Origin of the sequence: Corynebacterium sp. ACRPQ (assembly GCF_022347225.1) — a bacterium.
GTDB classification, from domain to species: Bacteria; Actinomycetota; Actinomycetes; order Mycobacteriales; family Mycobacteriaceae; genus Corynebacterium; species Corynebacterium tuberculostearicum_D.
On sequence record NZ_JAKRNF010000009.1, the window covers coordinates 1 to 103,605 of the forward strand.

Here is a 103,605-nt window from a genome sequence, read left to right on the forward strand (position 1 = left end):
ATAAGTCTGTTATACGTGCTGGCGTCTTCGCCGACGGGTATGAACTCTTCTCGTCGACCCTGGGATTTGGTGAGTCCTTTTTCGAAATCTAAACGCAGTCGACGATCAATTCCTACTGCCGCGCCAGCATCACCACCAGGCAGGCTCGCCAGCCGAAGGCGCAGATATTCCACTCTTAACTGCGTCTGGCGGACTTTCCGAGCATACTGACTCAACCGGATATGGCACCCAGCTTCCGTAGCTACGGCATAAGCCGCAGAAAGATGCATCCCACATCTTTTAGCAGCTTGGCGTACCGACAGTCCGCTTCGGACTAGCTCTACAAGCTGGAAAGCCTGGCTACCGCGGCGATCAACTCGTTTGGCTTTAAACACGACTGGCAATCCAAAGGCATGACAAAAATTCAAAGCATGCCCGTAATGACAACCAAGCTCACCAGCCGCCGAACGGACACTACGCCCACTGCCAACCAAGGCAACTAAGCCACGACGATCCGATTCAGACAACGAATGAAACGGGCCAATAATCTCAGACACAACAACACCCTCCTAAGGGAAAGTGTTGCAACGACCCTCTGAACTCAAGCCGATTCCAAACACGCAAAAGACCCCCGCAGCCTTCGCCAGTTTTCCTTGTACGCCAAGAGAAAATGGCAGAGACCATGGGGGCTTCTATGTGGGGCGCTATGCCCTACTGCTTCTCAAAAGCCGCGACTTTAGTCCTCGTCGATGAAGAGCTGACCGCGGAACTCTGGGTGCATGAGGTTTTCAACGGACAGGACCTTGTTCAAGGTTGCTTCATCCAGCAGGCCCTTCTCCAGGACGAGTTCCTTGACGCCCTTGCCGGTCTCCAGGGACTCCTTGGCAATCAGGTCACCGTTGTGGTGGCCGATGAACGGGTTGAGGTAGGTGACGATACCGATGGAGTTTTCCACGTAGGCACGGCAGACATCCGGGTTGGCGGTGATTCCGGTGACGCACTTTTCGCGCAGGGCATCGACGGCGTTACCCATGATGCGAATGGACTGGAACAGTGCCTCGCCGATGACCGGCTCCATGACGTTGAGCTGCAGCTGACCAGCCTCAGCGGCCATGGTGACGACGTGGTCATTGCCGAAGATCTTGAAGCAGGTCTGGTTCACAACCTCCGGGATAACTGGGTTAACCTTACCCGGCATGATGGAGGAGCCGGCCTGACGGGCAGGCAGGTTGATTTCAGCCAGGCCAGCGCGTGGGCCGGAAGACAGCAGGCGCAGGTCATTACAGATCTTGGCGAGCTTCATCGCGGCGCGCTTGATGGTGGCGTGCAGCAGCACGTATGCACCACAGTCAGAGGTTGCCTCAATGAGATCGCGGGCGGTCTTCATTTCCAGGCCGGTGACCTCAGACAGAGCTGCGGTGACCTGGTGGCGGTAGCCGGCCGGGGTGTTCACGCCGGTGCCGATTGCGGTTGCGCCCAAGTTGATCTCGAGTAGGCGGCGCTGGGCATCGCGCAGCAATGCCTGCTCCTCGTTCAGGTTATTGGCAAAGCCCTTGAACTCATCGCCCAAGGTCATCGGAACCGCATCCTGAAGCTGAGTACGACCCATCTTCAGGATGTCCTGGAACTCATTGCCCTTGACCTGGAATGCGGCACGCAGACCATCCATGCGCTCAATGAGGTGATCAACTGCTGCGTGCAGACCCAAACGGAAGCCGGTCGGGTAAGCATCGTTGGTGGACTGGGACATGTTCACATCATCATTCGGGTTGATGATGTCATAGGAGCCCTTCTCCTCACCGAGGTACTCCAGCGCGAGGTTGGCAACAACCTCGTTGGTGTTCATGTTCAGCGAAGTACCAGCACCACCCTGGAAAACGTCCAGAGGGAACTGATCCATGCAGCGGCCCTCTTCCAGAATCTGGTCGCAGGCCCAGATGATGGCTTCAGCCTTCTTCTTGGGCAGTACGTGGAGGCGGCGGTTTGCCATGGCGGCCGCCTTCTTGACCTGGACCATGCCGCGAATGAAGTGCGGGATGGTGTTGATGGTCACATAAGAAATCTGGAAGTTCTCCATGGCGCGTACGGTGTGCACACCGTAGTAAGCGTCAGCGGGTACCTCCAAAGAGCCAAGAAGGTCGGTCTCGGTACGAGTCTTCTTGCTGGAGTTCTTAGGTGCCTTTTGTTCGGCCACCTTCTGCTGTGCTGCGTGAGTGGAAGTGTCAGCTTCCTTCTTCTTCACGTCCTTTGCTGCAGACTTGGTGTCCTTTTCTTCTTTCTTAGAGGACTTTGCCATGATGGCTCGGCTCCTTTGCCTGTCGAGACTTATATTCGAATGAGTAACCTCAAGCGCTAATGTTAGCCACGACTGAATCTATTTGGGCCGACCCAGAGAAATTGATCCCCCTAAAAGCGGGCGATGCGTAAATCGGAAGCCAAAATCGCTTCCGCACCGAGTTGGGAAAGTCCGTCCATAACTTGGTTTGCTTGCTTCTTCGGAACCATCGCTCGCACTGCCACCCAATTCTCCCGCGTCAACGGCGACACCGTAGGACCGGTTAATCCTGGAGTAATACCAGCGGCTGCGTCGAGGTTGGATTGAGCAATGTTGTAGTCGATCATTAGATATGTGCGAGCGTGCAGAATTCCCTGAATGCGGTCGAGCACTACCTGCTCTTCCTCGGTGACCTCTACCCCCGTGCGCTTAATGACTACCGCCTCGGATTCAATGATTGGCTCCCCGAACGGCGCTAGGCCTTGTTGGCGCAAAGTAGTACCAGTTGACACGACATCAGCAATAACATCGGCAACCCCTAGACGAATGGAGATCTCTACGGCGCCGTCCAATCGAATAACATCGGCCTCAATCCCATGTGTGGCGAGGTTTGCGCGGACAAGATTGGGGTACGACGTCGCGATCCGCCGCCCGGCCAGTTGAGAGATATCCCACTCCTCCCCCTGCGGGGCTGCGTACCGGAACGTGGAGCCACCGAAGCCTAAAGGCAGCACTTCATCAAAGCTCGCTTTAGAGTCAAGTGCCAAGTCTCGGCCCGTAATGCCTAGGTCTAAGACCCCGCGGGCGACATAGATGGCGATATCTTTCGGCCGCAGGAAAAAGAACTCGACCCCGTTATCGGAATCCACTACGTTGAGCGTCTTGGAATGTCCGCGACCCTTGTAACCGGCCTCTGTAAGGATCTCCACGGCAGCTTCTGACAACGAGCCCTTATTGGGTACAGCTATCTTGATCATGCGGATCCTTCCATCCTGTGGGGGTTACCTAGAAGTACTTATAAAGGCCTTCAGGGGTAAGCCCGCGTTTGAGCATCATGACCTGGGTCCAATAAAGCAGCTGGGACATTTCTTCTGCCAGCTCATCGTCGGACTGATATTCGGCGGCGATCCATACTTCCCCGGCTTCTTCGATGATCTTTTTACCGATGAAATGCTCGCCTTTATCTAGCGCGGCAACGGTGCCAGAACCAGCTGGACGCTGGTCGGCCTTCTCGGCTAATTCGGCAAAAAGAGTCTCAAAGTTCTTCACGCCTACCTATTGTTCCACAGGTAGTTAAAGAATGTAGGGGGAACTCTAAATTTCTACTGCCCCGCCGAAATCTTAGCGAACCACTCATATACGTCGGTGGCCTTAGCCCCAGCGAGATGCCGCGAATCGCGGAGGCGAGAAATTTCGGTGACCTCTGGCGGTATCTCAACCTGGTTATCTTCTGGCAGTCCGATCACCGCACAGCCGGCATCAACTGCGGCGCGCATGCCGGTTGCGGAATCTTCGAAAACTAAGCACTCCGCGGGATCTGCTCCAATGCGGCGGGCAGCCTCGCGGTACATATCCGGCGCTGGTTTGCCGGCAGGAACCTCATCCCCGCAGATAGTATCGACGAAATAGTCCCGCCCCAACGCAGTGATGGCAGCGTCAGCGACATTGCGCTCGGTATTGGTCGTGACCATCATGGGCACCCCATCGGCTTTCAGTTCCTGAAGCAGTGCGGGGATTCCCGGGAAGATCTCCAGCTGACGAGCAAAAAGGCCTTTGACATAGTCAAACATTCGGGCGCGGTAACGCTCGCTGTCACCAGGTTGCAGCGTCACCCCCGCATTATCCGCACAGATTGCCAAGGTGGTATCAAAGGTCGCGCCCACAGTAGCCAGGCGTTGGGAGGGAGTGAGCCGTTTGCCCAGCAGTTCTGAAAGATAAAATGTGGCCTCCGCCCAGAGGGGCTCCGAATTGGTGAGGGTGCCATCCATATCCCAAAAGATGGCGGCGGGCTTAGTCAGGCTGGAGGCGGCGGTGGAGTGCGGCACGAGAATAAAGCTAGCTTTCTCTATCAGGAAGGAAATAGTGTCGCCGTCTACAGTGCAAGCACACGGCGCTAAGTGCCAGCCGCGTAGTTAGCGCGAGCTGGCACTTACTAAGGCGGAAGGGGCAGAACTAAAAGTCCAGTTCCGGAATCTGCGACAGGGCTTCGTCGTCTGCTCCGGTGGCCGCACTGGCGTTATAGATAAGCTCAGAGAGCTCTTCCTTCTCCTCTGGCTCGAGAACGGCATCGTGCTGAGCGCGATTAAAATCTGCCAACTTACGAACGGTCTTGGACAAGACGGTGACCAGCTGTGGTCCGTCAGGATCGTCCGGAAGTGCATCCAGCCCATCGAGCATCTGCTCAAGGTGGCCGCGCAGCTCTGGGAGGACGTTGGCGTCAAACGGTGCCTCCCAAAACTCCTTTTCCTCTTCCTTGAGGTAATCGCCGGTGGCGAAGGACTTCAGGTCACTAATGAACTCATCTACGGTGGGCTGGAAATCGGCGCGAATGCTCATGCTGTAGATACTGCCCTATCTTGCCTAAGCCTGCACGCCGAGGAGCGAATTTAGTGCGGTGCGAACCAAATCGGCCGCGCCGTCCTCGTCCGTGCCACGGTCGGCCTCCGCCCACTCATCCACGGCAGCGAGCGCGGCCGGGGTATCAAGGTCGTTCGCGATTGCGGCACGCAGCTTGGCGACGACCTCTTCGGCCCCTGCCATGCTTCCCGGGTGCTCAAGAGCCTCCCGCCATGCGGCGAGGCGGCGCTTAGCGCCGTCGAGCACCTCGTCGGACCAGTCGCGCTCGTCGCGGTAATGGCCTGAGAAGACGCCCAAGCGGATAGCGGAGGGATCCTCACCCGCTCCGACGAGCTTGTGGACGAAGACGAGGTTACCCAAGGACTTAGACATCTTGACCCCGTCGAGGCCAATCATGCCGGTATGCACGTAGAACTGTGCCATGCGATCAACGTTGAGGGCGGCCTCGGCGTGGGCAGCGGAAAACTCATGGTGTGGGAACTTCAGGTCGCTGCCGCCACCCTGGATATCAAAGGAAGAACCCAAGCGGTTGGTAGCGATGGCGGAACATTCAATATGCCAGCCTGGGCGGCCAGGCCCAAAGGGCGACTCCCAGGCTGGTTCGCCCTCGCGGTGGGCTCGCCAGATGAGTGCGTCGAGCGGATTCTTTTTCCCTGGGCGATCGGGATCGCCGCCGCGCTCGGCAAAGAAGGTGCGCATCTCTTCGACAGAGTAATTGGACTCATAACCAAAGTGCTCGGTGGCTTCGATGGAGGCATAGATATCTGGGTGCTCGGGGTCGTCTACGACGTAGGCCGCTCCGGCGTCGAGAAGCTTCTGTACCATTTCCACGATTTCATCGACGGCTTCCATAGCGCCGATATAGTCCTGCGGCGGGAAAACGGAGAGTAGCTCCATATCGGAGCGGAAGAGGTCAATTTGAGAAGTGCCGAGCTCGCGCCAATCTACACCGTCGCGTTCGGCACGTTCGAATAGCGGATCATCGACGTCGGTGATGTTTTGGACGTAGTGAACCTTCTTCCCGGCATCCAGGAACGCACGGTAGATGAGGTCAAAGGTCAGGTAGGTGGCGGCATGGCCCAAGTGGGTGGAGTCATAGGGCGTGATGCCACACACGTACATGGTGGCGGTATCCCCTGCGACCTCTACGGGAGCGATGGTTTGGTTCGCAGAATCGTACAAGCGCAGCTGTGCCGCATCACCCGGCACAGGACGGAAGGAAGGTGTTGGCCAAGAATGCATAGCCACCATACTAACGCGGCGTGCCTTAGAGCGGCTGCAGGACTCCCAATGCCAAGAGGATCATGACGAGCACGCCGACCGGGATGCGGTAAGCGGCAAACCAAGAGAAGGAGTGGTTGCCCACAAACTTCAGCAGCCACGCAATGGAGGCGTAGCCCAGTAGAAAGGCGATGCCGGTGCCAACGAGAAGCTGCAGACCGGAGGCGGACTGGCCGGATTCGGGAGAAAAGGCGTCGGGAAGCGAGAAAAGCCCCGAAGCCAGCACGGCTGGAATGGCGAGCAAGAAGCTAAAGCGAGTAGCCACCTCGCGGTCCAGTCCCAGGAATAGACCACCGGAAATGGTGCCGCCGGAGCGGGAGACACCCGGGATGAGCGCCAAGCATTGGCACAGGCCCATAATAATGGCGTCTTTCATGGTCAACTGGTCAAAACTGCGTTCCTTCTTACCCAGTTTTTCTGCGGCGATGAAGACGAAGGAAAAAAGGATGAGCATTGCGGCGGTAATCCACAGGTTGCGCAGGGCGCCGCGAATCGCATCCTCGAATGCGTAGCCGATGATGCCGATGGGAATGGAACCCACGATGACCATCCACCCCATGCGCCAGTCCTGGCCACGAGAGGCCTTATCGGCCCAGCCGCGGAACCAGCCGGAGAGAATCTGCCAAATCATTGGGGCGAAATAGACCAGCACAGCCAACTCCGTTCCCAGCTGGATAACTGCGGTGAAGGACGCGCCGGCGTCGTTGCCCCAAAAAAGCTCGGAAACAATGCGCAGGTGACCGGAGGAACTTACCGGAAGAAACTCGGTAAGCCCCTGCACGATGGACAAAACAATGACCTGCGCCCAAGAAACAGCGTCAGTTGCGGTATTAGAAATCACCCGCTTCACACTACAGCCGCGCTGGGCTTCGAGTTTTTACAACGCGCGCTGTTAGGATTAGTAGCCGTGAAATCTCAACCTGGCTCCGCACTTATCCTTTCCAGTTTGCTGGCGCTGAGCGCCACCGCGTTGGCCGCCTGCCAGCCCGACGTGGGCGTGGGCGCCGATCCAGAGACCGCGGTCAAGGGCAATGCCACCCCAGCGGCCTCCCCGGTTAAGGCGGATCCGGAAGGCACCGTGGTCGACCTTAAGGCAGACATCACTGACCTTGCCGCCTTTGATGACTCGCTGGCAGTGCGCACCAAGGACGAGCTTCTCATCGGAAGCCAGAAGGATTTTGAAGGGGAGAAGGCTACCTCGCTAAACATTTCTGCAGAGTGTGGTGACCTTAGCTCTTCGGAGTCGGGCTTCGTCCTCGCCTGCCCGGATAAGGTTCTCCTCATCGATCCTGCATCCCCGGATTCTCCCCAGGAGGTCCACATGGAGGAGGACTCCCCCGTTACCGCCGCCACCCAGCTATCCAGCGGCGAGATCTTTGCCACCTCGGCCGATTCCACCACGGTAGGCATCTATAAGGACGGAAAGCGCGACGGTGATATCGAGGTGGAAGCCGGCTCGGACCAGCTATTGGCCGTGCCCAATTCCTCAGGCGATGACGGAGTGGTACGCATCCACCGAGAGGATTCCACCATCCAAAACGTGGACTGGACGAATGATCGCGCGGGCGGCCGACTGCGCGTTGGCCAGGGAGTCGGCAGCATCGCGGTGGGCGATAACGGCGTGGTCCTCGCCTCCGATACCGAGGGCGGCCGCTTGGCCATCTACACCTCTGATGACGTCGTCCGCCTGCATCAATACGGCAACGTAGAGGGCGCCCCATGGGGCGTAGCCTGGGACAATAAGCGCAATCTAGCGTGGGTGAGCGCCACCGATACCAATAAGGCTTATGCCTATAAAATTGGCAAAGGCGTACCAGAGCTGCGCGCAGATCTCTCGACCGTGCCGGATGCGCAGAATATTGCCCTGCTTGGCGACGGCACCTTTGTCGCCGCCTCCGCCACCGGCCACGGGCTGCAGTTCGTGGACACCCCGCACCTGAAAAAGGAGTCTTAACACCATGACCAGCACTATTGACCAATTGCGCGCGCAGGCTTACCAGCTTGCCTTGCGGGGCATGTTCACACTGAGCCCGGAGCGCATCCACGAGATTATCAACACTGCGCTCAGCGGACTCCAAGCCGCCGGGCCAGCCAACCGGGCCCTGGCAAAGATCCTGCCGGTCAACGATCCAGTGCTGCGCCAAGAGGTCTTCGGAGTAGAATTCCCCCGCCCGTTGGGACTTGCCGCCGGGTTTGATAAAAACGCCGCGGCCGCTGATACGTGGGCTCCCATTGGCTTTGGCTTTGCAGAGTTGGGCACCGTCACCGCCCAAGCACAGCCCGGCAATCCTGCTCCGCGGCTCTTCCGCCTGAAGGCCGATAAGGCCATCTTGAACCGGATGGGCTTTAACAATAAAGGTGCGGCAGCCGCCGCGGAAAACCTGCGCAAGCGTCGCTACAGCGATGTCATTGGCATCAATATTGGCAAAACCAAAGTCACCCCTGCCGAGCATGCAGTGGAAGACTACCGCCGCTCCGCGTCGGTGTTGGGCGATTTGGCAGAGTTCTTGGTGGTCAACGTTTCCTCGCCGAACACCCCGGGCCTGCGCGACCTGCAAGCAGTGGAATCACTGCGCCCTATTCTCTCCGCCGTGCAAGAATGCACCGCGGTTCCGGTGCTGGTGAAAATTGCCCCAGATCTTTCCGATGCCGACGTTGACGCCGTGGCAGACCTAGCCCTCGAACTAGGCCTCGACGGAATCGTAGCGACAAATACCACCATTTCCCGCGAGGGGCTCAAGACCTCAGCCGCCGAGGTAAAGGAGATGGGTGCCGGTGGCGTATCTGGACCTCCGGTAGCTGAGCGCTCCCTAGAGGTACTGCGCCGCCTTAATGAGCGAGTCGGCGGCCAGCTCACCCTCATCTCCGTGGGCGGCATCTCCACGCCAGAACAGGCATGGGAGCGCATCACTTCCGGTGCTTCCCTGCTGCAAGGCTACACAGGTCTCATCTACGGCGGTCCGGACTGGATCCGCGATATCCACCGCGGCATTGCCGCTCAAATCCGTGCCCACGGTTTGAGCAATATTTCCCAGGCCGTAGGGTCCGGCCTCCCCTGGAAGCCCTTGGATTAGTCCAGACCAAGGTTGCACAACACAAGGTCCGCCTACTTCTCCTGCTGCACGCAGAGGAAGTAGGCGGACCCTTTGTCTTTGCGGTGCTGACTAGGTCTGCGCCATAGCGCTGCGCTTGAGAACCAGTGCGCACAACACCGCGAAGCCGGCGTAGAACACGACCCAAAACTGTGGTTGAGTGAATAGGATATCGCCGGGCACAAAGCGGCTTGCTGCAATGATCACAATGGCGATCACCAATGCTGCAACTTGCGCGCGGCTTCCCGCCTGACTTTTGCTCATGGTGCTAAAGGCCCCGACGATGACCGCGGCGACAATAATCGCCACTTTGGAATACGTCCATTCGAAATCGGCGCCCCACCCATCCGTGAAAACGGAGATTAACGCAAAGAGCACCAGCACGAATGCGACCACCATGAAAGCGCCGCCCACCCGCAGCGCCGTCGGCGGACTAGGCTGCGATGAAGTAGAGCTACTCGCCATTACTTTGCCTCGTACCAGCCCCACAAAATGGCGCGGCCAAGAGCGTGGAAATGCAGGTTGAACCCAAGCACGGTCGGCGAAGCATCTGGGTCGATGTCGAGCTTTTCTACGTCGACTGCATGGACGGCATAGAGGTAGCGGTGCGGGGCGTGTCCGGCAGGCGGGTTAGCGCCGAAGTAGGTGCGCTCGCCCGAGTCGTTGCGCAAGCTGATGACGCCATCGATACCCAAGTCCTCGGCGGCACCGGCATTGGTAGGCAGCTCGCTTACCTCGACGGGGATATTGAACGCTGCCCAGTGCCAGAAACCAGAAGCCGTTGGCGCATCTGGGTCGAAACAGGTCACGGCCAGGGACTTAGTGCCTTCCGGCAGTCCGGACCACGCAAGCTGAGGCGATACGCTCTCTGGGGCGCGGACCTTTTCCTGCAGCTCGTCTCCTTCCACCACATCGGTGGACGAGAGAACGAAGGAAGGGACATCGCGCAGCGGTGCGTAAGGATCTGGACCAGGAAAGCGGGAATCATCTGCGTAAGAAGTCATAGACCCATTTGTACCCCACCTCACAAGCCGCTGTCGATGTGGTGTACCCGCCGCGCCCTGCATATTACTTGCCGCACACGCGGAAAGCCCCCAACCAGACTTACAACCATGTATTTCCACACGCCGCCAACGGTAGCTTTTTCACGCCACACGCAGGCGATTTGTAAAGCAAGCCTCGAGCAGGATACAGTATCGGAGTGCCCAGCCGAGAGGCTGATAAACACCCTGCCCGGGTGGCGGAATGGCAGACGCGCTAGCTTGAGGTGCTAGTGTCCTATTAACGGACGTGGGGGTTCAAGTCCCCCCTCGGGCACCACGGACCGGCGGTTACCACTGAGGTAGCCGCCGGATTTTTCTATTCAGTACCCCCACAAGGACTACGATCTCCCCCATGACCACAGTTTTGAGTTGGGCGCGCAGCTTCGGCCATTTCCTCATGTCGCTCGCCCGATCCGCTTGGCGGTCAATTCTCCAGTGGTCGATGCCGCGTTGGATCACCGTCCTCGCCGCCATCGTCGTCGGCGCCACCCTCCTTTATTTCTTCGATCTGCCGGACGTGTCCCAGCTTCGCGACGCCTCCACCCGCTATGGCGCGTGGTTTCCCCTCCTTTTCACCCTAGGTTATGTCATATTTACGCAGCTTCCCTTTCCACGGACCTTCTGGACGGTAGCCGCAGGAATACTTTTTGGCCCATGGAAGGGCCTCGCCCTCTCCTTGTGCGCCTTGACGGTGTCAGCGGCCCTGTCGCTCCTCATCGTCCGCACGCTCCTTGGAGACTGGATCCGCCCGCACCTAACCCACCCCGCAGTGTTTAAAATCAATGCCCACTTAGAGCGGCGCGGCTGGCTGGCCATCGCTTCGCTGCGAATGGTGGCCGGCGTCCCCTTCAGTCTCTTGAATTATGTTGCCGCACTAACACCCGTGAAGCTTAGCCATTTCACCGTGGCCACTCTCCTCGGTTCCATCCCGACTACTGCCCTCGGCGTCTTCTTCGGCGATGCCCTCACAGGCCACTCCTCGCCCGGCATCATTATCGCCATGGTGGCTTTTGCCACCATCGGTATGGGCGGGCTGTATATGGATTCACGTCTACCCACTCGCCCATAAGTCAAGTACGAGCGGTAGACTATTTCGCAATTGGTTCCTTAAGGAGGATTTTCTGTGCTTGCTGTCCACGCTCGCTACCGGGGCCGCTCCGTGCGTCGCGCAGAGTTGGTCCAACGCTCTGCAACGGCGCTATCCACCCTCAATGGTGTGGGCGAGTTCCACGTGCTCGGCGTGGAAGATATTTGCGCCGTAGTAGATTCAGCAACTGCCGTGTGCGACGTGGTCATGGCTTTGCTTGCCGACGGCGACTGGGCCATCGGCATCGGCATTAGCCCCGGCAACCAAGAAGATGAGGAAGGCGCGCGCCAGATAGCAACCGCCGCATTGCGGAAGTCCGCCCGCATGGGGCAGGTCTACGCCAAACTCAATAAACGCGGCCGCGCCTCGGAGGCGAGTGATATCGCGGCCACCTTTGCCCTGCTTGGGTACGTCCTCCACAAGCGCACCATCGAAGGGCGCGAAGCAACCTCGCTCGTCCGCGCAGGACTCAACCAGAATGAGGCCGCCGAAGAGCTAGGAATTTCCAAGCAGGCCATGTCACAACGCCTCCAAGCGGCCGGCTGGAGCGCCGAGATGGCGGGGTGGCAGTTGGCCGTCAACCTCATTGAACGCGCCAACCTTGCCCATCCCTAGAGCAAGTCAGATTTACTCAGCTCAGGTGTAGTAACGAAGTCCACGAGGCGCTCCACGGCGCCGATCAGGCTGGAGTCTAGGTCGCGGAAAGAATGCACGGCGTTATAGACATGACGCCACCCATCCTTCGGGTCGCTCCACCCTACGCGGCGGCAAATACCAGTTTTCCAATCCTCGCCGTAGGGCACATCTGGCCATTCGCGCAGTCCTACGCGCTGCGGCTTTACCGCCGCCCAGATATCGATGAAGGGGTGTCCAGTTACCAGGACATGCTCTCCCACGGTTTCCGTTAATCGGGTTTCCTTAGAGCCTTGAACCAAGTGATCCGCCAATACGCCGACCCTGCGGCCCGGCCCTGGCTGAAACTCTGCGAGGCGCGCCTTTAAGTTGTCCAAGCCCTCGAGGTATTCGACGACCACGCCTTCCACACGCAGGTCGTGACCCCACACTTTTTCCACAATGGCGGCATCATGCACGCCTTCTACCCAAATTCGCGACGGCGCGGCGACCTTAGCCTCCACGTTTTCTACGCGGCGGGAGCCGGAGTTAGACTTACGGGGAGCCTGCTTTTCGACGTACCGGGTAAGCGTCACTGGCTTGCCTTCCACTAGGAACCCGCCTTTGACAAGGTTAAAGACCCGTTCTACGCCGTGGCGATCCTCAAGGCGTACCACCTCACCGAAAACGGTTTTGTCCACGCCCATAACAGCCCCCACAAAGTCATCGCCGCGCACTTCCACTACCATTCCGCGCTCGGCTGGTACTTCCGGGTACTGGCGCGGCTTCGACCGCGAGTGGCCAGCAAAAATATCTCCGCCATAAGGATCAAAACTCATGGCCCGTTAGTCTATCTACTAGACTGGCTCGCCATGGATATGCGCGCCGAAGTATGGTCACCTTTACAAAACACCGCCGTCTGGCTTGGCTCGTGGCTATGGGGACATGAAACCACCGATGACTTGCTGGACGCGCTTACTGAGCTTGGCGGACGTCCAGAATGCTGGGACGAATCCCCCTTCGTCGATCTGCTAGCCATGCTGCGCGCGGAGACCTCCGAGCTTACGGCTCATCGCGGTGTACGTGCAGAGCCTATTGTGCGCCTCGCACTGTCCGGGCCAGGCGAGCCGCCTGCATTGCCGGCAGGATCGGAGTCTTATCGCGCGGCCGCACAAAGTTCTGCCGGGGCAATCATAGTTCGTACCAATGATCCCTTGCGTAACTTAGTCCTCATCGCCCACATTCACCACAGCCATACAGCGTGGCAAGTGGTCGTCGAAAAGCAGCAGCTCCCCGCGCCCGCCTGGCTAAGCCCCGGTGAAGCTGATGCGCTCCTCTCTCAAGCAACCAATGAGTCCGCCGATCTCATCGCCGCAACCGGGTATACCACCGAGGCCTTGCCCAACCCCCGCCTCACCGTGGGAACCCTGAGCGACTTCTATGACACACCTGGCCTTCCCCACTCAACGCCAGCTCGAGCAGCCAAGCTCTTTGCCCGAGCCGATCGGGTAGCCGCAATCATCGAAACCGTCACTGACCGCATCAATGACCACAGCCTTGACCCACAATTGCTTCGCTTGTGGCGCCACATACGCCAGGCCCGCATGACAGGCGTGTCTTATGCGCTGGGAGAATTTGCCCGTTAACGGGACCAGATATCGCAGCACCCCGCCGCACACGGTGCACCATTGACTGTGCACCCTTGCACCGTGACACTCCCGCTGGTCTCCCACTCGCGGCCCTGCTCTAGCTCATCGATGAGATCAACGACCATCTCCGCAAACCGTGGAGTCGGACCCGCTGTCCGGGTGCGCAGGACCTTGACACCCATCTCGTCTGCCGCCTTCTGCAGCTCGGAATCGAGATCCCAGATAACCTCCATATGATCAGAGATGAAGCCAATCGGACACACCACTACCGTGTCGATACCTTCGTTATGGTGAATATCTGTGGTGTGATCAACAATGTCTGGCTCGAGCCACGGAGTGCGTGGGTTGCCCGAACGTGACTGCCATACGAGGTCGTAGTCAGAAATACCTGCCTGCGACGCCACCAACCGCGACGCCTCTGCTACCTGGCGGGAGTAAAGGTTTTTATCGCCTTCCACACCGCCCACGTTATCGTGCGCGACGGGAACCGAATGGGCGGTAAACAGCATGCGAGTGGATTCCTTCTTTTCTTCCGGAACCTGTCCCCAGACCTCTGTGACGGCGGCTGCCATTTCGACCACGAACTTCGGATGATCGAAGAATTGGCGAATCTTAGTAAATTCAATGTCCGGCAAACCCTGCTCCGCCAGATGCTCGCGCATCTGCTGAATATCCTCATCATATTGCCGGCATGCGGAGTACCCACCCCATGCAGAGGTAGCGAAGACGGCTACCTTGCGCACCCCGTCCTGAGACATCTTCTCCGCAGTCTCGCCGGCAAAGGGATGCCAATTTCGATTGCCAAAGTAGACAGGTAGATTATGTCCGCGTTTTTTCAGCTCCCCTTCGACATGATCGATGATTTCTCGGTTAAGTGCATTGAGCGGACTTACACCCCCGAAGTGGTAATAATGCTCGCCCACCACTTCTAGCCGCTCGCGAGGGATACCTCGACCTTGGGTAACGTTCTCCAAAAAAGGAACGACCTCCTCGTTTCCTTCCGGGCCACCGAAAGAAAGAACGAGGAGGGCGTCGAAGTTTTGGGCATTCTGTTGTGCGTCAGTCATGCCCTAAACCATACCAACCAAAAGTTGGAGATTAGAGAAGGCGCACGACATCCGGAGTAGCGCCACCCCAGCGTACTGGGACTACTGAAACAGTCTGACCAGACTGTGGCGCTTCAATCATTTGGCCGTCGCCTAGGTAGATAGCTACGTGCTGGCTTCCACCAGCTCCGTAGAAGATAAGGTCACCACGCTGTGCGTTCTCGCGAGGAATCTTCTTGCCCTGCTGGTACTGCGCACCAGTGTAGTGAGGAAGGTCCAGGCCGGCTGCCGCGTAGGCATACTTAACTAGTCCCGAGCAGTCGAAGCCAGACTGGCCGAAGTCGCCGAAGGAATCAGCCACGCCACCGTCTCGAAGACCGCCGGTTGGACCATTATTATCGCCGCCACCCCACACATAAGGGACGCCGACCTGAGACTCAGCGCGAGAAATCACGGCCTCGATCTGAGCGTCTCGGCCCGCGTCTGCACCAGTGGTGGTTTCCTCGGACTCAGTTACCTCATCCAATTCGGGAGCATCAACATTGGCGGCAGGTGCAGTGTTCGGACTGCCCAAACCAAGCAAGTCAGAAGAGCCCTGCATGAGGGTGCGCACATCGTCCTCATCAACGGCTGCAGCGATATCATTCGCAAGTCCGAGCGCATCGTTAACAGAGGACCCAGTGCCGAAATCGACGTTCTGGAACGTCGGAGTAGCACCCTTGTTGAGGGCGTTTCCAAAGTCCGCTTCTGGAGTAGTCTTATCCTGCTCAGCAACGGATGGAGCCTCCGGATTATCGGCAACGTCCGCACTGCCAGGAGCCTCAAGCGATCCCCGATCTACTACCTCATCCGTAAAGCCCTGAGACTTGTCCTCGGAAGTCAAGTCTTCAGAATTGACCGTAAAGGCGTTAGCCGGAGCTGCAGAATCAAGATTATCAACTTGATTTGGCGAGGTTGGAAGAGAATCCTGCTGCGAGAGCTGCATCCCGCTTGCTGCCTCCTCTTGGGGCGCAGCCTGCTGCTGGCGGGCAAAAGTGGCCTCCGCAAACCTTTGGGTAGCGTTTAGTCGCGCTTCATTCTGGGCCAGCTCCCGACGCTCCTGCGCAACCCGATTCTCGGCTTCTCGCTTTTCCTCACCGGCCTGGCGCAGCTCATCTTCCAAGCTGGCAACGTACTCTTCATTAGTGCCCGGCTCGCCGTTCACTTGTTCCAATTGGGTTCGGATCTGAGCAATACGGTCTTCCGCTCCGGAAACATCTGCTTCCGCGCGACCTAGCTCTGCCCGGGACTCCTCCACAGCGGCCTGCAGCGAATCTGCATTGGCAACCGCACGGTCAATTGCTACGTGGTCTGACTCTTGGTCCTGGACCGAACCCGGATTTGGCGTCGATACTTCATCGGCGCCTGCTGGGGCTACGGTGGAAAGTGTTGAAATGGCTGCGGTACCTGCTACTGCAGCAATGAAAGCGCGAACATGTCGAATGCGCGGAAGGCGAATGGTGGCCACTGAAATACTCCTAGTTTGGGCCCACCCTGCTCCTTTTGTGAGAGTCCACGAAGACCTCCGGACATAGGTATGCCCGGGCTCCCCGCCTGCATATTTCGCACAAACACAGGCGTTATCGCATGCCTTATTGGGTGGCCTAGGAAATCGCTTCGACTAGATATCTATAGCTACGCGAAACTATCCCCTAGCGCCCGCAGACACTAGAGCGGTAACTGGTATTGGACTGCCTACATTGGCTGAGACTTCACTCCGGGTGTGCACATTCTGTGGACGCTCAGCAGACTTAGGGCTTTCATGTTGGAACTAGAGAGAGTTGAGGACGATTGCTGCGCCGATACTGGATGACTCTAACCGCTACTGTTTCCCCACAACAGCGATATCCAGCCAACTAGTGCTCCGACAAGAGAGCCTAAAAGTCTACTTGCGTGAGTCCGACAAGTCGGCCACAAATGGTCTACAACTATTCTCTGTTCAAACAAATTCCCACGACTGCGAAATCCACTTCTATTCTTCGCTGTGCGCGACATACGCTCCAGGATGCGTCTAACAACCCGCGATTCCGTATGCCCCGATCACGTCTTCGTTGCACTGAGCACCGTGAGAACTGCTCTACGGGTTCTGGCAGACCTCGCCGCGGCGCCGACCGGAACCCAAAAGGTCTAGCCTTTTAGTACTACCGAGCCGTCGAGGGCAAGCAGCCACAAACCATGAACAGGCCGCACGAAGCTGACCCTTGTGGAGTGATTCGGCGTTCCCAGACCCTATCCCTATGGACCTCTCCGTACGCACCTTCTGCAACAACAGGCTTTCAGCCTTAGCCATATAAAGGTTCGCACCAAAATTTCCACACGGTGGAGTTCTAATGAACCCGTCTCACCTCATAAACGGAAGGTGGGTTGATGTGTAATTTTTCGAACATTGTAATCGCTCAAGTTCTTTGCCTGCGTTCCCAATCGCTATCGAAAGGTCCCGGTTCATTGACTTCCAAGAACGGCCACTCGACGTTCTAACTTTCGCTCGAGGCGTGCTTCCCCACATACCCGTGCGAGTTCTCTCGTGACAGTCAAGGCTAAGCCCATGAACCCAGGAAGCAAGAAATGTCTCCTGAGTCGACACCCGAACCTTACGTCACGACACGCCCGTTTCGCACAATTTTCCCGCAATTCACGTGAGTCAAGTTAATTCACATGACTCAACATGTGCACCTAACCTGCAATGATTTTGTTACCGTCCCGTTATTGTGACTTTAATCACTATCAAACCGGAGCCCATACGCTCTACCAACCCCGAGTCTGACCACGACCAGGCCAACTGAACCACTCCCCCACCGGATGTCAACCCCTAAGGGTTTACTTTGACCACTCCCCCGCCCCATCCACGGTCCCCAATTAGGCATCCGGCTCACGCTAAGTCCAGGCCGAACTTCTGCCTCCCCAATCCGCAACCGACTCTCCCGGCACCCCGTGAGTGAACGAAACTGCGTCATCCACATTCGCCCGGAGTTCTTCAGTACACGCCTTCGGGCCAGTTGCCCGAATTTTCCGCGCATCAAAGGCTCGCAAAAGTTTCACCCTCTAACGCAATACTTTCTCGAACAAAATTAATTTTCAGGTACTATTTGTCGAATTCTGGAAGGCCATGTTCCACGCTTCTCGCCCGGCTTTCATTACTGGCCGGCTCGCACCCTCAGCTTCCGTAGATCCTTTTCAACTATTAGGGCTTGCGACGGCCGGCCGCTAGGAAAGAGCCAACCAATACAATCACGGCGATTACGGCAACTGCCCCTACCACTGCGCCGACCGGGAAGCTGATTTGGTCTAGCCCCCTGTAGTACTCAGACAGAAGGTCTACTTGTTCAACCCCAGGCGGGATCTGCGCCTGTACCGACTCAATGTCAGCGCGGCTATAAGTGTCACTAACGGAAGAAACATGGCGAGGGGTTTGTACGATGACGGTGTTCAAACCTGTCGCATCCTGGAGCTCTTGGGCAATGTCACGGACATCAGGTGCACGATCAGCCACCACATCAACCACGGCCACTCCGTCACCGTCTCGCAAGCCTTGAGCTACCTCCGCGTTGAGCTGTGCATCTTGGCTGAGCGTTGGGGACGTGTAGGCCACGCCGTCCTCTTCCAGCTGGCCTGCCAAATCAGCTACATCTACGCCCGCGGGAACCATGCGTATCTCTTCCTTATATATAGGGCTCCTAAACTTCTTCTCCCCCAAGATACGGGCGGGCCACAGACGTCCATCCCCTCAACTCGCCGAATTTCTCAAAAAGGTGAAAACAGAACGCTTGTACTGTTACAATGGCAGCGACCGAAGGTTTTAGCCTCTACAATATCTAGGTGAACCATCGCGTTCTTTGTCGCCTTCAACACAGCAGGCCCCATGGTCGCGTCGAGTCACACTCGTGACCGTTGACGCTGAGCACTGCCCCGCTGTGACGAAAGGCGGCGAGTACCAAACAGAACACACTGTTTATTAACAAGGAATGGAGCTCCCTGTGACTGAAAGCTTGAACTCCTTCGAGGCCAAGAAGACCCTTGACGTCAACGGCAAGTCTTATGACTACTTTGACATCAACACCGTCTCCGGCTTGGAGAAGTTGCCTTACTCCCTCAAGGTGCTGGCAGAAAACCTGCTGCGTAACGAGGACGGCAAGAACGTAACCAAGGATCACATTAACGCCTTGGCAAACTGGGCTCCGGAGGCAGAACCGGACACCGAAATCCAGTTCACCCCGGCGCGCGTCCTCATGCAGGACTTTACTGGTGTTCCTTGCGTTGTTGACCTCGCTACCATGCGTGAGGCCGTCTCCGCACTGGGTGGCACCCCAGATCAGGTTAACCCTCTCAACCCGGCCGAAATGGTCATTGACCACTCCGTCATCGTTGAAGCTTTCGGCTCTACCGATGCGCTGGAAAAGAACGTTGAAATTGAGTACCAGCGCAACGAAGAGCGCTACCAGTTCCTCCGCTGGGGTGCTGAGAACTTCTCCAACTTCCGCGTAGTTCCTCCGGGAACCGGCATCGTCCACCAGGTGAACATCGAGTACCTGTCCCGCGTTGTATTCGACAACGAGGGCCTTGCTTACCCGGATACCTGTATCGGTACCGACTCCCACACCACCATGGAAAACGGCCTGGGCATTCTGGGCTGGGGCGTCGGCGGCATCGAGGCAGAGGCTGCCATGCTCGGCCAGCCGGTATCCATGCTTATCCCGAAGGTCGTAGGCTTCAAGCTGACCGGTGAGATTCCTACCGGCGTTACTGCAACCGACGTCGTTCTTACCATCACCGAGATGCTGCGCGAGCACGGCGTTGTTCAGAAGTTCGTTGAGTTCTATGGCAACGGTGTTAAGTCTGTCCCGCTGGCAAACCGCGCCACCATCGGTAACATGTCCCCTGAGTTCGGTTCCACCGCTGCGATCTTCCCGATTGACGAGGAGACCACCAAGTACCTCGAGCTCACCGGCCGCCCGCAGGAGCAGATCGACCGCGTCGAGGCCTACGCCAAGGCGCAGGGAATGTGGCTGGAGGAGGACGCTCCAGAGGCAAAGTACTCCGAGTACCTCGAGCTGGACCTGTCCACCGTTGTTCCTTCCATTGCCGGCCCGAAGCGCCCGCAGGACCGCATCCTGCTGACCGAGGCTAAGGAGCAGTTCCGCAAGGATCTGGCTAACTACACCACCGACGAGGTTTGCGTTGACGAATCCACTGTCGAGGCAAAGCGCATGTCCGCAGAAGGCGGCGCTCCAGTTATGGAAGACGTCACCGGCGGCTTGAACAAGGCTCGTGAGGGTCACGGCGAGTCCTCGGCTACCGGCGCGAAGGGCCGTCACTCCAACCCAATTACCGTTGAGTCCCAAAACGGTGGCGAGTTCACCTTGGACCACGGCATGGTTGCCATTGCCTCCATCACTTCCTGTACCAACACCTCTAACCCATCCGTCATGGTGGGCGCAGGCCTTATCGCCCGTAAGGCAGCAGAAAAGGGTCTGCAGTCCAAGCCATGGGTTAAGACCATCTGTGCTCCTGGCTCCCAGGTTGTTGATGGCTACTTCCAGCGTGCAGACCTGTGGAAGGATCTCGAAGCCATGGGCTTCTATCTCTCCGGCTTCGGCTGCACCACCTGTATTGGTAACTCCGGCCCACTGCCGGACGAGGTTTCTGCAGCCATCAACGAGAATGACCTCGCTGCGACCGCGGTCCTTTCCGGTAACCGCAACTTTGAGGGTCGTATCTCCCCGGATGTCAAGATGAACTACTTGGCTTCTCCAATCATGGTCATCGCCTACGCCATCGCCGGTACCATGGACTTTGACTTTGATGCACAGCCGCTGGGTCAGGATAAGGAAGGCAACGATGTCTTCCTGAAGGACATTTGGCCATCCCCGCAGGAGATTGAGGACACCATCCAGTCCGCTATCTCTCGCGAGATGTACGAGGCTGACTACGCCGACGTATTCAAGGGCGACGAAGCTTGGCGCAACCTGGACGTGCCGGAGGGCGAGACCTTCAAGTGGGATGAGGATTCCACCTACATCCGCAAGGCTCCTTACTTCGACGGCATGCCAACCGAGCCGAACCCGGTTGAAGACATCAAGGGTGCACGCGTTCTGGCAAAGCTGGGCGATTCCGTCACCACTGACCACATCTCCCCTGCTTCCGCTATTAAGCCGGGCACCCCGGCTGCGCAGTACCTCGATGAAAACGGCGTTGCCCGGCAGGACTACAATTCCCTGGGCTCCCGTCGCGGTAACCACGAGGTTATGATGCGCGGTACCTTCGCAAATATTCGCCTGGCCAACCAGCTGGTCGACGTCACCGGTGGCTACACCCGTGACTTCACCCAGGAAGGCGGCCCGCAGGCCTTCATCTTCGATGCTTGCCAGAACTATAAGGAAGCCGGCATTCCGCTCGTTGTCATTGCTGGTAAGGAGTACGGTACTGGCTCTTCCCGCGACTGGGCAGCTAAGGGCACCAACCTGCTTGGTGTGAAGGCTGTTATCACTGAGTCCTTCGAGCGTATCCACCGTTCCAACCTGATTGGCATGGGCGTTATCCCACTGCAGTTCCCGCAGGGCGAGTCCCACGAGTCCTTGGGCCTGGATGGTACGGAGACCTTCGACATCGAGGGCATCTCCGCCTTCAACGATGGCTCCATCCCGAAGACCGTCCACGTAACCGCTACCAAGGAATCCGGCGAGGCCGTGGAGTTCGATGCTGACGTCCGCATCGACACCCCGGGTGAGGCTGACTACTTCCGCCACGGCGGCATCTTGCAGTACGTTCTGCGTCAGATGGTCAAGAACTAAGCGTCTTCGCGCAGTCCTTTAGCCCAACCGATGGGTTAAAGGACTAAGTTCAGTCGACAACGCGGGGTTGCACCGCCCTCTCTCAGGAAGGGCAATGCGGCCCCGCGTTTCGTCACGTCGACTTTATTTCTTATTTAAAATTACTGATTAAACAATCTTTAGATATCCCCCATTAAGGAGAGTTCCCTACTATGCCCATCGTGAGCGAATCTGAACTTAGCCGCCGCCGGCACGACATTCTCGTAGGTGCCCGCCGCTGCTTTGCAGAGCACGGGTACGAGGGAGCAACTGTTCGGCTACTCGAGCAAGCGACGGGTAAGTCACGTGGCGCAATTTTTCACCACTTCGGTGACAAAGAGTCACTATTTCTTGCCTTGGCGCAAGAAGATGCCGCTCGTCAAGCCGAAGTCGTGGCTCAAAATGGCTTGGTAGAAGTCATGCGGGAAATGCTCCAACATCCTGAGCGCCACGATTGGCTGGCCACTCGCTTGGAAATCACCTCCCTGCTACGCACGGACCCCTCGTTCGCCGCTCGGTGGAAAGAAAATCAATCGGTTCGTGATGAAGCCGTTCGCGCACGATTGGCATCTAATGCGGATAAGGGTCGCCTACGAGATGATGTAGGAATCGATACCTTAGCCATCTATCTTGAGGTATTTATGGACGGATTCATTAATCGACTTGCCTTGGGCGATACAGCGGAGCTGGAGAATGTTCTTGACTTAGTAGAGCAATCCATCCGCGGTGCTCAGGCGAGCCCACAGTAACCCCATACAACTACTTTTGCTCCCGGCAGCGTCTTAACTGATGTTGGAAACAGCCGGGAGCAATTTTGTATGTGCTTATAGATGCTGCGCCGGCAGTGTCTTTTCCGTTACTTCAGCATAGGTTTCTATTTCAGCCACAAACTTAGGATCGTGGCAGGTAACTGCGAGGGCGCTGCCGGACTGCAGTGCGTGGTGGATAAGTTGGTGCATGAGCCAGCGGTCAGCAGCTGAAAGCAAGGTGTCTGGTTCGTCGAGCAGAACCACCGGTCGCTGCTGCCCGATCACGTGGGCAATCTGCGCAAGCCGCAGGCGAGACGATGATAGGTCGAGAGGATGATCTGCCGGATTTAGTCCCAGCAGGTTGCGCAAGGTGTCGTTGGGGACGAATTCCTCCACCGTTGGAAATACCGCCTGATCAAACGGCGATTGCAAGGCAAGAGCGGGTGGATTCGGGACAGCTCCGGCGCCATCGAGCCCAGCAGCAGCGCGCAGGAGCGTGGTCTTGCCACTGCCATTATCGCCTCGCAGCCACGTAACCGCAGATTTCGCGATAGGGATTTCTACCGGTCCGACGCTGAAGGAAGTGCCACGGGGCTGAGAAAAGTGCCACCATTTCTTCTTTGCTGCACCCCTGCGTGCTGTTAGCGGACCGATACTCCCTGTCCGGGGGCTTGCAGAAACCCGCGGTAAGTCTACGGCCGCTACGAGTGGGTCTGTTCCAATGATGTGCCCACCCAATTCTTGCCAGGAAGCACTGGATATAGAAATGACGCAGGTTTCCGGCAATTCCTGCAAGAGGCGAACCACTTGCGTGCGCGAGTCAGCATCAAGCCCGGCTGCAGGCTCGCACACAATCATGACTTCCGGATCGCGAATGGCGACACAGGCAGCCGCAAGCCTGCGTGTTTGGCCACCGGATAGCTGTGTTGGATCGTGTTCGCGGTAGTCAGACAGGCCCACGGCGCGAAGCATTCGCTCCCCGCGCCGCTGCATTTCAGGGGCAGGAACGCCGGCATTTTCGACGCCTAAAACTACTTCTTCGATACAGGTTTCCCGCAGGAAGCTAATCTGTGCTGAGGCATCCGTACCGATGATGGCTTCGGTAGATAGGTGCTCGGCTAGTTCCACGGCAACGTCTTCGACGGCTGTGTCAGGCTCGACGAGTACTTGATAAATGGCCCCAGGGGTGGGCTTAATGCGGGCTAGATCCATGTAGCAATCACCACCGCAAGGGTTACTAGCGGAATGAGGAAGCGTACGACGCGGGAGGCCATGGAATCGGAAACGGGGCGCAATAGGCTGCGTTGCCCTTCCTGGTCGAATCCGACGGCGGCGAGGGCCTGGCCACGTTGGGTTCCTTGGGTAAGGAGGCGAGCGATAACGGGAATAATGACGCGCGAGATGGTATTGCGCCAAGTCACGGTGATGCCTGCGAGCTGGTTGGCTTCGCGGACGCAACGCCATGCGTGCGCACCTTGGGGCAGGGTTTGTAGGGAGGCTCCAACGATATACGCGACCTTGTGGCCAGCGCGCGAAACTTGCAGCCACTTGGCGATATCAGCAATGCGCAGCACTGCCATGGCCGCGATGAAGCAGGCCATGAGGGCGCAGAACCGCAGGGTGAGGGTGGCGGCGAGCACCAGGCCGTCGCTTGTTACCAGCGGCAGCACTGGGTCATCACCGTAGGGGGCGTGAATGACCAGCATGGAAAGGGCCGCTGGGGCGCTTAACGCCACAGTTGTCAAAATCACGGAAGCGTTGCGGGTAGCGGCAGTACCGCAGGCTAGGGCGATAAGCACTACGCTTGCCGACGCCACCGGGGTATTCAGCGCCAAAGTAAGGACCCAGCCGCAGGCCGCGATGGTGACAACGGTGGCGGGATGAAGGCCCTGCATTAACGTGGCTGGAGGGATTCTCGGGTGCGCTGCGGCAGTGCCTTGACCGCTGCCCAGACAATGAGGAAGACCAATGCCTTATCCAGGGGATCCGAAATAAAGGACTGCAGCGTAACCGAGGCGATGAGGGAATTGCCCAGCTCTCGGAACAGCGAAACAACCGCGCCCGTACCAAGACCTGCGGTACCGCCATAAACAAAGGCCGCCACTGGTGCGGCGAGCATGCCGGAAATGATGCCGATGATGGCGCCGCTGAGAATGACCCACCACACCTTAGTGAAAGCACCCTTCTTGATTACCAGTCCAGAGAGGAACCCCGTGGCCGCGGACACGGCGGCGAAGGGCAAAGCGGCGGGGTTCAACAGTCCCCATACGACGGAGGACAAGGTACCAGTAGCCAATCCGGCGATGGGGCCCGCGAACGCGGCTACCAGGATCGTTCCCACGGAGTCGATATACAGCGGAACGCCGATAGAACCGATGATTTCGCCGACAACAATATTGAGCACTAGCGCTACCGGGATGATGGCGATGGTTCGCGCCGGTAGCGCCGGAACGGTGCCGGCTAGAAGGAGCGCGGCGCCAACGAGGTAGCCGGCGAGGGTAATAAGCGCCTCTGTCGAGCCGGCAACGGATTCCCAATCAGTAGGACGCAGAAGAACCAGATAAATCCAGGTTGCGGCGACAATGAGAGCACCCGCGATGACCATAGCCTTGCGGGCGGGGGTGAGAGAAAGCTGTGACACAGTAAAAGTCCAAATCCATATACCGAAAAATGGGCAAAATAAACGACGACCGCGGATGGTGCTGCGTTCCTATGTCACCTCGGAAAGCGAGCTTGCACGGCACGTGCGCCGCGGATAATAGTAGAGGCTCTGCGTGTTAAAAGCTACTAATGCGAAGCCAATAGCGTGAATCCCCGCGCGCATTCGTGGTGTGCGGCCTCTATATCTGCGCCTGTTACCAGCCGCGCGTTGTGGGCGCGGCCCCAATGGTTGCGCAAATCTGCAACGCACGTGCCCCGCAACAGTGACGATTCCGCTTCAACGTCCACGGTGGTTTCTGTCGCTTCATAAGGGATGCGCCCCAGGGCAATCATGCAGGTCAAGAGGTCGTGGATCTGGGCTTGATAGCCCTCTCCCTGTGCCTGGTGGAATTCAAAATAAAAACGCAGCACGTCCGGCAGGATCTGTGCTGTAGGGTGATCCCCCAACAATTCCAGGACCTCGTCTAGGCGCTGCGGAGTAATGAGAAACTGTTCCGTTACTTCGAGGGAACACAGCGTGGTGAGAACGCGTGGGGCGGTTGAATGAAAATGTTGGGCGGCGGCGTGTGGATCCACCCAAAAGTTCCACTCTGCAGTGGGTGTGGTGTTTCCGCGGTAATTGACCGCGCCGCCCATGATGGTGATGGCGCCGAAGCGCGCGGCAGCCTCGCTATGGGTTGCCTCGAAAGCAGCAAGGTTGGTGACCGGTCCAGTAACGATCAGCTGCAGATCGTCGTGGGTGGCTAATGCTTCTTCCCATACCTGCTGCCAATCGCGCTGTTGTAGCTTGGCGGCGGCAGCGCGGGCATGTGCATAGCCCAGCCCTGTCGGGCCATGGGTCTCAGGGGTGGTGGTGAGATCCACCTTGAGGGGTTGGGGTAGGCCGGGGGCGACGGGGACGTCGGCAAGCGAGCAAAGATCCAAAATCCAGCGGGCATTAGCCGCGGTCTGGTGGACCTCGACGTTGCCGGCCGTGGTGGTAACGCCCACCAGCTCGATCTCACCGGCATGATGCAGACCCGCCAAGTACATAAGGGCGAGGCAATCATCGATGCCGGGATCGCAATCAATAAGTACAGCTGGTGGCTTAGCAGTCATAATGCCAGCCAGTCTAGCGCCTTACTTGATGGAGCTCACCGGATTGTCGCCATCAACGAAGGCGAGCGGGGAATCCGGCAGGTTTTCGCGGCCAAGGACCTCGACGATGACGTCCGCAACCAGCTCGCGGGAAGAAGTCAGAGACTCCTTCAGCATCTTATCCTCAATCTGCTCAATGCCCTTGGCTGGTTCTTCGGTCAGCATCGCTGGCTTGAGGATGAGGTGCGGGTAGCTTGCCTGTACAAGGCGGTTGTCTACTTCCTTCTTAGACTCCACATAGGCATACCACTTCTCATCGGCAGGATCCGTGGTTGCTACCTGGGAGCCGACATAAGAGATCATCACATAGGCAGGCACATTCTTGCCCTCCTGCTGCAACTTGTCCATGGCGTCGAGGGTAGCGAGGGCACCATCGCGGTCGACGGCCCAGGTGAGGTCTGCCCCACCGCGGCCGCCATTGCCAGCGCCCCAGACTACAGCGTCATAAGCGGCGAAAAGCTCTGCCCACTGATCCACGGTTTGTTCAGTAATATCCGCCATAACTGGGGTCGCGCCGAGCTTTTCAATCTCGGCCTTTTGCTCTGGGTTGCGGATGAGGGAGTGGACCTCATGACCGGCCTCAACCAGCTTTGGTGCGGTCAGCAGTCCGACCTTGCCGTGTCCACCGATGTACAGAATCTTCTTCTTTTCAGTCATACCTCCCCACGGTAACAACGGCGCGGCCGGCGTGCAGACGGCCTCCTTACTCCGGCACGTACAAACCACCGCGGCGCGCCCGGCAAGCAGATAGAATTGCACGCATGTATGCCATTATGACCGTCACCGGCGCCGATAGCACCGGCATCATCGCCGCGGTGACCACTACCCTTGCAGAACTCGATATCAACGTCATCGACGTCTCCCAGACGCTCATGGGCGGATACTTCACCATGATCCTGCGCGTCGAATTCGATGCGGACAAGGTCTCCATCCAGACCATCAAGGAGCGCATGCGCCCCGTGGCGGAGGAAAAGCACCAGTCCATCCGCATTCAGTCCGAAGACCTCTTCACCGCCATGAACGAAATTTAATATGAGTACGCGTTTTAATACCACCAATATCTTGGACACCATCGAGATGATTGAGAACTATCGTCTCGATATCCGCACCGTGACCATGGGCATCTCCCTCCTCGGATGCACCCGCTCCACCATGGAGGCCACCTGCCAGGCCATCTATGACCGCGTCACGCAGCAGGCAGGGCGCCTCGTCGAGGTATGCGAAGGCATCGAAGGCGAGCTCGGTATCCCCATTGTGAATAAGCGTATTTCCGTAACCCCCATCTCTTTGGTGGTGGCCGGCGTAGAGGGAAACCCCGTTGATGCGGCGAAGGCTCTGGACAAAGCAGCCAAGGAGGTAGGCGTCAACTTCGTAGGCGGCTATTCCGCCTTGGTAGAAAAGGGCGCTACCACCGCCGAGCAAAAGCTCATCAGCTCCATTCCGGAGGCGCTGGCTACTACGGACGTTGTGTGTTCCTCCGTAAATATCGCCAGCTCTCGCGCCGGCATCAACATGGATGCGGCGAAGAAGATGGGCGAGGTCGTCAAGGAAGCGGCCGAGCTGACCAAGGACGATTCCGCCATTGCGTGCGCCAAGCTCGTGGTCTTTGCTAACTCCGTGGGAGATAACCCTTTTATGGCCGGCGCCTTCCACGGCATTGAGGAACCCGATTGCGTGGTCTCCGTGGGCGTTTCCGGCCCGGGTGTAGTCGACCGTGCCTTGGGCTCGCTGGAGGGGGCCAGCTTAGACCAGGTTGCAGAAGAGGTGAAGAAGGCTGCTTTCAAGATCACTCGCGCCGGGCAGCTGGTAGGCACCATGGCCTCGGAGCGCCTGGGCGTTCCTTTCGGCATCATCGACCTTTCGCTTGCCCCGACCGCGGAATTGGGCGATTCGGTTGCGCACATCTTGGAGCACATGGGCCTAGACCAGGTAGGCACCCACGGCACCACTGCGGCCTTGGCTCTGCTTAACGACGCCGTTAAGAAAGGCGGCATGATGGCTTGTTCCCGCGTGGGCGGTCTGTCTGGTTCCTTCATCCCCGTTTCCGAGGACAAAGGCATGATCGATGCGGTCAAGTCCGGCTCCATTTCCATGGACAAGCTGGAGGCCATGACCGCTATTTGCTCGGTTGGCTTCGACATGATTGCGCTACCGGGCGATACCTCTGCCGCGACGATCTCGGGCATGATTGCTGATGAGGCCGCCATTGGCGTGATGAACCATAAAACCACCGCAGTACGCGTCATTCCGGTACCTGGCGCCCAGGTAGGCGACGAGGTCAGCTTCGGTGGACTTCTTGGCTACGCTCCTGTCATCCCGGTCAATCAAGTGGGCAATGCGCAGTTCATTAACCGCGGCGGCTTTATCCCCGCCCCGGTGCACGGATTCCGCAACTAGCGCCAGCGACAACCGCGCCGCGGGCTAGTCCGCGGCGTGCTCCTCGCCCGGCTTATCAGATTCCGCCCACGCAGCTAGGTTGGCCTGGAAGTGCTGGTAGGAGTCCTCCAACTGCTTCAGCTCCACCTCGCCGCCTACCTGGCGGCGGGCATCGGAATAGATGGCCCGGGCGGTGTCGTCAAGCACACGCCGGCGTTCCGCTGTGCGAAGGAGAGCAACGACCTTAGCTAGGTTATCCAGCATGCTGAGGTAAATCTCCGCGTTATCGGCCGCATCGCGCCGAATCTGTGTAAACATCGCCTCGACGATTTCGTCATAGCTAAAGGTCTGATAATCCAGCCGAAACTCGCCGCTCACATGCACAATGCCCTGCGGAAGACGCTTATCCCCAATCACCGTAAGAATCTGGGTGAAGCGGTCGATGATATCAATTACCGTGAATGGGTCATTAACGCCGGTACTCAAAGCGCGGGCAGCAATTTCTGCGAGGTGCCGGGCGGTAAAACGCGGGTCATGGGCAGAGGCGTTTTCGCGGTGTTGCGTGAGCACGATATGACGCTCAATATCTTCCGGCAACCGTGGCACGCCGTGGGCAATGACCTCGCCTTCCAGCACTAGGTCTCCCGGTGCCACGCCGAGGTGCACCGCGCAATTTTCCCGCGCCGCAGCCTGCGCGATGGCGTCATAGTCCACGAATTTGAGATAGCCAGTCTCACCACTGCGGCGCTTTTCCGCGTTCGCGTAGAACTCTGGCCCCGGCGCTTTTACTCTCTCTTCCTCCTCACCGCGGCGGATGAGCCGGCGCATGTGGCTTTCTACGTCTTGGGCAACCACGTGCACCACGTGGGACATGCTGATCGATTGCGCAATGTGCACGATGAAGTAGATGAGGAAGACAACGCAGGCGATGGCCAGCAGCACCGTTACGGCTACATTGAGGGAAGGAACGTATTCTTCTTCCCCACTGCCGCCGCTACGGACCGCGCGCAGGGATAGGAGCGCAAAAATAAAAGTTGCCAGGTAGATCGCCAACGTGGATTGAATGGAGCGATCCTTTAAAAACTCATGCAGGAGGCGTGGTCCCATCACCGTGACCACGCCCGACAGCGCGGTCAGGGTGATGAAAAAGACGGTGCCGGCTAGGGACAGTGACGAGGTTGCTACCGCGCTTAAAATCCCTTGCGCGCTATCGGCGCTGCCGTCATAAAAGAGCGTGGCCGACACATCAAAATTGCTACCAACCGCAATGAGCAATTCCGCGCCGATCGCGGCTATGGCCACCGCCACGGCGGGGATGAGCCAAAACTTCTCCCGCCAGGCGGGCATCCTCTCCAGCAGTGTCTTCATAAATCCCTAAGCTAGCTCCACGATCTCCATATAGTCATCGGACCACAGGTCCTCATCACCGTCGGGCATGATGATCACGCGTTCCGGATCCAGTGCCTTAACCGCACCTGGATCGTGCGTCACCAGCACCACAGCGCCCGTATACGTTTTTAGTGCATCAAGCACTTGCTCGCGCGAAATTGGGTCCAAGTTATTGGTCGGCTCGTCTAGTAACAGGACATTCGCGCGACTGGAGACCAAGGCAGCCAGTGCAAGGCGCGTCTTCTCGCCGCCGGAGAGGGTGCCCGCAGGTTGCTCCAACTTCTCGCCGGAAAACATAAAGGCACCAAGCAGGCTGCGCAACTCCTGCTGATCCGCGTCAGGACAGGCATCGATGGTGTTTTGCCACACGGACTTATCCGGGTCGATGGTGTCATGCTCCTGCGCGAAGTAGCCGATACGCAGGCCGTGGCCGCTGACGATACCACCTTCACCATCGGTGCGTTCCACACCGGCCAGCAATTTCAACAGGGTGGTCTTACCTGCACCGTTGTAGCCGAGAACAACCACCCTAGAACCTTTGTCGATGGCGAGGTCTACACCCACGAAAACCTCCAGCGAGCCGTACATCTTGGTCAGGCCCTTGGCATTCATGGGGGTCTTGCCGCATGGCGCTGGCTCGGGGAACTTGATATTGGCCACCTTATCGGCCACGCGGACCTCATCGAGCTCGCTCATCATGCGTTCAGCACGGTGGAGCATCTGCTTTGCCGCGGCGGCCTTGGTTGCCTTGGCACCGAGCTTGGCCGCCTGCTTTTGCAGTGCAGACGCCTTCTTTTCCGCATTGGCGCGCTCTCGGCGGCGCCGCGCTTCATCGGTAGCACGCGCATCGAGGTACTTCTTATAGCCCATGTTGTACACATCGGCCTCACCGCGGACCGCGTCAAGGAACCACACCTTGTTGCACACGGCTTCTAGCAGTTCGACGTCGTGGGAAATCATAATGAGCCCGCCCTCGTGCTTGGACAGGAATTGGCGCAGCCACGTAATAGAGTCCGCATCCAAGTGGTTAGTCGGCTCATCCAGGAGCAGCGTGGTCTGGGATTTACCGGAGCCTTCAGTAGCCGCAAAGAGGATCTGTGCCAGCTCCACACGGCGGCGCTGGCCGCCCGAGAGAGTCTTGAGCTTCTGATCTAAGACGCGCTGTGGCAGGCCCAAATTATCGCAGATCTGCGCGCATTCGGAATCGGCTTCATAGCCGCCGAGCGACTCGAACTGCTCCTCCAAGCGGGAATACTTACGGATAGCCTTATCCCGGAACTTATCGTCCGTGGCCGATTCCATGAGCTCTTGTTGCTTCGCCATACGGCGCTTAAGATCATCTAGACCGCGTGCGGAAAGAACGCGCTCGCGCGCCGTTTGCTCAATATTTCCCTCACGGGAATCCTGGGGCAGATAACCAATGGGGCCCGAGCGAGTCACAGAACCACCATAAGGCTCCGTCTCCCCTGCCAAAATGCGCATGGTCGTCGTCTTGCCCGCGCCGTTGCGGCCGATGAGGCCGATGCGGTCGCCGGGCTGCACGCGGAGGTGCTGCCCGGGGGCGTCGAGAAGCGTGCGCGCTCCTACCCTGACTTCGAAATCATTGGTTACAATCACGAAGAAATAGTCTAGCAATTGACGCCGCCAACGCTAAGACGCACTAACGCCCCCAACAGCCGCTTCCCTAGTCCGAGAAATGCGCTGCTGGGGGCGTGTGATTAATACGCGATTTTAGACCGCGAAGCCGAGGGCCTGAAGCTGCTCGCGGCCCTCCTCAGTAATCATCTGCGGGCCCCATGGTGGCATCCATACCCAGTTGATGCGGACGGCATCGGCCAGCTTATTTGCCTTGACGATGTCTTCCACCTGTTCCGCAATGACATCGGTCAGCGGGCAGGCCGGCGAGGTCAATGTCATATTGATCATGACGATTTCCTTGCCATTGTCCTCTTCAAACCAGAGGTCATAGACAAGACCCAGGTCGACGACGTTAATGCCGAGCTCGGGGTCAATGACATCACGCATGAATTCGGTGACATCAAAGGCCTTAGAGATCTGCTCTTCAGTCTGCTCCGGGCGCTCGCCGCTGCCGGAGAATGAAGAGTTCTCGTTCTGATAAGGATCTACGGGTTCGGTCATCTAGTTCTCCACTTCAGTTAGTGCATCGGCGGATGCAGCCTGGAAGGCCTTCCATCCGAGGAGCGCACACTTGACGCGCGCTGGGTACTGGGACACGCCGGCGAAGGCGACGCCGTCACCGATAAGGTCTTCATCGCCCTCTTCTTGGCCGCGAGAGGTAATCATCTTTTCGAACTCGGCCAGCTTCTCATTGGCTTCCGTAAGCGGCAGCCCCACAATTTCCTCAGCCATAACCGAGGTAGAAGCCTGCGAAATGGAGCAGCCTTCCGCGTCATAGGAGACGTCCTCTACGGTCTTGCCGTCGTCCGAAAGGCGCACGCGCAGGGTGAGCTCATCGCCGCAGGACGGGTTCACGTGGTGGACCTCGGCCTGATATGGCTCCCTCAGGCCGGCGTGTTGGGGGTTCTTATAGTGATCCAGGATGACGTCCTGGTACATGGAATCTAGGTTCATGAGGCAACTCCAAAGAATTCGCGGGCAGCCTTGATTGCGTCCACCAGCTTATCTACTTCTTCCTCGGTGTTATATAGGTAGAAGCTAGCGCGGGCGGTGGACTGTGCGCCGCAGGCACGGTGCAGTGGCCACGCACAGTGGTGGCCAACGCGAATGGACACACCGTGGTCATCGAGGACCTGGCCCAAGTCGTGCGGGTGAACGCCTTCCACAGTGAAGGAAATGGCGCCACCGCGATTTTCGGTGGTCTCTGGACCGATGATGCGCAGACCCGGGATTTCCTTGAGCTGGCGCAATGCGCGCTCGGTGAGCTTCTTTTCGTGCGCGTGGATATTGTCCATGCCCACTTCTTCCAAGAACTTCACCGCTGCGCCGAGGCCAACCACCTGGCTGGTCATCTGCGTGCCCGCCTCAAAGCGCGTCGGCGGCTCGGCAAAGGTGGTCTCTTCCATCTTGACAATCTCAATCATGGAGCCACCGGTCAGGAAGGGCGGAAGCTTCTTGAGCAGCTCATCCTTGCCGTACAGCACACCCACGCCGCTGGGGCCGCACATCTTATGGCCGGAAAAGGCCGCGAAATCCACGTCCAAGGCGTGGAAATCCACCGCCATATGTGGCACCGACTGGCAGGCGTCAAGGACAACCATGGCGTCCACCGCGCGGGCGCGGCGCACCAGTTCATCCACGTCCACCACGGCACCCGTGACATTGGATTGGTGAGTAAACGCAACTACCTTGACGGAATCATCAAGCTCGAGCGAATCAAGATCGATACGGCCGTCTTCGGTCATGGAATACCACTTCAACGTAGCGCCAGTGCGAGCGCAGAGCTCCTGCCACGGCACCAAGTTGGCGTGGTGCTCCAATTCGGTGATCACGACGGTATCGCCCTCGCCCACGTAGAGGTCTCCCGCGCGCTCGTCGCTCAGCACATAGGCAACTTCGTTCAGGGCCTCGGTGGCGTTCTTGGTAAAGGCGATTTCGTCGCGGTCCGCACCCACGAATGCGGCGATAGCTTGTCGCGCGGACTCGTAGGCGTCATCGGCCTCTTCCGCCAGCTGGTAGGAACCGCGGTGGACAGGAGCGTTCGTGTGCAGCACAAACTCCTCCTCCGCCTTCCATACCGGCAGCGGGCGCTGGGAAGTAGCGCCCGAATCCAGATACACCAGTGGCTTATCGCCGCGCACAGTGCGCTGGAGGATCGGGAACTGCTCCCTAATTGCGTTTACATCAAATCCAGTCATGAATCTTCTTTAGATAGTCGCGGTTGACCGGCCCGTGGTCGGTCCTTACTTCAGGAACTGGTCGTAGCCGTCAGACTCGAGCTGATCCGCTAATTCGGCGCCACCGGTCTTGATGACTTGACCGTCTGCAAAGACGTGCACAAAGTCCGGCTTCACATAGTTCAGGATGCGCTTGTAGTGGGTAATCATCAAGATGCCACCATTGGTTTCCTTCTGGTAGCTATTGATGCCCTCAGACACGATGCGCAGAGCGTCAACGTCCAGGCCGGAGTCGGTCTCGTCCATAACTGCGAACTTCGGCTTCAGGATATCCAGCTGCATGACTTCGTGGCGCTTCTTCTCACCGCCGGAGAAGCCTTCGTTGACGGAGCGGGAGATGAAGGACTTATCAATCTTCAAATTCTCGCGGGCCTGGGTAAGCTCCTTGTTCCATTCACGCAGCTTCGGTGCTTCACCGCGAATGGAGGTAACTGCAGAGCGCATGAACTGAGAGACCTTTACGCCTGGTACCTCAGTTGGGTACTGCATAGCCAAGAAGAGGCCGGCGCGAGCGCGCTCGTCGACGGGCATCTCCAGCAGATTTTCGCCGTCGAGAAGCACCTCGCCCTCGGTGACCTCATACTTTGGGTGGCCGGCGATGGTGTAAGACAAGGTGGACTTGCCGGAACCGTTCGGACCCATGATGGCGTGGATCTCACCGGAGTTGATGGTCAGGTTAACGCCCTTGAGGATTTCCTTCGGCTCGCCGCCTTCTTCCGTCGGCAGCACCTGGGCGTGGAGGTTCTTAATTTCCAGAGTAGACATAATGTGTGTGGTTTTCCTTCTATGAAAGCTTTAGGCGGAGATCTTTTCCAGTTCTTCGGAAATGCGGTTTTCCAATTCCTCGGACAGGGACTGCACCGGGATGCGGTGGATGACCTCATTGAAGAAGCCACGGATGATGAGGCGGCGGGCTTCAGCCTCTGGAATGCCGCGAGACATCAGGTAGAACAACTCGATGTCATCGAAGCGACCGACGGTGGCCGCGTGGCCTGCACCGGTAATTTCGCCGGTCTCAATCTCCAAGTTAGGGATTGCGTCTGCGCGAGCGCCCTCAGTCAGAATCAGGTTGTTGTTGGTCTCGTAGGTATCGGTGCCCTGTGCATTGGAGCGGATAAGGACATCGCCCACCCAGCAGGTGCGGGCCTCATTGTCCTTGGTGCCCTGCAGTGCGCCCTTGTATAGGACGTGGGAGCGGCAATTAGGGACGGAGTGATCCACCAACATGCGGTTTTCAAAGTACTGGCCTTCATCAGCGAAGTAGACGCCCAGCAACTCTGCGTCGCCGCCCTGCTCGGTGAAGTTCACGCGAGGCACGATGCGTACCACCTCGCCGCCAAAGATAGCGGAGTTGTGGCGCAGCACGGAATCGCGGCCGAGCTGTGCTACGTGGTTAGACAGGTGTACGGCATCGTCTTCCCAATCAACGTCAACAACGACGGTCAGGTGAGCGCCATCGCCCACGATGAACTCGACGTTATCTGCGTGGGTGCCAGAGCCGACGTACTTCAGGATGACGGTGGCTTCCGCGTGGTGGCCTACCTCGATGGAGGTGGCGCCAAAGGAAGTTACGCCCTCGCCCTTGCCGGTGTAGGTAATGACAACGGGCTCTTCCACCTGAGCCTCAGCGTCAATGGTGACAACCTGGCCTTCAGGCATAGAAGTCCACGCCTGTGCCGCAACGCGGTCAGACGGGGTACCAACGCGGCCCAAGCGCTCGTCATCGCGAGCGACGGTCTCGGAGCTTACGCCTGGATGTTCGCTCACGGTGACATCCTGTGCCACTGCCTCAGCGAACTCGCCATTGTGCAGTCCACGGAGCTTGCGCAGGGAGACAAAGCGCCACACCTCATCGCGGCCGTGCGGCACCGGGAAGTCCTCCACGTTGGTGGAGGTAAAGACGTCACCCTTGGTGATCTTATCCGGATTGAATTCGTTCGAAGCGACCATTTTCTTTAGCCGACCGATCCTTCCATTTGCAGTTCGATGAGGCGGTTGAGCTCGAGGGCGTACTCCATCGGCAGCTCCTTAGCAATCGGCTCAACGAAGCCACGCACGATCATCGCCATTGCTTCTTCTTCCGCAATACCGCGGGACATCAGGTAGAACAGCTGTTCCTCAGAAACCTGGGAAACGGTTGCCTCATGGCCCAGCGTGACGTGGTCATTGCGGATGTCGTTATACGGGTATGTATCCGAACGCGAGATATTGTCCACCAGCAACGCATCGCACTCGACGTTAGAGGTGGAATGGTGCGCGTTTTGATTAACCTGCACCAAGCCGCGGTATGCGGCGCGGCCGCCGGCACGGGCAACCGACTTGGACACGATATTGGAAGAGGTGTGCGGAGCCATGTGAGTCATCTTGGCGCCCGTGTCCTGGAACTGGTTCTCACCAGCAAAGGCAACGGAGAGAACCTCGCCCTTGGCGTAAGGACCGGTCATCCATACGGCTGGGTACTTCATGGTGACCTTGGAGCCGATGTTGCCGTCGACCCATTCCATGGTGCCGCCTTCTTCTACCTTGGTGCGCTTGGTCACCAAGTTGTAGACGTTGCTGGACCAGTTCTGAATGGTGGTGTAGCGGCAGCGGCCGCCCTTCTTCACGATGATCTCCACTACCGCGGAGTGCAGGGAGTCAGACTTGTAGATAGGAGCGGTACAGCCCTCGACGTAGTGAACATAAGCGTCCTCGTCGACGATGATGAGGGTGCGCTCGAATTGGCCCATGTTTTCCGTGTTGATGCGGAAGTAAGCCTGCAGCGGAATATCTACATGCACGCCCTTGGGCACGTAGATAAAGGAACCACCGGACCACACTGCGGAGTTCAGCGCGGAGAACTTATTGTCACCGGCTGGGATAACGGTGCCGAAGTACTCCTTGAAAAGTTCAGGGTAGTCACGCAGTGCGGTATCAGTATCGACGAAGATGACGCCCTGGCTTTCCAGGTCCTCACGGATCTGGTGGTAAACAACCTCGGACTCGTACTGGGCTGCCACGCCGGCAACGAGGCGCTGCTTCTCGGCCTCTGGAATGCCCAACTTATCGTAGGTGGCCTTGATATCGTCAGGGAGTTCGTCCCAGGTCTGGGCCTGCTCCTCAGTGGACTTCACGTAGTACTTAATCTGGTCGAAGTCGATGCCAGACAGATCCGCACCCCAGGTGGGAACGGGCTTCTTATCAAAGATGTTGAGTGCCTTCAGGCGCTGGTTAAGCATCCATTCCGGCTCGCCCTTCTTGGCGGAAATATCGCGTACTACATCTTCGTTCAAGCCGCGGCGAGCAGAAGCACCGGCCGCGTCCGAGTCGTGCCAGCCGTACTCATATGCACCAATGGAATCAATGATTTCATCATCGGTCATCTTGTTCTCGGGTGCCGATTGTGCCTGGGTCATGACTCGCTCCTTTCAGTATTTGTATTAACGGGTGTCAAGGGGATGTTCGTGGTACAGATCCCATGACCGCCGGCGATGGAGGCCAAAGGCTGTACGTGTTTGCCTAATAGAGCAGAAAAGACTTCTTGTTCCGCCTCACACAGCTCCGGATGCTCGGCCGCCACATGGGAGACCGGACAATGGTGCTGACAGATTTGCACTCCCTGACCAGCGCGGTCCACCGTGGCGGCATACCCGTGCTCGTCCAATACCTCGGCCAGCTTGCGGGCCACATCCTCTACAGATTCGCCCTCTTCTACGAGGGGGCGCACATCTGCAACGAGACGCCCGAAGCGGACCTTGGCAAAGCGCTTAACGGCCTCAGACCCGCCGACGTCGCGAAGCGCCGTCAAGGCATCAGAGGCCAAATCATCGTAGGCGTGGCCGAATTGCGCTCGGCCACGATCGGTGAGGCGGAAGTGTTTGGCTGGTCGCCCGCGACCAGAGCCGCTACCCGCTGAACCGCGGGTAACTGGGCGGCGGCGCACAACCTCCGTCAATTCCTCTTCCACCAAATTGTCTAAGTGCCGGCGGATTCCGGCAGCAGAAAGGCCAAGGCGTTCACCCAAGTGGGAAGCGGTAACGGGCCCGTCCTTCAGCAGCAACAGCATCACTTGCCGGCGGGTATCGCCATCCGTAGTGCGGGATTCCTTAGCCGCCTTATGCGTAGTTTCTACGCGCTGAGGTGTGCTCATGCCGGGACCTCCCTTCGTGCTTCGCTCACTTACAGCCGCCCTGCAGCCGGCTCCCGTAATTCCGAGAGTCGCGCCGCAGTCCAACTGCGCCTCCTTTATTAGACAACACTAGTGTTCCTTAATTCATTCCGGAATGCCACCATTAGCCATTCTTCGGCGTGGCACGGGGGTGGCTTACTCCCCTCATCGCCACAACTGGCGGTGCTGCGCGCGTCAAAATGGCGGGCCTGCTGGGGTTGGGGCGGAGGATTCGCGTAAGGTCTTAACCCATGACAGGCAAATTCCGCGGCTTTCTTTCCGGCGTCAAGGCCGAGCTGCCGCAGCTGGGCACCGCTGGTTCCCGGTCTGCGCGGCTACACGCCGAGGACACCGGAGCCGCAGAACCTGATTCTCGTTTTGATTTTGTCCCCGCCAAAGAAGATGGCCTAAAGCGCACCACCACCGCACAATGGCGGACATTTTTTATCTTGCGCTGGGTGGGCACAGTGGGTTCTCTACTTATCGCCTTCGGCGCGTTAGGTGCCGGCGCCCTCCCAGTAGTGGGAAACCCTTATGACAACGTGCCTTTTGGATCCCTCATGTCTCGCATGCTGCAGACCTCTTCTGCCATAGTCATGGTGGGAGTAGGCCTGATGGTGGCCGCCTGGGTTTTCTTGGCCCCTTTTGTAGGCACCCCGCTGCGCCAACCCCAGGAAGGTGCCCTCACCCCAGCGCGCGCTCGCCGGCTCGTGACCACACACCAACTATGGCGCACGTGGGCCGGCTGGGTCATCCCGCTGATTTTTACCGCCCCGCTCTTCACCCAGGACATTTACTCCTACTTGGCCAACGGTTCCATCGTGATGCAGGGCATGGATCCGTATTCTGCAGGACCGGTGCAATTGCTTGGCGCGGGTGATGAGCTCGCCCGATCCGTACCGTTTATCTGGGCCAACTCCCCTTCTCCCTATGGCCCCGTAGCACTCGGGCTTGCTGGGGTGGTGAGCGCAGTTACCTCAAATTCCATCCTCTTGGGAGTTATCGCCCACCGCCTCCTATCCATCGCCGGTATCATGGTTGCTGGGTGGGCCATAAGCTGTTTGGCGCGGCGCTGCCGGGTATCTCCAGAATCTGCCCTATGGCTCGGCATTCTCAACCCTCTCACTATCTTGCACCTGGTGGGCGGAATCCATAATGAGTCCATCATGTTGGGCCTGCTTCTAGTGGGTATGGAGCTGGGCCTGCGGGGCGTCGACAAGCTGGAAAAGTCCACGCGCAGTGCCTACCTAACACTAATTGCTTCTGGATTTTGTCTGTCCTGCGCCGGGATGGTCAAGGTTACCGGCTTTATCGGGCTGGGCTTTGTAGGGATGGCCTATGCCCGCCACCTGATAGACAAGGACGGTGCAACACGCTGGAGGGCTTTGGTCTACGCCATTGCCCTGCAGCTAGTTATTTTAATTGCAACCATTGCACTTATTAGCGCCTTGACCGGTATTGGCCTGGGGTGGATCACGGGACAAGGCGGGGCGGCCTCCATCCGCTCGTGGCTTTCTACCTCCACCGCCGTAGGCGTGGGCACCGGCTTCATCGGAATGCTGTTGGGTCTAGGCGACCACACCGAAGCTATTCTCACCGTAACCCGTACCTTTGGCGTGCTGGTGGCAGTAGCTTTCATGGCCCGCATGCTCTTTGCAACGTTGCGCGGCTACATCCACCCTGTGGGAGGACTCGGCACCGCCTCCTTAGTACTGGTTATCTTCTTTCCCGTCGTCCATCCGTGGTACATCCTGTGGGCGGTACTGCCTTTGGCCGCATGGGCCAACCGGCTTATATTCCGTTTCTGCGTCGTGGCTTATTCGGCAGCTATGAGCTTCTTTGTACTGCCGCGCGGCCTCGGGTTGCCGCCCAGCACTATCATCGTGATCTACGTGTCGGCAGCCTGCACTTTCGCCGTCATCGCCACCCTGTGGTGGGTTGCAGTGCGGCGCAGCGGAATCCGTGTCCTAAACTAATCCCACGTGAATTCCATTTCAGCCGATCGCCCAGCCCTCACCGTGGACAACGTGGTGAAGAAATTTGGCCCCACCACCGCCGTTAACGGTCTAAGCCTTAGCGTTGCCACAGGTGAGGTCTTTTGCCTCCTTGGCCCCAATGGCGCCGGAAAGTCCACAACGATTGAGATGTCAGAGGGTTTTATCCACCCCACCAGCGGCACAATCGACGTCCTAGGACTCGACCCGAGTTCCGCACCGGACAAGGTGCGCGAAAAGGTCGGCATCATGTTGCAGGGTGGTGGTTCCTACTCCGGCATCCGTGTTCTGGAAATGCTAGAACTTTCCGCTAGCTACAGCGCCCATCCCCTCTCCCCGCACTGGCTACTGGAAACGCTCGGGCTTGATGGAGTAGCCCGGACTCCCTATCGCAGACTCTCCGGCGGGCAGCAGCAACGGCTTTCCCTCGCCCTAGCAATCATCGGTCGGCCCGAGCTAGTTTTTCTCGATGAGCCCACCGCTGGCATGGATGCACAATCCCGTTTGGCGGTCTGGGACCTTGTTCGGGCCCTGAGGCGCGATGGCGTCACCATTGTTCTTACCACCCACCTCATGGATGAAGCGGAGTCACTAGCGGACCGAGTGGCAATCATGGATCATGGCGAGCTTGTAGCCCACGGCACCCCCGCGGAACTTACCGCCCAGTCGGACTCGGCAGGGCTTAGTTTCAGCACCGATATCGATGTTGATATGGAAGCTTTGGCTGAGGCTGGAATTCGAGCAACCAAATCCCGGCCGCTGCATTACCGCTTGACCCAGGCCGGCACTCCCGAGACGATTGCCGCGCTGAGCGCCGAACTCGCCCGCCAAGGAGTCCTGCTGCGGCGCTTAGACGCAGCCCACCGCAACTTAGAGGAGGTCTTCCTTGACCTTACCGGGCGCCATTTGCGCAGCTAGCTGCGTCCTCCGCCAGGATCGAATTCAATCAACTGCGTTGCGGAAAGAAACCACCACATGAGCACTACATTTAACATTGGAACCTTTACCCCGGCCCCCAAACGGGCTAGCGCCGGCGCCATGTTGCTCGCGCAAGGAAAGATGGAAGCAAAACTCATGCTGCGCCACGGCGAACAGCAATTGCTCAGCGTCATCATCCCGCTGGCCCTGCTCATTGGCGCGGCCCACCTAGAGTCGCTCACCGGACATGGCTTGCACGAAGTCTTTCCCATGGTGCTTGCAGTAGCGGCCACCTCCGCAGGCTTTACCGGTCAGGCCATTTCACTTGCCTTTGACCGGCGCTACGGGGCCCTTAAACGCACCGGCGCGTCCGGTGTGCCCGCATGGGCCATTATTGGCGGCAAAATCCTCGGCGTGCTCACCATGGTGGTATTCCAAATCCTCGTTTTGGGCATAGCTGCCTATATCCTGGGCCTCCGCATCAGCCTGGGCGGGGTGCTGCTCATGATTCTTTCGCTATTTTTTGGCGTTGCGGCTTTTACCGCCATGGGGCTGCTGCTCGGCGGCACCCTCAGCTCTGAGGTGGTACTCGCACTGGCCAATCTCATCTGGTTCCTGCTCCTCGGCGTAGTCGGATGGACCCTCTACTCCCAGGGGCTGGGCGATAACGGCATCCTCAACGCGGTGCCGACCGTCGCCCTAGCAGGCGCGCTTACCGACGCCTCTAATTCCACCTTCCCCGGCCTCGAGCTCCTGTCCTTGTTGGCGTGGCTTGCGGTGGCGTCGTTCGCTGCGGTCCGTTGGTTCCGCTTCGATGGCTAAATGTGACTTTTGTCCGGTTCCTCTCGAAACGAGAGGAATTTTTATGCCCGAAATCTCCCGACTAGTAGGATGCTATGCGTGAATTACTGGACGAAGATCAAGCGCTTCTTTAAGGAAGCCGCCCCTACACTGCAACAGCAGCGCCTCATCGCGCTCATCCTCCTCTTGTGCCAGGGTGGCATCACCGTGTCTGGTTCCATTGTCCGCGTGACCGGCTCGGGATTGGGTTGTCCCACCTGGCCGGAATGCCAACCAGGCTCCCTTGTCCCTATGGAAGGCGCTGCGCCTGCTCTCCACCAGGCCATCGAGTTTGGTAACCGCCTGCTTACTTTCGTCGTGACCGCAGCGGCTGTCGCCGCCGTCATTGCCATGCGCATGGCGCGTCGCCGTGCAGAGCTCAAGGTGTACGCATGGCTCAACGTCGCTGGCATCGTACTGCAGGCGATCATCGGCGGTATCTCTGTCCACCTAGACCTCCGGTGGTGGTCCGTGGCGCTGCACTTCCTACCTTCGATGCTCTTGGTATGGCTGGCGGCAATGCTTTATTCCCGCATTGTGGAACCCGATGACGGAACGCCACGCGTTCGCTTCCCTCAAGCGATTCGCCTCCTTGCAGCGGTCGCTACCGTTGCCCTGAGCATTGTGCTCATCACCGGCACGATGGTTACCGGTTCGGGCGTTCACTCTGGCGACTCCGGGGTGGGAATGGAAGGCCGCCTGCAGGTAGATACCGAAGCCATGGCCGTCACCCACGCCATGTGCATGTACGTCTACCTGACGCTTACGGTTATTACCGTCTTCCTGCTTTACAAGAACCGCGCACCTCAAGACGCTAAGAAGGCTGGCTGGGTCCTCGTTGTATGCATCCTCATTCAGTGGGCAGTAGGCGTTTACCAGTTCTACATGAGCATTCCGCGCTGGACTGTCCCCTTCCATATTGGCCTCTCCTCCTTCGTCACCGCGTATACCGCCCTGCTATGGGCACACGGTGTACGCCGCACCGACGGCACCGCGGATCTCATCACCGGCTCCCCCAGCGGCGATGAAAAGTACGCGGCGCGCCAAGCCTCTCTCGAACGGGAGCGCGCGAACGCTTAACCCATAACGCTCACGGCCGGCCGAGGTACTGCACTCGGCCGGCTTTTTGCGCTAGCCTGGCTATATGCACGCAATTCAGGTCACAGAAACCGGCGGACCAGAAGTACTTCGCTATACCGAAGTTCCCGCCCCCACCCCTAATGACGATGAGGTATTGGTGGACGTCATCATGGCTGGCGTCAATTACATCGATACCTATTATCGTGAGGGTATTTATAACGCGGCCACCCCGTTCATTCCCGGATTCGAAGGCACCGGGCGCGTAGTCCACGACCCCAAAGGGGAGATTGCCGAAGGCACTATGGTGGCCTGGAACCAGGCTTTTGGCTCCTATGCGGAGCAGGTCTGCGTCCCACGAGAGGGACTAGTGGCGGTCCCGGATGATTTCCAGCCAGAAGTCGCTGCCTCTATGCTGCTGCAAGGCATTACCGCACACTACTTGGCGCATGGCGTTTATCAACTGGGTGAAGGTGCTTCCTGCCTGATTACCGCCGGCGCCGGCGGTGTCGGCCAGATCCTCACCCAAATGGCATCGTCGCTCGGCGCTACCGTTTATACGGTGGTCTCCACGGACGAAAAGGAAGAACTCTCCTACGCAGCCGGTGCGGATAAGGTATTTCGCTATGGCGAAGGACTCGCCGAGCAGGTCCGTCGCTACAACGGTGATAAGGGGGTCGACGTGGTTTATGACGGCGTCGGCAAGGCTACCTTCCACGAGTCACTCGAAGCAGTACGCCCCCGTGGCACCGTCGCGCTCTTCGGCGCTGCCTCTGGCCCAGTTGAGCCTATCGACCCGCAGCTGCTGAACAAGCATGGGTCTATCTTCCTCACCCGGCCTTCCATCGGCGCATGGACAGCCCAAGAAGGCGAGTTCCAAATGCGTGCCCAGGCGGTCGTCCAAGCTGTTATCGACGGCGATCTGAGCTTCAACGTCACGGCATCTTATCCACTGGAAGATGCCGCTGCGGCCCACCGCGATCTCCAAGAGCGCAAGACTACCGGTTCGATCGTGCTGCGCGTCCAAGCTGGCGATAAAGCCTAAACCCACCCACAAACGCCAAAAGCGCGGGAAAGCATTTGCCTTCCCGCGCATTCGCCTTCTTATCCTAGGTATTTGGGCACAATTAGAATAACGTGGCTGACCAGCCGAGCATCCGGCCTAGTGGCTCCCAGCCCAATACTGCGTCGATGGACAACCCGATAAAGAGCACTGACAGATAGTTATTGGAGTAAATGAACAGGCGCATCGGCTTCACCTTGGCGCCGTTCTTGACTCCCTTGTGCAGGCGGATAGCCATCCACAGGAATACCGCGCCGGAGGCAAGTGCTGCGACCAAGTAAATCCACGATGCAGCGGGGACGATAAGTAGGGTCACGATAACCGTGCCCACGGTATACCACACGATCTGTCGAGTGACTTCCTTCTCATCAGCCACTACGGGCAGCATCGGCACGCCGGCCTTGCGGTAGTCTTCCTTGTACTTCATGGCCAGCGCCCACGTGTGTGGCGGAGTCCAGAAGAAGATGATGAGGAAGAGCACGATTGCCTGCCACCAGCGGTCAGGCTCTCCAGCAGGAGCGTTATCCCGGATAACCGCCCAGCCGACCATCGCCGGCATGCAGCCTGCCAAACCGCCCCAGACAATATTTTGAGCATTGCGCATCTTCAAAAACTTGGTGTAGACGAAGACGTAGAAGAAGTTCGTCAAAACCACGAAGAAGGCCGCCAGCCAGGAATGGGCAAGGACGCCCAACCATAGGACGGAGATGATGAGCATTACCCAGGCGAAAATTGCCGCGTTTCGCTTAGTAATCTTGGCCCTTACCAACGGGCGGGCCCTCGTGCGCTGCATTTTTTGATCCAGCTCGTAGTCCACGACGTTATTAAACGTGTGGGCAGCGGCAGCGCCCATCCAACCGCCAAAAATGGTCGACACGATAAGCCAGATATTGTCTGAAACGGCCTCCACGCCGCGTTGCGCTTGGAGCATCGCCGGGATTGCGGCCACGAGGAGGAGTTCAATGATCCTCGGCTTCGTTAGCGCAAAATAGGCCTTGATGGTCTCCAAGGGATTCCTCCACTATCTGAACGTTGGTGAACTGTGCCCCGCACACTTACTGCGCGCGGTCACCCCTAGCGGTCGCACATGCCCGTGAAAAAGTTCCAGTTCTCTCACTCACAGTTTTCGGCGCAGGGGTGAAAGACAACAGGCCTATGGCCGCTAGATTCGGTGCGCGCTCTAGCGCCGACGCGCACTCCACTTAGCCATGCCAGCATACCGTTTATGCCTAGCTTTCTATAATTGCGCACCGCCGGTTAAAAAATTACTAGACTGAATAAAGTTAAGTACTTTTTGCCTAGACGTAAGCGAGGCTTTCCAGTGTCGAAAGATAAGTTGTCCCCAGAACTCCAAACTATGGTCGAGCGCCGTTACCCGGAGGATTGGTCGGAGTTTGACACCCGCGCCGTCGACACCGTGCGAGTACTAGCCGCAGATGCTGTACAAAAATGCGGTTCCGGCCACCCAGGCACCGCAATGTCCCTTGCTCCCCTCGCCTACACCTTGTATCAGCGCGTCATTAACCATGATCCCGCCGATGTGCACTGGGCCGGCCGCGACCGCTTCGTTCTATCGGTTGGTCACTCTTCCCTCACCCAGTACATCCAGCTCTACCTGGGCGGCTTTGGCTTGGAGATGGACGATCTCCAGCAGCTGCGCACCTGGGGATCGCGCACGCCTGGACACCCTGAGGTGCACCATACCGATGGCGTGGAAATCACCACTGGCCCCCTTGGCCAAGGCCTTGCTTCCTCCGTTGGCATGGCCATGGCGGCACGGAAAGAGCGCGGCCTTTTCGATCCAGAGGCACCGGCCGGCGAGTCTCCCTTCGACCACTACGTCTACACCATTGCTTCCGATGGTGACCTGCAGGAGGGCGTTACCGCTGAGGCTTCTTCCCTGGCGGGTACGCAAAAGCTGGGCAACTTGATTGTCTTCTGGGACGATAACCGCATCTCTATTGAGGACGATACGAATATTGCCTTCAACGAAGACGTGGTCGCCCGCTACAAGGCCTACGGCTGGCACGTCCAAACGGTCGAATCCGGCGAAGACGTCGTAGCCATTGAGGAGGCCGTCAAGGCAGCCCAGGCAGAGACCGAGCGCCCGTCCTTCATCCGCGTGAAGACCGTCATTGGCTACCCGGCCCCGAATAAGATGAATACCGGCGGCGTTCATGGCGCTGCACTGGGCGATGACGAGGTAGCTGCCACTAAGGAGGTCTTAGGCTTCGATCCGGAACGCAGCTTCCATATCGACGACGAAGTCATTGCACACACCCGCAAGCTGCGTGAGCGCGGCGCCGAAAAGCACGCCGCGTGGCAGAACAAGTTCGACGAATGGGCTGCAGCTAATCCGGAGAACAAGGCACTCTTTGACCGAATGCAGGCGCGCGAATTGCCGCAAGATTTCGACGCTGAATTGCCGGTGTGGGAACCGGGCGAGTCCTTGGCCACCCGCAAGGCTTCTGAGGCCACCATCCAGGCCTTGGCTGCTTCCCTTCCTGAAATGTGGGGTGGCTCTGCTGATCTTGCCGGCTCCAATAACACCGTGATTAAGGGCGCGGACTCCTTCGGCCCCGCAGCCATTACCACCGATATGTGGTCGGCTCAGCCGTATGGCCGCAACCTCCACTTCGGCATTCGCGAGCACGCGATGTCTGCGATCATGAACGGTATTGCTCTGCACGGCAATACCCGCGTTTATGGCGGCACCTTCCTTATTTTCTCCGAGTACCAGTACCCCGCTGTGCGCTTGGGCTCGTTGATGTCTACCGATACCTACTATGTCTGGACCCACGACTCCATCGGCTTGGGCGAGGACGGCCCAACCCACCAGCCGGTAGAGACCCTTTCTGCCCTTCGCGCCATCCCGAACCTGTCCGTTATTCGCCCGGCCGATGCCAACGAAACTGCACAGGCATGGGCCGCAGCGCTCGAGTACAAGGCCGCACCAAAGGGCCTGGCACTGAGCCGCCAGGGACTGCCAGTACTGGAAGGCACCAAGGAAAAGGCACATGATGGCGTGCGCCGCGGCGCTTATGTTCTGGTGGAAGCATCCAAGGAAACGCCAGACGTAATCCTCCTCGCTACCGGCTCTGAGGTGCAGCTTGCCGTCGCCGCCGCTAAGGAACTGGAGGCCGCCGGAACAGCCACCCGCGTTGTCTCCGCACCGTGCCTTGAGTGGTTTGATGAGCAGGATGACGCATACCGCGAGTCCGTGCTGCCTAGCGAAGTGCAGGCCCGCGTGTCCATCGAAGCCGGCATCGCTATGCCGTGGCACAAGTACACCGGTTCTTTCGGCCGGACCATTTCCATCGAGCACTACGGCGCCTCCGCTCCTGCGGGCGAGCTCTTTGAGAACTTTGGCTTCACCACCGCAGCGGTTGTTGAAGCGGCGCAGGAATCGCTCGCCGCCGCGAAGAAGTAAACCCCCACGACTGGATAAGGAGTAATCATGAACCACATTTCCGAACTTGCCCAGCTGGGAACCTCAACCTGGCTCGATGACCTTTCTCGCGAGCGCCTAGTATCGGGCAATCTCGAGGAGATAATTTCCACGAAGTCCATCGTGGGAGTTACCACCAACCCGGCTATTTTCGCCGCAGCGATGACCAACGGCACCGCCTACGACGCCGAGCTTTCCACGTTGAAGGAAGCCAAGGCTTCCGCGGATGAGGCGGTGTACGCATTGGCTATTGAGGACGTCAAGAATGCCTGCGACCTCTTTGCAGATATCTACTCCTCTACCAACGGCGCAGATGGCCGCGTGTCCATCGAGGTCGACCCGCGCATTTCTGATGACGCTAACGCCACCCTTGAACAGGCGCGTGAGCTCTGGTCCAAGGTTGATCGTCCCAATGTCATGATCAAGATTCCGGCCACCACCGCATCCCTCCCAGCCATCGAAGATGCCCTAGCAGAGGGAATCAGCGTCAACGTCACTCTTATTTTCTCCGTGGATCGCTACCGCGATGTCATTGAGGCTTTCCGTACTGGCCTCAAGCGTGCCGCCGAAGCAGGCAAGGACGTCTCTACCATTCACTCCGTGGCTTCCTTCTTTGTTTCCCGTTTGGATACCGAAGTAGATAAGCGCTTGGAAGCCATTGGCAGCGAGATTGCTCTGGCACTGCGGGGCAAGGCGGGCGTCGCCAATGCGCAGCGCGCCTATGCCCTCTTCCAGGACGCCTTGCTTGACGACGCCGACTTGCCCGAAGGCGCCCACCTCCAGCGTCCACTGTGGGCTTCTACCGGCGTAAAGAATCCGGAGTACCCAGCCACCTTGTACGTATCGGAGCTGGCTGGCCCGCACACGGTAAACACCATGCCGGAAAAGACCATCGATGCGGTTCTCTCTGAGGGCAACCTTCACGGCGATGCCCTGTCTGATAGCCGCGAGGCTGCAGAAGGCGTCTTTGCCCAGCTAGAAGAGGTCGGCATTGATTTCGATGATGTCTTTGCAGTGCTGGAGCGCGAGGGCGTCGATAAGTTTGTCGCCGCGTGGGAGGAACTGCTTGCTTCCATTGAGGAGCGACTCGCGTAAACTAGCCGTGTGACTTGTGCCCCGCCGAGAATTCGGCGGGGCATTCTGCCGCTAGAATATTAGCGAGCTTAAAGCCCATAAACTCAGGAAGGATTCTTCGTGACCGACTCAGCCGCTTGGGTCAACCCCTTGCGCAATGCCAGCGACAAGCGATTGCCGCGAATCGCAGGACCCGCGGGCATGGTCATCTTCGGCGTTACCGGTGACCTAGCATATAAAAAGCTACTGCCCGCAATCTACGACCTAGCGAGCCGTGGCCTCCTCCCCGCTGGCTTTACCCTTGTGGGTTATGGTCGCCGCGACTGGGACAAGGTCGCATTCTGTGACTACGTTCGCTCAGCCGTCATCGCTGGCTCACGTACCGAGTTCAATGAAGATGTCTGGCAGCATCTATCCCAGGGCATCGAATTTGTACAAGGCTCTTTCGACGATGCTGGATTCGATCGCCTCTCGGCGCGTTTGGGCGAGCTAGATCGCGAGCGCGGCACCGGCAGCAACTGGGCATACTACCTTTCGGTTCCACCGGAATTCTTCTCCAATATCTGCCACCAGCTGGAGCGGGTGGGCATGGCCAACTCCGTCGAGGACTCGTGGCGCCGAGTAATCATTGAAAAGCCTTTCGGCCACGATCAAGAGTCTGCCCGCAAGCTCAATGAGATTGTCAACGCCGTCTTCCCTGAGTCCGCGGTATTCCGCATCGACCATTATCTGGGCAAGGAAACGGTGCAAAACATCATGGCTTTGCGCTTTGCCAATCAGATTTTCGAGCCCATGTGGAACGCCCACTACATCGATCACGTCCAAATCACCATGGCCGAAGATATTGGCTTGGGCGGCCGTGCCGGATACTATGACGGCATCGGTGCAGCTCGCGATGTCATCCAGAACCACCTGCTGCAGCTTTTGGCTCTAGTTGCAATGGAAGAACCCTCCTCCTTCGAGCCCGAGGCCCTGCAGGCAGAAAAGGTCAAGGTGCTACGCGCTACTCACGCCGTGCACCCGCTAAATAAGACCACTGCTCGCGGCCAGTACTCCGCCGGCTGGCAAGGCTCCGAATTTGTCAAGGGCCTGCGCGAAGAGGAAGGCTTCGATCCGGAGTCCACGACGGAGACCTATGCAGCCTGCACCTTGGAAGTGAACTCCCGCCGCTGGGGAGGAGTGCCTTTCTACCTGCGCACGGGCAAGCGCTTGGGCCGCCGCGTGACCGAGATTGCGCTGGTATTCAAGGCAGCGCCAAATCAACCATTCGTTGACGGCCAGACCGATGCGCTGGGACGAAACGCCGTAGTCATCCGCGTGCAGCCGGATGAAGGCGTCACCATGCGCTTTGGTTCCAAGGTGCCCGGCTCCACCATGGAGGTCCGCGACGTCAATATGGACTTTGCTTATGCTGAGGCCTTTACCGAGGAATCTCCGGAAGCATACGAGCGCCTGATTTTGGATGCCCTGCTCGATGAGTCTTCGCTCTTCCCCACCAACGAAGAGGTGGAACTTTCCTGGTCAATTTTGGATCCCATTATCGATTACTGGTCCGAAGCAGGCCAACCGGAGGAATACCGCGCTGGCACGTGGGGCCCAGAATCCGCCGATAGAATGTTGCGCCGCCGGGGGCACTCCTGGCGCCGCCCATAGGAGGGACGCAGACAATGATTATTCCATTGCCCAACACCACTACTCGTGAAATCTCCAAAAAGCTAGTAGAGGCCCAAGAGCATTACACCCTTACTACCGGCCGAGTACTCACCCTCATCGTGGCTGCCCGCGAGGACGATGATCTGGAAAACATCCTGGCCTCCGTGCGCGATGCCTCCCATGAGCACCCGTCGCGCGTTCTGGTCGTCGTGACGGGCGACCCGCAGGCAGATACCCACCTAGATGCGCAGCTTCGCGTGGGCGGTGAAGCGGGTGCTTCTGAGATGGTCATCATGAAGTTGCACGGCGCTTTGGCAAATCAGGACGAGGCAGTCGTTACTCCACTGCTGCTTCCCGACACCCCTTTGGTCGCCTGGTGGCCTACCTTGTGCCCGCCTGACCCAGCTTCCAGCTCGGTGGGTAAATTGGCTCAACGCCGCATCACCAACGTTGCCTATGACGGACGCGTCACTGGCGAAGATCTGCGCACCTTATCCGCCGGTTACACGCCGGGCGATTCCGATATGTCCTGGGCCGCCATCACTTTGTGGCGCGGCGTCGTGGCCTCCGCATTGGACCGCCATCCTCACGAGCCGGTGCAGTCCGTCGAGGTAGCGGGCCCTGCGGGCCACCCAGCTCCAGACTTCGCGGCCGGATGGCTCCTCGATCGTCTGGCAGTCCCCGTCCACCGCACAGTGACCGACTCTCAGGAGCCGCACTTCCCAGTGACCCACTTGCGGTTTAACCGGGAAACGAGCCACGTCGACGTAGATGTCGTCGACGAGCGCACGGTGCGTGTGTGCGTTCCAGGTTCCCCGGATTCCCTGGTGAGCCTTAGCAAGCGCTCCCAAGCTGAGGTTCTCTCTGAAGAATTGCGCCATCTGGATGCCGATAAGACTTATGCGCAAGCGCTCCGTGCGCTAGCCCAAGTAGACTACAGTAAGCAGTAAAACGGCTTAACTCTGATTCTTTGCAAAGGATAGCGATACCTCATGGTAACTCTTCACCGCGTAAGCGATGTGGATGACCTTATCTCCCAGGCCGCGCTGAAATTCGTGGATACCGTAGCGCGTATCCAAGCCGCCGGTGGCGGGCTCCACCACGATGGGGTCGCGCGAGTTGTCCTAACCGGCGGCGGCGCTGGAATTGGCGTTCTTCACGAGCTGGCCCGTTTGGATTTCGCGGCACAGCAGCAAGGCGAGGACTTTCCAGCCCAGCGCATCGATTGGTCGCGCGTTCACGTCTTTTTCGGCGACGAGCGTAATGTGCCCGTCTCTGACGCAGATTCTAATGAGGGTCAAGCACGCAGTGCCCTGCTCAACCACGTAGATATTCCGGACCAGAATATTCACGGTTTTGATCTAGGTGCGGTGTCCATGGAAGCCGCAGCGAGTGCGTATGAGCCAGAGCTAAAGGAATTCGCCCCGAACGGATTCGACCTGCATCTGCTGGGAATGGGCGAAGAGGGCCATATCAATTCCTTGTTCCCCCATTCTGAGGCGGTTCGGGAACAAGAAGAGCTAGCTGTTCCCGTTCATGACTCTCCCAAGCCGCCGAGCGAGCGCATTACCCTTACTCTTCCCGCGGTAAACAAGTCTGCTCGTATTTGGCTTCTTGTTGCAGGCGAGGCCAAGGCGGAAGCTGCCAAGCACGTCGTTGAAGGCGCTGAGCCCGAAGAATGGCCGGCTGCAGGCGCGCACGGTAAGGAAGAAACCATCCTCTTCCTTGCCGATGACGCCGCATCCGAGCTCTAGGCACGGCCGCCTAGCGCGCAGCCGAGCTGAACTTGTGGCTCGGCGCCACACAAAAAGCGCCGGTACCGCTTCCCCACCGCCAGTTCCCACAGGGAACCAAGAGGTTGGAAGCCGATACCGGCGCTTTCGCTATTCCAGCTGGTAGCTTAAGCGAATGCCTGGATGAGGTTGAGGCCTACGATGCACGCAAGCCAGATAATTACCATCACCACGGTGTAACGGTCCAAGTTCTTTTCCACGACGGTCGAGCCGGAAAGGTTAGACTGCACGCCGCCGCCGAAGAGGCTGGACAGGCCGCCACCTTTGCCCTTGTGCAGCAGCACGAAGATGGACATCAAAATAGCTGCGATGACCAAAATGATTTCCAGTGCCAAGACCATGAGGATAATCCTTATTTCTAACGTGCGCCCTGCGGGTAACTCTCGCCACCCGCTAGCGCGGAATCGTACTTTTAGGCTTCGCGTACAGCGAAGTAATCACACCGGCCCACTGTACACGATGGCGCGGGCTGGAACCATTCCAACCCGCGCCTTAGCGCGAACCTGTGACAGGTGATAACTCCTGTTAGCTCAGAGCATTAGCTGCGTTAGCAGCCAACTTGGCAAACTCCTCGCCGACCAAGGAAGCGCCACCAATGAGGCCGCCGTCGACGTCAGGCTTGCTGACAATCTCTGCAACGGAATCAACCTTGACGGAACCACCGTAGAGAATGCGAATACCTGCAGCAACTTCCTCACCTGCGAGCTCCTTTACGAGCTCGCGGATGGCGGCGCAGACTTCCTGGGCATCGTCTGCGGAGGCAACCTTGCCGGTGCCAATCGCCCACACTGGCTCGTAGGCGATAACGGTCTTGGCAAGCTGGTCTGCGCTCAGGCCAGCCAAAGAATTGCGGGTCTGGTTAACCACGTAGTCCACGTGGGTACCGGCCTCGCGTACAGCCAACGGCTCGCCTACGCACACGATGGGGCTGATGCCATTGTCCAATGCTGCGGCTGCCTTCTCTGCAACGAGCTTATCGGTCTCGCCGTGGTACTGACGGCGCTCCGAGTGGCCCACGACCACCCAGCTGCAGCCGAGCTTGGCCAGCATCTTGCCAGATACTTCACCAGTGAATGCGCCGGACTCGTGCTTAGAGATGTCCTGCGCACCGTAGGTGACCTGCAGCTTGTCGCCCTCTACCAACGTTTGGATGGTGCGAATATCAGTAAACGGGACCATGTAGGCCACGTCGACCTTCTCGTAATAGTCCTTTGGCAGGGAGAAGGCGAACTTTTGAACGGAGCCGATGGCCTCGACGTGGTCGAGGTTCATCTTCCAATTACCTGCAATAAGTGGGGTGCGTGCCATGAATTTTTCCTCTCTTTTTGGCAAGTTGATCAGGCAGTTTTAGGCTTCCAGGACAGATACGCCCGGAAGTTCCTTGCCCTCGAGGTACTCGAGGGAGGCGCCGCCACCGGTGGAGATGTGGCTAAAGCCGTCCTCGTCCAAGCCAAGCATGCGCACGGAGGCAGCGGAGTCGCCGCCACCGACGACGGAGAAGGAACCGTTGTTTGCGGTGGCGTCGATAATAGCCTGCGCTACACCAGCAGTGCCCTTGGAGAAAGCTTCCATTTCGAATACGCCCATTGGGCCATTCCAAAAGACGGTCTTGGAAGAAGCAAGAACATCTGCAAACTTTTCCACGGACTTTGGTCCAATATCCAGGGACATCCAGCCCTCAGGAATGCCATCGAGCTCGACCACCTGGGTCTCTGCATCCGCTGCGAACTTGCTTGCAGCAATCAGATCAACCGGAAGCACCAGCTTGTCGCCAAAGCGCTTGAGCAGGTCCTTGCAGTTTTCGATCTGATCTTCTTGCAGCAGGGACTCTTGCACGTTGTAGCCCTTGGCAGCCAGCAGGGTGTAGCACATGCCGCCACCAATGATGACCTTGTCTGCCTTGCCGGCCAGTGCTTCAATCACGCCGAGCTTGTCCGAAACCTTGGCGCCGCCGAGGACGACCACGTACGGGTGCTCCGGCTCCTTAGCTACCGTGGACAGAACCGACAGTTCCTTTTCTACGAGCTTGCCTGCGTAAGCCGGCAGGCGCTTAGCGACGTCATACACAGATGCCTGCGCACGGTGAACAACGCCAAAGCCATCAGAAACAAAAGCGCCGTTATCGGCTGCCAGAGCAACGAGCTCGTCAGCGAACTGGCCGCGCTCAGCCTCGTCCTTGGAGGTCTCACGAGGGTCGAAGCGGACGTTTTCTACCAACATCACGTCACCATCGTTGAGGCCGTTGGCACGCTCATGAGCGTCTTCTCCGGTGACGTCGCCGGCTAGGGCAACGTACTGGTCAAGCGCCTCAGACAGCGCTTCAGCTACTGGAGCCAAAGAGAACTTAGAGTTTACCTCACCCTTTGGACGACCCAGGTGTGCGGAAAGAATGACCTTTGCGCCACCTTCTACCAGTGCCTTGATGGTCGGAAGAGAAGCGTTAATACGTCCGGGATCGGTAATGTTTCCCTCTTCATCAAGTGGAACATTGAAGTCAGAGCGGACGAGGACGTGGCGGGATTCGACGCCCTCCTTGAGAAGATCGTCAAGTGTCTGGAAAGCCATTATTTACTCCTTAAATAATTCGGACGGGTCAAAAGGCTATAGATATAAGAATACCGGCCGCGACGCGGCGCCGTTAAGGCTTGCATCAGGCCGGTTCCTCATTGCTAGAGCTCTAGTTTAGAGCTTGTCTGCCACCAGGTTGGTCAGGCGAACGAGCTGGGAGGTGTAGCCCCACTCGTTGTCGTACCAGCCCAGAACCTTGACCAGGTTGCCGTTGGAAACCTTGGTCATGCCGGAGTCGAAAATGCAGCCGTGCGGGGAGGTAACAATGTCGGTGGAAACCAGCGGATCCTCGGTGTATGCGAGGGTGTCCTTGAGCTCGCCCTCAGCAGCTTCCTTCAGGGCGGCGTTGATTTCCTCGGCGGTGACATCGCGGGAAGCGGTGAAGGTCAGGTCGGTAGCGGAGCCGGTGATAACCGGAACGCGCATTGCGTAACCATCCAGCTTGCCGTCCAGCTCAGGCAGAACCAGGGATACGGCCTTAGCAGCGCCAGTGGAGGTAGGCACCATGTTTACTGCAGCGGCACGGGCGCGGCGCGGATCCTTGTGCGGAGCGTCCTGGATGCGCTGGTCGCCGGTATAAGCGTGAACGGTGGTCATCAGGCCCTTTTCAATGCCGAACTTGTCATTGAGAACCTTTGCCATCGGTGCCAGGCAGTTGGTGGTGCAGGATGCCGCGGAGATGACGTTGTGATTTGCCGGATCATAGGTGTCAGAGTTGACGCCATAGACGAAGGTTGCGTCTACTTCCTTGCCCGGAGCGGAGATGATGACCTTCTTGGCGCCAGCCTCGAGGTGAGCCTTGGCATCGTTGCCGTTGGTGAAGCGGCCGGTGGACTCGATAACGAGGTCTACGTTGTACTCGCCCCACTTGAGCTGCTTCGGGTCCTTCTCTGCGGTTACCACGATGCGGTGGCCGTTAACAGTAATGGACTCATCGTCGTGAGTAATTTCGCCATCGAAGCGGCCCAGTACGGAGTCGTACTTCAGCAGGTTAGCCAGCGAGCCGTTGTCGGTCAGGTCGTTTACTGCAACAACTTCGAGGTTGTTGTCACCCTGAGCGACTGCACGGAAAAAGTTACGGCCGATGCGGCCAAAGCCATTGATACCTACGCGGATAGTCACTGTATTTCTCCTCAAAGAGTCGAGTAAATGTGTGTACGGGCATTAGCGCGGGTCCTTCAATGAAGTCTGTGTTTGAGAAGCGCCCGAGCGTTTTCCCTTACATTGCCGATACTACCGAGCGTTTTTTGTCAGCGCAGGCTCCCAGCGGCCTTGAGAACTAGTGGATGACAGATTTTCCAAAAGCGCGTACACTCTTTCCGATCCTTTTTATTTCCCACATACAAACCAGCTGGATAGGCCCGAACACGTGGGTTTGTGTTGGGTTTACACCGTTATCGTGAGATATACCACTGTTACACTTCAGGGGTTACACCCACCTCTGTCCGATCGGACATTGAGAAATGCTCCCGCTAACACCAAACAAGACGACCGTATTGTTTCCATGACGCCCACCGCACGATATGCTTTCCTTACTCACTGGCTCACAAAGCGTTTAAGGCAACCCTGCCTGCTCTAGCGCCACCGTTGGTCACCGTGAGAATGCTTTCAGGTGCCCGTAGTTTCCTACGGGCAAGACCACCGTAGAAATCAAGGACGTCTCTTGTTCGAAATAAATACCTCTGCTGTGGGTGACAGCCTCGGGCTTACCGCCCTGGTGGCGATTCTCCCGCTCATTGCATTCTTTATCATGCTGCTAGGCGTAAAGGCACGCGCGCATACTTCTGGCGCCGTTGCCCTGGCAGTATCCCTCATTATTGCCATCGCCGGCTTCTCCATGCCGGTAGATATGGCTTTGTCCTCCGCCGTACGCGGCGGGCTATTCGGTCTCCTGCCCATTGTCTGGGTCATCATTACCGCAATCTGGTTCTATGAAATCACCGTAGCCTCCGGGCGCTTCGAGGATCTGCGCAAGACCTTTGACCTTTTGGGTGATGGCGATATTCGCATTCAGGCTATCCTCATCGCCTTCTGTTTTGGCGGTTTGTTGGAGGCCCTCGCTGGCTTCGGCGCCCCCGTGGCCATTACCGCAACCATGATCATGGCCCTTGGCGTGAAGCCACTGCGCGCGGCAACAGTAGTTCTGATTGCTAATACCGCTCCGGTTGCCTTTGGCGCGGTTGGCATCCCGGTAACCACTGCTGGCGAGGTAGCCGGTCGCAGCGCCGAGCAGACCCAGGACATTGCAGCACTTATCTCCTTGCAGGTGCTGCTCATCGCCGCTATCGTGCCATTCCTCATCGCCTTTATCTTGGACGGCATCCGCGGTGTTAAGGAAACTGCCCCAGCAGCTGCCGTGATTGGCGTTTCCTTCGCGTTGGCTCAGTGGCTGTCCGCGACCTTCTTTGCGTACCAGCTCACCAACGTCATCGCCTGCATCGTCTCCTTGGGCTGTGCTTTCGCCTTCCTCCGGGTATGGAAGCCGAAGGGCGTCAAGGAGTTGCGCGAGCGTCTCGAGCTGCCTGCCGCCGAGTCCACCACCGACCTCAACGGGCGCCGTATCTGGATGGCGCTGCTTCCCTACGCGGTAGTAACCGTTGTCTTTGCTGTGGCAACCGCAGCCCCCGCCATCTTCGGATTCCTCAAGATCCACTTTGCCTGGCCTTTGCTTGATGACGCGATTGTCGACGCCGACGGTAACCTCATGGATACCAGCTTCAGTTTCAATGTCTTTGGCAACCCAGGTACGCTCCTGCTGCTCTCGGGCATTATCGTTGCGGTTGTCTACCACTTCTTCAATGAAAATGGCCGCTACAGCCTAGGCTTTGGACAGCCGGTAAGCGCCTTTGGGGACGTCGTCAGCCGCATGAAGTTCTCGGCTCTTACCATCATCCTGGTGCTGGCCTTGGCCTATACGATGAACTACTCCGGCCAGACTATTGCTATTGGTGAGTTCGTCTCTTCTGCCGGCAGCATCTTTGCGCTCTTCGCCCCAGTCCTGGGCTGGATTGGTACCGCGGTTACTGGCTCCGATACGTCTGCTAATGCCCTCTTTGCCAACCTGCAGGTAGCAGCGGCAGAACGAATTGGCGTAAACCCTGACCTCATGCTCGCGGCCAATACCGCAGGCGGCGTCGTGGGCAAGATGATCTCCCCGCAGTCCCTTGCAATTGCGGCTACCGCCGTCAATATGGAGGGCAAGGAATCTGTCATCCTGAAGAACGTAGTGGGCTACTCCGTGGCCTTCCTGGCTTTTGTCTGTGTCATCGTGTTCTTGATGACCAACGTCCTAGGGTTCCTGGTTCCCTAATTCTTTAACGCTTCTGGCTAGCCGGTTGCGCACCTGCTAGCCAGAAGGCACTAAAAATCTCCCCGCAGCTGCGCCTACCGCTTTGGCATCCGCACTGCGGGGAGTTCTTTTAATGAAGGTGATTCCGAGCGTCAGGATTCGTTGAAGAGGTCATCTGTAATCGCTTGGTTGGTGTCGGGGATATCAAGCTCCTCGGCTCGTTTATCGGCCATCGACAGCAAGCGGCGAATACGCCCAGCTACTGCATCCTTGGTCATAGGAGGCTCGGCCAAGCGGCCCAACTCTTCGAGCGAAGCCTCGCGGTGCTGAACTCGCAAGCGGCCTGCGTCTGCCAGGTGCTCAGGAACATCGTCGCCTAAGATCTCCATGGCGCGGTCAACGCGCGCTGCCGCGGTAACCGCGGCGCGTGCAGAACGCCGAAGATTGGCGTCATCAAAATTGTCCAAGCGCCGAGACGTATCGTGCGCCTCCCGCTTAACTCGCTTCTTTTCCCAGCTTAATCGAGTCTCCTGAGCACCCATACGCGTAAGAAGCGCCCCGATAGCATCACCATCGCGTACAACGACGCGATCTTCACCGCGAGTCTCCTTGGTCTTCGCAGAGATACCAAGGCGGCGGGCGCAGCCCACCAAGGCCAACGCAGCCTCTTGGCACGGGCAGGTAACTTCCAGCGCGGAAGAGCGGCCTGGCTCCGTGAGGCTGCCATGGGCAAGGAAGGCTCCGCGCCATGCTGCTTCGCTATCGGCCACGGTGCCGGAGATGACCTGCGGCGGCAGCCCCACTACTGCATGGCCGGAGCGGGTGATAAGGCCCAGCCGACGGGTCAGCTCTTTCGCGCCGGTGGAGATGCGAACCGTTACGCGAGTCTTCTTGGTGGTTCCTGCCGGGCCGGCGACATGGCTATCGGCAGTGATCCCATAGAGGTCATCAAGAGCGTTCATGAAGCGCCGCGCAATGGCGTGGCTTTCTAGCTCTAACTCATAGGACATGCTGTCGCCGGAAATATCTAGCTCGCCGGCGAATCGCAACATCGCCGCGAGTTCGGCAGCGCGAGCGGACTGGCGTGGCACAACGACAGCCGTCAATTCTTCTTTGACCTGGTCGGTCAATGGTGTGGTCACCTAGTTCGCCCCATTTCTATTCTCACAGTCACAAAGTACGCATACCGGGGCTAGAGCCATCGCTCCCAGCCCAGTGCGGTGAAAGGATTTCTGACATCATACCGCGCACGCTTGGTCGCCGCGCAGTCGGTCGAGCGCGAGCGGCCGCACGAAAGCCTGAAGAGTAGGTACCAGTTCTAATCACTAGTGCTGCGATAGTCCGAATATAGGTCCAGAAGTGCTGTAGACAGCTTTTCAGGGTCATGCTTATTGATGCTGCGACCATTGGCATCAACTTGGCTCACGTCCGCGAAGGTAGCGCGAGCGCCTAGGGACTGCGCGGCGCGCTGAATATAGACGCGCTCACTATCGGTAGGCAAAGCCGTCTCGTCCACCAAAATGCGGTCAATTCGCAGATCAGGGGCGTGTTGAGCGAGCACATGCAAGTGACGCTCTGCGGAGAAGCCATGAGTTTCGCCCGGCTCGGCCGAAAGGTTCAAAACGACGACGCGCAACGCATCGGAACCAGAAATCGCATCCACTACCTGTGGCACGAGAGTATGTGGCAATACCGAGCTAAACCACGAGCCTGGGCCGATAGTAATGAGGTCCGCGCGCTGGATGGCATCGAGCGCATCAGGATTCGCTTCGGGCCGTTCGGGCACGATGCGCACGCGACGCACCTGGCCCGGCGTGGAAGCGACGGCAACCTGGCCGCGGACCTGGCGCATGACACGGGGGTCGTCGTCAAGCCCGGCTACGTCCGCTTCAATCTCTAAGGCCTGGTTGACTACTGGGAAGACTCGCCCCTGGGAATTAGTAAGTTCTGCGATGGTATCCAGGGCAGCTTGATAATCGCCGAGCACACCCGTCAATCCCGCAATCATCAGATTGCCCACCGCATGCCCTGCCATCGCGCCATTGCCACCGAAACGGTGTTGCAAGGTTCGTGCCCACAAGTCCCCCACTGGGTCACTATTAGCCAAGGCGGCCAGCGCCATGCGCAAGTCACCCGGTGGAATGATTTCCAGCTCGCGGCGCAAACGGCCAGAGGAACCGCCATCATCCGCGACCGTAACAATGGCAGAAATATCGGTCGCCTCGCTAAAGCGTGCGGACAGAAGGGTTTGATAAAGTCCATGGCCGCCGCCAAGGCAAACCATGTGTGAAGGATTGGTCATAAAAGCGTTAAAACTCCTGTGCTCTAGCCTCGAGCGATATCCCTATGCAGGGTGCTGACGTCTAATGTGTCATTGTCCCGCAGGCGCGCCGCAATAGCCTCTGCGACGGCAACGGACCGGTGGTGACCGCCCGTGCAACCGACGCCAACCGTGATGAAGTTCTTGCCCTCATGGCGGTAGCCATCCAGCATGGTAGAAAACATCTGCAAGAAATTGTCCACGAATTCCTGCGCCGCTGGCTGCGAGAGCACATAGTGGGCAACCGGTTCATCCGTACCGCGATATCCGCGCAGTTCCGGAACCCAATAGGGGTTAGGCAGGAACCGCACGTCTACCACTAAGTCGGCATCGCGGGGCGAGCCATTTTTAAATCCAAAGGATTCAACGGTGACATGCTGCTTTTCATTTTGCATCTCACCAAAGGCGGCCTCAATGGCACGGCGAAGATCATGAATGGATAGGCTCGTCGTATCGATAATGATATCCGCATGGGAACGCACATCTGCCACTGCCCGGCGCTCGCGTTGGATTCCTACTTTAAGCGTGTCCCCCTCCTGCAGCGGGTGGGTGCGCCGCACCGAATCGAATCGGCGGATGAGTACATCATCGCGGGCATCCAAGAAGAGCACGGTGGGCTTCATATTTAGTTCCGTAAGCTCATCCATAATCTCCAACAGAGACCCTGGGAACATGCGCGAGCGCACATCCGTTACGGCTGCTACCTTGCCCACTGGAGTTTCCTCTTGGTTGCACAGCTTGAGCAGGTCAACAATGGCGCGAGGCGGAATATTGTGGGCCACGTAGTAGCCCTTGTCCTCAAACACTTTGGCAGCGGAACTCAACCCGCCGCCGGACATGCCGGTTATCAAAATGGGTGGAGTTTCGAAATGCGTCATGCTCTTCAGTCTAGCGCTTCAAGATTCGCTGCCTCTAGGAGAATGCCACTTAATTGCTCGCAGAATCATGCAAGCTCTCGTACACGGTCTGGGCCAGTTTGGGACCAAAACCGTTTACCTCACAGATCTCTTCCACAGTGGCGGCCTTGAGCTTTTTCACCGAACCGAAATGCTTGACCAGATCGGTGCGCCGTTGCGGACCCAATCCAGGAACGGAATCGAGTACCGAGGAACGCATCCGCTTTGAGCGCTGCTGCCGGTGGTAAGTAATGGCAAAGCGGTGGGCTTCATCGCGAATTTGCTGCAGGAGGAAGAGCGCTTGCGAGTTTCGCGGCAAAATCACCGGCTCATCATCGCCAGGAACCCAGATCTCCTCGAGGCGCTTGGCCAAGCCCACCAGGGTTACATCCACGATGCCTAACTCATCAAATACCTCTTGAGCCGCGGCCACCTGGGGCGCACCGCCATCCACGATAAAAAGCTGCGGTGGATACGCAAAGCGACGCCCCGCTTCGGCAGATTCTTCCGCCACCTTCTCCTCTGCAAAGGAAGACTCTTCTACTTCCTCATCCGGATGGGCCAGCTTATCTTGCTTATGGCGCTTAAACCGACGGCGCGTGATCTCTGCGATAGAACCGACGTCATCCGAGCGGCCATCACCTGCCGCTTCCTTGATGCGGTAGCGCCTATAGTCCGACTTCTTGGGCAAACCATCTTCAAAGACCACCAGGGAAGCAACCACATCTGTGCCTTGAATGTGCGAGATATCGGTACATTCAATGCGCAATGGGGCTTGCTCCATGCCTAGGGCTTCTTGAATATCCTGCAATGCCGCCGAACGTGCGGTGAGGTCTCCTACCCGCTTGAGCTTATGCTGACGCAACTGCTCCTTGGCGTTTTTCTCCACCGTGGCCATAAGCTGCTTTTTATCGCCGCGCTGGGGAACACGCAGGTCCACCTGGGCACCGCGCAGCTCCTCCAACAACTCGATGACCTGCTCCGGTTCATCCGGCAGGGCCTGAACCAAAATTTGGCGCGGAATAACCTGCACGCGGCGAGATTTCATGTGCGATTCTTGGTCCACCCCGCGCCGCTTCACGTCCGCGGCAAGCGCAGCATCTTCGCGCGCCTCTTGTTTCTCGCGCTCTACTGCATCGGAATAGAACTGGATGAGGAAGTTTTGTACCAACGCGGGCAGCGCGGGATCAGGTTTTCCTTCGTCCAAGGGCTCTGAACTCGCCTGATCGCCGGCGCGTTCGACTACCCAACCGCGCTGACCGCGAATGCGCCCATCGCGAACATGGAAAATCTGTACCGCTGCCTCAAGTTCATCGGAGTTAAAAGCAATGAGATCAGCATCCGTGCCGTCTGTGAAGACCACAGCCTGCTGTTCCATAATCTTGTCAATAGCGCCCAAATCATCGCGCAGGCGCGCCGCGCGCTCGAACTCTAGGTTCTCGGCGGCCTGCTCCATGTCCTGGGTGAGTTTGCGGCGTACTGAACCGGTGTTGCCATTCATGAAGGACACGAGATCGTTGACCGTCTCGCGGTGTTCTTCCTTGCTTACTCGGCCAATGCAGGGTGCATCGCATTTGCCGATGTATCCCAAAAGGCACGGACGCCCTAGCCGCTCATGCCGGTTATATACTCCCTTGGAGCAGGTACGCATGGGAAAGACGCGGGTAAGCAAGTCCAAGCTTTCGCGCACGGCCCAAGCATGGGAATAGGGGCCGAAATAGCGTACGCCCTTGCGCCGCGGTCCACGGTAGAAGAAGGCGCGAGGGACCGTCTCTCCGACCGAAACCGCGAGCATAGGATAGGTCTTATCGTCGCGGTACATGACGTTGAAGTGTGGATCAAAGCGCTTGATCCACGTGTACTCCAACTGCAAGGCTTCCACCTCGCTGGCAACTACCGTCCACTCCACCGAGTTGGCGGTGAGGACCATTTGGCGAGTACGCGGGTGCAGTTGCGTGATGTCCTGGAAATAGTTAGACAGCCGAGCGCGCAGGTTCTTGGCTTTGCCCACGTAGATAACGCGGCGGTTTTCATCGCGGAACTTATAGACGCCTGGGTCGGTGGGAATGGTTCCCGGAGCCGGGCGGTAGGTGGTGGGGTCAGCCAATTGTTAATCCTGGGGCATGTACTTGGCTTCCACGTCGCGGAAGCGGCGGACGTTGTCAATGACGGTGTCCTTATCGCCAGACTGCAAAGCCCAGACGGGAACGAACTCGAACTCGGGCAGCTCAAGGCGTGCCATACGTTGGCCCACGGGGAAGGAAAGTCCGTAGACCACCTGCCACGGATAAAAGCGGGTGCCCACGATATTGCGGACTTCTACCCCATCCTCATTGGCGCGCAAGCGGGGACGGTTAAGAGCGATCCAGGAGAGAACGGAAATGAGAACACCAACGCCAGGGAAAGCGAATTTGTCGATGGTGGTCACGTGCGCACCGGTAAAAGACACATCCAAGGTGACTCCCATAAAGATATGGATGGCCAGAACGAGAATCACCCAGGCGATAGCCACCTTGCGCAGGAAGGGCGAGGTCGCCGTGTACTCCCATGGTTTAGACGTGGTCTGTGCGAAGGGATCGGCGCTGGTATAGGCCAATACTTCGGCGTCGCTAAGCTGGCGGCTGTGCTGCGGATTCTTTGGGGCCTGCGCCTCGTTCATGTGCATACTCCTTGGGGCGCGCCCCGCCGGCCACCTTGGTGGTCAAGCGTTGGGCGCTGACGCATTGCTAGAGGTTACTTTTGTGCTGCGTTTAGTGTACGCAACTGCAGCGCGGTGTCTAAAGCGGCGATCATAGCTTCGGCGCCCTTGTTTTCTACCGAATCTGCAAAACCGGCGCGGTCGATAGCCTGCTGCTGGTCGTTGACGGTCAAAACGCCATTAGCTACTGGGGTGGATTCATCGAGCGAGATACGGGTCAGCGCTTGGGTGACGGAGTCGCAAACGTAGTCAAAGTGGGGGGTGCCGCCACGGATAACGCAGCCTAGTGCCACCACGGCATCGTAGGAGCGGGCTGCTGCTTGGACCACAACGCCAAGTTCCAGGGCACCTACCACTCGGTATTCGGCAACCTCAGCTCCATTATCGGTAGCAGTCTGCACCGCCTGGGCATGGAGCTGGTCGCAGATTTCTGCGTTCCACGTAGCAGTAACCACAGCAACGCGCAGTCCACTGCCATCAACCTGGGCAATATCAGGCAGGCCTTCTTTACTCATCGCTATCCTTTCGATTGCACGTTAAAGCTTTACTTATGTTCGGCATCCCACTGGGCAACCTGCGGGAGGTCGTGGCCCATGCGGTCGCGTTTAGTACGCAAGTAGTCAATATTATCCGCGTGGGCAGGGGTTGCCAGCGGCGTGTGGTGGCTGGCGTCCAGCCCAAAGCCACTCAGCCCCTCGCCCTTATGCGGATTATTGGTTAAGAGGTGTGCGGATTCTATGCCGAGATCGCGAAGGATCTGCCCGGCCACGGAATACTCGCGGGCGTCCTCGGGCAGTCCCTGCTCCAAGTTGGCATCGACGGTGTCCATGCCCGAATCCTGCAGGCGGTAGGCCTCCAGCTTATGCAAAAGCCCGATGCCACGGCCTTCCTGACCGCGCAGGTAAATGACCACACCGCGGCCCTCCTGGCTGATAAGGCGCATGGACTCATGCAGTTGGGGCCCGCAATCGCAGCGCCGTGAGCCAAAGGCATCACCGGTTAGGCATTCGGAATGGACACGCACCATGACGTCGCGTGCGCCGCGCAGTTCGGAAGGTTCCCCTGCGACCAACGCAACGTGTTCCTGCCCGTCTACCTCATGGCGGTAGCCGATGGCGGTGAAGTGACCATATTCGGTGGGTAGCTCAGTGGCAACCTGGCGCGTGACCTGCGTTTCATTATGGCGGCGCCACTCGATGAGCTGCGCGATAGAGATCATGGAGAGCCCATGCGTATCGGCAAAGCGACGCAACTCTGGCGAGCGCGCCATATCCGTGGGGTCATCCTCGGAGACGATCTCGCACAGCACACCAGCCGGGCGCAGTCCCGCCAATCGGGCCAGATCAATAGAAGCCTCCGTATGGCCGTCACGCTCCAGTACGCCGCCCGGGCGAGCACACAGCGGCACCACGTGGCCTGGACGGGTGAACTCCCCTGGAGTGGTGCTGGGGTCTGCCAGGCGGCGGATGGTTTCTGCGCGCGAGGTGGCAGAAATACCGGTACTGCCCGTTGCTGCATCCACGGTCACCGTGTAGGCGGTGCCGCGTACATCTTGGTTGACCGCCAGCATCGGCGGTAGGTTCAACCGATTGCAATCGTCTGGCAATAAGGGTGCGCAGATATATCCAGAGGAATAGCGCACCATGAAAGCCACGAGTTCCGGGGTGGCTAGCTCCGCGGCGAAAATCAGATCGCCTTCATTTTCGCGATCCTCATCATCGATGACAACAACCGGCTTACCAGCGGCGATGTCCGCGATGGCCTGGTCGATGGAATCTAGACGGATGGAATTATCACTCGCGCTCATAAGGTAGCAGTCTAGTCCTTAGCCTCAGGGGGTTGAGCTTCGGGGTGAAGCATCTTTTCAACATACTTGGCCAGCACATCCACCTCGAGATTTACCTCTCCTCCCACCGGCAAGGCGCCATGAATAGTATCGCGCAAAGTGGTGGGGATAAGGGATACCTCGAACCAGTCTGGGCCCACGGCGCTCACGGTCAGCGAGGTGCCGCTCACGGCAATGGAGCCCTTTTCCACGACGTATCGGGAAAGCTCCGACGGCAAGCTAAACCGCAGCACATCCCAGTTCTCGGAACTAGTTCGGGTCTGCAGCGTAGCGGTACCGTCCACGTGGCCTTGCATAATGTGCCCGCCCAGCCGGGTGGTGGGAAGCAGTGCCGGTTCGACATTGACCGGATCGCCCTCGGCAAGGCGCCCCAGTGCGGTGCGGTCGAGGGACTCCTGCATCACATCCGCACAAAAAGTATCCGCCGACAGATCCGCCACGGTAAGGCATACGCCGTTAATGGCAATGGAATCACCCAGTGCGGCCCCCGCAACGGTACGCGGGGCACGAATGCTCAGGCGAAGCGCGTCTGCGTGCGGCTCCATTGCATCCACGGTGCCCAACTCTTGTACTAGCCCAGTAAACACTTCCAACCTTTCTCGCTCACTACTATGTCCAGCGTCTAGCGCACGTACTCAATAAGAACGTCGTCACCCAGCGCCTTCATTCCCACCCTGTGGAAACGGGTGGCCTCTGCCAGTGTCTGGGTCACGGGGTGCGCAAGCACGCCACGGCCCTCGCCCAGCAAAAGTGGCGCGATATAGGCCGAGATGGCATCTACCAAGTCAGCCTTGAGAAAGCTGCTGGCCAGGCCTGCGCCTCCTTCCACGAGGACGTCGCGGGCACCGGTGGCGTAGAGTTCGTAGAGAGCTTCTTCGATGCTGTCGTACTGCTCGTACCCCAACTCGCGCAGGTGGCTTGCTGCATCGCCTGCCGATTCCAAATCACGCTTGCCAATGACCACCCGGCGGGGCTGGTGCGCGCGCAAGCTGCCGTCGCTCAAGCGCGCGGTGAGCGAGGGATTATCAGCCAGCGCCGTGCCGGTACCTACCACGATGGCATCGCGGTGCGCCCTATCGGCATGCACCCAGTCGCGCGCTGCCTCGCCCGTAATCCATTGGCTGGTTCCATCGGCCGCGGCCGTGAAACCGTCCAGCGTTTGCGCGAACTTCAAGGTGACGTGGGGTCGTTGGGTGCGCACGGCAAATAACCATGGTACCAAAGCATCCTCGGCGTGCGGGGGCTTTTCTAGCTTGGCGACATCCACTCCAGCCCCCGCCAACACTTCTGCTCCACCCGCAGCCTGCGGGGTGGGATCGGCGTGGAGGTAGTACACGCGAGCCACGCCGGCATCGATAAGCGCCTGCACGCAGGGACCCGTGCGACCGGTGTGCGCGCAGGGTTCCAAGGTGACCACGGCCCTGGCGCCGCGCGCCTTATCTCCGGCCTCCTGCAACGCCATGACCTCGGCATGCGCACCTCCCACGGGCTGGGTGGCGCCGACGCCCACAATTTCCCCGGCTGAGGACACGATGACCGCGCCAACGGGTGGGTTAGGGCTCGTGGTTCCGCGGACCTCAGCACCGGCGGCCATTGCGCGCAATAGCGCCGCGGAGATGTTGCTGTCTTGTAGCTCCGCGCCCATTAAGCACCATCCGCCAGATCACGCAGCTGCTTCACGATGCCGGCGGGGTCGTCCGATTTGAATACGGCTGAGCCTGCCACGAAAGCGTCGCAGCCGGCCTCGGCGGCTGCCTCGATGGTCTCTGGTGAAATGCCGCCATCGATCTCGATGATGGTGTCAAGGCCCTGCTCATCAATGCTGCGGCGCAGCTTATGGACTTTCTCTAGCATTTCTGGCATGAACTTTTGCCCGCCGAAGCCAGGCTCCACAGACATCACGAGCACCTCATCGAAATGGTGCAGCTTATCCAACCACGGCTCGATGGCAGTGCCTGGCTTGATGGAAAAGGCCGCACGCACGCCCAAATCGCGGATGCGCTGGGCCAAGTCCACTGCCGCCTGGTCATCGGTGACGGCCTCCACGTGGAAGATAATCGTATGCGCGCCCGCCTTGGCATAGGTCTCAACCCACTTTTCGGGTTGCTCAATCATGAGGTGGACATCTAGTGGCTTATCGGTGCTGCTATGGACCGTGGCCGTGATATCTGGGCCGAAAGACAGGTTGGGCACAAAGTGCCCATCCATAATGTCCACATGGACCCAGTCTGCGGTATCAATCGCCGCTAGCTCCTCGCCCAAGCGAGAAAAATCAGCGGCCAAGATGGAAGGGGAAATAATCGGTGCGGACATGCCCACCAGTCTATCGCGATTAGTTGGCTGCACGGCGAAGGGCCGCAAAGAACATGGCGTCGGTACCGTGGCGATGTGGCCACATCTGCACGGATTTCTCGTGGCCTACATCGCCCATATCAGGAATGAGAGCATGTGCGTCGAGTTCTTCGGCGCCGAGTTCGCGCACGGCGCGGTCAACGATGCCCCGGGTTTCGCGCAGATCTGGCGAACACGTGGAGTAGATGACCACGCCACCTGGACGCACCAGGTTTAAAGCGGAGGACAAGAGCTCGAATTGCAGCTGGTTAAGCTCGGCAATATCGGCCTCCGACTTGCGCCACCGCGCCTCGGGTCGGCGACGGAGGGCGCCGAGGCCGGAGCAGGGGGCATCGACAAGCACGCGGTCAAAGCCCTCTCCCACGCCGGGATTGCGGCCATCTGCCACATGAACGTCCACGGGCAAATCGCTGACCGTCTTTTCAATCAGCGCCGCTCGGTGCGGGGATACCTCCACTGCATCCACGTGCGCGGAGTCGATGCGGGCAAGCGCTCCCATCAACGCCGCCTTACCGCCGGGACCGGCGCAGAGATCGAGCCACCGGCCGGTGTCCTCGCCCTCGAGGGGCGCCTCGCATACCGCGCGGGCAATCAGCTGCGAGCCCTCGTCCTGCACGGCCGCCAATCCCTGGCGCACGGGTTCCAATTGGCCGGGGTCACCGGATTCCATGTACACCGCATAAGGGGAATAACGCCCCTCCTCATTGCCGGTCATCAGGGCCAATTCCTCGGCCGAGATTTCGCCGGGGCGCGCCACTAGATGCACCGAAGGTCGATCCGAATCCGCCGCCAGGGCAGCCTCCAACTCCCCTAGGCCCAACACGCGGCTAAACGATTCCGCAATCCAGGTGGGGTGGGCATGCTTAAAGGCGATGCCGGCGATTTCTCCCTGCGGGGCGAGCTTGTCCAGCCAGGCCTTGGCCGGCGTCCGCGTAATGGTGCGCATGATGCCATTGGCAAAGCCCTTGGCCTTGACTTCACCGGCGGCTTCTACCAAACGAACGGTGGTATCAACCGCCGCGTGTGGCTCCACGCGGGTATAAAGAACTTGATAGGCACCCAGACGCAAGGCATCAACGACGGCCGGGGAAATGGCCTCGAGGCCGCGCGAAGAGCATTCCGCGATGACGGCATCAACTACGCCAAGGGTGCGCAGCGTGCCGTAGGTGATTTCGGTGGCGAAGGCGGCATCGCGCCCCTTGAGCTTTTGCTTGCGCAGCGCCTTGGGCAAAATGAGGTTGGCAAAAGCATCATCCTCACTTACCCTGCGCACCACGTCGAAGGCGACCGCACGCGGCGCATCCACGCCCGCAGCCAGCGCGGCCTGAATCAGACCGCCTTCCTGGCGCTTGCCGGGACGCTGGCCCTTAACAGCCTGCCGGCCCCTGTGCTGCCCACCGCGGCTGCCACGCTGCTGCCGTTGCGGGCGGCCATCTCGGCCCTTCGCACCAGTGGATTTGTGGGAGTCCTGCGGCTTGCCCGCCGGCGACTTATCCCCGGACTTGCTGCGGGAACGGAAACCACCACTCATTGAAACTTCACCTCGGCATCCTTGCCTAGTCCGCGGGCCCAATCGGCCGCATTCATCATCTTCTTTCCCGGAGGCTGGATTTTACCCAGCTGGACTGGCTGCGTACCGGTACCGATGAATACGGCGTTCTTGGCAATGTGCAGCTGCCCTGGTTCTAATTCCTGTGGAACCGCCACCTCTTCTATGAGGCTGACCGGTCCAATCTTCACGCGGGCCTCGTCCCACATGGTCCATGCACCCGGCCCAGGCGTGTGTGCGCGAATGTGCCGATCGATAGCAAAGGCAGGCTGTGACCACTCCACGCGGGCCTGCGCGGTAGAGATTTTCGGCGCATAGGTAGCCTCGCCCTGCTGCGGCTGTGCCTCCAGCTGTCCCGCCGCTAGGCCATCCATGGTGGCCACGAGCAGATCGCCGCCGGAATAGGCAAGGCGCGTCAACAGGTCATCGGCAGTATCGGTGCCTTTAATCTCCTCCGTCACGGTGCCGAGCACCGGGCCCGTATCCAGGCCCTCTTCGATGCGGAAGGTTGATGCGCCGGTAACGTCATCGCCTGCGGCAATGGCAGCCTGCACCGGGGCCGCACCGCGCCATGCCGGAAGCAAGGAAAAGTGCAGGTTTACCCAGCCATGCTGTGGTAGTTCCAGGAGGTCTTTTGTCACCAAGTTGCCGTAGGCCACCACCGGAATCGCCTCTGGTTGCAAATCCTTTAAGCGGGCACGCAGCGCCTGACCGTCCTCGGAGTCAGGGCGCAGGGTGGTTGGGGTCAATACTTCAATGCCATGTTCTTGGGCGAGCGCCTTCACTGGGCTCGGGTGAAGAGTGCGGCCGCGGCCCTTCTTCGCGTCTGGGCGAGTAATTACCGCCACCACCTCGTGCGACGAGGCAAGTAGCTTTTCCAAGGCCACAACGGCTGGCTCAGGGGTACCGGCAAAAATGATCCGCATGCGGGGAAACTCTCCTCTTAATATCGTTCAAAATACTAGGCTACAACGCCGCAACGCTGCCGCCACAGCGAGTGGGCTACGAGGCGTTAAACCACTCGGATTCACGGATGGCGCGCATGGTCTCCTTGCGCACTGGTGCCTCCAAGCGTTGTAGGAAGAGCACCCCATCGAGGTGATCGGTCTCATGCTGGATGCACCGAGCCATCAGTCCTGAGGCCACCATGGACACAGGGCGCCCCTCAATATCCAGGCCAGACACAAAAACCCGGTTGAACCGCGTGGTTTCCGCGCTAATCCCCGGAATGGATAGGCATCCTTCCGGGCCTGTTTGCTGCTGCTCTCCCACCGGAGTCCAGACCGGGTTAACAATCGCCCCGCGCAGCCCAGATTGGGTATGCGAGCAGTCATAGACAAAGATGCGCTTCAAAATCCCCACCTGATTAGCCGCCAGCCCTACTCCCCCGGCTTTATCCATGGTCTCGAGCATATCGCTCGCCAAAGCGCGCAGACCGGCATCAAATCTACTAATTTCCTCCGCGCGGCTGCCCAAGACTGGGTCGCCGTAGATACGCAGCTCTCGAAGGGACATGGCAATCACACCTTTCTCATGGCACCGTGACCAAACCGGCCGGTGGTGGCGGCTTCCTCCGTCGAGATTAGCGCATGAGCGCCTACGGCCCCGATATGGCTAACCCACGTGGATGGGGTCAACCACGATGCGCAAAGGCAGGTCATCCTTGCGGGCGCTGCGCGCGGCGTTGGCGCTGCGCAATGCCCGCCCCAATTGGGAACGCGGCCCCAGCGGGGTGCGCACGACCAGTCGCTGCGGTGGGCCAAAGCGCTGGCTATCGTAGTCACCAGGCAGGCTCTGCCCCGGTGGAAGGGGAACTGGGCCCAAGACCTCCGCGTGGTCTGGAAGATCCACAAGCTCGGCAAAGCCATCTAGGGATGCATCCGCACCGTCGATGGCAGCAAAATGCACCGCGGGTGGGAAGCGCACTTCGCGCCGGGCAGCAAGCTCTGCCGCGGCCGCGCCCACCATATCCCAACGCAGGAAATGCTGGACTACGGTAAGAGACTCATCGGCGGCTAGGATTACTCGACCACCCTTGAAATGCGGCTGCACCAAGGTAGCCGCCTGCGCCCACTTCGCTAGGGTATCCTCCGTGGCGCGCAGGTCTTGCCGGTTGAGCAATGCCCCGGCATCCAAGAGCAACGCCGCGCCATAGGCTCCATCGTTTACTCTCGGTTCCGCACCAGGGGTGGCAATGACCAGCGCCGGCGCATTGTCTACCGCATCGAGCACCTTGTTTCCACCCGAGACCACCACCCGCGTATTGGGAAAGGCCCGGCCCATTTCTTCCGCAGTGCGCTCCGAGCCCAACACGATGGCCCGCAGGCGCGGGGACCCGCATTCAGTGCACCGATGCCGCGCCTCAATGCGACCACACCAGCGGCAGGTAGGCATTCCCGCCTCTTCCGAGCCCGCGCTTGCCGACGCCCCCTTGGGCGGCAGCCCCAATGGCCCATTGCAATGCCGGCAGCGAGCCGGCGCTCGGCACTGGCCACAGGCCAAAATGGGTGCATACCCCTTGCGCGGTACCTGCACCAGCACCGGCTCTCCCCTATCCAGCGCCTGGTGGGCGGCTTGGAAGGCCTGCGCCTGTACTTTTGTGGTACCGCCCTGGAGGTCGCGCGCGATAGAAAGACCGAACGACCCCACCGCCTCGATAGCCGGGCAACGCGCCGTTATGGTTTGCTCTTTGGCCACCACGTCGTGCGCCCATCCTGATTCCACGAGGAGCTGTGTCTCCGCCGTCCGCGAATGGTTGGCCAAAACCATGCTGCAGCCTTCGAAGGCTGAGCGGGTGGTGAGTACTTCCCTCGCATGGACATAGGGCTTGAGGTTGTCGACCAAATTATCATTGCCATCATCAAGGATCACCGCCAGCTGCAGGTCTTTGACCGGGGCAAAGGCGGCAGACCTGGTGCCAATGACCACGCGCGCTTGGCCCACTAGTGCGGAGAGATAGCGGCGGTAGCGCGCCTGCGGGCCCATGCTATTAGTCAGCACCGTTATCTGCTTTGCGCCAAGTACCTGGCGAAGCGCGGCGTCTAAGGCATCGACGCTCTTTTGGTCCGGGGCGACGAGGAGAACTCCGCCACCGCCAAGCGCCACTTTGGCAGCGAGTGCAGCCAGCGCATGTGCCCAATCATCGCCCGGGGCGATTTGCCAAGCGGCACGGGCGAGCTTGCCGGCCAGAATCGAATCGACAAAAGCCTCGCCATGCTGGTACGCCGACCACCCTGATAGGTCGGGCTCGCTCGTGGTGCCGAGCTCCTCCCACGGGGTTTCCAGGTCGGATTCCTCCGCCTTGGCGTGCCGCGGCGGGATAGCGGAGCGGATAATGTCTGAGCGCACGCCGCCGTAGCGGTCTGCCAGGGCGTCGCCAAGCCGGGCCAGCTGCGGCGGATAAACCTGGAAGGGTGAGATGATGCGCTCGATAAAGCGCAGGTTGCCCCCAAATTCAGAATCATGCCGGCGTTCTAAGACAATCGCGTCCACCAAGCGCCCGTTGAAGCGGATACGCACCTTAATCCCCGGTTGGACTTCTTCCGAGTCCGCCTCTTCGACGAGGTAATCAAACCCTCGGTCTAGGTGCGCAACCCCTAAAAGAGGCAACACCCGCGCAACCGGCTTCCGGGTGGCGGGTGTTTTCTTAGGCATAGGCCTCGATTCTACAGACCAGCGGCAGCACGCAATGCTTCCACTCGGTTCAACTGCTCCCACGGCAGCTCAACGTCGGTGCGACCAAAGTGTCCGTAGGCGGCAGTTTGCGCATAGATGGGGCGCAATAGGTCGAGCTCGCGAATGATAGCGGCCGGGCGCAGGTCAAATACCTGATCTACCGCAGCCTGGATATTCGCATCGCTCAGGCCTTCCTTGGCGGTACCGAAGGTCTCCACGTACAAGCCGACCGGCTTGGCGCGGCCGATTGCATAAGCCACCTGAACCTCAGCGCGATCTGCCAAGCCCGCGGCCACGATATTCTTAGCCACCCAGCGCATGGCATAAGCAGCGGAACGGTCCACCTTGCTCGGGTCCTTGCCAGAGAACGCGCCGCCGCCGTGGCGAGCCATGCCGCCGTAGGTATCGACGATGATCTTGCGGCCGGTAAGACCGGCATCGCCCATCGGACCGCCAAGGATGAAGGAACCGGAAGGGTTGACCAACAAGGTCGTGTCTTCGGTGTAGTACTTCTCCAAGCCGGCGTCCTTGATAACCCATTCCAGGACCTCACTGCGCAAGGGGCCTTCCAACCAAGCGCTATCGACCTCGGCATCGTGCTGCGTGGAAATGACCACGGTATCCAGGTGGGACGGCTCATTGTCGTCGGTGTAGGCAAAGGTCACCTGGGTCTTGCCATCCGGGCGGAGGTGATCGACGATACCTTCCTTGCGCACCTGCGTCAGGCGGCGGGACAGGCGGTGCGCCAAAGCGATGGGCAGTGGCATGTACTCAGCGGTCTCATTGGAGGCATAGCCGAACATCAGACCCTGGTCGCCTGCGCCAGCGGTATCGTTTTCGGCGTCATAGTCCTCGTCATGGGCGCGGGCTTCAGTGGAGTTGTCTACTCCAGCGCCAATTTCCTGGGACTGCTCGCCAATGGCGATATTCACGCCACAGGTGTTGCCATCAAAGCCGACTTCCGAAGAAGTAAAGCCGATGGATTTAAGTGTGTCACGCACCAGCGCCGGGATTTCTACGTATGCCTCGGTGCGAACCTCGCCCACCACGTGAACCTGGCCGGTGGTCACCAACGTCTCGACGGCGACTCGGGATGCTGGATCCTTTTCCAGCAGGGCATCAAGGATGGCGTCAGAAATGGCGTCACAAATCTTATCGGGATGGCCTTCCGTAACGGACTCGCTGGTAAAAAGACGAGTTGCCACTGCAGCGTTATCAGTCACAAAAACTTCCTTCGTTCTCACTGTTGATTCGATGCTGTGGGTTTCTACGCCCAAGCCTAATACCTCGCAATCCTAGACCAAGCGGTCTATAAATGCAATTTTAGTTGTCTACACCTGAAACATTTCATTCACGGCCAAAAGAATCTGAGCGGCGACAACCTGCTTCGAGCCATGCTCCACGCGTTGTGGCGCGCTATCCGGACGTAAAATCCATCCCTCATTGGACTTTTGGCCAAAGGTTCTTCCGCGCCCGACCTCATTGGCCATGAGCACGTCGCAGCCCTTACGCGCAAACTTCTCCTGGGCATAGTCCAAGGCGGACTTCTGGGCATCACCGGTTTCGGCGGCGAACCCCACAATTACGCACTCGGCAGGGACCTCCGAGCGCTCGCGCGCAGCGACGAGCCCTTTGAGCACATCCGGGTTTTCCACCAGATGGAGCGTCGAGAGTGCATCGTCTGCCTGTCCCTTCTTCATCTTTGATTCGGCAACCTCCGCGGGACGGAAGTCAGAGACTGCAGCGGCCATGATCACCACGTCCGCATCGCGGGACTCCTCGCGCATGGCATCCTCCAACTCACGGGTGGAGACAATGTGCCGTAGCTTCGCGCCGCTTGGCACAGGAAGCTGGGCGGTATTACCCGCAACGATGGTGACCTCGGCGCCCATCTGGGCGGCCCATTCCGCGAGCGCGAATCCCTGCCTGCCGGAAGAGCGATTGCCCAAGTATCGGACCGGATCAAGTTCTTCCTGGGTACCGCCGGCTGATATGACGACCTTCTTGCCCTGCCAGGTGTGCTGCACTCGATAGCCCGCCAGTTCAGTACGGACAATCTCCGCGATCTGTTCTGGCTCCGGCAGACGACCTGGGCCAGAATCCTTGCCGGTAAGGCGGCCGTGGGCGGGCTCGATGACGGTGATACCGCGGCGTCGCAAAGTAGCCACGTTGTCCTGCGTAGCGGGGTTATGCCACATCTCAGTGTGCATGGCCGGGGCCACAATAACCGGGCACGTCGCGACCAATACGGTCGCCGTGAGCAAATCGTCTGCTCGGCCTGCAGCCAAGCGCGCGATAAGATCCGCGGTGGCGGGCGCAATGACCACAGCATCCGCATGCTGTCCTACGTTGACGTGCTGCACCTCATCCACGGCCTCAAACACGCTCGTGGCGACGGGGTGGCCGGATAGAGCCTCAAACGTAGCCGCACCCACGAAGTTCAGTGCACTTTCCGTGGGGACAACGCGAACGTCATCGCCCGCTTCCTTGAGATTGCGCACGAGGTGGCACGCCTTGTAGGCCGCGATGCCGCCAGCGACGCCGAGAACAATATTGCGAGAGGAATCTTTATCAGTCACACCGCACGATGGTACCTGCCGACATAGAGAAAGGCTCCACCCGCCGCAACCAAGAGGTACACCCCAATTCGGGAATGCACTTCCGTGGCGGCGCGTGGAGCCTTAAAGCTATTACACGCTTAGTGCTAGCTACTTGCCTTCCTCGTGGTCAAGCAGGCCAGCATCAATCTCGCGCAATGCGATGGACAAAGGCTTTTCGCCTGGCTCTGGGGTAACCAGCGGGCCTACGAACTCGAAGACACCTTCATCCTGCTCTTGGTAGTAGCTATTGATCTGGCGTGCGCGCTTAGCGGCAAAGATGACCAAAGCGTACTTAGAGGAAACCTTGTCCAAAAGCTCATCGATCGGGGGATCGGTAATGCCGATCGGATCATCAAATACTGGTTCCGCCTTTGCGGCTTCAGTGTTAGAAGGGGTGGTCACGTTAGTCACATGCACCTTTACATTGATTGAAGATGGTCAAAAAGGAGGTCTATGCCCGCAGGATATCACTAATGGCAGATACTGCCTCGTCCAGATCCTCGTTCACAACGACGTGGTCGAACTCGTCCTGTGCGGCTAGTTCCTCATGCGCAGTTTGCAACCTACGGTCAATGACGTCTTGCGGCTCGGTAGCGCGGCCGGTGAGCCGCTCCACAAGTACCTCCCATGATGGGGGTGCCAAAAAGACCAGGTCTGCCTCCGGCAGTGCTTTCTTTACACTCCGGGCACCCGCGAGATCCACCTCAACGAGTACTGGGCGGCCAGCGGCCAAAGCTTCCTCTACCGGCTGGGCGGGCGTTCCAGAGCGTTGCAATCCGCCGTGGATATCAGCCCATTCGAGCATCTCCCCGGCATCAATTCGCTCCTGGAAGGTTTCTGGGGTGACGAAGAAATAATCGACACCGTCCTGCTCCCCGGGGCGGGGCTGGCGCGTGGTCATAGACACGCTGAAGTACAGCCCCTCGACGTCACTGCGCAGACGCGAAACTACGGTGGATTTTCCCACTGCGGAAGGCCCCGCCAGAACGACGAGGCGCCCGCGTGCAGTTGCGTCAGCCATGGTTGTGACTATTCGCCGTAACCGAAACGCTCGAGGAGAGCACGACGCTGACGCTCACCCAGGCCGCGCAGACGACGGGTCTGAGCAATCTCCAGGTCTTCCATGATTTCCTTAGCCTTGACCTTGCCAACCTTCGGCAGAGCCTCGAGGAGCGCAGAAACCTTGGTCTTGCCGATGATCTCATCGGTCTCAGCCTTTTCGAGCACGTCTTTCAGGTCGGTCTCGCCGCGCTTGAGCGCAGCCTTGAGCTCGGCGCGAGCCTTGCGGGCCTCAGCGGCCTTTGCGAGAGCTTCCTTGCGCTGCTCATCAGTCAACTTTGGAAGGGCCACGGGTTTCCTCCGATTCATTAGATTGATTCTGTTACGTCTAGTACTTGGTACCAGATTACGGTTGCCTAACGCAGTTAATACACCGCGGAAAGTTATTAATAACCTTCGAGCAAACCGACTTCTGGTAATCCTAGCACTGCTCATTGAACGGTGACGATTAACGGGTCCAAAAGCACGCCTATTTTAGCACGTCACCGCACATACCTTAAACAAAGTACCAGGTAAACGGCGCGGCTGTTAATCAGCCGCGCCGCCCCTATTAGTCCCGGAACTCTGCCACTACCTGAGCAACCGCTTTGCGCAGGTCAGCGACACCAGGACCTTGCTCGAGTACTGCTCGAGACACATTGGCGAATCCCAGCGATGGATGAGCAGAAACAATGCCGTTCACCTGCTTTGGGCCAGCGCCCTGGGCGCCAACGCCGGGCAGAAGAACCGGACCATTGAGCGCATCGAGGCGCGGCGGATTGTCCAACGTAGCGCCGACGACTACGCCGACATCGCCCGGCTTGCCAGACTTGTGCGCCTCGACATTGAACGCGGCGCATTCATCGACGACGCCTTGAGCGATGGTGCTCTCCTCGCCCACCGGGACCGATTGGATGGCACGTGCCTCCGGGTTGGAGGTAGCCGCCAGGACGAATACACCGCGGCCGGTTTCTTCGGCCTTGGTGAATACCGGCCCCAAGGCGCCAACGCCTAGATAGGGGGACACTGTCACGGAGTCTGCGCGCAGCGGCGAACTATCGCCGAGCCACGCATCTGCATAGCCGGCCATGGTGGAGCCAATATCGCCGCGCTTGGCATCGGCAACAGTAAGGCACCCCGCTTCCCGCAGGGAAGCCAGGACTTCTTCTAGGACCGCAAAGCCCTGGGAGCCAAAGCGCTCAAAGAAGGCAACCTGTGGTTTTACCAAGGCGGCGGTATCGCTAAAGGCTTCAACGCAGCGCATGCTAAAGGTCCGCAGACCTTCAGCGGTAGGCTCCAGTCCCCACTTGTCCAAGAGATATGGGTGTGGGTCGATGCCAACGCACAGGCGCCCACGTTCCTGACCGGCTTCTTCTAGCCGCTCGCCAAATCCTTTAGTGCTGTGGGCCATGCTCAAGCTCCTGGAGTGCGCGTACCTGCAGGTTGCCAATGCGCATAGCTTCGATGCCCTGAACAGCTGCGGTTACACCCTGCACGGTGGTCACCAGTGGGATCTCCATGTGTACGGCGGCGGCGCGGATATCGTAGCCATCGTGGCGGGCACCGGCGGAGCCAGCTGGAGTATTAAGAATCCAGTCGATTTCGCCGTTGAAAATCTTATCCACGATGGACTCTTCGCCTTCCTTGGCCTCAGAGACCTTGGCGGCAACCTCGCACTCGATACCGTTGCGGCGCAGCATCTGGGCGGTGCCGGCGGTAGCGACGATGTTGTAGCCCATGTTGGCCAGGCGCTGAATCGGGAAGATCAGGGTGCGCTTGTCGCGGTTGGCAACAGAAACGAAGACGGTGCCCTCCGTGGGCGGCACGGCGAAGGCTGCAATTTCGCCCTTGGCATAGGCCGCGCCAAAGTTGGTAGCCAAGCCCATGATCTCACCGGTGGACTTCATCTCTGGCGAGAGCAGCGTATCGAGCAGGCTGCCATCGGGACGGCGGAAGCGGTTGAATGGCAAGACTGCTTCCTTGACGGCAATCGGGTGCTCCAGCGGCAAAGAACCACCGTCGTATTCGGAAGGAATCATGCCTTCGGCGCGCAGGTCGGCGATGCTCGAGCCCATCATGACGCGAGAAGCTGCCTTTGCCAGTGGTACGCCGGTGGCCTTGGAGACGAACGGCACGGTACGGGAAGCACGTGGGTTGGCCTCGATGACGTAGAGGATGTCATCCTTCAAGGCGAACTGGACGTTCATCAGGCCCTTGACGCCAATGCCCTCGGCGAGCAAGCGGGTGGACGTGCGGACCTTTTCAATGTCCTCGGGTCCGAGCGTCATCGGTGGCAGAGCACAGGAGGAGTCACCGGAGTGAATACCGGCCTCCTCGATGTGCTCCATGACGCCGCCCAGGTAGACCTCGTTGCCGTCGCACAGTGCATCAACGTCAATCTCGATGGCGGAATCCAGGAAGCGGTCCACCAGAACCGGGTGGTCCGGAGACAGCTCGGTGGCACGCTCGATGTAGTCTTCCAGCGCCTTTTCGTCGTAGACGATTTCCATACCGCGGCCGCCCAGCACGTAGGACGGACGAACCAGTACTGGGTAGCCGATGGAGGAAGCAACCTCGCGGGCCTCCGCGAAGGAGGTGGCGGTGCCGTATTCCGGTGCTGCCAATTCTGCCTCATCGAGGACCTTGCCAAATTCGCCGCGGTCCTCGGCAGAGTCGATAGCTGCGGGGCTGGTGCCCACAACCGGAACGCCTGCCTCCTCCAGGCGGGCAGCGAGGCCCAGCGGAGTCTGGCCACCTAGCTGGACAATCACACCGGCGACGTCACCGGAAGCGGCCTCCGCGTGGTAGACCTCCATAACGTCCTCGAAGGTCAGCGGCTCGAAGTAGAGGCGGTCTGCGGTGTCATAGTCGGTGGAGACGGTCTCCGGGTTGCAGTTGACCATGACGGTCTCATAGCCCTGCTCCGAAAGCTCAAGGGCCGCGTGAACACAGGAGTAGTCAAACTCGATACCTTGACCAATGCGGTTCGGTCCGGAGCCCAAAATGATGACCTTGCCCTTAGAGCCTTCCGGTGCCGGGCGAACCTCGGTCTCGGCATCCGGGTCGAGCTCATAGGAGCTGTAGTGGTACGGGGTTTGTGCCTCGAATTCGCCGGCACAGGTATCTACGGTCTTGTACACGGGGCGAATGCCCATGCGCCAGCGCAGGCTGCGTACGCCATCCTCGCCGTTGAATTCGGGGCGAAGGGCGGCAATCTGGGCGTCGGAAAGCCCAAAGACCTTGGCCTCGCGCAGCAGCTCCTCGGTGAGCACTGGGGCGTCGATAAGCTCCTGGCGGAAGGCCACCAACGTGGCCAGCTCAGCGATGAACCATGGGTCAACGCCGGAAGCCTCGTGGACCTCGTCCACAGAGGCTCCAAGGCGAAGGGCCAGCTCGATGTCGTACATGCGGCCCTCGGTTGGGCGCTCCAGATCCTTGAGCACGGCCTGCAGGTCGGTGGCACGCTCGCCGGCGAAGTACTCATCCGGCTTGGTCCAGAAGCCATTGGGCTTGTTTTCCAAAGAACGCATGACCTTGTTCAGGCCCGCGATGTAGTTACGACCGATGCCCATGGCCTCGCCCACGGACTTCATGGTGGTGGTCAAGGTGTCGTCAGCACCTGGGAACTTCTCAAAAGCAAAGCGTGGGGCCTTGACAATGACGTAGTCCAGGGTCGGCTCGAAGGCTGCCTTGGTCTCGCCGGTGATGTCGTTTTGTACCTCGTCCAAGGTGTAGCCAATGGCGAGCTTGGCCGCCAGCTTGGCAATCGGGAAACCGGTGGCCTTGGAGGCCAGTGCGGAGGAACGGGACACGCGCGGGTTCATCTCGATGACGATGATGCGGCCGTCTTCCGGGTTAACCGCGAACTGGATATTACAGCCGCCAGTATCGACGCCGACCTCGCGGATGATGGCAATGCCCAAGTCACGCATCTTCTGGAACTCACGGTCAGTAAGCGTCAGCGCCGGGGCGACGGTGACGGAATCGCCGGTGTGCACGCCTAGGGCATCGACGTTTTCGATGGAGGCAACGACCACGACGTTGTCATCGCCATCGCGCATGAGCTCGAGCTCGTATTCCTTCCAGCCCAGGATGGATTCCTCAATGAGCACGTTGGCCTCAGGGGACGCGGCCAAGCCGCCGCCGGCAATGCGGTCCAGGTCCTCATTATTGAAGGCCAGACCGGAGCCCAAGCCACCCATGGTGAAGGAGGGGCGGACTACGACGGGCAGGCCGAGCTTATCGACGGTCTCGTGGACCTCATCCATGTTGTGGCACACAGCGGAGCGGGCGGACTCACCGCCGATGGAGGCTACGATGTCCTTGAACTTCTGGCGGTCCTCGCCGCGCTCGATGGCGTCAATATCGGCGCCGATGAGCTCGATGCCGTACTTGTCCAAAATTCCTTGGCGGTCGAGCTGAACAGCGGCGTTCAGCGCGGTCTGGCCGCCCAGGGTAGCCAGCACGGCGTCGATGGGGTGTCCCTCTTCGCGCTCCTTGACCAGAATCTTTTCGATGTATTCCGGCTCAATGGGCTCCACGTAGGTGTGGTCCGCAAACTCAGGGTCGGTCATGATGGTGGCCGGGTTGGAGTTGACCAGCGTTACGCGCAGGCCCTCCTCCTTGAGCACGCGGCAGGCCTGGGTACCGGAGTAGTCGAACTCACAAGCCTGGCCGATGACGATCGGGCCGGAGCCGATGACCAGGACGTGGTTGATGTCGTTGCGCTTTGGCATAGTTATTCTTCCTTTTCCTGGTTGTCTACTTATTTGGGGTGTGGTTAGCCATCAGTTCTTCAAACTGATCAAATAGCGGGTTGGCATCGTGCGGGCCGGCCGCGGATTCTGGGTGATACTGCACGGAGTAGGCCATGCCGTTGCGCAATGCCACGCCCTCGACAGTGTCGTCGTTGAGGCAGATGTGGGTGACCTGCGCGGGACCGAAATCGGTAGCGAACTCGGCGTCCTTGCTGTTGAGGTCATAGCCTTCCGGAGCCTTCAGCGCGAAGCCGTGATTCTGAGAGGTGATATCAATCTTGCCGGTCACGTTATTGCGCACCGGCACGTTGATGCCACGGTGGCCGAACTTCATCTTGTAGGTGTCCAGGCCAAGCGCGCGGCCCAGGAGCTGGTTGCCAAAGCAAATGCCGAAGAACGGAATCTTGGCTTCGAGCACCTGCTTGATGATGCCCACCATTTCATCGGCGGTAGCCGGGTCGCCCGGGCCGTTGGAGACGAAGACGCCATCCGGGTTATAGGACTTCACCTTGTCAAAGGAGGTATTTGCGGGCACGACGATGGTTTCGATGCCGCGCTGGGAAAAGTGGCGCGGGGTTGCGGTCTTCACGCCCATGTCGAAGGCAACGACGGTGTACTTCTTCTCCCCTACGGCCTCGACCGTGTACGGCTCGTCGGTAGATACCTCTGCGGCTAGGTCGGCGCCTTCCATGGAGTCCTGGGACTTAACTTCCTTGAGCAACTCCTCGACCGGGCGCTTTGCATCTTCGCCGGAGAACAGGCCGGCGGCAATGGAGCCGTAGTTGCGCAGGTGGCGAACCAAGGTGCGGGTATCGATGCCGCGGATGCCAATGACACCCTGCTTTTCCATCTCTTCGCTCAGGCTGCGCTCTGCACGCCAGTTGGATACGCGCTGCGCGAGGTCGCGGATGACGAGGCCCGCAACCCAGATGTGGTTGCCGTGGGACTCATTGTCCTCGTCGTTCCAACCGGTATTGCCAATGTGCGGCGCTGCGGAAACCACAATCTGGCGGTGGTAAGACGGGTCCGTCATGGTCTCCTGGTAGCCGGTCATCGCCGTGGTGAATACGGCCTCGCCCAAGGTGGTGCCGGTGGCGCCAAAGCCATAACCGCGGAAGGTACGCCCGTCCGCGAGAACGAGGATTGCTGGGGTTCTATCAGTCACGTCGTGGCCTTTCTCTGCCATATAGGTGGTCTCAGTGTGCAAGGTTAGTCTTCTTCGGAGGCTGCCAAGTCAAAAGTGACGGCACCTCGCAAAATGGTGTGGGTAACACGGGCGCCAAATTCTTCGCCAGCGTACGGGTTGTTTTCGGACTTGGAGGCCAGCTTGGCGGAATCAGAAACCCAGTGGTGGTCTGGGTCCACGATGGTCAAGTTAGCTGGCTCGCCCTCCGCGATGGGGCGGCCATGGCCCGGCAGGCGGGTGATTTCTGCGGGGCGCTCGGACATCACGCGGGCGACAAAGCGCCAATCGGCCAGGCCGGTCTCGACGAAAATCTTGGCGATGACAGCCAAGGAAGATTCCAGTCCCAACATGCCAGGGCGGGCGTTTTCAAACTCCACGCACTTGTCTTCGGAGCCGTGCGGGGCGTGGTCGGTGGCAACGCAGTCGATGGTGCCGTTGAGCAGCGCCTCGCGCAGCGCCTCGGTATCGCGCTGTTCGCGCAGCGGCGGGTTGACGCGGAAGAGGCCATCGTAGGTGCGCAGCTTGTCATCGGTCATCAATAGGTGGTGCGGGGTTACCTCGGCGGTGAGAGGAATATCCTGCTCCTTCGCCCACTTCAGCAGCTCCACGGTGCCCTGGGTCGAGGCGTGGCAGATGTGCACGCGGTTGCCGTAGTCGCGCGCCAATAGGGCGTCGCGGGCCACGATGGATTCCTCGGCCACGCGCGGCCAGCCGCGCAGGCCGAGCCTGGCCGCGGTCTCGCCTTCATGGGCGGAAGCGCCGCCGGTCATGCGGTCATCCTCGGCGTGCTGAGCCAGCAGCACGTCCATGCCCTTGGCGTATTCCAAAGCACGACGCATTAGCTGCGGATCCTGGACGCACTTGCCGTCATCGGAGAACATGCGCACCTTGGCGTCCGAACGAGCCATCATGCCGAACTCTGTAAGGGTCTTGCCTTCCAAGCCCTTGGTAATGGAGCCCACCGGGTGGACGTCGCACAGCGCCAGTGCTTGGGACTTGGCCCATACGGACTCAGCGATGATCGGCTGGTCGGTCACTGGGTTGGTATTAGCCATGGTGAACACTGCAGTGAAACCGCCTTTGGCGGCAGCCTTGGAGCCGGTCTCGATGGTCTCGGTATCCTCGCGACCAGGCTCGCGCAGGTGCACGTGCATATCCACCAGACCTGGCAAGAGCACGTTGCCCTGGCCGTCGATGACCTGTGCATCCTCGGCTTCTGCCGTGGCGCCGATGGCAGCGATGATGCCGTCCTTGACCACGACATCGGTGGGCTCACCTTCGCCGTAGAGGCGCACATTCTTAATCACCAGTGGGGATTCCGCCGGCGCGGAAAGGCGACCGGTTTCCGGGTAAGTAGTCATTGTCTCTCCCTATAGTTGAGTGTGGGCCGCGGTTTTAGATGCCGGCGTTTCCGCCATTGGTCAGCAGGGTAAACAGCACCGCCATGCGGGCGTGTACACCGTTGTGTACCTGCTGTAGGACCGCAGTTTTGTCCAAATCTGCGACGCCATAGTTAATCTCCATGCCGCGCAGCATCGGGCCTGGGTGCATGACGATGGCGTCCTTGTGCATGGCCGCCGCGCGGTCTTTAGACAGACCAAAGAGGTTGGCGTATTCGCGGTGGGAGGGGAAAAAGCCGCCATTCATGCGCTCTTGCTGCACGCGCAGCATCATGATGACATCGGCGTCTGCGACTTCCGCATCAAAGTCATACGACACACGCACCGGCCAATTCTCTACCCCAAAGGGCATGAGGGTGGCTGGGCCCACGAGAGTTACCTCAGCGCCGAGAGTGTTAAGCAAATCTACGTTGGAGCGCACGACGCGCGAGTGCAGGCAATCGCCCACAATCTTTACCTTCAGGCCGGCAAAGCCTTCGTCACTGTGCAGTCCCAGGCGCTGGCGCATCGTGACGGCGTCGAGAAGCGCCTGCGTTGGGTGCTGGTGCGCGCCGTCGCCCGCGTTGATCACTGAAGGTCCCTTGCCGTTAGGGGCTACCCACTGGGCCAGCTGCTGCGGCGCACCAGAGGAAGGGTGGCGCATGATGATCGCATCGGCGCCGATGGCGGCCAAGGTAAGGCCCGTATCCTTCAGGGACTCGCCCTTCTTTACCGAGGAGGTAGAGGCGGACAGGTTAATGACGTCCGCGGACATCCACTTGCCGGCCGTTTCAAAGGAAGAGCGGGTGCGGGTGGAGTTTTCATAAAAGAGGGTATAAATGGTCCGGCCCCGCAGGGTCGGCAGCTTCTTTACCTCGCGGCCTTCGAGGGCCTCGCGGAAGCGATCCGCTTCATCCATTAGACCGATAATTTCGCTTCGGTCCAGCTCTGCCATATCGATGAGGTGCTTCATGGTTATGCCTCCCCCGTTTCAGAGCCAGCTCCACTAGTAGTAGCGGCGGCTCGGGTCAATACGACCGCATCCCGGCCGTCAATCTCGCTGTTGTATACGGTGACATCTTCTTCTCGCGCGGTGGGCAGATTCTTACCCACATAATCGGCGCGGATAGGAACCTCGCGGTGGCCGCGATCTACCAGGACGGCCAGCTGAATGATGTCCGGACGGCCTACGTCACTCAACGCGTCCAAGGCGGCGCGGATAGTGCGGCCGGAATACAGCACATCATCGACCAAAATAACAGTGGCGCTATCGATGCCACCGGTGGGAATGGTCGTCGGTTGGAGTGCGCGATGCGGCTTTCCTAGCAGGTCATCGCGGTAGAGAGTGATATCGAGGGAGCCCCATGGGACTGCAACCCCGGAAAATTCTTCAATCTTGTGCGCTAGGCGCTGAGCAAGGGGCACGCCACCAGAGGGAATGCCAAGCAGAATGACCCGCGGTGCGTCCGCGGAATCGAGCGCCGTTTTTTCAATGATCTGGTGCGCGATGCGTGCAACGGTACGCGAAACATCATCGGAGCTTAAAAGCTCTAGCTTGTTCGCGGTAGCGTCAGTTCCACTCATCGTGACCTCCTTCCCCGCCTCACGGTGCGGTCTTTAAAGGATGCCGGTTGATGGTCTCAAAAATGTCTATGCTGTTAGACACAAGATACTCTAGCACCTTCCCCACCATTTGGGTGAGGGCGAAAAGAAGGAGGCACTTCACACAGTGAGTTTTTCCGCCGAACACATAGTCCCCGCCCCGCGCGAGCAGGTCTGGCAATGGCATACCCGCCAAGGCGCTTTAACCCGTCTGAACGCCCCCTTTGCATTCATGAAGCCCATCCAGCAGGCAGAGAATCTGGGCGATGGCACCTCCATCCTGGGCCTTCCGGGAGGCCTGCGCTGGACCGCGCAGCATAGACTTTCCCAGTACCGCGAGGGCTATGAGTTCACCGATGTGTGCGTAAACTCCCCCATTCGCAAATTTGCCACATGGCAACACCATCACACCTTTGCGGATCACCCGGACGGCACGCTCGTACGCGATGAAGTTACTACCCGCATCCCTTCGGCGGCACTGGAATCGGTCTTTGCTTATCGACAGCACCAGCTCATTGAGGATCTTTCCTTTCTCCAGCGGCTTGCCGACGCCTCCTTAAACACCCAACCACTAACCATCGCCATGACCGGCTCCCGCGGCAGCGTGGGCGCAGCGCTCACCGCACAACTGCGCACCGCCGGGCACACGGTGATCCAGCTCGTGCGCGGCACGGCCAGCAAAGGTCAGCGCACCTGGCGCCCGGAGCAGCCCGATCCCGACCTCCTGCGCGGCGTCGACGTCCTCGTCCACCTGGCGGGCGAGCCCATCTTCGGCCGCTTCAATGACGAGCACAAGGCCGCCATCCGCGATTCCCGCGTTGGCCCCACCGAGCGCCTAGCCCGTCTAGCGGGCACCACGGATTCCGTCCGCACCATGGTTTGCGCCTCTGCCGTGGGCTACTACGGCTCCGACCGCGGCGATGAGATTCTCACCGAAGACTCCGCACCTGGCGAGGGCTTCCTCGCAGACGTCGTAGTCGACTGGGAGCGCGCCTGCGAGCCCGCCCGCGCCGCGGGCACCCGCGTGGTCAATATTCGTACCGGCATCGCCATGTCGGGCGGTTCCGGCCTCCTGCCACTGCTGCGCGCCCTCTTCTCTACCGGCCTAGGCGGCCCCTTCGGCGACGGTGAGTTCTGGTTCAGCTGGGTCGCCCTCGATGACCTGACGGATGCCTACTTCCGCGCCATCGTGGACGATTCGCTGGAAGGCCCGGTCAATGCGGCCTCGCCTAACCCGGTGCTCAATAAGGACTTCGTCAAAGCCCTTGGTGCCGAACTACACCGTCCGGCATTGCTCCCCGTTCCGCCCTTCGGTCCCGCAATCTTGCTGGGCAAGGAAGGCGCCCAAGAGTTGGCCTTGGCGCAACAACGCGTAAGCCCCACGGTTCTACACAAAATCGGGCATACGTTCCGCTACCCCACGATCGACACTGCTCTCGCCCACGAACTTGGCGGCGAGCGCCTATGGAGTCCCAGTAACTAGATAAGAACTTAGGTAAACTAGCAAAGGTTGACCTTTATCCCCGATTAGTACATGGATTGAGACTACTTAAGTGTCTGAAGAACCAACCCAGTATCCCGATACGCCGGTAGAGCCCGTAACTCTCGAGCGCATCGGCGAGATCTTTGCATCTGAGAACCTGGAATACCGCCTCGAAGAGCAGCCAGTGAGCGAGGAAGAAACCGTGCAGATCCTGCGCACGGGTTTCTCCAACGTCGCCATCGCCATGCAGGTGCGCGATGACGTGCTCGTGGCGGATTCCGTGTGGCGCGGCAATGTACCTTCTTCTGAGGGCCCAACCCTGTTAACGGTGCTCAACCAGTGGAACCAGCAGCACTTCGCGCCGACCCTGCGCTTCTTTGAGTCTGCCGAGAATAACCTCGCCGTCTCCGGCGTGCGCGAGATCAATATTGCCCACGGTTTGTCCCGCAATCAGATCGGCGCCTTCGTGATGTCCACGCTGGATTCTATGCTGCAGTCCTTCGCCTTCGTGGAAGAACACTACCCACAGCTCGTGACTTGGGAGGAGCACAACCATGACTAATGCCTCTACCGAAAACAATCTGCCGGAGATCACCCTTGACCGCGTTGTCGCGGCCATGCGCACCTTCGACATCGAATTGACCAAGATGGACAGCGATATTGAGGCGGCCACCGCCAACCTCAACGGCCTGCCCACCATGTTCGCGGTTCTCGATTCCGTGGTTATTGTCCGCTGCGATGTGCCTACCGACGCCGCCTATTCCAAGGCCGACGCCGGCCTCTTCCTCGCGGCTAACCAGATCAACTCCGTAGCCTTCGGCGCCCGCGCAGTTATCTCGGAGCACGATGACATGCTCGTGGTGCGCACCGAGCGCGATATCCCTGCCGCCGCCGGCATGACCGACGAGCAGCTGCAGGCTGCCCTGAAGACCGCCGTAGATGGCGTCATCCGCGGCCAGGATGCCATGGTTTCTGCCGCCGAAGAGATGGCCAAGCTTGGCTCCGAGACCGCAGCCAATGCCGGATCTGGCGACGCCGCCGCAAGCAACGCCCCGCAGAGCTAAGCCGCTCTAGAATTCACTGCTCTCCCCCTCTCCTTCTGCCCTAACAACGGCGCAAGGGTAACGGGGAGAGTTCTTTTTGCTTTTGGCCATACTGGGCACACGGAGACGCGAGGATGAGCGTCGATTGGCACGGTCTTGGGCATGAAAATACCGCCCGCCACAGCTCTTCACCATCGAGCTGGGCGGGCGGTTTAAGTATGCGGGCCAGTCTAAACCTGACTATTCCGCAGTGGGGTCCTGCTGCGCAGAACCGTCTGCTACAGCCGAGTCGTCGGCTCCTGCAGCAGCGTCCGAAGCGGTGGATGCGGAGGTATCCTCGGCCGCATCATCCGCGTTCTCGGAGCCTACCGGCTCCTCGTCGGTCGAATCTTCGCCATCCGCGTCCCCATCGCTGCCTTGGTGTTCTGCGGACATCGGGTTTTCCGCAGAACGGGATTGTGCAACGTCATCCAACACAGCGTGAATGTATGGCGCCGCTTGATCGTTGGAATACTGGGAGGCAATCTCCACGCCTTCCACGACCGCAGTAGCGGTGGGAATATCCGGGTTGAACAGCAGCTCCCATACCGACAGGCGCAGGATCGCACGGTCAACGGCCGGAATGCGGTGCAGTTCCCAGTCCTCGGCAAGGAAGCGAGAGATGGTGTCATCGATGGCATCCAACTCTTCGGCTACGCCCTTGACAATCACCTGCGTGTATTCGGCGACAGGTGCTACCGCGTTGCGATCCTCACGTGCCAAGGCGATGCGATCCTCCACGATGGCAACGGGGTCAACGTCCCTATTTTCTGCTTCGTAGAGGATATCGGCGGCACGACGACGTGCGCGGTACCGCGCGGTGTGCCGCTTGTAGTTGATATCGCGCTTAGGGGTGTTATCAGACACGGTCAGATGCCCTAGTTGTTAACGCGAGAGAGGTACTCGCCGGTACGGGTATCAATCTTGAGAACGTTGCCGATCTCGATGAACAGCGGAACCTGGATCTCAGCGCCGGTTTCCAGGGTGGCGGGCTTGGTGCCGCCGGAAGAACGGTCACCCTGCAGGCCAGGCTCGGTGTGCTCGACCTTAAGGTCTACGGAGATAGGCAGTTCTGCAAAGAGTGCCTCATCCTCATAGAAGGAAACCTGAACGCGCATGTTTTCCAGCAGGAAGCGAGCGGCATCGCCGAACTTCTCCGGCGGGAGCTCGTACTGCTCGAAGGTCTTTTCATCCATAACAACGTAGCTGGTGCCATCGTTGTACAGGTAGGTCATATCGCGGCGGTCCACGGTAGCGGTCTCTACCTTAACGCCAGCATTCCAGGTCTTGTCCACGGTCTTACCGGAGACAACATCCTTGAGCTTGGTACGCACGAAGGCTGGGCCCTTGCCCGGCTTCACGTGCTGGAACTCAACGATCTGCATCAGTTTGTTGTCGATCTTCAGAACGAGCCCGTTCTTGAAATCAGTAGTATCAGCCATTGCGGTTAAACTCCCGAAAATTGTGGACTAAAGGTTGAAAACAATGTTTAAGCCTACCGGACAACTGCCCCTTGGGGTATTACCGGTCCCCCATTTCTTCCCCACAGTTGACAGCGGGGTGCCTTTCGGGGCCCATCGCCTGCCCTAAACCGTCAGACACGCAAGCAATCAAAGGTTTTTAACCAGCAATAACTCGCTGTACGATAAGGCTTTGCTTAATTGATTTTTCACATACCTACCAAGGATTTTTGCGATGCCTCTCAAGCAGCTCTACGCCGCGGCTACCGCTACTGGCGCAGCCCTAGCAGCACTCTCCGCCCCGCAGGCCATGGCAGCAGACGCCCAGACCGTGATGTTCGGCGATTCTGTCTTTGCCAACCCAACCTATGGCCAAGTTGGCACGACCTCGAGCCTGTCCCCTTCGGCGGGCACTACGCTATCGTCTGCCACCCACGGCATCGAAGACGCCCCGGGCGTGCCGTCCCCACAGGGTTGCCCGCAGGGTCAGAGTAATGTTGGCCGCGAATTGGGGCGGGTTTCTGGTCAGCACATAGCCAACTACGCCTGCTCTGCGGCAAAGGCCGCCGGCCAATCGCACCGTAAGGACTTCGATGAGCAGATCAACGGAGCCATTGCTAATAATGATCTCAATGGCGAAACGAAGAACGTTTTGATTCAGTTTGGCGCCAATGATTTCCAGGAAATCGTGCGCCCATCTCTTTCTTCTTCCAATCCCTACTACGACGGCATGAAGCATTCGATCCAGCGGATTCGCCACGCCGCCCCGAATGCCCGCATCACCGTTGTAGGCTATCCCGCTATCTCCGCCCGCAATGGCGCGGTATGCCCGCTGCGCACCTCCGCACCGGGCTCCTCTGAAGCCGGGTTCAACATGGACTACGCGGGCCTGGTTCGCACCGGTGAGGACCAGGTCAATAGCGCAATGTACAAGGCAGCCCGCGCAAACGGCGTGCAGTATTACGACCTACGCGCCGACTCCATTGATCACGGCATGTGCGCGCCGGACAGCTCCCGCTGGATTTCCGGCAAGTGGGAGTACTCCGTACCGCACAACCTCTTTAATCACCTCACGCACCTGGGCAACCGCAATGTCGCCCAGCTGCTTAACTCCAAGGTGCTGGCCCACTAAGCGGGCAGTTCAGTAAATTCCTTCGTCGCGGCGGTAATGATCTTCGGTGCGCCATCGGTAATGATGAGGGTATCTTCGATGCGCACGCCGCCTTTGCCCGGCACATAGATTCCCGGCTCGATGGTCAGGGTCATGCCGGCGGCAAGCTCGCCCTTACCGGTCTGTGCCGCAAACGGGGCTTCGTGGACGTCTAGGCCCACGCCGTGGCCCGTCGAATGCACAAAGTAGTCGCCATAGCCGGCGGCGGAGATGACATCGCGGCAGGCGGCGTCGACGTCGGCAAGCTTAGCGCTCGGCACCGACGCTGCCACGCCTGCCTTTTGGGCGCGGAGCACCACATCATAGATTTCCTTCGCAAAATCATTCGCCGTGCCCACGACGTAGGTGCGGGTGCAATCGGAGTTGAACCCGCGCAGGTGCGCACCAAAATCGATGGTTACGAGGTCGCCGTCCTCGATGATCCGGTCATCAGCACCATGGTGCGGCATCGCAGAGTTCGGACCGGAAGCCACGATGGTATCGAAGCTCACTCTCTCCGAGCCGAGCATGCGCATCCGATATTCCAAATCGGCAGCCACCTGGCGCTCGGTGCGGCCGGCACGCAACTCACCGGCGGCGAGCAGATCCTCCAGCGCCTGATTAGCCAGCGCAGCAATCTCTTCCAGCTTTTCTAGCTCGATCGAATCCTTGACCAAGCGAATTTTTTCAATGACCCCGGCGATGGGAACCAAGGTAACCGACTCCGGGGCGGACTCTTCTAAGTCCTTCAGCTCAGAGACCGAGAGGTAGTCGGCTTCAAAACCAACTCGAACCGGCCCCTCAACATCGGCAAACTGCTGCAGGAGCACCTTTCCTACCACGCGGCCCTGGATAGCCTCCAGATCGGGAACCTCGCGGGCAATTTGCGTGGTGTACCGGCCGTCGGTAGCAACCTGCGCGGTAAGGTCCTTGCGCAGCAATAGCCCGCCATTCGAGCCGGAGAATCCCGAAAGGTAGCGCACGTGCGTGAGGTGGGTGACCAGCACGGCATCGATGCGCTGGCCGGCTAGTTCCGCGGCAAGTTTGCGGCGCCGGTCACTAAAACGGGTATCTGCCAAAGCCATGATTTCATCCTTTTGGGTCGACTGCGGTGTAGAAAGTATTCACCCAGTATATCGACCCCGCCACCGCAGTTGAGCGGATTTCTTTCTAGCCAGCTGCCGCACAGCCCGTTCGTGGGGGCCTATTGGCAGAGGTAATCCACTGCCGCCAGGTAGCCGAAGACACCCAACCCGGCGATGACGCCGCGGGCGATAGGGCTGAGATAGGAGTGATGGCGGAAGGGCTCGCGCGCATGCACATTAGAAATATGCACCTCTACGAATCCGGCGCCATCGGCTACCTCTGCCAGGGCATCCCGCAGGGCCACTGAGGTATGAGTAAAACCGCCGGGGTTGATAATTACTGGGTGGCCCGCATCCGCGGCGGCATGCACCTTCTCAATGAGCTCGCCCTCATGGTTGGACTGAAAGCACTCTACTTCTGCACCGTGCGAGGCAGCGCGCGAGGCAATCATTTGCTCTACGTCAGCCAAGGTGGTGGAGCCGTAGACATCCGGCTGGCGTTTTCCCAAGCGGTTCAAGTTCGGGCCGTTGAGGACAATAATCTTCATTTTCTACTCCGAAATCGCGGCGTAGGCCGCCTCTAGCTCTTCCGTGCTGGGCCCCTCGAGACGGGTGGTCTCGCCCACCCCAGTCAAGGCTACAAAGCGAATCATTCCGTCGCGGTTCTTCTTATCGTGGGTCATTGCCTCATACAGGTCCCTGAACTGGCCCGGCCTATACGTGGTCGGCAGCCCAATGCTGTCAAGAATCCGGCGGTGCTTTTCCACCAGCTCTGCGTCAATGAGGCCGCGCTCATGCGCCAGGTGGGCGATGAACATCATGCCCACGGCCACCGCGTTGCCATGGCGCCACTGATACTGTTCATGGCGCTCCACCGCATGGCCAAAGGTGTGGCCGTAGTTGAGCGTTTCCCGCAGGCCCGATTCTTTGAGGTCCTCGCCCACCACCGCGGCCTTGACCGCGATGGAGCGCGCAATAAGTTCTGGAAGGAAGCCCTGCGGGTCCACGCATGCGCCGGGGTCACTGTCATAGCGTTCAAGGATCACCGGGTCATGGATGAATCCGGTTTTGATGATTTCTGCCGAGCCAGCAATGATCTCTGCCGCGGGCAGGGTATCCAGGCGCTCGAGATCCACAAACACAGAATCTGGCTCATGAAAGGCGCCAACGAGGTTCTTGCCGGCTGCGGTATTGATACCGGTTTTGCCGCCGACGGCCGCATCAACCATGGCCAATAGCGTGGTAGGCGCCTGAATGACCTTGATGCCGCGCATCCACCCAGCCGCAGCGAACCCAGCCAAATCGGTGGTGGCGCCGCCGCCGAGGCCGATAATGACGTCACGGCGGTTAAAGCCCTTTTCCCCCAGCTGATCCCATACGCCACCGATGACGCTGAGTTGCTTGGCGGCCTCGGCATCGGGGACGTCGATAAGCGTAGGCTCCACCCCCTCAGCGGCAATGAGTTCCGCTAGGCGCTCGGCCGCGGCACGCAGCGGCGGCTGGTAGATAATGCCAGCCTGGCCTGCACCAATCTGCGCACAGCGCCGCGCGATGTCCCGGTTGAGATCAGCGCCAATGCGAACTTCATAGGGCTGTGGTCCATTAACGGCAATACTGGGCATGGTGGTCCTTTCCGTTCGACGCCGAGCCAGTGGGGCGAGAGACTAGTGCTAGCGCGGCGGGGAATCTACAGGGTATCGAGAAAGCCGAGGATATCGCCCACCACCTGCTGTGGGGTCCGGGCATCGGTGCGCACCCGATAATCGGCTACCTCCTGGTAATACGGGCGACGCGCCTCCACGAGGTTGCGGTAGTGCTCGAGGGGATCTGCGGCTGCGAGAACCGGCCGATTGCTATCCCCAGACGTCCGCCGTGCACCTTCTTCAGGGGAAATATCCAAAAAGATGACGGTATGGCGCTCCAGCAGCCCGCGGGTGGAGTCCGTCAGCACTGCCCCGCCGCCGAGGCTAACGACTCCACCAGTGCGCAGTGCCGCAGCAACGTGCTCGGCTTCAAGCACGCGAAAGTCTGGTTCACCCAGCTCGCTAAAGATTTCCCCGCACGGCTTATTCTTAGCCTGCTCAATAAGGTGATCCGAATCCACCAGTTCGCAGCTCAAGGCGTGGGAAAGGCGGCGGCCAATGGTGGATTTACCCGCACCTGGCGGGCCAACCAAAACAACACGTGGACGGGGCAGGCCCGTAACGGCGGTTGGGGTGGTCATAACTTACTCCTGGTCAAAAGCAAGGCGGTCCGAAACGTATTTATCATACGCGGCGATGGCCGCGGAGGTTTCTTCGAGGCTATCGCCACCGAATTTTTCTAGCACGGCGCGCGCAAGAACGAGGGCAACCATTGCTTCTGCAACGACGCCCGCCGCCGGAACCGCGCACACATCGGAGCGCTGGTGAATGGCAGTAGCTTCAGCGCCGGATTCCATATCAATAGTGCGCAAGGCACGCGGAACGGTAGAAATCGGCTTCATCGCCGCCCGCACGCGCAGCTGCTGACCGTTCGTCATGCCGCCTTCGAGTCCGCCTGCACGGTTGCTAAGGCGGGATACGCCTTCTTCGGTTCGCACCATCTCATCGTGGGCAGCGGAACCGCGACGACGGGCCTCGGCAAAACCATCGCCAATTTCCACGCCCTTGATAGCCTGGATACCCATCAACGCGCTGGCCAATTGGGCATCCAAGCGGTCATCGCCGGAAATATGCGAGCCCAGGCCGATAGGCAGGCCATCGACCACAACCTCAACGATGCCGCCCAAGGTATCGCCCTGCTTCTTTGCGGCCTCAATTTCCGCGATCATGGAGGCTTCAGCCGCCTTATCGCAGGCGCGGACCGGCGAGGCATCGATAGCCTCAATGTCCGCGAACGCTGGCGCAGGCCCCTCATAAGGCTCGGAAGCGCCAATGGAAATCACGTGGGAAAGAACCTCGACGTCCAAGGTCTCGCGCAGGAAGTTACGCGCAACGGTAGCTGCGGCCACTCGCGCCGCCGTCTCACGCGCAGAGGACCGCTCGAGGATGGGGCGTGCTTCACTGTGGCGGTACTTCACCATTCCGGCAAAGTCCGCGTGCCCAGGGCGCGGCCTCGTCAAGGCGGCACCGCGGCCGGAGTTCATCGCCTTGATGGTTTCTTCATCGTCCATATCCAGCGGATCGGCCGACATGATGGTGGTCCACTTGGGCCACTCCGTATTGCCAATCATGATGGCGATGGGACTACCCAAGGTAAGCCCGTGGCGGACTCCACCCAGCACGGTGACCTCATCAGCCTCAAACTTCATACGGGCACCGCGGCCATAGCCTAGGCGGCGCCGGGAAAGCTGATGAGAGATATCGGCGCGGGTAATGGGGACCCCAGCGGGCATGTGCTCCAGCATTGAAATTAGAGCTTGGCCGTGCGATTCACCTGCAGTAGTCCAACGAAGCATGCGGGTATTATCGCACGGCCTGGCCAATCCAGTACCAACTTGGCCCCGCAAAATATTCTTCCACCCCCTCAAAGAGGGTGTGCACATGCGATTACGACCGTTGCCGCTAGCAACATTGCAGGGCCGTGCGGGCTCTTCTTCTGTCCGACACACGCAGACCAGACCAAAGTCAGAAGGGACGCACAGCCGCTTGCCGCTACCACGCCCATAAACCCGGCCACATGTCCCACCAGCATTCCTAGGGGCCAGGCGAGTTTTATGTCGCCTCCACCCACACCTGCACGGGCCAGCCCCAGCACGAGGTACATCCCCGGCCACCACAGCCCACTCCAATTGGCAACGGCAAGCGAGAGCACCGCAGCTGGAAGCGTCAGCCAGTCTGGCAATCGGCGCTGCCGAATATCCCACCAAGACAAGGCTGCTGCCCATAAACAATAGATAAGTCCCCCGAGTATCAACACGGGGATCACTCTAAGGCCCACCGTGAGGAAGCGCTGCGCGCCAATGTCTACATGGCGAAGTCTGCAGCTCCTGCTGCGCGGGGTTACAGCCCGCGCTTGCCGACGTCCCCTTCTACTTAGTCGTCTGCGACCGCCGCTGCAGCTCTTGGTGCAATGCTTTGAGCATCTCTTCCCGCGGCGCAGCCACCCCGGTAAACTGCTCGAACTGGCTAAATGCTTGATACGCGAGCATGACATGCCCGCCGACGGTCTTGTACCCATTGGCCGCCGCGCACGTGGTCAGCGGTGTAGGCCAGGGATCATAAATGACGTCCAGCACCGGTGCGTGGGCGAGGTCAAAGACATAGTCTTTCACCGCCGCGGCTGGAACCGTGGACACAATGACATCGACGGCGCGAGCCAGCGCGGATAAGTCCCCGTCGAAACTGACAAAGGAAAGTTCCAGCCCTAGGTTCTGCGCGAGCGGCAACAGTTCGGCGCTACGGTCGGAACGGTTGAGGACCGTAACCTTTTTCACCCCGCGCTCGGAAAGCGCCCACAACGCGGGACGAGCGGTGCCCCCAGCACCAATAAGCAGCGCATGAGCTACTGGGCTATCCCCCAGGAGTTCGGCGAGCGCGCCGCGTACGCCCTCGGTATCGGTATTGTCCGCATACCAACCATCAGCCCTGCGCACCAAGGTATTTGCTGAGCCAATCAGTTGGGCCCGGTCACTTACGGTGTCCGCAAAGCGGAGGGCGGCAAACTTGCCGGGCATGGTCACGGAGAAACCAACAAACTCTGAGTCGCTTGCCGCCACCAATTCCGGCAGCCCCTCCGCCGATGTTTCACAGCGGGTGTAGTCCCAACCGGCCAGTCCGGCGGCCTCGTAGCCAGCATTGTGAAGCACCGGAGACAAGGAGTGCTTGATGGGGCTACCAAGGACCGCCGCACGTGGCATGGTGTTCTACCTCTTTGTGGTTGTCGCGACTCTACTGGGCGGGCTGCTCGGCAGCGGCGTCGCCGTTGCCGGAACCAGCGCCCTCACCTTCGCGCTTGGAGTCAAGCACGCCGGAGCGGATGGCGTCATCGACGCGGCCCAAGTGCTCATCGTAGCTATCGGAGAAGACGGTAGTGCCCTCCTGGTCCACGGTGACGAAGAACTTCCAGTTGCCCTCGGCCGGCTCTTCCATGGCCTTGATTGCATCGTCCGAAGGAGAAGCAATCGGGGTATCCGGTAGGCCCTCCTTCGCATAGGTATTCCACGGGGTCTTCTCCTCACGGGCCTCATCGGTGGTGGCCAGCTCTACGTCTTCCAAGCCGTAGTTCACGGTGGAGTCAAACTCCAGGCGCATTGGCTCGTCCAAGCGGTTGAGGATAACGCGGGCAACCTTGTCGAACTCGCCTGCCGGCGCCTCGCGCTCCACCAAGGAAGCGGAGGTGAGTAGCTCATAAGGGCTCAAGCCGATAGCCTGGGCGCGTTCCTCAATATTGGTCTCGTTGTAGCGCTCGGTGGAACGGGTGATGAGGTCCTTGAGGATATCCTTGGCCTCCATATTGGGGTCCAAGACGTACTGGCCTGGGGCGATAAGGCCCTCAATGCGCTTGGGGTCATTACCGCGCTTGTTGATAGCGTCCAAGGCCCACTCCGGTGCGCCCAGCTCGGATGGGTCGGTTTCCGCCGCAACCTTTTCCAGGTCCTCCTTCTTCAGGCAGTTGCCATCGTTACAGCTGACCTCAGAAATCAGGGAGTAAATGCCGTAGCGAACGTCTCCGCCCACAACCTTGACGTCCTCCAAGGTGGCGCCACCTTGGACCTCGAGCATGTCCACGCGGTTATTCTCATCCAGCAGTGCCTCGACTGCTGCATCCGCGCTCATTTCTTCCTGCAGTCGATAGAAGCCCGGCTGGATTTGGCTTGCGCTGTGGTTCATCGACGCAGCAGAATCGAAAGCGTCTTGCGTCTTCACCACATTCTTCTCTACCAATGCAGGTCCGAGCTCGGACATGGACGAGCCTTCCGGCACTTCCACCAGCTGGGTGGTACCGTTGCCGGTTCCTTCATAATCGGCGGAGGTATTGCCGAGGCGGAATCCGATGTAGATAAGGGCGCCAAGGATAACGATGATCGACGCAATGACAACGGCAATGCCGCGCTGGCGGCGCTTGACGTATTTCGGCTCCATCGATCGGCCGAGGCGTTCTTGGTTACGGCTCACGTGTTTTAGTCTCCTGAGTCTGAAGGCTGGTCTATTGCATCATGGGAACGTAGCGCGCTCACACGCCCATCCAACCAAGTCTGCAATATCTCCACCGCTGCTGCTTGGTCGATGACTTTACGGCCCTTCTTCTCGGACACGCCGGACGCGCGCAGCGCGCTGGTTGCTGCCACGGTAGTCAGACGCTCATCAGCCAAACGTACTGGTGGTGGAACCTTATCTATACTTGCATCTCGATTCAACCGACGGCGGATCCGAAACACAATTTCCTTAGCATGTTTTACGCTTTTTGAGCCATTTCCCTGCAGGTCCCGTGGCAGACCTACGATGACCTCAACTGCGTCGTAGGAATCAATGAGTTCCAGGATGCGGTCAATATCGCCCTTATCGCGGTCCTTGAACCCAGTTTCCCGGTGCACGGTCTCCACTGGGGTGGCAAGCGTGGCTTCCCTATTGGACACTGCCACGCCAATGCGCACGGTGCCGACATCGAGTGCGAGCCGGCGGCCCTGCCCCGGGTCATCAACTCCGGGGGTATCTGGTTCCACTTTTGCCACGGTCGAACTCCTACAGGGACTCGAGCATGTCCTTGACGGCTGCAAAGCCGCGCTCAGCACCGGCCGCAGTAGAACCAGAGCCCTGAGCCATATCCGGCTTACCGCCGCCACGACCGTCGACGTACTGGCCAAACTGCTTGACGATGTCCCCGGACTTCACGCCGCGCCCAACGGCCTTGTCCGTGGCCGCCGCGATGAACGGGAACTTGCCCTTATCCTCGGCACCCAGGACGATAACAGCTTCTTCCTCGCGCAGGCGATTGCGCAGATCCGTAGCAACGGTGCGCAGGTCCCCACCTGTGGTGCCTTCCGGCAAGGTCAGCGCAATGACCTTGAATCCATTGATGTCCTTGGCCGCGCTGACGAACTCGGAGGCACGTGCAGCCAGCTGTTGCTTGCGCAGGGTTTCAATTTCCTTCTCCGCTGCCTTGAGCTTTTCAGACAGCTGCGCGATGCGCTCCGGCAAATCCTCGGTCTGCACCTTGAGCTCGCGGGAAACGCCTTCTACCAAGGCGGTCTCCTTGGAGTAGTAACGGAAAGCATCCAAACCGGAGTAGGCCTCGATGCGGCGAGCACCAGAGCCAACGGAGGACTCACCCAGCACAGAGACCGGTCCGATTTCAGCGGAGGACCCAACGTGGGTACCGCCGCAGAGCTCGATGGAGAACGGTCCGCCGATTTCTACTACGCGGACCTCCTTGCCGTAGTTCTCACCGAATAGTGCCATAGCGCCCATGGCCTTGGCCTCCTCCAGGGAGGTCTCGATGGTGTTGACGGCAAAGTTGGAGTCGATCGCCTGGTTGGTAATCAAAGCGATCTCCTCCAGCTGCGCCTGGCTGAGCTGCTCGGTGTAGTTGAAGTCAAAGCGCAGGTAGCCCGGGCGGTTCATGGAGCCGGCCTGCACGGCGGTGGGGCCAAGCACCTGGCGCAGTGCGGCGTGAATGAGGTGGGTGGCGGAGTGCGCCTGGGTGGCACCATGGCGCCACTGCTCGTCGACGGCCGCCTCAACGGACATGCCCAAGTCAAGACCGCCGGCGGTAACCGTAGCCTTGTGTACCCACAGCTTCTTACCGATCTTTTGAACGTCGTTGACCTCCAGCAGTGATTCGCCGGCCATGATGCGGCCGCGGTCTGCCATCTGGCCGCCAGCTTCGGCGTATAGCGGGGTGTGGTCCAAGATGACCTCAACCTGCTCGCCCTCGTGCACCTGGTCGACTTTCTCGCCGCCGCGGACGAGGCCGATCACGCGGGCGTCGGAAGTAAGCTCCTCAAAGCCAGTGAAGACGGTGGGGTTATTGTCCACCCAGTCGCGGTAGAGGGAAAGGTCAGTGTGGCCGTGCTTCTTGGCCTGATTATCGGCCTTGGCGCGGCGGCGCTGCTCGCCCATGGCATCGTTAAAGCCATCCATGTCGACCTCAAGGCCGGCCTCCTGGGCCATCTCCAAGGTCAAGTCGATGGGGAAACCGTAGGTATCGTGCAGCTCAAAGGCCTTCTCGCCCGGCAGGACCTTTGCGGTTTTCGCGCGGGAAGTGGACTTGAGCTCCTGGACGGCATCATCGAAGAGGCGGGTGCCGGACTCGAGGGTCTTCAGGAAGGCCTTTTCCTCATTCACGGCAACGCGCAGGATGCGCTCACGGTTGTCTGCAATCTCCGGGTAAGACGGGGTCATGGTGTCCATGACCGTATTCATGAAGCGCTCCATGGTGGCGCCCTTAGCACCCAGCAGCTTGGCGGAACGGATAATGCGACGCAGCAGGCGGCGCAGGATGTATCCGCGGCCCTCGTTGCCCGGGGTCACGCCATCCAGGATGAGCATCATGCCGGTACGGGAGTGGTCAGCTACCACGCGGAAGCGGATATTGTCCTCGTGGGAGGCCTTGTCACCATAGGTGGCGCCGGTAAGCTCCTCGGCTACGTCAATAACTGGGCGCAGCAGGTCCGTTTCATAGACGTTGTCTACGTCCTGCAGAATGCAGGCCACGCGCTCGATGCCCAGGCCGGTATCGATATTCTTCTTGGGCAGCTCGCCGACGATCTCAAAGTTGCCCTTGCCAATGCCCTCGCCGCGCTCATTTTGCATGAAGACCAGGTTCCAAATCTCCATGTAGCGGTTGTCATCGGCAATCGGGCCGCCGTCCTTGCCGTACTCAGGACCGCGGTCATAATAAATCTCGGAGCACGGGCCACAGGGGCCAGGGATACCCATGGACCAGTAGTTGTCCTCCATGCCGAGTCGCTGAATGCGCTCTTCAGGCACGCCGATCTTGTCGCGCCAAATATCGGCGGCCTCATCATCATCGAGGTAAACCGTGACCCACAAGCGCTCTGGGTCTAAGCCAAAGCCGCCCTCCTCAACGGAGCCGGTAAGCAAGGTCCACGCATTGGTGATGGCGCCTTCCTTGAAGTACTGACCAAAGGAGAAGTTGCCGGCCATCTGGAAGAAGGTGTTGTGGCGGGTGGTAATGCCCACCTCATCAATGTCCAAGGTGCGCACGCACTTTTGGATGGAAGTAGCAAGGCCCTTGGCAAAGGGCGGGTTCTGCTGGCCTAGGAAGTAGGGCTTAAACGGAACCATGCCGGCATTAACGAAAAGCAGGTTAGGGTCATCCAGGATCAGCGAGGCGCTTGGTACTGCCTCGTGACCAGAATTGACGAAGTGCTGGGTAAACCGTTCCCGGATCTCATGAGTCTTCACGAGCAACAATCCTAACTGTCTGAGCTTTCATCTTCTATCAAGAAGTTTCTAACCCGCCCAACTCTACCCTTCGCTGCACAGCGATTTCCCATCGGTGGGGATCAGCGCGGCCGGCGAGCGTTTTTGCCTGGGCCGCGCTTGCCACGAATAATGCTGCGCAAGCGGCCTATATAGTCATAAACACGCTTCTCAGCCCCATGATCGGTCGGCTCATAGTACACAGAGCCCTCCAGCTCATCGGGCAGGTACTGCTGCTCTACAACGCCGCGGGGATCATCGTGGGGGTAGACATAGCCCACGGCATTTCCCATCCGCTTGGCGCCCTCATAGTGCCCATCGCGCAGGTGCGGTGGCACGTGGCCCACCTTGCCGGCGGCTACATCGGCTTGCGCCTGCGTGATGGCAGAAATAACCGAGGGCGACTTAGGCGCGGTGGCCAGGTGGATGGTGGCCTGCGCGAGCGGGATTCGCGCTTCTGGCATGCCAATGAGCTGAGCGGCCTCGGCCGCCGCCACGGCCACCTGGAGCGCGGTCGGATCGGCCATGCCGATGTCCTCGGATGCGTGCACAATGAGCCGCCGGGCAATAAAGCGCGGGTCCTCCCCGGCTTCTACCATGCGGGCGAGATAATGCAGCGCAGCGTCGACATCGGAGCCGCGAATGGACTTAATAAACGCGGAAACCACGTCGTAGTGTTGGTCGCCGTCGCGGTCATAGCGAACCACTGCCTTATTGACGTTGTCCGTGACCGTCTGTGGGGTAATCTCCCCGCCATCGTCGACCGCCTCGGCCGCGGCCTCGAGATAGGTCAGCGTGCGCCGCGCATCGCCACCGGCGAGGAGTACCAACTGGTCCAAGGCTTCATCGGTAATCCGAATCTTGCGCTCGCCCAGGCCACGGTCGCTTTCGAGCGCGCGCTTGGCGACGCCCCTTAAGTCATCATCGCTTAGCGAATGCAACTGCAATAGCAGCGAGCGAGACAAAAGCGGTGCGACGACGGAGAAGGAAGGGTTTTCCGTGGTTGCCGCAACGAGCAGTACCGTGCGGTTTTCCACGGCTGCGAGGAGCGCGTCCTGCTGGGTTTTGGAAAATCGGTGCACCTCATCAATAAAGAGCACGGTCCGCTGGCCGTGAATGAGCTCTTGCCGGGCATGGGTGATGACCTCGCGAACCTGCTTCACACCCGAATCGAGGGCCGAGAGGCCCACGAAGTTCTGCCCCATTTGGCTGGCGATGAGCGAGGCAATGGTGGTCTTGCCGGTGCCCGGCGGCCCGTACAAGATGACGGAGGCCTCTCCTGATCCTTCCACGAGGCGGCGCAATGGCTTGCCGGGGGCCAGAAGGTGGTCTTGTCCGACCACTTCATCGAGGTTTTGGGGACGCATGCGCGCCGCCAGTGGGGACCCAGCGTGGGTGGCGAAGAGGTTCTTGCCGGGCAGCGGCGAGGCGCTGCGGTCCGGAGTGGGCCCGCCAAATAATGAGTCTTGAGACACTGGAAAGCTACCTCCTATAAGGGTGCGGGCACATCGTGATTGTCTATTCGTCATCCAAGCGGCGCGCAATGGCGCTGCCAAATTCCGCGATGGGCGCGCAGGCGGGGCCATCGCAGCGCGCGGCATATCGGGATAGCGCCTCAAAGGTTTCATAGAGGTCGCGGCGCACGAGCAATTCATCTTCCGTGAACGGACCGTGGTTAGCAGGGCGCAAGATGGAGCGCTGCGGATCGTGGACCACTTCGGCTTCACCCCTGGCTAGGGCAACCAGCCCTTCGATGCCGCCGGCGTGCATCGTGGTCACGCTCGATAGCGCCCAACCAATGAGCGAGGCCACGATAAGGCCGTGGATTTCTTCCGCATTGGAAAATAGCGGCCACACCTCAGATACGGCACGAGACCAAGCAGAGATGAAAATATCTGCCTCTTCGTCCGTAATCGGCTTGGAGAAGAGGAACTGCGGGAAGCCGGCGATAACGCAGGCTACGTCGAAGCCAACATTGCGGAATCCTGCCCATTCATAGTCCAAGAAGTGCAGGCGCTGGGACACAATGATGTTATCCGGTGAAAGGTCGAAGGGAGTAAAGGCCCGGTCCTTGCCGGATGCCAGGGAGCGTGCGGCTTGACCCGCTAGCTCTCGGAAGCTCGCCGGTGCTTCAAGCCCGGCTTTATCCAGCAAGTCGAGGCCGATGCCAATGGAGCGCTCCAGCGCCTCATCGCGCACGGACTGGTGCGGGGCCAAATCGGGATTCTTGCGCAGCATCCTATTGAGCAAGGTTTCATAATCTTGCTCATGGCCTGCGGTTCCAGCGTGCATGTGCCCCAACGCACTGCCCAGCGAGCGCAGCACCCGCACGCGGTCATCATCGGTGGACTGTACGAGGACGTCGGCAAGCGTTTCGCCCTCGCCCAAGTCCGTCAACACAATAATGCGCTGCTCCAGATCGTGGGCCAGAAGTACGGGTCCCGGGCGCACGTCCTCAGATAGCGCGGTGGTGAACTGATAAGCCACCACCTCGCGCAGCATCGCGGCATCATCGACACCATAGCCGGTGACTGGGTTGTAC

General features: G+C 59.2%; 95 protein-coding genes, 1 tRNA gene and 1 pseudogene. 25 read left to right on the forward strand and 72 right to left on the reverse strand.

All coding sequences use genetic code 11. The features are described 5' to 3' along the window. From MHY24_RS06625 to MHY24_RS06660, 8 genes and pseudogenes are all read right to left on the reverse strand, one after another. Positions 1-536, reverse strand: a pseudogene (locus tag MHY24_RS06625) (IS30 family transposase); the annotation flags it as partial. A 179-nt stretch (positions 537-715) separates the two neighbouring features. Further along, a complete protein-coding gene (gene aspA / locus MHY24_RS06630) occupies positions 716-2,275 on the reverse strand; it encodes an aspartate ammonia-lyase (RefSeq protein ID WP_005324790.1) in 1,560 nt (519 codons plus the stop codon). 110 nt (positions 2,276-2,385) lie between these two features. After that, entirely contained in the window at positions 2,386-3,231 is an 846-nt protein-coding gene (gene hisG, locus MHY24_RS06635; protein ID WP_239228787.1) for an ATP phosphoribosyltransferase, read from the reverse strand. 28 nt (positions 3,232-3,259) lie between these two features. Continuing rightward, complete coding sequence (locus tag MHY24_RS06640; protein WP_239228788.1) at positions 3,260-3,523, reverse strand: phosphoribosyl-ATP diphosphatase; 264 nt, start codon at positions 3,521-3,523, stop codon at positions 3,260-3,262. Positions 3,524-3,576: 53 nt separating this feature from the next. After that, positions 3,577-4,299: an HAD family hydrolase gene (locus tag MHY24_RS06645; RefSeq protein WP_367398053.1), complete on the reverse strand. Its 723-nt coding sequence runs from the start codon at positions 4,297-4,299 to the stop codon at positions 3,577-3,579. A 127-nt stretch (positions 4,300-4,426) separates the two neighbouring features. Then, on the reverse strand, positions 4,427-4,810 hold the full coding sequence (locus tag MHY24_RS06650; RefSeq protein ID WP_005324796.1) for a hypothetical protein: 384 nt from the start codon (positions 4,808-4,810) through the stop codon (positions 4,427-4,429). Between the two features lie 24 nt (positions 4,811-4,834). Next, positions 4,835-6,073 carry a cysteine--1-D-myo-inosityl 2-amino-2-deoxy-alpha-D-glucopyranoside ligase gene (mshC, locus tag MHY24_RS06655; RefSeq protein ID WP_239228789.1) on the reverse strand — a complete coding sequence of 413 codons (1,239 nt, stop codon included), beginning with the start codon at positions 6,071-6,073 and terminating at the stop codon, positions 4,835-4,837. 25 nt (positions 6,074-6,098) lie between these two features. Beyond that, complete coding sequence (locus MHY24_RS06660) at positions 6,099-6,953, reverse strand: undecaprenyl-diphosphate phosphatase (protein ID WP_239228790.1); 855 nt, start codon at positions 6,951-6,953, stop codon at positions 6,099-6,101. Positions 6,954-7,019: 66 nt separating this feature from the next. Between MHY24_RS06660 and MHY24_RS06665 the strand changes: the two genes are divergently transcribed. Beyond that, a complete protein-coding gene (locus tag MHY24_RS06665) occupies positions 7,020-8,066 on the forward strand; it encodes a hypothetical protein (protein WP_239228791.1) in 1,047 nt (348 codons plus the stop codon). Positions 8,067-8,070: 4 nt separating this feature from the next. Continuing rightward, a complete protein-coding gene (locus tag MHY24_RS06670; RefSeq protein WP_239228792.1) occupies positions 8,071-9,186 on the forward strand; it encodes a quinone-dependent dihydroorotate dehydrogenase in 1,116 nt (371 codons plus the stop codon). Positions 9,187-9,276: 90 nt separating this feature from the next. On the opposite strand, the gene MHY24_RS06675 is transcribed toward MHY24_RS06670, so the two are convergent. Both MHY24_RS06675 and MHY24_RS06680 read right to left on the reverse strand, forming a co-directional pair. Continuing rightward, positions 9,277-9,603: a hypothetical protein gene (locus MHY24_RS06675; RefSeq protein WP_239228793.1), complete on the reverse strand. Its 327-nt coding sequence runs from the start codon at positions 9,601-9,603 to the stop codon at positions 9,277-9,279. A gap of 65 nt (positions 9,604-9,668) precedes the next feature. Further along, a complete protein-coding gene (locus MHY24_RS06680) occupies positions 9,669-10,208 on the reverse strand; it encodes a YbhB/YbcL family Raf kinase inhibitor-like protein (RefSeq protein ID WP_239228794.1) in 540 nt (179 codons plus the stop codon). Between the two features lie 227 nt (positions 10,209-10,435). On the opposite strand from MHY24_RS06680, the gene MHY24_RS06685 reads away from it, so the two are divergent. From MHY24_RS06685 to MHY24_RS06695, 3 genes are all read left to right on the forward strand, one after another. Then, positions 10,436-10,524: transfer RNA gene (locus MHY24_RS06685), tRNA-Leu, on the forward strand. Between the two features lie 75 nt (positions 10,525-10,599). Continuing rightward, positions 10,600-11,316 carry a TVP38/TMEM64 family protein gene (locus MHY24_RS06690; protein WP_239228795.1) on the forward strand — a complete coding sequence of 239 codons (717 nt, stop codon included), beginning with the start codon at positions 10,600-10,602 and terminating at the stop codon, positions 11,314-11,316. 54 nt (positions 11,317-11,370) lie between these two features. Then, complete coding sequence (locus tag MHY24_RS06695) at positions 11,371-11,949, forward strand: MarR family transcriptional regulator (protein ID WP_239228796.1); 579 nt, start codon at positions 11,371-11,373, stop codon at positions 11,947-11,949. Here the strand turns inward: MHY24_RS06695 and MHY24_RS06700 are convergent. Continuing rightward, positions 11,946-12,785: a DUF3097 domain-containing protein gene (locus tag MHY24_RS06700; RefSeq protein ID WP_239228797.1), complete on the reverse strand. Its 840-nt coding sequence runs from the start codon at positions 12,783-12,785 to the stop codon at positions 11,946-11,948. The two genes, MHY24_RS06695 and MHY24_RS06700, sit on opposite strands and share 4 nt — an antisense overlap. 33 nt (positions 12,786-12,818) lie before the next feature. Between MHY24_RS06700 and MHY24_RS06705 the strand changes: the two genes are divergently transcribed. After that, complete coding sequence (locus tag MHY24_RS06705; protein WP_239228798.1) at positions 12,819-13,592, forward strand: hypothetical protein; 774 nt, start codon at positions 12,819-12,821, stop codon at positions 13,590-13,592. Here the strand turns inward: MHY24_RS06705 and MHY24_RS06710 are convergent. The 3 genes from MHY24_RS06710 to MHY24_RS06720 all read right to left on the reverse strand — a co-directional run bounded on the left by MHY24_RS06710 (position 13,589) and on the right by MHY24_RS06720 (position 18,326). Then, entirely contained in the window at positions 13,589-14,662 is a 1,074-nt protein-coding gene (locus MHY24_RS06710; protein ID WP_239191935.1) for a ferrochelatase, read from the reverse strand. The genes MHY24_RS06705 and MHY24_RS06710 overlap by 4 nt on opposite strands. A 31-nt stretch (positions 14,663-14,693) precedes the next feature. Continuing rightward, complete coding sequence (locus tag MHY24_RS12165) at positions 14,694-16,148, reverse strand: NlpC/P60 family protein (RefSeq protein WP_239228799.1); 1,455 nt, start codon at positions 16,146-16,148, stop codon at positions 14,694-14,696. A gap of 1,713 nt (positions 16,149-17,861) precedes the next feature. Beyond that, positions 17,862-18,326 (reverse strand): DUF6676 family protein, encoded by a 465-nt coding sequence (locus tag MHY24_RS06720; RefSeq protein ID WP_239228800.1) that lies wholly within the window; start codon positions 18,324-18,326, stop codon positions 17,862-17,864. A gap of 328 nt (positions 18,327-18,654) precedes the next feature. Between MHY24_RS06720 and can the strand changes: the two genes are divergently transcribed. Both can and MHY24_RS06730 read left to right on the forward strand, forming a co-directional pair. Continuing rightward, a complete protein-coding gene (gene can, locus MHY24_RS06725; RefSeq protein ID WP_239228801.1) occupies positions 18,655-21,468 on the forward strand; it encodes an aconitate hydratase in 2,814 nt (937 codons plus the stop codon). A 191-nt stretch (positions 21,469-21,659) separates the two neighbouring features. Next, on the forward strand, positions 21,660-22,235 hold the full coding sequence (locus tag MHY24_RS06730) for a TetR/AcrR family transcriptional regulator (RefSeq protein ID WP_204609017.1): 576 nt from the start codon (positions 21,660-21,662) through the stop codon (positions 22,233-22,235). A 75-nt stretch (positions 22,236-22,310) separates the two neighbouring features. On the opposite strand, the gene MHY24_RS06735 is transcribed toward MHY24_RS06730, so the two are convergent. The 5 genes from MHY24_RS06735 to MHY24_RS06755 form a co-directional block, all read right to left on the reverse strand. Then, on the reverse strand, positions 22,311-23,447 hold the full coding sequence (locus MHY24_RS06735) for an ATP-binding cassette domain-containing protein (protein WP_239191939.1): 1,137 nt from the start codon (positions 23,445-23,447) through the stop codon (positions 22,311-22,313). Continuing rightward, positions 23,438-24,130, reverse strand: coding sequence for an energy-coupling factor transporter transmembrane protein EcfT (locus MHY24_RS06740; RefSeq protein WP_239191941.1), 693 nt, complete (start codon positions 24,128-24,130; stop codon positions 23,438-23,440). Before MHY24_RS06740 ends, MHY24_RS06735 begins: the two co-directional genes overlap by 10 nt. After that, positions 24,130-24,840: an ECF transporter S component gene (locus MHY24_RS06745; protein WP_239228850.1), complete on the reverse strand. Its 711-nt coding sequence runs from the start codon at positions 24,838-24,840 to the stop codon at positions 24,130-24,132. The genes MHY24_RS06740 and MHY24_RS06745 overlap by 1 nt, the downstream gene beginning before the upstream one ends. A gap of 182 nt (positions 24,841-25,022) precedes the next feature. Continuing rightward, a complete protein-coding gene (locus MHY24_RS06750) occupies positions 25,023-25,994 on the reverse strand; it encodes a nucleoside hydrolase (RefSeq protein ID WP_239228802.1) in 972 nt (323 codons plus the stop codon). 21 nt (positions 25,995-26,015) lie between these two features. Next, positions 26,016-26,690 (reverse strand): NAD(P)H-binding protein, encoded by a 675-nt coding sequence (locus tag MHY24_RS06755; protein ID WP_239228803.1) that lies wholly within the window; start codon positions 26,688-26,690, stop codon positions 26,016-26,018. Between the two features lie 104 nt (positions 26,691-26,794). Between MHY24_RS06755 and MHY24_RS06760 the strand changes: the two genes are divergently transcribed. Next, a complete protein-coding gene (locus MHY24_RS06760; protein WP_179386521.1) occupies positions 26,795-27,064 on the forward strand; it encodes an ACT domain-containing protein in 270 nt (89 codons plus the stop codon). A 1-nt stretch (position 27,065) separates the two neighbouring features. Then, positions 27,066-28,430 carry a PFL family protein gene (locus tag MHY24_RS06765; protein WP_239228804.1) on the forward strand — a complete coding sequence of 455 codons (1,365 nt, stop codon included), beginning with the start codon at positions 27,066-27,068 and terminating at the stop codon, positions 28,428-28,430. Between the two features lie 24 nt (positions 28,431-28,454). Here the strand turns inward: MHY24_RS06765 and MHY24_RS06770 are convergent, their stop codons facing one another. The 9 genes from MHY24_RS06770 to MHY24_RS06810 all read right to left on the reverse strand — a co-directional run bounded on the left by MHY24_RS06770 (position 28,455) and on the right by MHY24_RS06810 (position 37,802). Next, positions 28,455-29,777 (reverse strand): DUF2254 domain-containing protein, encoded by a 1,323-nt coding sequence (locus tag MHY24_RS06770; protein WP_239228805.1) that lies wholly within the window; start codon positions 29,775-29,777, stop codon positions 28,455-28,457. A gap of 6 nt (positions 29,778-29,783) precedes the next feature. Further along, on the reverse strand, positions 29,784-31,415 hold the full coding sequence (locus tag MHY24_RS06775) for an ABC-F family ATP-binding cassette domain-containing protein (protein WP_005328391.1): 1,632 nt from the start codon (positions 31,413-31,415) through the stop codon (positions 29,784-29,786). Between the two features lie 114 nt (positions 31,416-31,529). Beyond that, complete coding sequence (locus MHY24_RS06780; protein WP_005324830.1) at positions 31,530-31,937, reverse strand: metal-sulfur cluster assembly factor; 408 nt, start codon at positions 31,935-31,937, stop codon at positions 31,530-31,532. Beyond that, a complete protein-coding gene (gene sufU / locus MHY24_RS06785) occupies positions 31,938-32,390 on the reverse strand; it encodes a Fe-S cluster assembly sulfur transfer protein SufU (protein ID WP_204609002.1) in 453 nt (150 codons plus the stop codon). After that, on the reverse strand, positions 32,387-33,634 hold the full coding sequence (locus MHY24_RS06790) for a cysteine desulfurase (protein WP_239228806.1): 1,248 nt from the start codon (positions 33,632-33,634) through the stop codon (positions 32,387-32,389). The genes sufU and MHY24_RS06790 overlap by 4 nt, the downstream gene beginning before the upstream one ends. A 45-nt stretch (positions 33,635-33,679) precedes the next feature. Then, a complete protein-coding gene (sufC, locus tag MHY24_RS06795) occupies positions 33,680-34,438 on the reverse strand; it encodes a Fe-S cluster assembly ATPase SufC (protein WP_198493085.1) in 759 nt (252 codons plus the stop codon). 30 nt (positions 34,439-34,468) lie between these two features. Beyond that, positions 34,469-35,623, reverse strand: a complete 1,155-nt coding sequence (gene sufD, locus MHY24_RS06800; RefSeq protein WP_005328395.1) for a Fe-S cluster assembly protein SufD — start codon at positions 35,621-35,623, stop codon at positions 34,469-34,471. 5 nt (positions 35,624-35,628) lie between these two features. After that, a complete protein-coding gene (gene sufB / locus MHY24_RS06805; protein WP_275431205.1) occupies positions 35,629-37,068 on the reverse strand; it encodes a Fe-S cluster assembly protein SufB in 1,440 nt (479 codons plus the stop codon). Continuing rightward, a complete protein-coding gene (locus tag MHY24_RS06810; protein WP_239228807.1) occupies positions 37,065-37,802 on the reverse strand; it encodes a metalloregulator ArsR/SmtB family transcription factor in 738 nt (245 codons plus the stop codon). Before MHY24_RS06810 ends, sufB begins: the two co-directional genes overlap by 4 nt. Positions 37,803-38,071: 269 nt before the next feature. On the opposite strand from MHY24_RS06810, the gene mptB reads away from it, so the two are divergent. The 5 genes from mptB to MHY24_RS06835 all read left to right on the forward strand — a co-directional run bounded on the left by mptB (position 38,072) and on the right by MHY24_RS06835 (position 43,694). Next, positions 38,072-39,796 (forward strand): polyprenol phosphomannose-dependent alpha 1,6 mannosyltransferase MptB, encoded by a 1,725-nt coding sequence (gene mptB / locus MHY24_RS06815; protein WP_239228808.1) that lies wholly within the window; start codon positions 38,072-38,074, stop codon positions 39,794-39,796. A gap of 6 nt (positions 39,797-39,802) precedes the next feature. Continuing rightward, positions 39,803-40,732, forward strand: coding sequence for an ABC transporter ATP-binding protein (locus tag MHY24_RS06820; RefSeq protein ID WP_239228809.1), 930 nt, complete (start codon positions 39,803-39,805; stop codon positions 40,730-40,732). Positions 40,733-40,789: 57 nt separating this feature from the next. Next, positions 40,790-41,554, forward strand: a complete 765-nt coding sequence (locus MHY24_RS06825; RefSeq protein ID WP_239228810.1) for an ABC transporter permease — start codon at positions 40,790-40,792, stop codon at positions 41,552-41,554. A 69-nt stretch (positions 41,555-41,623) separates the two neighbouring features. After that, complete coding sequence (locus tag MHY24_RS06830; protein WP_239228811.1) at positions 41,624-42,652, forward strand: heme A synthase; 1,029 nt, start codon at positions 41,624-41,626, stop codon at positions 42,650-42,652. A gap of 64 nt (positions 42,653-42,716) precedes the next feature. After that, positions 42,717-43,694: a quinone oxidoreductase gene (locus MHY24_RS06835; RefSeq protein ID WP_239228812.1), complete on the forward strand. Its 978-nt coding sequence runs from the start codon at positions 42,717-42,719 to the stop codon at positions 43,692-43,694. An 82-nt stretch (positions 43,695-43,776) separates the two neighbouring features. Here MHY24_RS06835 and MHY24_RS06840 read toward each other — a convergent pair whose 3' ends face one another. Then, positions 43,777-44,721 carry a heme o synthase gene (locus MHY24_RS06840; RefSeq protein WP_204608987.1) on the reverse strand — a complete coding sequence of 315 codons (945 nt, stop codon included), beginning with the start codon at positions 44,719-44,721 and terminating at the stop codon, positions 43,777-43,779. 348 nt (positions 44,722-45,069) lie between these two features. Here MHY24_RS06840 and tkt point away from each other — a divergent pair, with 348 nt between their 5' ends. From tkt to pgl, 5 genes are all read left to right on the forward strand, one after another. Then, positions 45,070-47,142, forward strand: a complete 2,073-nt coding sequence (gene tkt / locus MHY24_RS06845; RefSeq protein WP_239228851.1) for a transketolase — start codon at positions 45,070-45,072, stop codon at positions 47,140-47,142. 27 nt (positions 47,143-47,169) lie between these two features. After that, the gene (gene tal / locus MHY24_RS06850; protein WP_239228813.1) at positions 47,170-48,255 is read left to right on the forward strand and encodes a transaldolase; all 1,086 of its coding nucleotides are present in this window, start codon (positions 47,170-47,172) and stop codon (positions 48,253-48,255) included. 99 nt (positions 48,256-48,354) lie between these two features. Further along, the gene (gene zwf / locus MHY24_RS06855; RefSeq protein WP_239228814.1) at positions 48,355-49,887 is read left to right on the forward strand and encodes a glucose-6-phosphate dehydrogenase; all 1,533 of its coding nucleotides are present in this window, start codon (positions 48,355-48,357) and stop codon (positions 49,885-49,887) included. A gap of 14 nt (positions 49,888-49,901) precedes the next feature. After that, complete coding sequence (locus tag MHY24_RS06860) at positions 49,902-50,837, forward strand: glucose-6-phosphate dehydrogenase assembly protein OpcA (RefSeq protein WP_239228815.1); 936 nt, start codon at positions 49,902-49,904, stop codon at positions 50,835-50,837. 42 nt (positions 50,838-50,879) lie between these two features. After that, positions 50,880-51,641 carry a 6-phosphogluconolactonase gene (gene pgl / locus MHY24_RS06865; RefSeq protein ID WP_204608980.1) on the forward strand — a complete coding sequence of 254 codons (762 nt, stop codon included), beginning with the start codon at positions 50,880-50,882 and terminating at the stop codon, positions 51,639-51,641. A gap of 146 nt (positions 51,642-51,787) precedes the next feature. Here the strand turns inward: pgl and secG are convergent, their stop codons facing one another. From secG to gap, 4 genes are all read right to left on the reverse strand, one after another. Further along, positions 51,788-52,021 carry a preprotein translocase subunit SecG gene (gene secG, locus MHY24_RS06870; RefSeq protein ID WP_005324856.1) on the reverse strand — a complete coding sequence of 78 codons (234 nt, stop codon included), beginning with the start codon at positions 52,019-52,021 and terminating at the stop codon, positions 51,788-51,790. Between the two features lie 184 nt (positions 52,022-52,205). After that, positions 52,206-52,988 (reverse strand): triose-phosphate isomerase, encoded by a 783-nt coding sequence (gene tpiA / locus MHY24_RS06875; protein WP_005328415.1) that lies wholly within the window; start codon positions 52,986-52,988, stop codon positions 52,206-52,208. A 39-nt stretch (positions 52,989-53,027) separates the two neighbouring features. Continuing rightward, the gene (pgk, locus tag MHY24_RS06880; protein ID WP_239228816.1) at positions 53,028-54,245 is read right to left on the reverse strand and encodes a phosphoglycerate kinase; all 1,218 of its coding nucleotides are present in this window, start codon (positions 54,243-54,245) and stop codon (positions 53,028-53,030) included. Positions 54,246-54,362: 117 nt separating this feature from the next. Further along, entirely contained in the window at positions 54,363-55,370 is a 1,008-nt protein-coding gene (gene gap / locus MHY24_RS06885) for a type I glyceraldehyde-3-phosphate dehydrogenase (protein ID WP_049378190.1), read from the reverse strand. 541 nt (positions 55,371-55,911) lie between these two features. On the opposite strand from gap, the gene MHY24_RS06890 reads away from it, so the two are divergent. After that, on the forward strand, positions 55,912-57,558 hold the full coding sequence (locus MHY24_RS06890) for an L-lactate permease (RefSeq protein WP_239228817.1): 1,647 nt from the start codon (positions 55,912-55,914) through the stop codon (positions 57,556-57,558). A 131-nt stretch (positions 57,559-57,689) separates the two neighbouring features. Here MHY24_RS06890 and whiA read toward each other — a convergent pair whose 3' ends face one another. From whiA to pyrR, 25 genes are all read right to left on the reverse strand, one after another. Continuing rightward, positions 57,690-58,679 (reverse strand): DNA-binding protein WhiA, encoded by a 990-nt coding sequence (gene whiA / locus MHY24_RS06895; protein ID WP_239228818.1) that lies wholly within the window; start codon positions 58,677-58,679, stop codon positions 57,690-57,692. A 176-nt stretch (positions 58,680-58,855) separates the two neighbouring features. Next, positions 58,856-59,839, reverse strand: coding sequence for a uridine diphosphate-N-acetylglucosamine-binding protein YvcK (yvcK, locus tag MHY24_RS06900; protein WP_239228819.1), 984 nt, complete (start codon positions 59,837-59,839; stop codon positions 58,856-58,858). Positions 59,840-59,862: 23 nt separating this feature from the next. Beyond that, positions 59,863-60,744, reverse strand: a complete 882-nt coding sequence (gene rapZ / locus MHY24_RS06905) for an RNase adapter RapZ (RefSeq protein WP_239228852.1) — start codon at positions 60,742-60,744, stop codon at positions 59,863-59,865. Positions 60,745-60,784: 40 nt separating this feature from the next. Further along, positions 60,785-62,860 (reverse strand): excinuclease ABC subunit UvrC, encoded by a 2,076-nt coding sequence (gene uvrC / locus MHY24_RS06910; RefSeq protein WP_239228820.1) that lies wholly within the window; start codon positions 62,858-62,860, stop codon positions 60,785-60,787. Positions 62,861-62,863: 3 nt separating this feature from the next. Continuing rightward, entirely contained in the window at positions 62,864-63,412 is a 549-nt protein-coding gene (locus MHY24_RS06915) for a PH domain-containing protein (RefSeq protein WP_239228821.1), read from the reverse strand. A gap of 74 nt (positions 63,413-63,486) precedes the next feature. Next, positions 63,487-63,966 carry a 6,7-dimethyl-8-ribityllumazine synthase gene (gene ribH / locus MHY24_RS06920; protein WP_049378203.1) on the reverse strand — a complete coding sequence of 160 codons (480 nt, stop codon included), beginning with the start codon at positions 63,964-63,966 and terminating at the stop codon, positions 63,487-63,489. Between the two features lie 29 nt (positions 63,967-63,995). Continuing rightward, the gene (locus MHY24_RS06925; protein WP_239228822.1) at positions 63,996-65,258 is read right to left on the reverse strand and encodes a bifunctional 3,4-dihydroxy-2-butanone-4-phosphate synthase/GTP cyclohydrolase II; all 1,263 of its coding nucleotides are present in this window, start codon (positions 65,256-65,258) and stop codon (positions 63,996-63,998) included. Positions 65,259-65,269: 11 nt separating this feature from the next. Further along, positions 65,270-65,884 carry a riboflavin synthase gene (locus MHY24_RS06930; RefSeq protein WP_239191981.1) on the reverse strand — a complete coding sequence of 205 codons (615 nt, stop codon included), beginning with the start codon at positions 65,882-65,884 and terminating at the stop codon, positions 65,270-65,272. A 35-nt stretch (positions 65,885-65,919) separates the two neighbouring features. After that, on the reverse strand, positions 65,920-66,942 hold the full coding sequence (gene ribD / locus MHY24_RS06935; RefSeq protein WP_239228823.1) for a bifunctional diaminohydroxyphosphoribosylaminopyrimidine deaminase/5-amino-6-(5-phosphoribosylamino)uracil reductase RibD: 1,023 nt from the start codon (positions 66,940-66,942) through the stop codon (positions 65,920-65,922). Next, positions 66,942-67,610, reverse strand: a complete 669-nt coding sequence (gene rpe / locus MHY24_RS06940) for a ribulose-phosphate 3-epimerase (RefSeq protein ID WP_239228824.1) — start codon at positions 67,608-67,610, stop codon at positions 66,942-66,944. The genes ribD and rpe overlap by 1 nt, the downstream gene beginning before the upstream one ends. Positions 67,611-67,629: 19 nt before the next feature. Next, positions 67,630-69,180 carry an RsmB/NOP family class I SAM-dependent RNA methyltransferase gene (locus MHY24_RS06945; RefSeq protein WP_239228825.1) on the reverse strand — a complete coding sequence of 517 codons (1,551 nt, stop codon included), beginning with the start codon at positions 69,178-69,180 and terminating at the stop codon, positions 67,630-67,632. Beyond that, positions 69,177-70,124, reverse strand: coding sequence for a methionyl-tRNA formyltransferase (gene fmt, locus MHY24_RS06950; RefSeq protein WP_239228826.1), 948 nt, complete (start codon positions 70,122-70,124; stop codon positions 69,177-69,179). The genes MHY24_RS06945 and fmt overlap by 4 nt, the downstream gene beginning before the upstream one ends. A 76-nt stretch (positions 70,125-70,200) precedes the next feature. Then, a complete protein-coding gene (gene def / locus MHY24_RS06955; RefSeq protein ID WP_239228827.1) occupies positions 70,201-70,713 on the reverse strand; it encodes a peptide deformylase in 513 nt (170 codons plus the stop codon). A gap of 99 nt (positions 70,714-70,812) precedes the next feature. Then, a complete protein-coding gene (locus MHY24_RS06960; RefSeq protein ID WP_239228828.1) occupies positions 70,813-72,852 on the reverse strand; it encodes a primosomal protein N' in 2,040 nt (679 codons plus the stop codon). Between the two features lie 11 nt (positions 72,853-72,863). Next, complete coding sequence (gene metK, locus MHY24_RS06965) at positions 72,864-74,096, reverse strand: methionine adenosyltransferase (RefSeq protein WP_239228829.1); 1,233 nt, start codon at positions 74,094-74,096, stop codon at positions 72,864-72,866. Between the two features lie 108 nt (positions 74,097-74,204). Further along, positions 74,205-75,452 (reverse strand): bifunctional phosphopantothenoylcysteine decarboxylase/phosphopantothenate--cysteine ligase CoaBC, encoded by a 1,248-nt coding sequence (gene coaBC / locus MHY24_RS06970; protein WP_239228830.1) that lies wholly within the window; start codon positions 75,450-75,452, stop codon positions 74,205-74,207. A 129-nt stretch (positions 75,453-75,581) separates the two neighbouring features. Beyond that, a complete protein-coding gene (gene rpoZ, locus MHY24_RS06975; RefSeq protein WP_005324891.1) occupies positions 75,582-75,884 on the reverse strand; it encodes a DNA-directed RNA polymerase subunit omega in 303 nt (100 codons plus the stop codon). A gap of 40 nt (positions 75,885-75,924) precedes the next feature. Further along, positions 75,925-76,494 (reverse strand): guanylate kinase, encoded by a 570-nt coding sequence (gene gmk / locus MHY24_RS06980; protein ID WP_239228831.1) that lies wholly within the window; start codon positions 76,492-76,494, stop codon positions 75,925-75,927. Positions 76,495-76,502: 8 nt separating this feature from the next. After that, positions 76,503-76,823: an integration host factor, actinobacterial type gene (gene mihF, locus MHY24_RS06985; RefSeq protein WP_005328460.1), complete on the reverse strand. Its 321-nt coding sequence runs from the start codon at positions 76,821-76,823 to the stop codon at positions 76,503-76,505. Between the two features lie 259 nt (positions 76,824-77,082). After that, positions 77,083-77,922: an orotidine-5'-phosphate decarboxylase gene (gene pyrF / locus MHY24_RS06990; protein WP_239228832.1), complete on the reverse strand. Its 840-nt coding sequence runs from the start codon at positions 77,920-77,922 to the stop codon at positions 77,083-77,085. Further along, on the reverse strand, positions 77,906-81,247 hold the full coding sequence (gene carB / locus MHY24_RS06995) for a carbamoyl-phosphate synthase large subunit (RefSeq protein WP_239228833.1): 3,342 nt from the start codon (positions 81,245-81,247) through the stop codon (positions 77,906-77,908). Before carB ends, pyrF begins: the two co-directional genes overlap by 17 nt. 25 nt (positions 81,248-81,272) lie before the next feature. After that, complete coding sequence (carA, locus tag MHY24_RS07000; RefSeq protein ID WP_239228853.1) at positions 81,273-82,454, reverse strand: glutamine-hydrolyzing carbamoyl-phosphate synthase small subunit; 1,182 nt, start codon at positions 82,452-82,454, stop codon at positions 81,273-81,275. 23 nt (positions 82,455-82,477) lie between these two features. Further along, the gene (locus tag MHY24_RS07005; protein WP_239228834.1) at positions 82,478-83,815 is read right to left on the reverse strand and encodes a dihydroorotase; all 1,338 of its coding nucleotides are present in this window, start codon (positions 83,813-83,815) and stop codon (positions 82,478-82,480) included. Positions 83,816-83,849: 34 nt separating this feature from the next. After that, positions 83,850-84,806 (reverse strand): aspartate carbamoyltransferase catalytic subunit, encoded by a 957-nt coding sequence (locus MHY24_RS07010; protein ID WP_239228835.1) that lies wholly within the window; start codon positions 84,804-84,806, stop codon positions 83,850-83,852. A 2-nt stretch (positions 84,807-84,808) separates the two neighbouring features. Continuing rightward, complete coding sequence (gene pyrR / locus MHY24_RS07015) at positions 84,809-85,417, reverse strand: bifunctional pyr operon transcriptional regulator/uracil phosphoribosyltransferase PyrR (RefSeq protein ID WP_239228836.1); 609 nt, start codon at positions 85,415-85,417, stop codon at positions 84,809-84,811. Positions 85,418-85,562: 145 nt separating this feature from the next. Between pyrR and MHY24_RS07020 the strand changes: the two genes are divergently transcribed. From MHY24_RS07020 to MHY24_RS07030, 3 genes are all read left to right on the forward strand, one after another. Continuing rightward, entirely contained in the window at positions 85,563-86,918 is a 1,356-nt protein-coding gene (locus tag MHY24_RS07020; protein ID WP_239228837.1) for a TIGR01777 family oxidoreductase, read from the forward strand. A gap of 70 nt (positions 86,919-86,988) precedes the next feature. After that, positions 86,989-87,480 (forward strand): YbjN domain-containing protein, encoded by a 492-nt coding sequence (locus tag MHY24_RS07025; protein ID WP_239228838.1) that lies wholly within the window; start codon positions 86,989-86,991, stop codon positions 87,478-87,480. After that, the gene (locus MHY24_RS07030) at positions 87,473-87,982 is read left to right on the forward strand and encodes a YbjN domain-containing protein (RefSeq protein ID WP_239228839.1); all 510 of its coding nucleotides are present in this window, start codon (positions 87,473-87,475) and stop codon (positions 87,980-87,982) included. The genes MHY24_RS07025 and MHY24_RS07030 overlap by 8 nt, the downstream gene beginning before the upstream one ends. A 219-nt stretch (positions 87,983-88,201) precedes the next feature. Here the strand turns inward: MHY24_RS07030 and nusB are convergent, their stop codons facing one another. Continuing rightward, positions 88,202-88,867 carry a transcription antitermination factor NusB gene (gene nusB, locus MHY24_RS07035; protein ID WP_239192056.1) on the reverse strand — a complete coding sequence of 222 codons (666 nt, stop codon included), beginning with the start codon at positions 88,865-88,867 and terminating at the stop codon, positions 88,202-88,204. Positions 88,868-88,878: 11 nt separating this feature from the next. Further along, positions 88,879-89,442: an elongation factor P gene (efp, locus tag MHY24_RS07040; RefSeq protein WP_005324919.1), complete on the reverse strand. Its 564-nt coding sequence runs from the start codon at positions 89,440-89,442 to the stop codon at positions 88,879-88,881. 253 nt (positions 89,443-89,695) lie between these two features. Here efp and MHY24_RS07045 point away from each other — a divergent pair, with 253 nt between their 5' ends. Next, positions 89,696-90,592 carry a GDSL-type esterase/lipase family protein gene (locus MHY24_RS07045; RefSeq protein ID WP_239228840.1) on the forward strand — a complete coding sequence of 299 codons (897 nt, stop codon included), beginning with the start codon at positions 89,696-89,698 and terminating at the stop codon, positions 90,590-90,592. Here the strand turns inward: MHY24_RS07045 and MHY24_RS07050 are convergent. The 12 genes from MHY24_RS07050 to MHY24_RS07105 all read right to left on the reverse strand — a co-directional run. Continuing rightward, entirely contained in the window at positions 90,589-91,695 is a 1,107-nt protein-coding gene (locus tag MHY24_RS07050; protein ID WP_239228841.1) for a Xaa-Pro peptidase family protein, read from the reverse strand. The genes MHY24_RS07045 and MHY24_RS07050 overlap by 4 nt on opposite strands. A 119-nt stretch (positions 91,696-91,814) precedes the next feature. After that, a complete protein-coding gene (aroQ, locus tag MHY24_RS07055) occupies positions 91,815-92,243 on the reverse strand; it encodes a type II 3-dehydroquinate dehydratase (protein ID WP_239228842.1) in 429 nt (142 codons plus the stop codon). 3 nt (positions 92,244-92,246) lie between these two features. Next, a complete protein-coding gene (gene aroB / locus MHY24_RS07060) occupies positions 92,247-93,317 on the reverse strand; it encodes a 3-dehydroquinate synthase (RefSeq protein WP_204608905.1) in 1,071 nt (356 codons plus the stop codon). A gap of 65 nt (positions 93,318-93,382) precedes the next feature. Then, positions 93,383-93,919, reverse strand: coding sequence for a shikimate kinase (locus MHY24_RS07065; RefSeq protein ID WP_239228843.1), 537 nt, complete (start codon positions 93,917-93,919; stop codon positions 93,383-93,385). A gap of 3 nt (positions 93,920-93,922) precedes the next feature. Beyond that, positions 93,923-95,134, reverse strand: coding sequence for a chorismate synthase (gene aroC, locus MHY24_RS07070; protein WP_204608899.1), 1,212 nt, complete (start codon positions 95,132-95,134; stop codon positions 93,923-93,925). Positions 95,135-95,202: 68 nt separating this feature from the next. Continuing rightward, positions 95,203-95,616, reverse strand: coding sequence for an A24 family peptidase (locus MHY24_RS07075; RefSeq protein WP_239228844.1), 414 nt, complete (start codon positions 95,614-95,616; stop codon positions 95,203-95,205). A 91-nt stretch (positions 95,617-95,707) separates the two neighbouring features. Beyond that, on the reverse strand, positions 95,708-96,535 hold the full coding sequence (locus MHY24_RS07080; protein ID WP_239192076.1) for a shikimate dehydrogenase: 828 nt from the start codon (positions 96,533-96,535) through the stop codon (positions 95,708-95,710). Between the two features lie 31 nt (positions 96,536-96,566). Continuing rightward, positions 96,567-97,760 (reverse strand): endolytic transglycosylase MltG, encoded by a 1,194-nt coding sequence (gene mltG / locus MHY24_RS07085; protein ID WP_204611433.1) that lies wholly within the window; start codon positions 97,758-97,760, stop codon positions 96,567-96,569. Between the two features lie 38 nt (positions 97,761-97,798). Further along, positions 97,799-98,350 carry a Holliday junction resolvase RuvX gene (ruvX, locus tag MHY24_RS07090; protein ID WP_239228845.1) on the reverse strand — a complete coding sequence of 184 codons (552 nt, stop codon included), beginning with the start codon at positions 98,348-98,350 and terminating at the stop codon, positions 97,799-97,801. A gap of 10 nt (positions 98,351-98,360) precedes the next feature. After that, positions 98,361-101,045, reverse strand: a complete 2,685-nt coding sequence (gene alaS, locus MHY24_RS07095; RefSeq protein WP_239228846.1) for an alanine--tRNA ligase — start codon at positions 101,043-101,045, stop codon at positions 98,361-98,363. A gap of 101 nt (positions 101,046-101,146) precedes the next feature. After that, complete coding sequence (locus tag MHY24_RS07100; protein ID WP_239228847.1) at positions 101,147-102,538, reverse strand: replication-associated recombination protein A; 1,392 nt, start codon at positions 102,536-102,538, stop codon at positions 101,147-101,149. A 43-nt stretch (positions 102,539-102,581) separates the two neighbouring features. Next, positions 102,582-103,605 (reverse strand): phosphotransferase family protein (locus tag MHY24_RS07105; protein WP_239228848.1); only part of this gene is annotated, 1,024 nt, incomplete at its 5' end.

Coding starts and splice junctions, on each gene's coding strand:
- aspA (WP_005324790.1), bottom strand. CDS start 2,275: ATGGCAAAGTCCTCTAAGAAAGAAGAAAAGGACACCAAGTCTGCAGCA.
- hisG (WP_239228787.1), bottom strand. CDS start 3,231: ATGATCAAGATAGCTGTACCCAATAAGGGCTCGTTGTCAGAAGCTGCC.
- MHY24_RS06650 (WP_005324796.1), bottom strand. CDS start 4,810: ATGAGCATTCGCGCCGATTTCCAGCCCACCGTAGATGAGTTCATTAGT.
- mshC (WP_239228789.1), bottom strand. CDS start 6,073: ATGCATTCTTGGCCAACACCTTCCTTCCGTCCTGTGCCGGGTGATGCG.
- MHY24_RS06670 (WP_239228792.1), top strand. CDS start 8,071: ATGACCAGCACTATTGACCAATTGCGCGCGCAGGCTTACCAGCTTGCC.
- MHY24_RS06675 (WP_239228793.1), bottom strand. CDS start 9,603: ATGGTGGTCGCATTCGTGCTGGTGCTCTTTGCGTTAATCTCCGTTTTC.
- MHY24_RS06680 (WP_239228794.1), bottom strand. CDS start 10,208: ATGACTTCTTACGCAGATGATTCCCGCTTTCCTGGTCCAGATCCTTAC.
- MHY24_RS06690 (WP_239228795.1), top strand. CDS start 10,600: ATGACCACAGTTTTGAGTTGGGCGCGCAGCTTCGGCCATTTCCTCATG.
- MHY24_RS06700 (WP_239228797.1), bottom strand. CDS start 12,785: ATGAGTTTTGATCCTTATGGCGGAGATATTTTTGCTGGCCACTCGCGG.
- MHY24_RS06705 (WP_239228798.1), top strand. CDS start 12,819: ATGGATATGCGCGCCGAAGTATGGTCACCTTTACAAAACACCGCCGTC.
- MHY24_RS06710 (WP_239191935.1), bottom strand. CDS start 14,662: ATGACTGACGCACAACAGAATGCCCAAAACTTCGACGCCCTCCTCGTT.
- MHY24_RS06720 (WP_239228800.1), bottom strand. CDS start 18,326: ATGGTTCCCGCGGGCGTAGATGTAGCTGATTTGGCAGGCCAGCTGGAA.
- MHY24_RS06730 (WP_204609017.1), top strand. CDS start 21,660: ATGCCCATCGTGAGCGAATCTGAACTTAGCCGCCGCCGGCACGACATT.
- MHY24_RS06735 (WP_239191939.1), bottom strand. CDS start 23,447: ATGGATCTAGCCCGCATTAAGCCCACCCCTGGGGCCATTTATCAAGTA.
- MHY24_RS06740 (WP_239191941.1), bottom strand. CDS start 24,130: ATGCAGGGCCTTCATCCCGCCACCGTTGTCACCATCGCGGCCTGCGGC.
- MHY24_RS06745 (WP_239228850.1), bottom strand. CDS start 24,840: ATGGTCATCGCGGGTGCTCTCATTGTCGCCGCAACCTGGATTTATCTG.
- MHY24_RS06750 (WP_239228802.1), bottom strand. CDS start 25,994: ATGACTGCTAAGCCACCAGCTGTACTTATTGATTGCGATCCCGGCATC.
- MHY24_RS06755 (WP_239228803.1), bottom strand. CDS start 26,690: ATGACTGAAAAGAAGAAGATTCTGTACATCGGTGGACACGGCAAGGTC.
- MHY24_RS06760 (WP_179386521.1), top strand. CDS start 26,795: ATGTATGCCATTATGACCGTCACCGGCGCCGATAGCACCGGCATCATC.
- MHY24_RS06765 (WP_239228804.1), top strand. CDS start 27,066: ATGAGTACGCGTTTTAATACCACCAATATCTTGGACACCATCGAGATG.
- MHY24_RS06770 (WP_239228805.1), bottom strand. CDS start 29,777: ATGAAGACACTGCTGGAGAGGATGCCCGCCTGGCGGGAGAAGTTTTGG.
- MHY24_RS06780 (WP_005324830.1), bottom strand. CDS start 31,937: ATGACCGAACCCGTAGATCCTTATCAGAACGAGAACTCTTCATTCTCC.
- sufU (WP_204609002.1), bottom strand. CDS start 32,390: ATGAACCTAGATTCCATGTACCAGGACGTCATCCTGGATCACTATAAG.
- MHY24_RS06790 (WP_239228806.1), bottom strand. CDS start 33,634: ATGACTGGATTTGATGTAAACGCAATTAGGGAGCAGTTCCCGATCCTC.
- sufC (WP_198493085.1), bottom strand. CDS start 34,438: ATGTCTACTCTGGAAATTAAGAACCTCCACGCCCAGGTGCTGCCGACG.
- sufD (WP_005328395.1), bottom strand. CDS start 35,623: ATGGTCGCTTCGAACGAATTCAATCCGGATAAGATCACCAAGGGTGAC.
- sufB (WP_275431205.1), bottom strand. CDS start 37,068: ATGACCCAGGCACAATCGGCACCCGAGAACAAGATGACCGATGATGAA.
- MHY24_RS06810 (WP_239228807.1), bottom strand. CDS start 37,802: ATGAGCACACCTCAGCGCGTAGAAACTACGCATAAGGCGGCTAAGGAA.
- mptB (WP_239228808.1), top strand. CDS start 38,072: ATGACAGGCAAATTCCGCGGCTTTCTTTCCGGCGTCAAGGCCGAGCTG.
- MHY24_RS06825 (WP_239228810.1), top strand. CDS start 40,790: ATGAGCACTACATTTAACATTGGAACCTTTACCCCGGCCCCCAAACGG.
- MHY24_RS06830 (WP_239228811.1), top strand. CDS start 41,624: ATGCTATGCGTGAATTACTGGACGAAGATCAAGCGCTTCTTTAAGGAA.
- MHY24_RS06835 (WP_239228812.1), top strand. CDS start 42,717: ATGCACGCAATTCAGGTCACAGAAACCGGCGGACCAGAAGTACTTCGC.
- tkt (WP_239228851.1), top strand. CDS start 45,070: ATGGTCGAGCGCCGTTACCCGGAGGATTGGTCGGAGTTTGACACCCGC.
- tal (WP_239228813.1), top strand. CDS start 47,170: ATGAACCACATTTCCGAACTTGCCCAGCTGGGAACCTCAACCTGGCTC.
- MHY24_RS06860 (WP_239228815.1), top strand. CDS start 49,902: ATGATTATTCCATTGCCCAACACCACTACTCGTGAAATCTCCAAAAAG.
- pgl (WP_204608980.1), top strand. CDS start 50,880: ATGGTAACTCTTCACCGCGTAAGCGATGTGGATGACCTTATCTCCCAG.
- secG (WP_005324856.1), bottom strand. CDS start 52,021: ATGGTCTTGGCACTGGAAATCATTTTGGTCATCGCAGCTATTTTGATG.
- tpiA (WP_005328415.1), bottom strand. CDS start 52,988: ATGGCACGCACCCCACTTATTGCAGGTAATTGGAAGATGAACCTCGAC.
- pgk (WP_239228816.1), bottom strand. CDS start 54,245: ATGGCTTTCCAGACACTTGACGATCTTCTCAAGGAGGGCGTCGAATCC.
- yvcK (WP_239228819.1), bottom strand. CDS start 59,839: ATGACCAATCCTTCACACATGGTTTGCCTTGGCGGCGGCCATGGACTT.
- MHY24_RS06915 (WP_239228821.1), bottom strand. CDS start 63,412: ATGAACGAGGCGCAGGCCCCAAAGAATCCGCAGCACAGCCGCCAGCTT.
- ribH (WP_049378203.1), bottom strand. CDS start 63,966: ATGAGTAAAGAAGGCCTGCCTGATATTGCCCAGGTTGATGGCAGTGGA.
- MHY24_RS06925 (WP_239228822.1), bottom strand. CDS start 65,258: ATGAGCGCGAGTGATAATTCCATCCGTCTAGATTCCATCGACCAGGCC.
- ribD (WP_239228823.1), bottom strand. CDS start 66,942: ATGGGCGCGGAGCTACAAGACAGCAACATCTCCGCGGCGCTATTGCGC.
- rpe (WP_239228824.1), bottom strand. CDS start 67,610: ATGTCCGCACCGATTATTTCCCCTTCCATCTTGGCCGCTGATTTTTCT.
- MHY24_RS06945 (WP_239228825.1), bottom strand. CDS start 69,180: ATGAGTGGTGGTTTCCGTTCCCGCAGCAAGTCCGGGGATAAGTCGCCG.
- fmt (WP_239228826.1), bottom strand. CDS start 70,124: ATGCGGATCATTTTTGCCGGTACCCCTGAGCCAGCCGTTGTGGCCTTG.
- def (WP_239228827.1), bottom strand. CDS start 70,713: ATGTCCCTTCGAGAGCTGCGTATCTACGGCGACCCAGTCTTGGGCAGC.
- MHY24_RS06960 (WP_239228828.1), bottom strand. CDS start 72,852: ATGCCTAAGAAAACACCCGCCACCCGGAAGCCGGTTGCGCGGGTGTTG.
- gmk (WP_239228831.1), bottom strand. CDS start 76,494: ATGGCTGACGCAACTGCACGCGGGCGCCTCGTCGTTCTGGCGGGGCCT.
- pyrF (WP_239228832.1), bottom strand. CDS start 77,922: ATGGCCCACAGCACTAAAGGATTTGGCGAGCGGCTAGAAGAAGCCGGT.
- carB (WP_239228833.1), bottom strand. CDS start 81,247: ATGCCAAAGCGCAACGACATCAACCACGTCCTGGTCATCGGCTCCGGC.
- carA (WP_239228853.1), bottom strand. CDS start 82,454: ATGGCAGAGAAAGGCCACGACGTGACTGATAGAACCCCAGCAATCCTC.
- MHY24_RS07005 (WP_239228834.1), bottom strand. CDS start 83,815: ATGACTACTTACCCGGAAACCGGTCGCCTTTCCGCGCCGGCGGAATCC.
- MHY24_RS07010 (WP_239228835.1), bottom strand. CDS start 84,806: ATGAAGCACCTCATCGATATGGCAGAGCTGGACCGAAGCGAAATTATC.
- pyrR (WP_239228836.1), bottom strand. CDS start 85,417: ATGAGTGGAACTGACGCTACCGCGAACAAGCTAGAGCTTTTAAGCTCC.
- MHY24_RS07030 (WP_239228839.1), top strand. CDS start 87,473: ATGACTAATGCCTCTACCGAAAACAATCTGCCGGAGATCACCCTTGAC.
- efp (WP_005324919.1), bottom strand. CDS start 89,442: ATGGCTGATACTACTGATTTCAAGAACGGGCTCGTTCTGAAGATCGAC.
- MHY24_RS07045 (WP_239228840.1), top strand. CDS start 89,696: ATGCCTCTCAAGCAGCTCTACGCCGCGGCTACCGCTACTGGCGCAGCC.
- MHY24_RS07050 (WP_239228841.1), bottom strand. CDS start 91,695: ATGGCTTTGGCAGATACCCGTTTTAGTGACCGGCGCCGCAAACTTGCC.
- aroQ (WP_239228842.1), bottom strand. CDS start 92,243: ATGAAGATTATTGTCCTCAACGGCCCGAACTTGAACCGCTTGGGAAAA.
- aroB (WP_204608905.1), bottom strand. CDS start 93,317: ATGCCCAGTATTGCCGTTAATGGACCACAGCCCTATGAAGTTCGCATT.
- MHY24_RS07065 (WP_239228843.1), bottom strand. CDS start 93,919: ATGACCACCCCAACCGCCGTTACGGGCCTGCCCCGTCCACGTGTTGTT.
- aroC (WP_204608899.1), bottom strand. CDS start 95,134: ATGCTTCGTTGGACTACTGCAGGTGAATCGCACGGCCAAGCTCTAATT.
- MHY24_RS07080 (WP_239192076.1), bottom strand. CDS start 96,535: ATGCCACGTGCGGCGGTCCTTGGTAGCCCCATCAAGCACTCCTTGTCT.
- mltG (WP_204611433.1), bottom strand. CDS start 97,760: ATGGAGCCGAAATACGTCAAGCGCCGCCAGCGCGGCATTGCCGTTGTC.